General features: G+C 71.5%; 89 protein-coding genes, 9 pseudogenes and 1 riboswitch (2 of these 99 running past the window's edge). Of the genes and pseudogenes, 46 read left to right on the top strand and 52 right to left on the bottom strand.

All coding sequences use genetic code 11. The features are described 5' to 3' along the window. On the top strand, positions 1–453 hold the end of the coding sequence (locus tag DNK56_RS16280; protein WP_111334658.1) for a LacI family DNA-binding transcriptional regulator. 579 nt of this gene lie to the left of the window's left edge; only the last 453 of its 1,032 coding nucleotides appear in the window; the start codon falls outside the window, past its left edge; the stop codon is at positions 451–453. Positions 454–477: 24 nt separating this feature from the next. Here the strand turns inward: DNK56_RS16280 and DNK56_RS16275 are convergent, their stop codons facing one another. From DNK56_RS16275 to DNK56_RS16255, 6 genes are all read right to left on the bottom strand, one after another. Continuing rightward, positions 478–1,776, bottom strand: a complete 1,299-nt coding sequence (locus tag DNK56_RS16275; protein WP_111334655.1) for a DUF6986 family protein — start codon at positions 1,774–1,776, stop codon at positions 478–480. A 169-nt stretch (positions 1,777–1,945) separates the two neighbouring features. Continuing rightward, positions 1,946–2,908 carry an electron transfer flavoprotein subunit alpha/FixB family protein gene (locus DNK56_RS16270; protein ID WP_111334652.1) on the bottom strand — a complete coding sequence of 321 codons (963 nt, stop codon included), beginning with the start codon at positions 2,906–2,908 and terminating at the stop codon, positions 1,946–1,948. Positions 2,909–2,968: 60 nt separating this feature from the next. Then, entirely contained in the window at positions 2,969–3,754 is a 786-nt protein-coding gene (locus DNK56_RS16265) for an electron transfer flavoprotein subunit beta/FixA family protein (RefSeq protein ID WP_111334649.1), read from the bottom strand. Positions 3,755–3,956: 202 nt separating this feature from the next. Then, complete coding sequence (locus tag DNK56_RS16260; protein ID WP_111334647.1) at positions 3,957–4,466, bottom strand: flavin reductase family protein; 510 nt, start codon at positions 4,464–4,466, stop codon at positions 3,957–3,959. Between the two features lie 46 nt (positions 4,467–4,512). Further along, positions 4,513–4,593: a putative leader peptide gene (locus DNK56_RS36760; protein ID WP_353961631.1), complete on the bottom strand. Its 81-nt coding sequence runs from the start codon at positions 4,591–4,593 to the stop codon at positions 4,513–4,515. Positions 4,594–4,666: 73 nt separating this feature from the next. Beyond that, the gene (locus tag DNK56_RS16255; RefSeq protein ID WP_111334644.1) at positions 4,667–4,993 is read right to left on the bottom strand and encodes a TlpA family protein disulfide reductase; all 327 of its coding nucleotides are present in this window, start codon (positions 4,991–4,993) and stop codon (positions 4,667–4,669) included. Between the two features lie 221 nt (positions 4,994–5,214). Between DNK56_RS16255 and DNK56_RS16250 the strand changes: the two genes are divergently transcribed. Then, positions 5,215–5,937 carry a lysophospholipid acyltransferase family protein gene (locus tag DNK56_RS16250; protein WP_111334642.1) on the top strand — a complete coding sequence of 241 codons (723 nt, stop codon included), beginning with the start codon at positions 5,215–5,217 and terminating at the stop codon, positions 5,935–5,937. Between the two features lie 55 nt (positions 5,938–5,992). Here the strand turns inward: DNK56_RS16250 and DNK56_RS16245 are convergent, their stop codons facing one another. The 3 genes from DNK56_RS16245 to DNK56_RS16235 are packed head-to-tail and all read right to left on the bottom strand — an operon-like array spanning position 5,993 to position 9,245. After that, complete coding sequence (locus tag DNK56_RS16245; protein WP_111334639.1) at positions 5,993–7,075, bottom strand: threonine aldolase family protein; 1,083 nt, start codon at positions 7,073–7,075, stop codon at positions 5,993–5,995. Further along, a complete protein-coding gene (locus DNK56_RS16240; RefSeq protein WP_111334636.1) occupies positions 7,054–7,821 on the bottom strand; it encodes an SDR family NAD(P)-dependent oxidoreductase in 768 nt (255 codons plus the stop codon). Before DNK56_RS16240 ends, DNK56_RS16245 begins: the two co-directional genes overlap by 22 nt. A 26-nt stretch (positions 7,822–7,847) precedes the next feature. Further along, the gene (locus DNK56_RS16235) at positions 7,848–9,245 is read right to left on the bottom strand and encodes a DUF6421 family protein (RefSeq protein ID WP_111334633.1); all 1,398 of its coding nucleotides are present in this window, start codon (positions 9,243–9,245) and stop codon (positions 7,848–7,850) included. A 295-nt stretch (positions 9,246–9,540) separates the two neighbouring features. On the opposite strand from DNK56_RS16235, the gene DNK56_RS16230 reads away from it, so the two are divergent. Next, positions 9,541–10,221, top strand: a complete 681-nt coding sequence (locus DNK56_RS16230) for a glycerophosphodiester phosphodiesterase (protein ID WP_111335889.1) — start codon at positions 9,541–9,543, stop codon at positions 10,219–10,221. A gap of 13 nt (positions 10,222–10,234) precedes the next feature. On the opposite strand, the gene DNK56_RS16225 is transcribed toward DNK56_RS16230, so the two are convergent. Beyond that, positions 10,235–10,789: a GNAT family N-acetyltransferase gene (locus DNK56_RS16225; protein WP_111334631.1), complete on the bottom strand. Its 555-nt coding sequence runs from the start codon at positions 10,787–10,789 to the stop codon at positions 10,235–10,237. 233 nt (positions 10,790–11,022) lie between these two features. Between DNK56_RS16225 and DNK56_RS16220 the strand changes: the two genes are divergently transcribed. The 5 genes from DNK56_RS16220 (at position 11,023) to DNK56_RS34730 (ending at position 14,502) form a co-directional block, all read left to right on the top strand. Further along, positions 11,023–11,604 carry a DUF5134 domain-containing protein gene (locus DNK56_RS16220; protein WP_111334629.1) on the top strand — a complete coding sequence of 194 codons (582 nt, stop codon included), beginning with the start codon at positions 11,023–11,025 and terminating at the stop codon, positions 11,602–11,604. 85 nt (positions 11,605–11,689) lie between these two features. Further along, complete coding sequence (locus DNK56_RS16215) at positions 11,690–12,625, top strand: M56 family metallopeptidase (protein ID WP_111334627.1); 936 nt, start codon at positions 11,690–11,692, stop codon at positions 12,623–12,625. A gap of 100 nt (positions 12,626–12,725) precedes the next feature. Further along, entirely contained in the window at positions 12,726–13,445 is a 720-nt protein-coding gene (locus DNK56_RS16210; protein WP_111334625.1) for a phosphatase PAP2 family protein, read from the top strand. A gap of 106 nt (positions 13,446–13,551) precedes the next feature. Beyond that, complete coding sequence (locus tag DNK56_RS16205; RefSeq protein WP_111334623.1) at positions 13,552–14,253, top strand: HAD family hydrolase; 702 nt, start codon at positions 13,552–13,554, stop codon at positions 14,251–14,253. A gap of 69 nt (positions 14,254–14,322) precedes the next feature. Beyond that, on the top strand, positions 14,323–14,502 hold the full coding sequence (locus DNK56_RS34730) for a hypothetical protein (protein WP_146610463.1): 180 nt from the start codon (positions 14,323–14,325) through the stop codon (positions 14,500–14,502). A 135-nt stretch (positions 14,503–14,637) separates the two neighbouring features. Here the strand turns inward: DNK56_RS34730 and DNK56_RS16200 are convergent, their stop codons facing one another. Beyond that, positions 14,638–15,021 (bottom strand): ArsR/SmtB family transcription factor, encoded by a 384-nt coding sequence (locus DNK56_RS16200; protein ID WP_111335886.1) that lies wholly within the window; start codon positions 15,019–15,021, stop codon positions 14,638–14,640. A gap of 154 nt (positions 15,022–15,175) precedes the next feature. Between DNK56_RS16200 and DNK56_RS16195 the strand changes: the two genes are divergently transcribed. Next, the gene (locus DNK56_RS16195) at positions 15,176–15,760 is read left to right on the top strand and encodes a YdeI/OmpD-associated family protein (RefSeq protein WP_111334620.1); all 585 of its coding nucleotides are present in this window, start codon (positions 15,176–15,178) and stop codon (positions 15,758–15,760) included. A gap of 9 nt (positions 15,761–15,769) precedes the next feature. On the opposite strand, the gene DNK56_RS16190 is transcribed toward DNK56_RS16195, so the two are convergent. The 6 genes and pseudogenes from DNK56_RS16190 to DNK56_RS16165 form a co-directional block, all read right to left on the bottom strand. After that, entirely contained in the window at positions 15,770–16,867 is a 1,098-nt protein-coding gene (locus DNK56_RS16190; RefSeq protein WP_111334617.1) for an NADH:flavin oxidoreductase/NADH oxidase, read from the bottom strand. A 128-nt stretch (positions 16,868–16,995) separates the two neighbouring features. Further along, positions 16,996–17,274, bottom strand: a complete 279-nt coding sequence (locus tag DNK56_RS16185) for a DUF1876 domain-containing protein (protein ID WP_018106227.1) — start codon at positions 17,272–17,274, stop codon at positions 16,996–16,998. Positions 17,275–17,365: 91 nt separating this feature from the next. Further along, complete coding sequence (locus DNK56_RS16180) at positions 17,366–17,746, bottom strand: hypothetical protein (RefSeq protein ID WP_111334614.1); 381 nt, start codon at positions 17,744–17,746, stop codon at positions 17,366–17,368. A 278-nt stretch (positions 17,747–18,024) separates the two neighbouring features. Continuing rightward, a complete protein-coding gene (locus DNK56_RS16175) occupies positions 18,025–20,439 on the bottom strand; it encodes a beta-xylosidase/alpha-l-arabinosidase (RefSeq protein ID WP_111334611.1) in 2,415 nt (804 codons plus the stop codon). A gap of 52 nt (positions 20,440–20,491) precedes the next feature. Then, positions 20,492–21,385, bottom strand: a complete 894-nt coding sequence (locus DNK56_RS16170; RefSeq protein WP_111334608.1) for a carbohydrate ABC transporter permease — start codon at positions 21,383–21,385, stop codon at positions 20,492–20,494. Positions 21,386–21,389: 4 nt separating this feature from the next. Further along, positions 21,390–22,167, bottom strand: a pseudogene (locus tag DNK56_RS16165) (carbohydrate ABC transporter permease). Here DNK56_RS16165 and DNK56_RS36755 point away from each other — a divergent pair. After that, positions 22,088–22,318: a hypothetical protein gene (locus tag DNK56_RS36755; RefSeq protein ID WP_446750442.1), complete on the top strand. Its 231-nt coding sequence runs from the start codon at positions 22,088–22,090 to the stop codon at positions 22,316–22,318. The pseudogene DNK56_RS16165 and the gene DNK56_RS36755 overlap by 80 nt on opposite strands. On the opposite strand, the pseudogene DNK56_RS16160 reads toward DNK56_RS36755, so the two are convergent. The 3 genes and pseudogenes from DNK56_RS16160 to DNK56_RS16150 all read right to left on the bottom strand — a co-directional run. Next, positions 22,311–23,135, bottom strand: a pseudogene (locus tag DNK56_RS16160) (extracellular solute-binding protein); the annotation flags it as partial. The gene DNK56_RS36755 and the pseudogene DNK56_RS16160 overlap by 8 nt on opposite strands. 58 nt (positions 23,136–23,193) lie before the next feature. Then, positions 23,194–24,849, bottom strand: coding sequence for an IS1182 family transposase (locus tag DNK56_RS16155; protein WP_111335593.1), 1,656 nt, complete (start codon positions 24,847–24,849; stop codon positions 23,194–23,196). An 88-nt stretch (positions 24,850–24,937) separates the two neighbouring features. After that, a complete protein-coding gene (locus DNK56_RS16150; protein ID WP_111335883.1) occupies positions 24,938–26,173 on the bottom strand; it encodes an RNA-guided endonuclease InsQ/TnpB family protein in 1,236 nt (411 codons plus the stop codon). 24 nt (positions 26,174–26,197) lie between these two features. Between DNK56_RS16150 and tnpA the strand changes: the two are divergent. Further along, positions 26,198–26,620 (top strand): annotated as a pseudogene (tnpA, locus tag DNK56_RS16145) (IS200/IS605 family transposase); the annotation flags it as partial. 108 nt (positions 26,621–26,728) lie between these two features. On the opposite strand, the pseudogene DNK56_RS16140 reads toward tnpA, so the two are convergent. Further along, positions 26,729–27,109, bottom strand: a pseudogene (locus tag DNK56_RS16140) (ABC transporter substrate-binding protein); the annotation flags it as partial. A 214-nt stretch (positions 27,110–27,323) separates the two neighbouring features. Here DNK56_RS16140 and DNK56_RS16135 point away from each other — a divergent pair. Together DNK56_RS16135 and DNK56_RS16130 are read left to right on the top strand one after the other, a co-directional pair. Then, positions 27,324–28,382: a LacI family DNA-binding transcriptional regulator gene (locus tag DNK56_RS16135; RefSeq protein ID WP_241989902.1), complete on the top strand. Its 1,059-nt coding sequence runs from the start codon at positions 27,324–27,326 to the stop codon at positions 28,380–28,382. Positions 28,383–28,501: 119 nt separating this feature from the next. Beyond that, complete coding sequence (locus tag DNK56_RS16130; RefSeq protein WP_111334606.1) at positions 28,502–29,590, top strand: WD40/YVTN/BNR-like repeat-containing protein; 1,089 nt, start codon at positions 28,502–28,504, stop codon at positions 29,588–29,590. A gap of 33 nt (positions 29,591–29,623) precedes the next feature. Here DNK56_RS16130 and DNK56_RS16125 read toward each other — a convergent pair whose 3' ends face one another. Further along, complete coding sequence (locus DNK56_RS16125; RefSeq protein WP_111334602.1) at positions 29,624–30,301, bottom strand: uracil-DNA glycosylase; 678 nt, start codon at positions 30,299–30,301, stop codon at positions 29,624–29,626. 84 nt (positions 30,302–30,385) lie between these two features. Between DNK56_RS16125 and DNK56_RS16120 the strand changes: the two genes are divergently transcribed. Together DNK56_RS16120 and DNK56_RS16115 are read left to right on the top strand one after the other, a co-directional pair. After that, entirely contained in the window at positions 30,386–31,450 is a 1,065-nt protein-coding gene (locus DNK56_RS16120) for an N-acetylglucosamine kinase (RefSeq protein ID WP_111334600.1), read from the top strand. A 72-nt stretch (positions 31,451–31,522) separates the two neighbouring features. Further along, the gene (locus DNK56_RS16115; RefSeq protein WP_199563744.1) at positions 31,523–32,446 is read left to right on the top strand and encodes a sirohydrochlorin chelatase; all 924 of its coding nucleotides are present in this window, start codon (positions 31,523–31,525) and stop codon (positions 32,444–32,446) included. A 67-nt stretch (positions 32,447–32,513) separates the two neighbouring features. Here the strand turns inward: DNK56_RS16115 and DNK56_RS16110 are convergent, their stop codons facing one another. Both DNK56_RS16110 and DNK56_RS16105 read right to left on the bottom strand, forming a co-directional pair. Next, the gene (locus DNK56_RS16110) at positions 32,514–33,560 is read right to left on the bottom strand and encodes a lactonase family protein (RefSeq protein ID WP_111334594.1); all 1,047 of its coding nucleotides are present in this window, start codon (positions 33,558–33,560) and stop codon (positions 32,514–32,516) included. Between the two features lie 102 nt (positions 33,561–33,662). Continuing rightward, positions 33,663–35,171, bottom strand: coding sequence for an FUSC family protein (locus DNK56_RS16105; RefSeq protein ID WP_111334592.1), 1,509 nt, complete (start codon positions 35,169–35,171; stop codon positions 33,663–33,665). Between the two features lie 323 nt (positions 35,172–35,494). Here DNK56_RS16105 and DNK56_RS16100 point away from each other — a divergent pair, with 323 nt between their 5' ends. The 3 genes from DNK56_RS16100 (at position 35,495) to DNK56_RS16090 (ending at position 38,045) form a co-directional block, all read left to right on the top strand. After that, positions 35,495–36,085 carry a lytic polysaccharide monooxygenase auxiliary activity family 9 protein gene (locus DNK56_RS16100; RefSeq protein WP_111334590.1) on the top strand — a complete coding sequence of 197 codons (591 nt, stop codon included), beginning with the start codon at positions 35,495–35,497 and terminating at the stop codon, positions 36,083–36,085. Between the two features lie 142 nt (positions 36,086–36,227). Beyond that, positions 36,228–36,710: an Lrp/AsnC family transcriptional regulator gene (locus DNK56_RS16095; RefSeq protein ID WP_111334588.1), complete on the top strand. Its 483-nt coding sequence runs from the start codon at positions 36,228–36,230 to the stop codon at positions 36,708–36,710. A 153-nt stretch (positions 36,711–36,863) separates the two neighbouring features. Then, on the top strand, positions 36,864–38,045 hold the full coding sequence (locus DNK56_RS16090) for a serine/threonine-protein kinase (protein ID WP_111334586.1): 1,182 nt from the start codon (positions 36,864–36,866) through the stop codon (positions 38,043–38,045). Positions 38,046–38,055: 10 nt separating this feature from the next. Here DNK56_RS16090 and DNK56_RS16085 read toward each other — a convergent pair whose 3' ends face one another. Together DNK56_RS16085 and DNK56_RS16080 are read right to left on the bottom strand one after the other, a co-directional pair. Further along, positions 38,056–39,048, bottom strand: a complete 993-nt coding sequence (locus DNK56_RS16085; protein ID WP_111334584.1) for an aldo/keto reductase — start codon at positions 39,046–39,048, stop codon at positions 38,056–38,058. Position 39,049: 1 nt separating this feature from the next. Beyond that, positions 39,050–39,961 (bottom strand): aldo/keto reductase, encoded by a 912-nt coding sequence (locus tag DNK56_RS16080; protein WP_111334581.1) that lies wholly within the window; start codon positions 39,959–39,961, stop codon positions 39,050–39,052. A gap of 436 nt (positions 39,962–40,397) precedes the next feature. On the opposite strand from DNK56_RS16080, the gene DNK56_RS16075 reads away from it, so the two are divergent. Further along, positions 40,398–43,880 (top strand): M28 family peptidase, encoded by a 3,483-nt coding sequence (locus tag DNK56_RS16075; protein WP_111334578.1) that lies wholly within the window; start codon positions 40,398–40,400, stop codon positions 43,878–43,880. 69 nt (positions 43,881–43,949) lie between these two features. Here DNK56_RS16075 and DNK56_RS16070 read toward each other — a convergent pair whose 3' ends face one another. After that, complete coding sequence (locus tag DNK56_RS16070) at positions 43,950–45,386, bottom strand: helix-turn-helix domain-containing protein (RefSeq protein ID WP_111334576.1); 1,437 nt, start codon at positions 45,384–45,386, stop codon at positions 43,950–43,952. 454 nt (positions 45,387–45,840) lie between these two features. On the opposite strand from DNK56_RS16070, the gene DNK56_RS16065 reads away from it, so the two are divergent. Continuing rightward, complete coding sequence (locus DNK56_RS16065; protein ID WP_111334573.1) at positions 45,841–48,024, top strand: discoidin domain-containing protein; 2,184 nt, start codon at positions 45,841–45,843, stop codon at positions 48,022–48,024. A gap of 54 nt (positions 48,025–48,078) precedes the next feature. Here DNK56_RS16065 and DNK56_RS16060 read toward each other — a convergent pair whose 3' ends face one another. Then, entirely contained in the window at positions 48,079–50,682 is a 2,604-nt protein-coding gene (locus DNK56_RS16060) for a SpoIIE family protein phosphatase (protein WP_241989901.1), read from the bottom strand. 459 nt (positions 50,683–51,141) lie between these two features. Between DNK56_RS16060 and DNK56_RS16055 the strand changes: the two genes are divergently transcribed. Further along, entirely contained in the window at positions 51,142–52,464 is a 1,323-nt protein-coding gene (locus DNK56_RS16055) for a geranylgeranyl reductase family protein (protein ID WP_111335875.1), read from the top strand. Positions 52,465–52,538: 74 nt separating this feature from the next. Next, a complete protein-coding gene (locus tag DNK56_RS16050; RefSeq protein WP_111334570.1) occupies positions 52,539–53,366 on the top strand; it encodes a thioesterase II family protein in 828 nt (275 codons plus the stop codon). Here the strand turns inward: DNK56_RS16050 and DNK56_RS16045 are convergent. The 3 genes from DNK56_RS16045 to DNK56_RS16035 form a co-directional block, all read right to left on the bottom strand. Then, on the bottom strand, positions 53,341–55,899 hold the full coding sequence (locus tag DNK56_RS16045; protein WP_111334568.1) for a SpoIIE family protein phosphatase: 2,559 nt from the start codon (positions 55,897–55,899) through the stop codon (positions 53,341–53,343). The two genes, DNK56_RS16050 and DNK56_RS16045, sit on opposite strands and share 26 nt — an antisense overlap. Before the next feature lie 164 nt (positions 55,900–56,063). Further along, positions 56,064–56,252: an antitoxin gene (locus DNK56_RS16040; protein WP_111334565.1), complete on the bottom strand. Its 189-nt coding sequence runs from the start codon at positions 56,250–56,252 to the stop codon at positions 56,064–56,066. An 81-nt stretch (positions 56,253–56,333) separates the two neighbouring features. Further along, positions 56,334–57,221, bottom strand: a complete 888-nt coding sequence (locus DNK56_RS16035; protein ID WP_111334562.1) for a transglycosylase SLT domain-containing protein — start codon at positions 57,219–57,221, stop codon at positions 56,334–56,336. A gap of 4 nt (positions 57,222–57,225) precedes the next feature. Then, a riboswitch (cyclic di-AMP (ydaO/yuaA leader) is annotated at positions 57,226–57,408 on the bottom strand. Between the two features lie 418 nt (positions 57,409–57,826). On the opposite strand from DNK56_RS16035, the gene DNK56_RS16030 reads away from it, so the two are divergent. From DNK56_RS16030 to DNK56_RS16015, 4 genes are all read left to right on the top strand, one after another. Further along, the gene (locus DNK56_RS16030) at positions 57,827–58,663 is read left to right on the top strand and encodes a 2,3-dihydro-2,3-dihydroxybenzoate dehydrogenase (RefSeq protein ID WP_111334560.1); all 837 of its coding nucleotides are present in this window, start codon (positions 57,827–57,829) and stop codon (positions 58,661–58,663) included. Positions 58,664–58,747: 84 nt separating this feature from the next. Continuing rightward, entirely contained in the window at positions 58,748–60,433 is a 1,686-nt protein-coding gene (locus DNK56_RS16025; RefSeq protein WP_111334557.1) for a (2,3-dihydroxybenzoyl)adenylate synthase, read from the top strand. Positions 60,434–60,464: 31 nt separating this feature from the next. Further along, complete coding sequence (locus tag DNK56_RS16020; RefSeq protein WP_111334555.1) at positions 60,465–61,097, top strand: isochorismatase family protein; 633 nt, start codon at positions 60,465–60,467, stop codon at positions 61,095–61,097. Between the two features lie 212 nt (positions 61,098–61,309). Then, entirely contained in the window at positions 61,310–63,520 is a 2,211-nt protein-coding gene (locus tag DNK56_RS16015; RefSeq protein ID WP_111334552.1) for a HelD family protein, read from the top strand. Between the two features lie 54 nt (positions 63,521–63,574). Here DNK56_RS16015 and katG read toward each other — a convergent pair whose 3' ends face one another. Both katG and DNK56_RS16005 read right to left on the bottom strand, forming a co-directional pair. Next, complete coding sequence (gene katG, locus DNK56_RS16010) at positions 63,575–65,806, bottom strand: catalase/peroxidase HPI (RefSeq protein ID WP_111334550.1); 2,232 nt, start codon at positions 65,804–65,806, stop codon at positions 63,575–63,577. 185 nt (positions 65,807–65,991) lie between these two features. Next, positions 65,992–66,609: a class I SAM-dependent methyltransferase gene (locus DNK56_RS16005; RefSeq protein WP_111335872.1), complete on the bottom strand. Its 618-nt coding sequence runs from the start codon at positions 66,607–66,609 to the stop codon at positions 65,992–65,994. A gap of 117 nt (positions 66,610–66,726) precedes the next feature. Between DNK56_RS16005 and DNK56_RS16000 the strand changes: the two genes are divergently transcribed. Beyond that, positions 66,727–67,452: an ABC transporter ATP-binding protein gene (locus tag DNK56_RS16000; RefSeq protein ID WP_111334547.1), complete on the top strand. Its 726-nt coding sequence runs from the start codon at positions 66,727–66,729 to the stop codon at positions 67,450–67,452. Positions 67,453–67,473: 21 nt separating this feature from the next. On the opposite strand, the gene DNK56_RS15995 is transcribed toward DNK56_RS16000, so the two are convergent. Both DNK56_RS15995 and DNK56_RS15990 read right to left on the bottom strand, forming a co-directional pair. Then, a complete protein-coding gene (locus DNK56_RS15995) occupies positions 67,474–69,786 on the bottom strand; it encodes a serine/threonine-protein kinase (protein ID WP_111334544.1) in 2,313 nt (770 codons plus the stop codon). Between the two features lie 130 nt (positions 69,787–69,916). Next, positions 69,917–71,137, bottom strand: coding sequence for a chitinase (locus DNK56_RS15990; protein ID WP_111334542.1), 1,221 nt, complete (start codon positions 71,135–71,137; stop codon positions 69,917–69,919). Between the two features lie 213 nt (positions 71,138–71,350). Here DNK56_RS15990 and DNK56_RS15980 point away from each other — a divergent pair, with 213 nt between their 5' ends. Next, a complete protein-coding gene (locus DNK56_RS15980) occupies positions 71,351–72,553 on the top strand; it encodes an IS110 family transposase (RefSeq protein ID WP_111330560.1) in 1,203 nt (400 codons plus the stop codon). Positions 72,554–72,787: 234 nt separating this feature from the next. Here DNK56_RS15980 and DNK56_RS15975 read toward each other — a convergent pair whose 3' ends face one another. Beyond that, positions 72,788–73,984, bottom strand: a complete 1,197-nt coding sequence (locus tag DNK56_RS15975; protein ID WP_111334539.1) for a cellulose-binding domain-containing protein — start codon at positions 73,982–73,984, stop codon at positions 72,788–72,790. A 381-nt stretch (positions 73,985–74,365) separates the two neighbouring features. Between DNK56_RS15975 and DNK56_RS15970 the strand changes: the two genes are divergently transcribed. The 3 genes from DNK56_RS15970 to DNK56_RS15960 all read left to right on the top strand — a co-directional run bounded on the left by DNK56_RS15970 (position 74,366) and on the right by DNK56_RS15960 (position 78,883). Further along, entirely contained in the window at positions 74,366–75,376 is a 1,011-nt protein-coding gene (locus tag DNK56_RS15970; protein WP_111334536.1) for a polysaccharide deacetylase family protein, read from the top strand. A gap of 166 nt (positions 75,377–75,542) precedes the next feature. Continuing rightward, positions 75,543–77,279 (top strand): PP2C family protein-serine/threonine phosphatase, encoded by a 1,737-nt coding sequence (locus DNK56_RS15965; protein ID WP_111335869.1) that lies wholly within the window; start codon positions 75,543–75,545, stop codon positions 77,277–77,279. A 92-nt stretch (positions 77,280–77,371) separates the two neighbouring features. Then, positions 77,372–78,883: a DUF4246 domain-containing protein gene (locus DNK56_RS15960; protein WP_111334534.1), complete on the top strand. Its 1,512-nt coding sequence runs from the start codon at positions 77,372–77,374 to the stop codon at positions 78,881–78,883. A 54-nt stretch (positions 78,884–78,937) separates the two neighbouring features. Here the strand turns inward: DNK56_RS15960 and DNK56_RS15955 are convergent, their stop codons facing one another. Both DNK56_RS15955 and DNK56_RS15950 read right to left on the bottom strand, forming a co-directional pair. After that, positions 78,938–79,747 (bottom strand): PIG-L family deacetylase, encoded by an 810-nt coding sequence (locus tag DNK56_RS15955; RefSeq protein ID WP_111335866.1) that lies wholly within the window; start codon positions 79,745–79,747, stop codon positions 78,938–78,940. A 136-nt stretch (positions 79,748–79,883) separates the two neighbouring features. Beyond that, complete coding sequence (locus DNK56_RS15950; protein WP_111334532.1) at positions 79,884–82,883, bottom strand: DEAD/DEAH box helicase; 3,000 nt, start codon at positions 82,881–82,883, stop codon at positions 79,884–79,886. A 124-nt stretch (positions 82,884–83,007) separates the two neighbouring features. Here DNK56_RS15950 and DNK56_RS15945 point away from each other — a divergent pair, with 124 nt between their 5' ends. Further along, positions 83,008–85,638: a DEAD/DEAH box helicase gene (locus tag DNK56_RS15945; RefSeq protein ID WP_241989900.1), complete on the top strand. Its 2,631-nt coding sequence runs from the start codon at positions 83,008–83,010 to the stop codon at positions 85,636–85,638. 173 nt (positions 85,639–85,811) lie between these two features. Next, the gene (locus DNK56_RS15940) at positions 85,812–87,050 is read left to right on the top strand and encodes a DUF6357 family protein (RefSeq protein WP_111334527.1); all 1,239 of its coding nucleotides are present in this window, start codon (positions 85,812–85,814) and stop codon (positions 87,048–87,050) included. Positions 87,051–87,065: 15 nt separating this feature from the next. Here DNK56_RS15940 and DNK56_RS15935 read toward each other — a convergent pair whose 3' ends face one another. Both DNK56_RS15935 and DNK56_RS15930 read right to left on the bottom strand, forming a co-directional pair. Next, positions 87,066–87,521 carry an FKBP-type peptidyl-prolyl cis-trans isomerase gene (locus tag DNK56_RS15935; RefSeq protein WP_111334524.1) on the bottom strand — a complete coding sequence of 152 codons (456 nt, stop codon included), beginning with the start codon at positions 87,519–87,521 and terminating at the stop codon, positions 87,066–87,068. Positions 87,522–87,597: 76 nt separating this feature from the next. Then, entirely contained in the window at positions 87,598–87,843 is a 246-nt protein-coding gene (locus DNK56_RS15930; RefSeq protein WP_241989899.1) for a hypothetical protein, read from the bottom strand. Between the two features lie 246 nt (positions 87,844–88,089). Between DNK56_RS15930 and DNK56_RS15925 the strand changes: the two genes are divergently transcribed. Beyond that, the gene (locus DNK56_RS15925; protein ID WP_111334132.1) at positions 88,090–89,859 is read left to right on the top strand and encodes an IS1634 family transposase; all 1,770 of its coding nucleotides are present in this window, start codon (positions 88,090–88,092) and stop codon (positions 89,857–89,859) included. Between the two features lie 431 nt (positions 89,860–90,290). Here the strand turns inward: DNK56_RS15925 and DNK56_RS34725 are convergent, their stop codons facing one another. From DNK56_RS34725 to DNK56_RS36750, 3 genes and pseudogenes are all read right to left on the bottom strand, one after another. Beyond that, the gene (locus DNK56_RS34725) at positions 90,291–90,581 is read right to left on the bottom strand and encodes a hypothetical protein (protein ID WP_146610464.1); all 291 of its coding nucleotides are present in this window, start codon (positions 90,579–90,581) and stop codon (positions 90,291–90,293) included. Positions 90,582–90,856: 275 nt separating this feature from the next. Continuing rightward, on the bottom strand, positions 90,857–91,768 hold the full coding sequence (locus DNK56_RS15920) for an alpha/beta fold hydrolase (protein ID WP_111334522.1): 912 nt from the start codon (positions 91,766–91,768) through the stop codon (positions 90,857–90,859). 4 nt (positions 91,769–91,772) lie between these two features. Beyond that, positions 91,773–92,318 (bottom strand): annotated as a pseudogene (locus DNK56_RS36750) (class I SAM-dependent methyltransferase); the annotation flags it as partial. Positions 92,319–92,610: 292 nt separating this feature from the next. On the opposite strand from DNK56_RS36750, the gene DNK56_RS15910 reads away from it, so the two are divergent. From DNK56_RS15910 to DNK56_RS15900, 3 genes and pseudogenes are all read left to right on the top strand, one after another. Next, on the top strand, positions 92,611–93,060 hold the full coding sequence (locus DNK56_RS15910; RefSeq protein WP_111334519.1) for a hypothetical protein: 450 nt from the start codon (positions 92,611–92,613) through the stop codon (positions 93,058–93,060). Beyond that, positions 93,057–93,707: a hypothetical protein gene (locus DNK56_RS15905; RefSeq protein WP_111334517.1), complete on the top strand. Its 651-nt coding sequence runs from the start codon at positions 93,057–93,059 to the stop codon at positions 93,705–93,707. The genes DNK56_RS15910 and DNK56_RS15905 overlap by 4 nt, the downstream gene beginning before the upstream one ends. A 3-nt stretch (positions 93,708–93,710) precedes the next feature. Further along, positions 93,711–96,131: pseudogene (locus DNK56_RS15900) on the top strand (putative T7SS-secreted protein); the annotation flags it as partial. A 5-nt stretch (positions 96,132–96,136) separates the two neighbouring features. Here the strand turns inward: DNK56_RS15900 and DNK56_RS15895 are convergent. Continuing rightward, positions 96,137–97,303: an IS630 family transposase gene (locus DNK56_RS15895; RefSeq protein ID WP_241989748.1), complete on the bottom strand. Its 1,167-nt coding sequence runs from the start codon at positions 97,301–97,303 to the stop codon at positions 96,137–96,139. Positions 97,304–97,390: 87 nt separating this feature from the next. Between DNK56_RS15895 and DNK56_RS15890 the strand changes: the two genes are divergently transcribed. Both DNK56_RS15890 and DNK56_RS36745 read left to right on the top strand, forming a co-directional pair. Beyond that, positions 97,391–97,720: a hypothetical protein gene (locus DNK56_RS15890; protein WP_111330414.1), complete on the top strand. Its 330-nt coding sequence runs from the start codon at positions 97,391–97,393 to the stop codon at positions 97,718–97,720. A 66-nt stretch (positions 97,721–97,786) separates the two neighbouring features. Next, positions 97,787–97,885: pseudogene (locus DNK56_RS36745) on the top strand (RHS repeat domain-containing protein); the annotation flags it as partial. Positions 97,886–97,914: 29 nt separating this feature from the next. On the opposite strand, the gene DNK56_RS15880 reads toward DNK56_RS36745, so the two are convergent. Beyond that, complete coding sequence (locus DNK56_RS15880) at positions 97,915–99,183, bottom strand: ISL3 family transposase (RefSeq protein WP_111329909.1); 1,269 nt, start codon at positions 99,181–99,183, stop codon at positions 97,915–97,917. Positions 99,184–99,299: 116 nt separating this feature from the next. On the opposite strand from DNK56_RS15880, the pseudogene DNK56_RS15875 reads away from it, so the two are divergent. Then, a pseudogene (locus DNK56_RS15875) lies at positions 99,300–99,737 on the top strand (hypothetical protein); the annotation flags it as partial. 278 nt (positions 99,738–100,015) lie between these two features. Here DNK56_RS15875 and DNK56_RS15870 read toward each other — a convergent pair. Further along, positions 100,016–101,179, bottom strand: coding sequence for an IS4 family transposase (locus DNK56_RS15870; protein ID WP_111329449.1), 1,164 nt, complete (start codon positions 101,177–101,179; stop codon positions 100,016–100,018). Positions 101,180–101,602: 423 nt separating this feature from the next. Between DNK56_RS15870 and DNK56_RS15860 the strand changes: the two genes are divergently transcribed. Both DNK56_RS15860 and DNK56_RS15855 read left to right on the top strand, forming a co-directional pair. Next, positions 101,603–102,871, top strand: a complete 1,269-nt coding sequence (locus tag DNK56_RS15860; RefSeq protein ID WP_111329909.1) for an ISL3 family transposase — start codon at positions 101,603–101,605, stop codon at positions 102,869–102,871. Positions 102,872–102,923: 52 nt separating this feature from the next. Then, positions 102,924–103,160, top strand: coding sequence for an RHS repeat domain-containing protein (locus tag DNK56_RS15855; protein WP_111334509.1), 237 nt, complete (start codon positions 102,924–102,926; stop codon positions 103,158–103,160). Between the two features lie 226 nt (positions 103,161–103,386). Here DNK56_RS15855 and DNK56_RS15850 read toward each other — a convergent pair whose 3' ends face one another. Continuing rightward, positions 103,387–104,550: an IS4 family transposase gene (locus DNK56_RS15850; protein WP_111334507.1), complete on the bottom strand. Its 1,164-nt coding sequence runs from the start codon at positions 104,548–104,550 to the stop codon at positions 103,387–103,389. Between the two features lie 94 nt (positions 104,551–104,644). Between DNK56_RS15850 and DNK56_RS15845 the strand changes: the two are divergent. Both DNK56_RS15845 and DNK56_RS15840 read left to right on the top strand, forming a co-directional pair. Beyond that, positions 104,645–106,105 (top strand): annotated as a pseudogene (locus DNK56_RS15845) (RHS repeat-associated core domain-containing protein); the annotation flags it as partial. A gap of 216 nt (positions 106,106–106,321) precedes the next feature. Further along, entirely contained in the window at positions 106,322–106,594 is a 273-nt protein-coding gene (locus DNK56_RS15840; protein ID WP_146610465.1) for a hypothetical protein, read from the top strand. Positions 106,595–106,932: 338 nt separating this feature from the next. On the opposite strand, the gene DNK56_RS15835 is transcribed toward DNK56_RS15840, so the two are convergent. The 5 genes from DNK56_RS15835 to DNK56_RS15815 all read right to left on the bottom strand — a co-directional run bounded on the left by DNK56_RS15835 (position 106,933) and on the right by DNK56_RS15815 (position 113,398). Then, positions 106,933–107,142 carry a hypothetical protein gene (locus DNK56_RS15835; RefSeq protein ID WP_111334501.1) on the bottom strand — a complete coding sequence of 70 codons (210 nt, stop codon included), beginning with the start codon at positions 107,140–107,142 and terminating at the stop codon, positions 106,933–106,935. Positions 107,143–107,696: 554 nt separating this feature from the next. Next, entirely contained in the window at positions 107,697–108,365 is a 669-nt protein-coding gene (locus tag DNK56_RS15830) for a hypothetical protein (RefSeq protein ID WP_111334499.1), read from the bottom strand. Continuing rightward, positions 108,362–111,775: a CHAT domain-containing protein gene (locus DNK56_RS15825; RefSeq protein ID WP_111334497.1), complete on the bottom strand. Its 3,414-nt coding sequence runs from the start codon at positions 111,773–111,775 to the stop codon at positions 108,362–108,364. The genes DNK56_RS15830 and DNK56_RS15825 overlap by 4 nt, the downstream gene beginning before the upstream one ends. 214 nt (positions 111,776–111,989) lie before the next feature. Then, entirely contained in the window at positions 111,990–112,985 is a 996-nt protein-coding gene (locus DNK56_RS15820; RefSeq protein WP_274578641.1) for an IS3 family transposase, read from the bottom strand. A gap of 29 nt (positions 112,986–113,014) precedes the next feature. Next, on the bottom strand, positions 113,015–113,398 hold the full coding sequence (locus DNK56_RS15815; protein WP_111332239.1) for a transposase: 384 nt from the start codon (positions 113,396–113,398) through the stop codon (positions 113,015–113,017). A 1,003-nt stretch (positions 113,399–114,401) separates the two neighbouring features. Between DNK56_RS15815 and DNK56_RS15810 the strand changes: the two genes are divergently transcribed. Further along, on the top strand, positions 114,402–114,989 hold the full coding sequence (locus DNK56_RS15810; RefSeq protein WP_111334495.1) for a hypothetical protein: 588 nt from the start codon (positions 114,402–114,404) through the stop codon (positions 114,987–114,989). 106 nt (positions 114,990–115,095) lie between these two features. Continuing rightward, positions 115,096–115,343, top strand: partial view of a CHAT domain-containing protein gene (locus DNK56_RS15805; protein ID WP_111334493.1) — the 5' portion only. Its footprint extends 3,109 nt past the window's final position; 248 of the gene's 3,357 nt are visible here — the first part of the coding sequence; it begins with the start codon at positions 115,096–115,098; its stop codon lies off the right edge, out of view.

Raw genomic sequence — 115,343 nt, 5'->3', positions numbered from 1 at the left:
GGCTTCATCGGCGACCAGCCGCGCATCCACACCGCGACCGAGCGGCTGCGCGGCTACCACGCGGCGATGGCCGGGGCCGGGATAGCCGTGGCGGACTCCTGGGTCTCGCTCGGCTCCACGGACCCGGACCGGGTCCGCGCCGCCGCCGAGGCGATGCTCTCGGGGCCGGAGCCCGTGACGGCGCTCTTCTCCGGCAACAACCGGGTGACGGTGACGGTGGTACGGGTCCTGGCGGGCCGGGAGCGGCCGGTCGCCCTGGTGGGCTTCGACGACATCGAGCTGGCGGATCTGCTCGGCATCACCGTCATCTCCCAGGACGCGGCGGCGGTGGGCCGCACCGCCGCCGAGCACCTCTTCCGCCGGCTGGACGGGGCCGACCACAGCCCGGCGCGGGTGGAGCTGCCGACGCGGCTGATCGCCCGCGGCTCGGGCGAACTCCCCCCGGCCCCGTAGCCGTCGGAGCGGCCGGGCCGGCCGTTACGGGGCCGTCACCGTCAGGGTGCCGCGCCGCGGGGAGGCGAAGGCGTCGAGGTCCGCGCGGCTCAGCCCGGTCAGCCCGGTCACCTCGGCGGTGTCCAGCGCGCCGCAGTCGATGCCCCGGAGCAGATAGCCGCTGAGCGCCTTGGCGGTGGCCGGTTCGTCCATGACGTCGCCGCCCGCCTTGGCGGCGTACGCGGCGAGCCGGGACGCGGCCTGCTCCAGGCCCTCGCGGTAGAACGTGTAGACGGCCGCGTACCGGGTCGGCAGATGGGCCGGGTGCATGTCCCAGCCCTGGTAGTAGGCGCGGGCCAGGGCGCGCCGGGTGAGGCCGTAGTGCAGCCGCCACGCCTCGTGGACCCGCTCCGCGGAGCCCACGGGGAGCACATTGGTGGAGCCGTCCGAGACGCGTACGCCGGTACCGGCGGCGGCCACCTGCATCACGGCCTTGGCGTGGTCGGCGGCCGGGTGGTCGCTCGCCTGGTACGCGGCGCTGACGCCCACGCAGGCGCTGTAGTCGAACGTCCCGTAGTGCAGCCCGGTGGCCCGGCCCCCCGCCGCGTCGATCATGCGGGCCACGGCGGCGGTGCCGTCGGCGGCGAGGATGGACTGGCTGGTCTCGATCTGGATCTCGAAGCCGAGGCGCCCGGCCGGCAGCCCGTGCGCCTGCTCGAAGGCTTCGAGGAGGCGGACGAAGGCGGTGACCTGTTCGGGGTAGGTCACCTTGGGCAGGGTGAGGACGAGCCCTTCGGGCAGCCCGCCGGCCCGCATCAGGCCGGTGAGGAAGATGTCGGTGGTGCGGATGCCCCGGTCGCGTACGGCCGCCTCCATGCACTTCATCCGGATGCCCGTGTAGGGCGCCGCCGTGCCTCCGGCGTACGCCTCCGAGACGAGCCGGGCCGCGCGGGCCGCCGTCTCGTCCTCCTCGGCGTCGGAGCGGGGCCCGTAGCCGTCCTCGAAGTCGATCCGCAGATCCTCGACGGGTTCGCGTTCCAGCTTGGCGCGCACCCGGTCGTGGACGGGCCCGGCCAGCTCGTCCGGGATGCCGAGGACGGCGGCGAGGGCGGCCGCGTCGGGGGCGTGCTCGTCGAGCGCCTTCAGCGCCTGGTCGCCCCAGGCGCGCAGGGTGCCGGCCGTGAAGGCGTCGCCGGGTACATAGACGGTGTGCACGGGCTGGCGGGTGCCGGGGTCGCCCGGGTAGCGGCGGGCGAGTTCGGCGTCCACCGCCGCGAGGGAGGCGCTGATCCCGTCGCTGACCGCTCCGGCGAGGCTCGTCGCCACCTTCTCCTGCTGACCCATCGTCCGCACCCTCCACTTCGACAGTTTCCGCTTCCCGGAATCAACAATCCGCATAGTGAAGCTATAGGGCTGTCGCATCGGCGTCAACGGTGACCGGAACGGCCGCGGGGCCGCACGGTGTGTTCACCGTGCGGCCCCGCGGCCGTTGTTCGTACGCGCTCGTCGGCGATCAGCCCTTGCGGGTGTTGATCTCCTCGGTGAGCTGGGGCACGACGTCGAAGAGGTCGCCGACGACGCCGTAGTCGACGAGGTCGAAGATGGGGGCCTCGGGGTCCTTGTTGACGGCGACGATCGTCTTCGAGGTCTGCATCCCCGCCCGGTGCTGGATCGCACCCGAGATGCCCGAGGCGATGTACAGCTGCGGGGAGACCGACTTGCCGGTCTGGCCGACCTGGTTGGTGTGCGGGTACCAGCCCGCGTCCACCGCGGCCCGCGACGCGCCCACCGCGGCACCCAGCGAGTCCGCCAGCGCCTCGATCACCGCGAAGTTCTCCGCACCGTTCACCCCACGCCCACCGGAGACCACGATCGCCGCCTCCGTCAGCTCCGGACGGCCCGTCGACTCACGCGGCGTACGCGAGAGCACCTTCGTGCCGGTGGCCTGCGCCGAGAAGGTGACCGCGAGGGTCTCGACGGCGCCGGCGGCCGCGGCCGGCTCGGCCGGGGCGGAGTTCGGCTTGACCGTGATGACCGGAACACCCTTGGAAACACGGGACTTGGTCGTGTACGAGGCGGCGAACGCGGACTGCGTGGCGATCGGGCCCTGGTCGCCGGCCTCCAGGTCGACGGCGTCGGTGATGATGCCGGAGCCGATGCGGACCGCGAGGCGGGCCGCGATCTCCTTGGCCTCCGCGGAGGAGGACAGCAGCACGGCGGCCGGGGACACGGCGTCGAAGGCGGCCTGGAGGGCGTCCACCTTCGGCACGACGAGGTACTCGGCGAACTCGGGGGCGTCGGCGGTCAGCACCTTGACCGCGCCGTGCTCGGCGAGCACGCCCGCGGTGTCTGCGGCACCGCTGCCCAGGGCGACGGCGACGGGCTCGCCGATACGGCGGGCGAGCGTCAGCAGCTCCAGGGTGGGCTTGCGGACGGCGCCGTCCACGTGGTCGACATAGACGAGAACTTCAGCCATGGGACTTCAATCTCCTGCGTGTGCGAAGTAGGCGGGGGTGATGAGAGGGGGTGCCGGGGCTCAGATGAACTTCTGGCCCGCCAGGAACTCGGCCAGCCGCTTGCCGCCCTCGCCCTCGTCCTTCACGATCGTGCCCGCGGTGCGGGCCGGGCGCTCCGTCGCGGAGTCGACCGCGCTCCAGGCACCCGCCAGGCCCACCTGTTCGGCGTCGATGCCCAGGTCGTCCAGGTCCAGGGACGTCACCGGCTTCTTCTTCGCCGCCATGATCCCCTTGAACGAGGGGTAACGCGCCTCACCGGACTGGTCGGTCACCGACACCACCGCCGGCAGCGACGCCTCCAGCTCCTCCGACGCACTGTCCCCGTCCCGGCGACCCCGCACCACACCATCGGCCACCGACACCTGCGACAGCAGCGTCACCTGCGGCACACCCAGCCGCTCCGCCAGCAGCGCCGGAACCACACCCATCGACCCGTCCGTCGACGCCATCCCCGAAACCACCAGGTCGTACCCGGTCTCCTCCAGCGCCCTCGCCAGCACCAGCGACGTCCCCAGCGCATCCGTCCCGTGCAGATCGTCGTCCTCGACGTGAACCGCCTTGTCCGCACCCATCGACAACGCCTTGCGCAACGCGTCCCGCGCATCCTCCGGACCCACCGTCAACACGGTGACCTCCGCGTCATCGGCCGCCTCCGCGATCTGCAACGCCTGCTCGACCGCGTACTCGTCCAGCTCCGACAGCAGACCGTCCACGTCCTCACGGTCCAACGTCAGGTCATCGGCGAAATGCCGGTCACCGGTCGCGTCGGGCACGTACTTCACACAGACAACGATCCTCAAGCTCACGCCGGCTCTCCTACTGCATCGTCATTTCCGGGCTGCCTTGTTGCACGCAGCATAGGCGCCTGATGGGGCGTTTTCCGGTCGGGGCGACCGACGCTCCGACCGTCATATTACTCGTCAGTACATCGATTGGGTGCTCCATGAGCAAGCGCTTGGCACTGTGATCTGCCCAACGCGCGCCGCTCCGGAACCACCGGCGGCGGATTCAGTCGCGCAGCGCCGTGAATCGGCCCTGGTGATAGAGGAGGGGGCGGCCACCGCCCACCGGGTCGCCCGCGGTCACCTCGGCGATCACGATGCGGTGGTCCCCGGCCGGAACACGGGCCACGACCCGGCAGACCAGCCACGCCAGCACGTCGTCGAGCAGCGGAACGCCTTCCGGCCCGCTGCGCCAAAAGGTGGACGGGCCGAACCGGTCGGCGCCGCTGCGGGCGAAGGTGGCGGCCAGTTCCCGCTGGTGCTCGGCGAGGATGTGGACGCCGACGTACTCGGCCGCGGCGATGACCGGCCAGCTGGAGGACGCGGTGCCCACGCCGAACGAGATCAGGGGCGGGTCGGCGGCCACGGAGTTGAGCGAGGTGGCGGTGAAGCCGACGGGCCGTTCGCCGTCGGCGGCGGTGATCACGGCGACTCCGGCGGCGTGCTGCCGGAACACCGAGCGGAGCAGGTCCGGGGAGGCGGTTCGCGGCGCGTCGAGTCCGGGTGATGCCGTCATGGAGAGATCCTTCTGCGCGTCGGGGGTGCTGCGGGGTCGTGGATGCTCAGGCATCCGGACAGCACGCGCCGGCGGTACGGGCGAGATCGATGTACGCCCGGCCATGGAGCAGGGGATCTGACGGCATAAGTGTCAGAGTGACGATTCACGGTGCGCGCAGTCAAGGGCGTCCCGGCAAGTGGGAGAAGCATCACGGTCCGTCACATCGCCCGCCCGAGGGCGGCGACGACATCAACGGTGCGGGGCTGCCCGACGCCCCGGCGCACGATCCGGCCTCCGGCGTCGAGCACCAGGACGGTCGGGGTCCGGTCGATCCCCAGGTCCCGTACGAGCCCGAGTCGGGCTTCCGCGTCGATCTCCACATGGGCGACCCCCTCGACCATCCCGGCCACCTCCGCGAGGATGCGGCGCGTGGCCCGGCAAGGCTGGCAGAAGGCGGTGGAGAACTGGACGAGCGTGGCCCGCGCCCCCAGCTCCGCGCCGAGGCGCGCCGCGTCCAGCCTCTCCGTACGCGCCTGCCCGTCCACAGCCCGACCTCCTGTCAGAGTTCTCCGCAGAAGGTCAGCACCGATGGCGGCGCGGGCATTCCCGGCCGTAGTACGTGACGAGAATCTCGCCGCACGGGGCCGCCGGGACTGGCCACCGCGTGACCGTATGGTGCACGATCGCCCCAATGCCGAAAACCTACGGCTGCGTAACTTCCGCCGGGAGAACCCTCCGCGGGCGCTGAAGAAAGGGTCTTCCCCAGATGGCAGAACTCGTCTATCGGCCGGTCATCGGCGCCGCTCGCACGTTTTTCAAGGCGCTGGACCTGAAGATCGACAGTCAGGGTTCGGAGCACATCCCGAAGACCGGTGGCGCTGTTCTGGTCAGCAACCACATCAGTTATCTGGACTTCATCTTCAATGGGCTCGCGGCGCTCCCGCAGAAGCGCCTGGTTCGTTTCATGGCCAAGGAATCCGTTTTCCGGCACAAGGTCTCCGGTCCGCTGATGCGCGGCATGAAGCACATTCCCGTCGACCGCGAGCAGGGCGAGGAGGCGTACGCGCACGCGCTGGCCTCGCTGCGGTCCGGGGAGATCGTCGGGGTGTTCCCCGAGGCGACGATCTCGGAGTCCTTCACGCTCAAGAGCTTCAAGTCGGGCGCGGCGCGCCTGGCGCAGGAGGCGGGCGTTCCGCTGATCCCGATGGCGCTGTGGGGGACGCAGCGGCTGTGGACCAAGGGCCGGCCCCGCAACTTCAAGCGCAACCACATCCCGGTGACCATCCGCGTCGGCGAGCCGGTGGAGGCTCCCACCGACCAGTACGCGGGCGCGATCACGCGGCGGCTGCGCGAGCGGGTGCAGGAGCTGCTGGAGGCGGCGCAGCGGGCGTATCCGGTCCGGCCGAAGGACGCCGCCGACACCTGGTGGGTGCCCGCGCACCTGGGCGGTACGGCTCCGACGCCGGCCGAGGTCCGCGAGCGGGGCTGAAACGTCTCTCCGGGGTACGGACGGGTCCGCACCCCGGAGGGGTTCGAGGGGGCGGTCAGCCGGCCGCCATCTCCTCCTCGATCGCGCGGAGAAACGCGTCGACGTCCTCCTCGGTGGTGTCGAACGCGCACATCCAGCGGACGTCGCCGGCCCGCTCGTCCCAGAAGTAGAACCGGAACCGCTTCTGGAGGCGTTCGGTGACCGCGTGCGGCAGCCGTGCGAAGACGGCGTTGGCCTGGACGGGGTGGAGGATCTCCACGCCGTCGATCGCGCGCACGCCGTCGGCGAGCCGCCGGGCCATGGTGTTGGCGTGCCGGGCGTTGCGCAGCCACAGGTCGCCGGCGAGCAGTGCCTCCAGTTGTACGGAGACGAAGCGCATCTTGGAGGCGAGCTGCATGGACAGCTTGCGCAGGTGCTTCATGGCCCGGACGGCGTCGGGGTTCAGGACGACGACGGCCTCGCCGAAGATGGCGCCGTTCTTCGTGCCGCCGAAGGAGAGCACGTCGACGCCGACGGTGTTGGTGAACGTGCGCATGGGCACGTCCAGGGAGGCCGCGGCGTTGGCTATGCGGGCCCCGTCGAGGTGGACGGTCATGCCGTGGCCGTGCGCGTGCTCGCAGATGGCGCGGATCTCGTCGGGCGTGTAGACGGTGCCCAGCTCGGTGTTCTGGGTGATCGAGACGACCTGGGGCATGGCGCGGTGCTCGTCGTCCCAGCCGTACGCCTGCCGGTCGATCAGCTCCGGGGTGAGCTTGCCGTCCTCGGTGGGGACGGTGAGCAGCTTGAGTCCGCCGACGCGTTCGGGCGCGCCGCACTCGTCCACGTTGATGTGGGCGGACTCGGCGCAGATGACCGCGCCCCAGCGGTCGGTCATGGCCTGGAGCGCGACCACGTTGGCGCCGGTGCCGTTGAAGACGGGGAACGTCTCGGCGGTCGGCCCGAAGTGACTGTGCATCACCCGCTGGAGGTGGCCGGTGTAGTCGTCCTCGCCGTAGGAGACCTGGTGGCCGCCGTTGGCGAGGGCGAGGGCGGCGAGGATCTCCGGGTGGGTCCCCGCGTAGTTGTCACTGGCGAATCCGCGTACCCGCGGGTCGTGATGGCGACGCGCGTCGGTCCTTACGGTTGCGGGGTCAGCCACAGGCGCTTTCCGTTCACTTCGGGGGCGGGCCGCTCCCAGACGCCGGCGATGGCATCGGCCAGTTCCCTGACGTCGGTGAAGCCCGCGAACTTCGCATTCGGGCGCTCGGCGCGCATCGCGTCGTGCACCAGTGCCTTCACGACCAGGATGGCAGCCGCGCTGCGGGGGCCGTCCTCGCCCCCCGCCTTGCGGAAGGAGTCGGCGAGCGCGAGGGTCCACGCCTCGGCGGCCGCCTTGGCGGCGGCGTAGGCGGCGTTTCCCGCGGTTGGCTGGGACGCGCCGGCGGCGCTGGTCAGCAGGAAGCGTCCGCGGTCGCTGCGCAGCAGGCAGTCGTGGAAGGCGAGCGAGGTGTTCTGCACCGTGCGGATGAGGAGCTTCTCCAGCAGTGTCCAGTCCGCCGGGTCGGTCTCGGCGAAGGTCGCGCTGCCGCGCCAGCCGCCGACGAGGTGGACGACGCCGTCGACGCGGCCGAACTCCTTCTCCGTCTTGGCCGCCCAGTCGCGGGTGGCGCCGAGGTCGAGGAGGTCCACGGTGTCGCCGGTGACGGTGGCGCCGCCGTGGGCGTAGCGGGCCGCGTCCACGGCTTCGGCGAGGCGGGTGGGGTGGGAGTCGGAGGCGACGACGACGGCGCCCGCCTCGGCGAGCCGGAGCAGGGTGGCCCGGCCGGCCGGTCCGGCGGCTCCGGCGACGGCGACGACGGCACCTTCGAGGGTGCCCCCCGTGTCGCCCGTGTTTGTTCCGTTCATGGCCTCCGCCTCCTTGGGACCTGTGCTCACGCGGCAGCCTTCCCCGCATCGGAGCCGGTGATGCCCTTGGCCGAGGCGATCACGTTCTTCAGCTTCTTGGAGAGGGCCTCATAGAACATGCTCAGGGGAAACTCGTCCGGAAGCACATCGTCCACGAGTTTCCGCGGCGGCTGGGAGAGGTCCAGGGCGTCCGGTCCCTTGGCCCAGCGGGAGCCGGGGTGCGGGGCGAGGTAGCGGGAGACGAGGTCGTAGGCCGCGAACCAGTGGACGAGCTTGGGGCGGTCGATGCCGTCGCGGTAGAGCTTCTCGATCTCGGCGCAGAGCTGGTTGGTGACCTGCGGGGCCCGCTCCCAGTCGATCCGCAGCTGGTTGTCGGTCCAGCGGACCACGTCGTGCTTGTGGAGGTAGGCGAAGAGGAGCTGGCCGCCGAGTCCGTCGTAGTTGCGGACGCGCTCGCCGGTGACCGGGAAGCGGAACATCCGGTCGAAGAGGACGGCGTACTGCACGTCGCGGCCGTGCGGGTTGCCCTCGGCCTCCAGCTTCACGGCCTCCTTGAAGGCGGTGAGGTCGCAGCGCAGCTCCTCCAGGCCGTACATCCAGAACGGCTGGCGCTGTTTGATCATGAAGGGGTCGAACGGCAGGTCGCCGTGGCTGTGGGTGCGGTCGTGGACCATGTCCCAGAGCACGAACGCCTGCTCGCAGCGCCGCTGGTCGCCGATCATCGCGCGGATGTCGTCGGGCAGGTCGACGCCGAGGAGTTCGACGGACGCCTCGGTGACGCGGCGGAAGCGGGCGGCCTCGCGGTCGCAGAAGATGCCGCCCCAGCTGAAGCGCTCGGGCGCCTCGCGGACGGCGATGGTCTCCGGGAAGAGCACCGCGGAGTTGGTGTCGTAGCCGGAGGTGAAGTCCTCGAAGGTGATCCCGCAGAACAGCGGGTTGTCGTAGCGGGTGGCCTCCAGTTCGGCGAGCCAGTCCGGCCAGACCATGCGCAGCACGACCGCTTCGAGGTTGCGGTCGGGGTTGCCGTTCTGGGTGTACATGGCGAAGACGACCAGGTGCTGGAGCCCGTCCGTCCGGTCCGCGGCCGGCTGGAAGGCCAGCAGGGAGTCCAGGAAGTCGGGGACGACGAAGCCTCCGGCGACCCAGCGGCGCAGGTCCTGGACGAGGGCGCGGTGGTAGGCGGCGTCGTGCGGCAGGAGCGGGGACAGCTCGTCGACGGCGGCGATCACGCGTTCCACGGCGGCCTCGGCGAGCGCCGGGGTGGGCGCGTCCTCGGCGTCGAAGTCGATGGAGCCGTCCTTCGACTGCCAGGGGCGGATCTCCTCCACGGCATTCTTGAGCGCGGGCCACGCCGGGTGCTCGATCACCGGCGCGGCGGCAGCTATACCGCCGGATGCGGCGTCCTGCACAAGAATTTCCGTCATCACACTTCCTCCACGGGAGAACCTCGCGTCTCACCACCGTATCCACGTGCGGCTCCGCAGGACAAGTGGGACCCTGGAAATTATCCTGCTGACCCCCCATGGTCACCGTGGTTTTTCCTGTTGTACGCGTCTTCGGCGGCTTCTTCGCCGGGGGTACGGCGCGCTCCGGGGGCGGCCCCCGCCCCTTCCCCGTCCGGTGCGCGCGGCCCATTAGGCTGCCGACACGGTCATACCGGCGTGCGGTGCGGGCAGGAGCAGCGTGCGGGAACAGAGCGTCGACGGAAGCGAGCGTGCCTTGTCTCTTCTCACGATCGGTCATCGCGGGGCGGCCGGGATCGAGCCGGAGAACACCCTGCGCTCGTTCGTCCGGGCCGAGCGGGAGGGCGTCGACCTCATCGAGCTGGACCTGCATCTGAGCAAGGACGGCGCGCTGGCCGTCATGCACGACGCGGACGTGGACCGCACGACCGACGGCGAGGGCCCGATCGCGGAGAAGACGCTCGCCGAGCTGCGCGCGCTGGACGCGGGGCTCGGTGAGCGGGTGCCCGTCTTCGAGGAGGTCCTGGACGCGGTGCGGGCGCCGCTCCAGGCGGAGATCAAGGACGTGGCGGCCGCGCGCACCCTGGCGAAGGTGATGACCGGGCGCGGGCTCGTCGAGCGCGTCGAGGTGATCTCGTTCCACGACGAGGCGATCGCCGAGATCGCGCAGCTGGTCCCCGGCGTGCGGACGGCACTCGTGGCCGGCCGGTGGGGCGGCGACCTGCTGGACCGCGCCGCGGCCGCCGGCGCCACCCGGCTGGTGCTGAACATCCGGCGGATCACGCTGGAGCTGGTCGAGAAGGCCCACGCCGAAGGTCTGACGGTGTTCGGCTGGACGGTCAACACGCAGCGGCAGCTGCGGCTGGCCGAGGGCCTCGGGCTCGACGGCGTGACCACCGACCATCCGGACATCCGCCGCGGGGGCGGCGCCGCCTAGGGGTGCCGGGCGGTCAGTGGTCGAGCGGCTTGACCAGCAGCTCGAAGGCGAGGTCGTCGCGCTGCGGGATGCCGAAGCGCTCGTTGCCGTACGGGAACGGGGACATCCGGCCGGTACGGCGGTAGCCCCGGCGCTCGTACCAGGCGACCAGTTCCTCGCGGAGGGAGATCACGGTCATGTGCATCTCGCGCACGCCCCAGCTCTCCCGGACGGTGCGCTCGGCCTCGGCGATGACCACCTTGCCCAGGCCCGCGCCCTGGAGCGCCGGCCGGACCGCGAACATGCCGAAGTAGGCGGCCTCGCCGCGGTGCTCCAGTTGGCAGCAGGCGACGGGGGCGCCGTCCCGCTCCACCACGAGCAGCCTGCTCGCCGGGCTCTCCACCACCTCGCGCACCCCCTGCGGGTCGGTGCGCTGCCCCTGGAGCAGATCGGCCTCGGTCGTCCATCCGGCGCGGCTGCTGTCGCCCCGGTACGCCGACTCGATCAGCTCCACCAGCGCGGGTATGTCCGCCTCGGTGGCGTCGCGGAAGGTCAGTTCTCCGGTGTCGCGGGGCGGGGCGGTGTCCATGGCGGGGCTTCTCCGAATCTGTGCGCGGGCGCTGCCGCAGCAGCGTAACTCCGCAGCCGGGGGCCGGTTCCGCGCGGACGCCGCCCGGCGCGTGCGCGGGCGTACGCGCCGGGCACGCCGCAAGGGCACCTCCGCCGCGCGCTCCCCCGTACTCCTGTGCGCCGCGTACGGGTCTCCGGCGCCGGGCATCGACTAGTCGACGTGATGTCGTTCGCTCAGGGGGAGGGCCCGCTGTGCACGGACCGGCGACGTCCGGGTGGCTGCTGATGGCGTTGTGCGCGGTGACGGGCTCGTACTGCCTGCTGCGCACCCGTACGGGGAGCGAGGAGGAGCGCAGGACGGCGCGGGCGGAGGCGCTGATGGGGTTCGGCATGGCCGCGATGGCCCTGCCGGCCGCCGCCGTCGCCCCGCCGGCCTGGGGCTGGGTGGTGTACGCGGCGCTGTTCGGGGTCGCGGCGCTGCGGGCCCTGTGGTTCGCCCGGCGCGGCGGCCACCACCTGCACCACCTGGTCGACTCGGTGGCGATGGTCTACATGGCGGTGGTGATGGCCGGTGCCGGGGGCGGCGGCCACGGGGGGCACGCGGGGCATGCGGCGGGGTCCGCCGGGACGGCGGGCGGCCTGCCCCTGCTGACGGGGCTCCTCCTCGTCCACTACGCGGTGTACGTGCTGCGCTCGGGCGCCCGGCTGGTGCCGGTGGCCGCGGCGGCCGCGGGCGGCGGCCCGCCGCCGGCGTGGGGGGCGCGGCCCGAACTGGCGCTGGCCTGCCGGCTGACGATGGGCATAGCCATGTTCGCGATGCTGCTCACTCTGTGAGACGCGGCGGGCCGCCCGTCGTGGTGTACGTCACTTGACGGGCGGACGTGTACCCGTGCGTGGCACGGGCTCATAGGCTGACGCCATGTGGGTCTCCCTAGCGCTGCTGCTGCTCGGTGCACTGGCCGCCGTCGTGACCCCGCGCCTGATGGCGCGGGCCGCCTGGCCCGAGCGCGAACCCGTGGTGGCGCTGTGGGTGTGGCAGTGCGTGGTGGCCGCCGTGCTGCTCTCCTTCGGGCTCTCCATGACGTTCAGCGCCGCCGCCGCGTGGCAGGCCGTGCGCGGCCATGTCTTCGCGCCCGCGCCGCACGCCGTCGTCGAGGCGTACGCGCTCGCGGCGTACGGGCCGTGGTCGGCGGTGATGGCGGTGCTGCTCGCCCTCGGCGGGGTGTGGACGGCCGCCATGCTGGCCCGCGAGATCCGCCGCGCGCATCTGCGGCGCGCGAAGCGGCGGGCCGAACTCCTGGTGCGCGCCCCGCTGATGCCCGGCGAGGAGCCCGGCAGCGGCCGGCTGGTGGTCCTTGAGGGCAACCGGCCGGACGCCTGGTGGCTGCCGGGGGCGGCGCCCCAGCTCGTCATCACCACGGCGGCGCTGGGCCGGTTGAAGGGCCGCCAGCTCGACGCCGTGCTGGCCCATGAGCAGGGCCACGCGCAGGCCAGGCACGACTGGCTGCTCAACTGCTCGGAGGCGCTGGCCTCCGGCTTCCCGCAGGTGCCGGTGTTCGCGGCGTTCCGCAACGAGATGCACCGGCTGGTGGAGCTGGCGGCCGACGACGTGGCCTCGCGGCGCTTCGGCCGGCTGACGATCGCGCTGGCCCTGGTCGAACTCAACGAGGACCGGGGCGTGTTCGGGCCCTGCCCCACCGCCGACGCGGAGCTGCCGCAGCGGGTGAACCGGCTGCTGGCCCCGGCGGGCCGGCTCCCGGCCGCGCGGCGGCTGCGGCTGACCGCGGCGGCGGCCCTGGTCCCGGTCGTCCCCCTCCTGGTGGCGTTCGTTCCGGGGCTCAGCGCGCTCAAGTAGCCCGGCGCCGCCCGCCTCCGGCATGACCCGCCCCAGCCGCTTCCGGCTCCCCGGCGTGCTGCGATGGCCGCACGGGGTGCCCTTCGGCGAGGATCGTGCCATGCACATTCCGCTGCTCTCCCCCGCCGCCCCCGTCCGTGCCGCATCGCCCCTCGCCCGGACCGGGGCCGTGTGCGCGGTGCTCGGCGGGGCGGTGACGGCGCTGGTCGTCACCCGGTGGCGGCCGCTGACGGAACGGGACCACGAGATCGCGGAGGCGCTGCACCGGCGGGCGGTGACCGAGCCGGGCCTCGTCCACGCGAACCGGCTGCTGACGGACTGGCTGTGGGACCCGTGGGCCTTCCGCGCGCTGATCGCCGTCGTGGTGGTGGGCCTGTGGTGGCGCGGCGCCCGGTCGCTCGCGGTCTGGGTCGCGGCGACCACCCTGCTCTCGGCGCTGGTCCAGCAGGGCGTCAAGGCCGCCGTGGGCCGGGAGCGGCCGCACTGGCCGGACCCGGTGGACACCGCCTCGTACGCGGCCTACCCGTCCGGGCACGCGATGACGGCGACGGTGAGCTGCGGGCTGCTGCTGTGGCTGCTGCGCCGGTCCGGGGCCGCGCCCGGAGCGCGGCGGGCCGCCGGGGCGGCGGCGGCCGTCTCGGTGCTCGGGGTGGGGCTCACCCGGGTGTATCTGGGCGTGCACTGGCCGTCCGACGTGCTGGGCGGGTGGCTGCTCGGGGCCGCGCTGGCCGCCTTCGCGGTGTACGGATACGAGCGGTGGGAGGCCACCGCTCCCGGACGCGGCGACCGTGCCACGCGGCCGGGGCGTACCGGGGCCTGAGCGAGCGGAGGCGTTCCGGAGAGCCCGAGCGAGCGGGGCCGGGGGCGGTCGTGGCCGGGGCAGGGCACCCTTGCCCGGCGTGTGTCCGTCGGCAAGGATCGGTGCCATGCCGATCAAGGGTGTCCTCTTCGACTTCTCCGGGACGCTGTTCCGGATCGAATCCGTCCGTTCCTGGCTCGCCGCGACGCTCGCCGAGCGGGGGGTGACCGTGGACGAGGCCGCGTTCAAGCGGTACGCGGCGGAGCTGGAGGCCTACGGCGCGCTGCCGGGCGGGGCCAACCCGCAGCGGATGCCCGGTGACCTGGCGGAGGGCTGGGAGCACCGCGACGAGAGCGCGGAGCGGCACCGCGCGGTGTACACGGGTCTGGCCCGCCAGGTCGCGCTGCCCGACCCTGGTCTGTACGACGCGCTGTACGACCGCCATCTGACCCCGGACGCCTGGCGCCCCTACCCGGACGCAGCGGAGGTGCTCGCGGGGCTGCGCGGGGCCGGGGCGCGGATCGGGATCGTCAGCAACATCGGCTGGGACCTGCGGCCCGTCTTCCGGGCGCACGGGCTGGACCGGTACGTGGACGCGTATGTGCTGTCCTTCGAGCACGGTGTGCAGAAGCCGGACGTCCGCCTCTTCCGTACGGCGTGCGCGCTGCTGGGACAGGAACCGGAGGACGTGGTGATGGTGGGCGACGACCGGAATGCGGACGGCGGGGCTGCCGCGCTGGGCTGCGAGGTGCGTTTCGTACGCCATCTGCCCGTGGCGGAACGGCCGCACGGACTGCGGGAGCTCGGACTTGCCGAGAAGGTTGCTTGAGACACATGTGAGAGATGTCCCTGACGTGCAATGGGTCGGATTGTCACATCGTGGCCTTAGCCTGTAGGCATGTCCCCGACTCCCTGCCCGTCCGATTCCGTACGCCCCGCAGCCGTGGTGAATGAAGACATTCGCGACCTGTGGCGGCGTTCGGGCGGTCACCTGTCCCCGGAGGACGAGGAGCAGTATCAGCGGCTGCTCGTCGAGTGGGCCGCCGCGACCGGGGGCGGCGACAGGCCGGCCGCCTGAACGGGGCGCGTCCCGGCTCCGGCGATCCCCTGCGTCGCCGGAACCGGTTCGGGTGGGGGTACAGCATGTCCCGTCCCGGCTGATCGGTCAATCAAGGACCGGGGGAAGCACAGGGGCCGACAGGAGCCCGGCGGGTCAGCGTTCGCCGAGGCGGGCGGCCTGGCGGGCCGCCGCTTCCAGGACGCGGTCGAGCAGTCCGGGGAAGAGCGCGTCGAGGTCGTCCCGGCGCAGCCCGTTCATCTTGGCGGTGCCCCGGTAGGTCTGCCGGACGATGCCGCTCTCGCGCAGCACCCGGAAGTGGTGCGTGGTGGTGGACTTGGTGACCGGAAGGTCGAAACAGGAACAGGTCAGCTCGTCCTCGGCGGCGGCCAGTTCGCGCACGACGCTCAGCCGGACCGGGTCCGAGAGGGCGTGCAGGACGGTTTCGATCCTGATGTCGTCGCGGGCCGGGTGGGGCAGGGTGCGCGCGCCCGCCGCCGGTTCGGTGGTACTGGCAGGGGTCACGGTCGCTCTCCGCATCGTCGCTCGGTCCGGAACCTCCATACTACGAGACTCGTCGTAGTTCGACGACGCGGAGGACCGGGGGGATATAGGTCAGGAACTGTCCTGATGGATGTCTAGCGTGGGGCTGTGGCCGGACGACGGGAACCGGCCCCCAGCGGGAGGCGCAGCCATGACGAGCACGGCCGGTATCCGGGAGAACGCCGAGACCTTCACCAGCGCCGCGCACCTGGAGGACTGGCTGGCGGAGCACCACGCCGACAGTGCGGGGGTCTGGATGCGGATCGCCAAGCGGAACTCGGGCGTGGCGTCGGTGACCGTCGACGAGTACACCGACGCGCTGCTCTGCTACGGCTGGATCACCGGGCAGCGCAAGTCCTGCGACGAGGTGTACTACCTCCAGCGGATCACGCCCCGCCGGCCGCGCAGCGTCTGGTCGCTGGTCAACGTGGAGAAGGCCGAGGCGCTCATCGAGGAGGGTCGGATGCGCGCGCCCGGCCTCGCCGAGATCGAGGCGGCCCGTGCGGACGGACGGTGGGAGGCCGCGTACCCCTCGCAGAGCCGGGCCACCATGCCCGCCGACCTCGCCGAGGCGCTGGCGGCGGACGAGGTGGCGGGCCGCTTCTACGCGGGGCTCGGCAGGTCCGACCGTTATCTGGTGCTCCTGCGGCTGATGACGGCCCCGTCGCCGGAGGTCAGGGCGGCCCGCCTGGACCGGGCGGTGGCGGCCATGGCGCAGGGCCGCAAGGTCGCCTGAGCCCCCCGGTCAGATGGCGTAGCCGTACTGGACGGGGGCGTGCACCGTGCCGTTGAGGGCGCGGGCGGCGTCGCGGGCCCAGGAGGGGCTGCGCAGCAGTTCGCGCCCGAGGAGCACGGCGTCGGCGCGGCCCTCGGCGAGGATCTTCTCGGCGTGCTGCGGGTCGGTGATGAGGCCGACCGCCGCCACCGGCAGCGAGGTCTCCCGCTTCACGCGCTCGGCGAACGGCACCTGGTAGCCGGGGCCGGTCTCGATGCGGGCGCGGGGCGCGTTGCCGCCCGTGGAGACGTCGAGCAGGTCGACCCCGTGGTCGCGCAGCAGCGCGGCGAGCCGTACGGTCTCGTCGGCGGTCCAGCCCTCGCGCTCGTCCTCGGGGTTCTCGGTGAGCCAGTCCGTCGCGGAGACGCGGAAGAAGACCGGCAGGTCCTCGGGCCACACCTCGCGCACCGCGTCCACGATCCGGAGGGCGAGGCGGACGCGGTTGTCGAAGCCGCCGCCGTACTCGTCGGTGCGGCGGTTGGTGTACGGGGAGAGGAACTGGCCGATGAGGTAGCCGTGGGCGCCGTGCACCTCGGCGACCTGGAAGCCCGCGTCGAGCGCGCGGCGGGCGGCCTCGCGGAAGTCGTCCACGACGCCGGCGATCTCCTCGCGGGTCAGCTCGTGCGGGACCGGGTGGCCGTCGTCGAAGGGGATCGGGCTGGGGGCGACCGGGGTCCAGCCGTGCGCCTCGGGGCCGACCGGGCCGCCTCCGGTCCAGGGCGCCGCGGTGGACGCCTTGCGGCCGGCGTGGGCGAGCTGGATGCCGACGACCGAGCCCTGCGCCTTGACGAAGTCGGTGATCCGGCGGAACGCGCGGACCTGGGTGTCGTTCCAGATGCCCAGGTCGGCCGGGCTGATCCGGCCCTCCGGGCTGACGGCCGTCGCCTCGGTGAGGATCAGGCCGGTGCCGCCGGTGGCGCGGGCCGCCAGGTGCGTGAAGTGCCAGTCGTTGGGCACGCCCGCCTCCGGGCCCTCCGGCGCGGCGCTGTACTGGCACATCGGCGCCATCCACACCTTGTTGGGTACGACAAGCGACCTGATGGTGAGGGGCTCGAAGAGGGCACTCACGACGGACTCCGTTTCGCCGGTTACGGAAGAATCGCTAGTACGATACATCCCGTAGTACGACGCTCGTCAAATTACGATGAGTCTCGTACGAGTGAGTGCCCGTGCGTCTCCGGCCGCGTACGCCGGGTTCAGCGCGGTTTGAGCGGGTACGAGCTGCGGCCGGCCGCGTCGTCGATCTCGTCGTGCGCCTTGGTCAGCAGCTTCATCGCCAGTTCGTTGAGCGCGCGGGCTCCGGCGATCTCCTCCCCCACGCGCGGCTGCTCGGCGTCCGAGGGGTGGCGGCTGGCATAGCCGTGCGCGCGCACCTCCTGTCCGTCGGAGAGCCGCACCAGGGCGGCCGCGCGGGTCCGATGGGTGTCCTCCTCGAATTCCAGCTCGATGTGCCAGCCGACTGCGGTCCGGGTCATGGCGCTTCACCTCCGGAAAGGGTCTCCCTCCAGGGTGCGCCTCCCGCGCACCGGGCGCGCGGGCGGGCCGGGGCGGGCCGCCGGGGGTTGCTCAGGCCCCGGCCGCCCGGCCCCGGCGGCGCAGCGTGATGCGGGCGTCCGCGTCGTACATCTGGTTCCAGCCGCGACCGGCGCCGGACGACCAGGTGACATGGGTGGTGTTCCCGTCGGTGCGGACGGCCTCCACCGTCATGGCGCGCTCCCCGTCGCGCACATCGCCCCGGCGCAGTGCGTCCGCCCGGACGGTGACCGGGTCCGCCGGACTCCGCTCGGCCTCGTCCGCCGCGAGGCCGAGCGCGGCTGCCAGTTGCCGGGCGCGCGCCGGGGCGCAGACGAAGGAGAGCGTGCCCGAGGGGGTGGAGACGGTGATCTCGACCTCCGGGCCGGCGGGGGCGGCCTCCAGGGTTCCGGTCCGCTCGTGCTCGTTCGTCATCGCTGCGCGCCCTTCCGCGTTCCGGACCCCGGCTCGGTCCGGCCGGTGGGGTCGCCCCTCCAGAATTTCAGCACATGCGCTCCGGGGGCGCCGATGCGGTGGACGGTGGCGGGGTGCCGTCCCCTGTGTCCGCCCCGTCCGCACTCAACGCCGGCCCCTGGCGCCCGCGGCGTCGCGTACGTGGGTGCAGGTGCGGGTGGCAGGTACTTCGAAAGTTTCGTGGAATCTCCCGTACCACCGGCGGGCCGGTGGTACGGGAGGGTGGGAGACCCGGGCGGTCAGCCCTGTACGGGGGCTGCCGCGGTCACGGGTTCGACCAGGGCGTCGCACACCAGCCGGCGCCGGTGGTCGAGGGTGCGCTCGGGCCCGGTGAGCCGCAGGTGCACGGTGTGCCGGACGTCGGCGGCGCCGCTGGACGTGGCCAGCCGCAGTTCCAGCGCGCCCGGCTCCACGACCCGCCGGCCGCCGATGCCGGTGAAGGACACCAGGTCGGCGTGGAACCGGAAGCGCACCCGCGCCGCCCCGCCCGCCTCCAGCGGCACCCGCGCGTAGCCGATGAGCCGGGTGTCGGGCCGGGTCGTCTGGGCGACCGGGTCGTGCACATACAGCTGGACGACCTCGGCGCCGGCCCGGTCCCCGGTGTTGCGGACGGTCAGCTCGATGTCGGCGGACCCGCCGGTCGGGATCTCCGCCGGCACCGGGGCGCCGGGCTCCCAGGCGAACGACGTGTACGTCAGCCCGTGGCCGAACGGGTACAGCGGCGTCGGGTCCAGGTTGCTGACCCCGTTGGCGAGTCCGAGCGGCGGCTGCAGATACGTCCAGGGCTGGCCGCCGGGCAGGCGCGGCACCGACACCGGCAGCCGGCCCGAGGGCCCGACCCGGCCGGAGAGCACGGCGGCGAGCGCCGGGCCGCCCTCCTCACCGGGGAAGAACGCCTGCACCACGGCGGCGGCGCGGTCCGCCCAGCGGCCGAGCGCGTACGGCCGGCCGGTCACCAGCACCAGGACCACCGGGGTGCCGCTGTCCAGCAGCGCGTCGAGCAGTTCGCCCTGCACACCGGGCAGCGCCAGGTCGTCGGCGTCGCAGCCCTCGCCCGAGGTGCCGCGCCCGAACAGCCCGGCCCGGTCGCCGAGCACCGCGACGCACACGTCCGCGGCGCGGGCCAGGTCCACCGCCGCCGCGAAGCCGGAGGTGTCGTCGCCGTCCACCTCGCAGCCGGGTGCGCCGGTCACCGCGGCGTCCGGGAACTCCCCGCGCACCGCTTCGAGCACGGTGGGGATGTCGATGCCCATCGCGGTCTCGGGGTGCAGCACGCCGACGTGGCTGGGGAAGGAGTAGCAGCCGAGCATGGCCAGCGCGTCGTCGGCGCGCGGCCCGACGACCGCGATCCGCCCGGTGCCGGTGAGCGGCAGGGCGCCGTGCGGGTTGGCGAGCAGGACGACCGCCTGTTCGGCGAGTTCGCGGGCGAGGGCGCGGTTGCGCGGCGGGTCCAGGTCGATGGTCTCGCGCGCCTGCTCCGGGTCGGTCTCCCGCAGGAGCTCCGGCAGCGGGCTCCAGTCGGGGTCGAGCAGCCCGAGTGCGCACTTCTGGAGCAGGACCCGGCGCAGCGCCCGGTCCACCAGTTCCTCGGGGACCGTGCCGTCCAGGACGGCGGTGGCGAGGGCGTCGCCGTAGCTGCGAACGGTGGGCAGTTCGACGTCGACCCCGGCGCGCAGCGCGAGCCGGGCGGCGTCGGCGCGGCCCTCGGCGACCTTGTGCAGGGTCTCCAGGAAGCCGATGGCGAAGTAGTCGGCGACAACGGTCCCCTCGAAGCCCCAGGTGTCGCGGAGCAGTCCGGTGAGCAGGGCGGGGTCGGCCGCCGAGGGGACCCCGTCGATCTCGGCGTAGGACTGCATGACCGAGCGCGCGCCGCCCTCGACGAGCGCCATCTCGAAGGGGGGCAGGATGACGTCGGCGAGTTCCCTGGCCCCGGCCCGGACCGGCGAGAGGTTGCGGGCGCCGGCCGATGCCGCGTAGCCGGCGAAGTGCTTGAGGGTGGCGACGATGCCGGCGGACTCCAGGCCGCGCACATAGGCGGTGCCGATGGTGGCGACCAGGTAGGGGTCCTCGCCGATGGTCTCCTCGACGCGGCCCCAGCGCAGGTCGCGGACCACGTCCAGGACCGGGGCGAGGCCCTGGTGGATGCCGACGGACCGCATGTCGCCGCCGATGCGGTGGGCCATCTCGGTGATCAGGTCCGGGTTCCAGGCCGCGCCCCAGGAGAGCGGTACGGGGTAGGCGGTGGCGCCCCAGGCGGTGAAGCCGGCGAGGCATTCCTCGTGGGCGAGGGCCGGGATGCCGAAGCGGCCGGCGCCGGCGATGGCCCGCTGGGCGCGGGCGAGCGAGATCGCGCCGACCGCCGGGTCGACGGGGGCGGTGCCGAAGGGGCGGGTCAGCTGGCCGAGGCCGCGCGGGATCAGCGTGTCCCAGTCGATCGCGTCGACCATCTCGTTCTGGTGCGGGGCGACCCCGTCCCCGTCGGCGTCGGCGCCCACCCAGATTCCGTACAGCTGGGCGGTCTTCTCCTGGAGGGTCATCCGGGAGACGAGGTCGGCCACGCGCTCCTCGGGGGCGAGCGCGGGGTCCTGCCAGGGGCCTTCGACGGCGGTGACCGCTTCGGTCCTGCGGGCGTGCGGAACAGGGGGGTTTGCCATGGCGGCGGGGAATCCTCTCAAGAGTGCGGTGGTACGCGGCGGCATGGGTGCGCTACTTGCCGCCCACCCCCATCAGTCCGTTGACCAGTGCCTTCCGTGCCACGAGGTACACGGCGAAGATCGGTACGACGGAGAGCACGATCGCGGCGAGCACGGCCGGGATGTTGACCCCGAACTGGGACATGAAGTTGAAGAGGCCGAGGGTCAGCACCCGCTGCTCCTCCGACTGGGTCAGGATCAGCGGGAACAGGAAGCCGTTCCAGGCCTGGAGCGCCGTGTAGATCGCGACCGTGCTGATGCCCGCCTTGGACATCGGGATCGCCAGCTGCCACAGCATCCGCAGCGACGAGGCGCCGTCGAGCGCCATGGCCTCGTACATCTCCTCGGAGACGTCGCGCATGGTGCCGCTGAGGATCAGCACCGCCACCGGCATCGCGAACGCGGCGGTCGGCAGGATGATGGCCGGCAGGCTGTCGTACAGGCCCATCTTGGTGATGAGCAGGTAGAGCGGCACGATCACGGCCTGGGCGGGGATGGCGACGCCGAGCAGGAAGGTGCGGAAGGCTAGACCGGAGAGCCTGCTGCGGGTGCGTACCGCGACGTACGCGACCGGGATCGAGAGGACCAGCACGATCGCCGTGGTCGCCACGGCGACGATCGCCGTGTTGGAGAGCATCGTGGAGAAGCCGCTGTCCAGCACCGTGCGGTAGTTGTCGAGCGTCGGGTCGGTCGGGACGGCCGACGGATCGCCGTTCAGCGCCTCGTCCTGGTGCATCAGCGAGGAGGAGACCAGCGTGTAGAGCGGGACGATCACGAGCACGAGCCACACCAGCGAGCCGAGGCCGGCCAGCGGGTTGCCCCACGTGCGGCGGCGCGCGGCGGTGGCCGGGCGGGTGCGGGTCAGGGGCCGTGCGGGGCGCGCCGAGGGGCGGGTGTCGATCGACATCGCGTCACATACCTTCCCGGGTGGAGCGCATGTTCCCGAAGCCGCTGAAGCGGACGAGGATCAGCGAGATCGCGGTGGCCACGACGACGAGGGCGGTCGCGATCGCGGCGGCGTACCCGAGGTCGTAGGTCTGGAAACCGGTGCGGTACATCAGGTACGGCAGGATGGTGGTGTCGGTGCCGGGGCCGCCCTTGGTCATGATCAGTACGGTGTCGAAGTAGGTCAGCGAGCCGACGATCATCAGGACCGACGAGGTGGTGATGGTGTTGCGCAGCTGCGGCAGGGTGATGTGGAAGAACTGCCGGAACATCCCGGCGCCGTCGATCTCGGCGGCCTGGTAGAGGACCTGCGGGATCTGCCGGGTGCCGCCCTGGTAGATCAAGGTGTGGAAGGGCATGAACTGCCAGCCGCCGACGAACGCCACGGTGAGCAGGGCGCCGGTGGACGAGCCCATGATGTTCGGGTCGATGCCGAACCAGGGGCCGATCTCCTTGATGACACCGAAGTTGGGGTCGAGCAGCGCGTGGAACAGCATCGCGATGGCGGTGGTGGAGAGCAGCAGCGGGACGAAGAAGATCGCGGAGAGCACGGCGCGGCTGCGCTGCCCAGACGCCGAGGAGCAGGGCCACCGGGGTCTGGAAGACCCAGCTGATGGTGGTGAGGAGCAGACTGAGCCAGGCGGCCTGGCGGAACTCGGGGTCCTTGAAGAGCCGGGTCCAGTTGGCCGTGCCGGCGGAGGTCGGGGAGTTCAGCCCGTCCCAGTGGCAGAAGGAGAGGTACACGGCGATCGCCGGCGGGACGATCGCGAAGAGGGCGAAGAAGAGGATGCCGGGCAGCGCCCAGGCGACCGGCGGGCGGCCGACGTTCCCGACGGCCGCCTTCCGTCCTCCGCGCACCTTCGGTGACGAGGAGACGTGGGACATCGTTACTTGACGGCCTTCATCGCGGCGACGAACTGCTCGGGCGTGGACTTGCCGGCGAACAGCTTGCTGATCTCGGTGAGCAGCGGGGTGGCGATCTTCGACTCCAGTGCCTGGTCCCACGACAGGGTGAAGTCGGGGGCCTTCTGGACCATCTCGTACTGGTCGGTGGCGAACTTCGGGTTCGGCGATCCGCTCAGCATGGAGGCGGCGTTGGAGGTGGTGGGCACGTCGCCGTTGTCGACGAGGGCCTGGGCGTAGGACTTGGACGCCATGGTCTTGAGGAAGGCTATGGCCTCGTCCTTGTGCTTGGTGCGGGCGTTGACCGACCAGTAGTTGGTGGGGTTGCCGACCACGTCGGCCGGGTCGCCGACGCCGCCGGCGACGGTCGGGAAGCTGGTCCAGCCCAGGTCCTTCTCGGCGAACTCGGGCGCCTTGCCGAGCTGGGTGGAGTACTCCCAGGAGCCCATCAGGTGCATGGCCGCCTTGCCCTTGTTGAGCAGGGTGGGCGCGCCGCCGTTGCCGTAGTCGACGGAGGTGAAGTTCTCGCCGAACGCGCCGTCGTCGACGAGCTGCTCGACGGTCTGCGCCGTCTTGAGGACCGCCGGGTCGCCCCAGGCGGAGCTGTCGCCGTTCTGGATCTTGCGGAAGACGTCGGGGCCGCCGATCCGGTCGAGCAGGTACTCCATCCACATCAGCTCGGGCCACTTGTCGGAGCCGCCGAGCGCGAAGGGGGTGATGCCCTTGCCCTTGAAGGTCTTGATGGCCTGCTGGAGGTCTTCCCAGGTCGTGGGGACCTTGACGTCGTTCTCGGCGAAGAGGGTCTTGTTTTGACATCCTCTCCGCCCTAAAGGACTCCGTTGGGGAATGCAGAAACGGGGCTGGTGGTCAGGCTGTCAGGGTGAGTGCGGCGAGGTGGGAGGTGCGTGTTGGGCCGAGGGGGGTGCCGTTCAGCCAGGCGTCGAGTCGGATGATGTTGATGGCGGTGGCTGCGAGGACGTTGCCGAGGTGGGTCTTGCGTTGCCCGGTGTAGCGGGTGTGGCGGATGCCGGTGCGGCGGACGGCTTGCGAGATCGTGCCCTCGACACCGGCCCGGATGTCGTACCGCTTCTTCCACTCCTCGGTTCGCTGTTCCCGGCGGCGCTGGTCGAGAACCTGCTGCTGCTCGCGGGGCAGCAGGGTGAGGCTTCGGCCCCACTTGCCGTTCGACGCCCTGGTGCACTTGTCCCGCACCGGACAGGCCGCGCAGTCCTGAGCGGTGAAGTGCACCCGCGAGACGGGTGTGCCGCTGCTCTTGCGCTGATCGGACCAGCTGGCACTGACCTTGCCCTGGGGGCAGACGGCCGTCTTGGCGTTCCAGTCGATGGTGAACGCGCTCTGTGTGAAGTGCTCGCCGTCATGGTTCTCGTGGCAGGTGTCCAGGCCGACCGGCCCCACCAGCTCGATCCCGTACTGGTCCCGGGCGGTGACGATGTGCGCGGCGGTGACATAGCCGGCGTCCACGTCGTGTTCGTCGGGAAGCAACTCCCGTTGTCCCAGGCCCTGGTGGACGGCCTCGGTGATCTCGGTGTCGGCGACGGTGGCGTCCGTGGTGCAGACATGGGTGATCAGGTGCGGGGCGTCGGGTTCGCAGGTCTCGCTCAGGTGGGTCTTGTAGCCGCACCAGCCCGATCCCCGCTTCACGCCGTAGCGGGCGTCGGGGTCGTAGGGCGAGGAGAGCCGACGTCTGGCCGGCGGGAGGTCCTTGCCCTCCCGCCAGTGCACCCCCTCGCTGTCGCGGTGGTACTGCTCGACCCAGGCCCGGCGCAGGACCTGGACGGCCGGGATCTGCCGCAGCCAGGAGGGGGCCCCGGGGGCATGGACGGCCTCAAGGACGGTGAAGCCGTCCCGGCCGACCTGCTCGGCCCACTGCGCGCGGACGTTCTCGCCCTTGGGGAACCGGTAGGAGTCGACCCGGGCGCCGTAGCGCTTGACCCAGTCGGCGGTGACCAACCCGCTCAGCCAGTCCGGGGCAGCCACGGCCAGCGCCTCCAGCGCGGCGCGCAGGGTCTCGCCGACGAACTCCATCCGGTTCAGTGTCCGCACCGCCGCCAGCACATGGGTGGAGTCGGTGCGCTGACGGCCCCCCGACCGCAGCAGCCCAAGCGCGGAGATCCGCTCCAGGACCAGGTCCAGGGCTTTCTCCTCCAGGCCGTGCTCGATCAGTCGGACGCGGAAGTCGCTCAGGACAGAGAAGTCGAACCCGGGGTCGTCCAGTTCCAGGCCGAGGAGGAACTTCCAGTCCATACGGGCCCGCACCTGGTCAGCGGCCTGCCGGTCGGTGAGCCCTTCTGCGTACTGCAGGACCGAGACCAGCGCCAGCGCGCCGGGCGAGACCGCCGGACGCCCCCGCTTCGCGAACGCCTCCGCGAAGGACCCGTCCTCGAACAGCGAGCCGAGAGCCTCGCGCACCCGCACCGCAAGCGTGCCCTTCGGGAACGCCGCCCGCACCACCCGAGCGGTCAGCTCCGGCACCCCACGGTCATCCCGGGACTCCAACGACACCCAGCCCACCCCTCGCTCCAACGAACAGAACGATCATGCCAACCACAACGAGTCGACGACGCCGGTTTCTGCATTCCCCAACGGAGTCCTAAAGGACGGAGATTCCCGCCTGGCTGCCGGATGCTCGGCTCACCTTCGGGTGGGTTCCTGCTTCTTCGCGCCGCGCCGGGATTGCTCCCGGTCCTACCCGCGCTCGACAGGCTGATACCGCCAGTCCGGCGGCCTTGGCGACGTTGACCGCCGCGTTGATGTCCCGGTCGAGGACAGCCCCGCACGCCCCGCACGTCCACTCACGGACGTTCAGCGGCTTGGGGCCGTCCTTGACGCCGCACTGCGAGCACACCTGGGACGTGGGCTCGAAACGGCCGATGCGGATGAGGGTGCGGCCGTACTTGGCGGCCTTGTACTCCAGCATCGTGGTGAACGCCGACCATCCGGCGTCGTGGACGGACTTGGCCAGGCGCGTGCGCACGAGTCCCTTGACCGCCAGGTCTTCCACTGCGACCGCTTGGCTGTCGCGGATCAGCCTGGTGGAGAGCTGGTGGTGGAACTCGCGCCGCGCATCAGCCACCCGGCCGTGGGCGCGGGCGACCTTGACGCGGGCCTTGCTCCGGTTGTTCGATCCCCTGGCCTTGCGGCTGAGGTTCCGCTGCGCCTTCTTGAGCCGCTTCTCGGCTCGGCGCAGGAAGCGGGGGCTGTCGACCTTCGTGCCGTCGGAGAGGATCGCGAAGTGCGACAGCCCCAGGTCGATGCCGACCACGTTGTCAGTGGCGGGCATCCGGTCCAGGTCGGTGTTCGGGTCGGTCTCCACGATGAAGCTTGCGAAGTACCGGCCGCCGGCGTCCTTGACCACGGTCACCGTTGACGGCACCGACGGCAGCGAGCGTGACCACTTCACGACCACGTCGCCGATCTTCGGCAGGCGCAGCTTCCCGCCCGGTGTGATCTTCCACCCGGCGTTCGCGGTGAAGCGGATCGACTGCCGGTTGTCCTTGCGGGACCTGAACCGGGGTGCCCCCATGCGGGGGCGCCTACCCTTGAGGCCGTCGAAGAAGTTCTTGTAGGCGGTGTCGAGGTCCCGGAGGGACTGCTGCAACACGACCGAGGAGACCTCGGTGAGCCATGCCCTTTCGGAGGTCTTCTTCGAGGCGGTGAGCTGCTTGGACAGCTCCCCGGAGGGAACGAACGGCAGCCCGGCGGCGCGGGCGGTCTCGCGGACGCGAAGCGCGTCGTTGAAGACAACCCGAGCACACCCGAACGCCCTCGCCAACGCCATGCGCTGACCGGCGCCCGGGTACACGCGGAACGAGTACCGAAGCTGCATGTTGATCACTATACCCTTTGGTTTATGTCACCACGATGGAATCCAAATCCGGACGTTCGCACCGGGCGTCACGTCGTCTACAACCTGCACGTCCACTTGGTTTTCGTTACGAAGTACCGGCGCAAGGCCATGACCGACGCCATGCTGACGCGGTGCGAAGAGATCATGCGTGAGGTGTGCTCGGACTTCGAGGCCGAGCTGAAACAGTTCAACGGCGAGGACGACCACGTGCACCTTCTCGTGCACTACCCGCCAAAGGTCCAGCTCTCCAAGCTGGTCAACTCCCTCAAGGGCGTCTCGGCCCGGCTGCTGCGCAAGGAGTACGACTCCCATGTCCGCCGGCACCTGTGGGGCGGACACTTCTGGTCCGGCTCCTACTTCGCAGGCTCCTGCGACGGCCCACCGCTGACCGTGGTCAAGCAGTACATCGAGAACCAGAAGCGGCCCATCCGACCGTCACCCCGGAGCCATAGCGAACTCCGCCGCTTCGCGGCTCCGGGCCAAGGATGCGCTTCACCCCCGCCCTGAAGGGCGGAGCACTGCGCAAGATCAGAGGTAGATCTTCCCGTCGAGGCTGCCGGCGGTGACGATCGAGGGGAGGAAGCCGTCCTTGAGGGTGGCGTCGTTCTTGAACGTGGACGTGAGGTCCACGAGCTGGCCGGCGTCGACGTACGGCTTGATGGAGCCGCCGCCCCAGTTGAAGAAGATGTCGGGGGCGCTCGGGGAGCCCATGGCGCTGCGGAGCTTGTTGACATAGTCCGTGCCGGGTACGGAGACCAGCTTGACCTTCACGTCGGAGGTCTTGTTGAACTCCTCCACCGCGGCCTTCTGGACCTTCACGGCGTCGTCGCCGTAGACGTACGCGGTCAGCGTGCCGCCGTCCCCGCCGCTGCCGCCGTCCGACCCGCAGCCCGCCAGGACCCCTGCCATGACCATGGCCGCGCCGGCCGCGGTCCATCTCGCCGCGCGCTTGCCCTGAGTGAAAATTCCCGACCGCATGACCGCACCTCTGTCGAATCTTTCGGAGTTGCTTACGAATGTTTCCGGAACCGTACGGTCGGGTTTCGGGCCAGTCAAGAGGTCCCGAGCCGTGAATCTTCTGCGGGGTCCGGCCCCGCGCCCGGGGCGCCGGGCGGTTACGATTCGCTGTATGAGCCCCGGAAACGTCCAGTCACATCAGGAGAATGCGCCTGCCGGAGCGGCGTCGGAAGGCGCTGCCACGCTGGCGGAAATCGCCCGAGCGGCCGGAGTCTCGGCTCCGACAGTTTCGAAGGTGCTGAACGGGCGTGCCGATGTCGCGCCCGGTACGCGCACCAAGGTCGAGGAGTTGCTGCTGCGGCACGGCTATCGGCGCAGACGCGGCTCCACCACACAGTCGCAACTCATCGATCTGGTCTTCCACGAGCTGGACAGCGCGTGGGCGATGGAGGTCGTGCGCGGGGTGGAGAACGTCGCGCGCGAGGAGGGGCTGAGCCTGGTCCTCTCGGAGAGCGCGGGCCGCCTCAGCCCCGGCCAGACCTGGGTCGACGGGGTGCTGGCCCGCCGCCCGGTCGGGGTGATCCTGGTCCTGTCCGACCTCACCGCCGCCCAGCGCGCGCAGCTCACCAGCCGCAGCATCCCGTACGCGGTGGTCGACCCGGCAGGTGACCCGGGCGACGACATCCCCTCGGTCGGCACGACGAACTGGCAGGGCGGTCTCGCCGCCACCCGGCATCTCACCGGCCTGGGCCACCGCAGGATCGGCGTGGTCAGCGGCCCGTCCCGGATGATGTGCAGCCTGGCCCGCGTGGACGGCTACCGCGCGGCCCTGGAGACGGCGGGCATCGCGATCGACCGGTCGCTGATCCGCGAGGGCGAGTTCTCGCACGAGGCGGGGTACGCGGCCGGGATGGAGCTGCTGCGCTCGGCGGACCGGCCGACCGCCGTCTTCGCCGGCAACGACCTCCAGGCGCTCGGCGTGTACGAGGCGGCGCGCGAGCTGGGTCTGCGCATCCCGGAGGACCTGAGCGTGGTCGGCTTCGACGACCTGCCGCTCACCCGGTGGATCGGGCCGCCGCTGACCACGGTGCGCCAGCCGCTGATCGAGATGGCGGAGACGGCGGCCCGGCTCGTCCTGGACCTGGGCCGGGGCCGGCAGCCCGCGACGACCCGGGTGGACCTGGCGACCAACCTGGTGGTCCGCAGCAGCACGGCCCCGCCCTGCCGCTGAGCCGGCAGGCGATCCGCGCCCCGGACCGGTGACATTCCGGGCCGTCGTCCGCGCCGCTGTCAGTGCCCCGGTGCAGACTGACCGATATCCGGCACAACGGCGTTTCGGGAGGTTCGGTCATGACCGGGGTACTGCTCACCGTGGGCACCCGCAAGGGGCTCTTCATCGGCCGCAGGCGCGGCGGCACGTGGGAGTTCGAGGGGCCGCGTTTCAACGCGCAGGCGATCTACGCGGTGGCCATCGACACCCGGGGCGACCGGCCCCGGCTGCTCGTCGGCGGGGACAGCGCGCACTGGGGCCCGTCCGTGTTCCACTCCGACGACCTGGGGGCGAGCTGGGTCGAGCCGAAGACCCCGGCCGTGAGGTTCCCGGAGTTCACCGGGACCTCGCTGGAGCGGGTCTGGCAGTTGCAGCCGGCGGGCCCGGAGGCGCCGGGCGTGGTCTACGCGGGTACGGAGCCGGCCGCGCTGTTCCGCTCCGCGGACGGGGGCGAGTCCTTCGAGCTGGTGCGCCCGCTGTGGGAGCACCCGACGCGTGAGCGGTGGGTGCCCGGCGGGGGCGGCGAGGGGCTGCACACGATCCTGACCGACGCGCGCGACCCGCGCCGGGTGACGGTCGCGGTCTCCACCGCCGGGGTGTTCCGGACCTCGGACGGCGGGGCGAGCTGGGACCCGGCCAACAAGGGGGTCTCGGCGGTGTTCCTGCCCGACCCGGACCCGGAGTTCGGCCAGTGCGTGCACAAGGTCAGCCGGGACGCGGCCGACCCGGACCGTCTCTATCTCCAGAACCACTGGGGCGTCTTCCGCAGCGACGACGCCGGGGGCAACTGGACGGACATCGGCGCCGGCCTGCCCTCGGACTTCGGCTTCGCCGTGGCCGCCCATCCGCACCGCGCGGACACCGCGTACGTCTTCCCCATCAACGCCGACGCCGACCGGGTGCCCGCCGAGCACCGCTGCCGGGTCTTCCGCACGACGGACGCGGGCGCGCACTGGGAGCCCCTGTCGGCGGGCCTGCCCGAGGGCGCCCACTACGGCACGGTGCTGCGCGACGCGCTGTGCACGGACGACGCGGACCCGGCCGGGGTCTACTTCGGCAACCGCAACGGCGAGCTGTACGCGAGCGCGGACGACGGGGACACCTGGGAGCAGCTGGCCGCCCATCTGCCGGACGTGCTGTGCGTACGGGCGGCCGTCGTGGACGGGTGACCCCGGCGGCCCGGCATCCGTGTCCGTGTCCGGCTAGGGAAGCCGCCAGTCCACCGGTTCGGCGCCCTGCGCGGCCAGGAGTTCGTTGACCCGGCTGAACGGCCTGGAGCCGAAGAAGCCGCGGTCGGCGGACCTCGGGGAGGGGTGCGCGGACTCGATGGCCGGGAGGCCGCCGAGGAGCGGGCGCACGTTGCGGGCGTCGCGCCCCCAGAGCACGGAGACCAGCGGCTTGCCCCGGGCGGCCAGGGCGCGGATGGCCTGTTCGGTCACTTCCTCCCAGCCCTTGCCGCGGTGGGCGCCGGGTGAGCGGGGCGCGGTGGTCAGCGCCCTGTTCAGCAGCAGCACGCCCTGCCGGGTCCAGGGGGTGAGGTCGCCGTTGGACGGCCGGGGCAGCCCCAGGTCGGCGTGGAGTTCGCGGTAGATGTTCTCCAGGCTCTCAGGAAGCCGGCGGACGTCCGGGGAGACCGCGAAGCTGAGGCCGATCGCCATCCCCGGCGTGGGGTAGGGGTCCTGACCGACGATCAGGACCCGTACGTCCTCGAAGGGCTGCTGGAACGCGCGCAGCACGTTCGCCCCCGCGGGAAGGTAGGTGCGTCCCGCCGCGATCTCCGCACGGAGGAAATCGCCCATCGCGGCGATGCGTCCCGCCACGGGGGCGAGGGCGTCGGCCCAGCCGGGCTCGACTACTTCGTTCAACGGTCGCGCTGTCACGGAAGATCACCCTACCGGCGCAACGGGGTGCTCCGGGGATAGGGTGCTGCCGTCCTTGTCCCCTCGTCCCGCGGGAGCCGGTCCATGACGTCGCACGGGCACACCGCCGGGGAGCCGAACGACTTGGTCCTCGGCGTGGATTCGGGCGGTTCCGGGCTGCGGCTGGCGCTGGGCGCGGCCGAGGCGGACGCTCCGGTGGCGACCGTCGAGTGCGGGGGCCCGGTGCGGACGGGGCCGGGCGGCATCGACGCCGCCCATCTGCTGGAGCAGGTGCTGCCCGCCGTACGCGAGCTGCTCGCGGGGCGGGACCCCGGTGTACGGGTCACCGCCACGGCGGTCGGTGCGGCGGGCATGGCCACGCTCGGCGACGAGTTGCGCGCCGTGCTGCCGGGCGCCCTGGCCGATGAGCTGGGCGTGCGCCGGATCGCGCTCGCGGCGGACGCGGTGACCGCGTACGCCGGGGCGGTCGGGCAGCGGCCGGGCGCGGTGGTGGCCGCCGGGACCGGGCTGATCGCGCTGGGCACGGATCTGACGGGGTGGCGGCGGGCGGACGGCTGGGGGCATCTGCTGGGCGACAGCGGCGGCGGCGCCTGGATCGGCCGGGCCGGGCTCGACGCGGCGATGCGCGCCCACGACGGGCGGCGCGGCGGTTCACCGGCACTGCTGGAGCGGCTGGAAGCGGTGTTCGGTGCGCCGGCCGAGCTGCCGGGGCTGCTCTATCCGCGCGCCGACCGGCCCGCCCTGCTGGCCTCGTTCGCGCCGGAGGTGGCCGCGTGCGCGGACCGTGATCCGGTCGCGGTGGGCATCCTCGGCGCGGCGGCCGCGCACATCGCGGAGGCGGCGGCCGCGGTCTGCCCGGCGGCGGGTCCGGAGGGCGAGGCGTGCGAAGTCGCGCTGACGGGTGGGCTGTTCCGGATGGGCGAGCCGCTGCTCGTACCGCTGTACGAGCAACTGGCGCGGCTGCTGCCCAGCGCACGGGCGGTCCCCGGTTCGGGTGATCCGCTGCTCGGCGCGGTGCGGATCGCCCGCGCCCTGGCCGCCGGGGAGCTGCGGCTGCCGGCTCATCCGACGCTGCTGTGTGTTCCGCCGTCCGGCCCGCCGGCACCGGACGAGCGGCACATCAACTCCGGTAAGCCACTGATCGGATAAAACCGGACAGAGGCCGCCCGACCGGACCCTCCCCGCGCAGGGGACCGCCCAAAACCAGTAGCATGCGGCGCCATGAGCACCCCCACTGGGCCCGCTTCCGGCCTGCCTGTACGAATGCCGCGACCTCGCCAGTCCGGACGGCACCGCCGCCCGGAGCCCGTGGTCGCGCCCGAGGGCGCTGCCGCGCTCGTTCTCGCCGTTCCCGGCACCCCTTCCCCGGAGAGCCGCAGCCTCGCCGAAGAGGTCGTCAGCATCGCCCGTTCCGAGCTGCCCGGCCTGAACGCCCTGATCGGTTACGTGGACGGCGACGACGCCGAGTACCCGGCGCTGGCCTCCGTGATCGCGCACTCCGCCGCCGAGCGCACCGCGCGCTACGAGCAGGCGCTGGCGGTCGGCCGCGAGGTCGCCGAGCCCGAGGGCCCGGCCGCCGTGGTGGTCCCGCTGCTCGCGGGGCCGGACAGCGCGCTGGTGCGGCGGATACGTCAGGCGATCACGGACAGCGACGCCCCGGCCGAGCTGACGGACGTCCTCGGTCCGCACCCGCTGCTGGCGGAGGCGCTGCACGTCCGGCTGTCCGAGGCCGGACTCGCCCGCGCGGACCGGGCCAGGCTGTTCACGGTGGCGACGGCCGCCGACGGGATCGTGCTCGCCACGATGGGCGGCGAGGAGGCCGTGCAGGCCGCCGGGATCACGGGCATGCTGCTCGCGGCCCGGCTCGCGGTGCCGGTGATGGCCGCCGCGCTCGACGTGGAGGGCTCGGTCGCCGCGATCGCGGAGCAGCTCAAGGGCTCCGGCTCGCTGCAGCTGGCCGTCGCGCCGTACGTGGTGGGCCCCGAGGTGGCGGACGGCCTGCTGGACGCGGCGGCGAAGGAGGCCGGCTGCGCGAGCGCCGAGCCGCTGGGCGCGTACCCGGCGATCGGCAAGCTGGTGCTCTCGATGTACGCGTCGGCCCTGGGGATCACCCCGCAGGCCGCCCAGGGGGCGCAGGCCCGCTGACCCTTCCGGTTTCCACGAGCGGGGCCCTCGCGGCGGACGGCAGTCCGGCGCGGGGGCCCCGTCGTCGTCAGCCGAAGACCACGCAGGAGGCGGCGGGGACGTCGACGCTGCCCTCGTGGTGCGGGACGCCGGTCTCCGGGTCCACGGTGAACCAGGCGACGTTGCCGCCGCGTTCGTTGGCCGCGTACAGCCGGCGCCCGGTCGGGTCGAGGGCGAGGTCGCGCGGCCAGTGGCCGCCGCAGTCCACGGTCGTGACCAGGGAGGGGTGCTCGCCGGTCGCGTCGAGGGCGAGCACGGAGATGCTGTCGTGGCCCCGGTTGGCGGTCCACAGGAACCGTCCGTCGTGGGCGACGACGACCTCGGAGGGGTACCGCGCGCCGGTCGCGTCCCCGGGGAGCACGGCGGTCTCGCCGACCGGTTCCAGGACGCCGGTGGCGGCGTCCCACCGGCACACGGTGAGGGTGGGCTCCAGCTCGTTCAGGACGTAGGCGTGCCGGCCCGAGGGGTGGAAGGCCAGATGGCGGGGTCCGGTGCCGGGGCGCAGGGCCGTCTCGCCGTGCGGGCGCAGCTCCCCGGTGGCCGGGTCGAGGGCGCAGACGCGTACGGAGTCGGTGCCCAGGTCGACGCCGAGGACCCAGGTGCCGGAGGGGTCGGGCAGGACCTGGTGGGCGTGCGGGCCCTCCTGGCGGTCCGTGACCGGGCCGCTGCCCTGGTGGGCGAGGACGGAGGCGACGGGGCCGAGGGTGCCGTCGCCGGCGACGGGCAGCACGCTGACGCTGCCGGAGCTGTAGTTGGCGGTGAGCAGGTGGCCCGCCGCGAGGGCGAGGTGGGTGGGTCCGTCGCCGTCCACCGGCCGGATCTCGCCGAGGGTCCGGGGCTCGTCCGCGGTGACGTCGAGGGCCGCCGCGGCGCCCGGGGCGGTCTCGCTGACCGCGTAGAGGACCGTGCCGCCGGGGCCGAGTGCCAGGTAGGAGGGGTCGGCGACGGCGTCCGTCGCGCCCAGGGCGGTGAGCGCGCCGGTCTCCGGGTCCACGGCGGCGACGGTGACGCCCCGTCCGCCGGCCGAGGTGAACGACCCGATGAATGCCCGAACCGCACCGCTGCTGCTGTCCACCGCTGCTCCTCTCCGCCGGCTCTGCGCGGCGGACGTGGCCGTCGTGATCTCTTCCGGGCGACGGTAGCAGTGCGAAGCTGTGGTCTGGACCAAGGGTCCGGATCAGGCTGTGACCAGGGGCGCGCCCGGCGGGCTGTGCAGCGGGGCGGCGAGTTCGGCGAGCGCGCGTTCCAGGCTGTGCAGATGGGCGAGGGCCGGTTCGGTGGCGGCCGGGTGGACCGGGAGGGCGGCTGCGGGGGTGGTGCGGGCGGGGCGCCCGGGGGCGGTCAGCGCCTCCACGGCGGACTCGACACGCCAGCAGGCGGCGGCGAGCCGGGCGTCGTGGGACGCCTCCGGGTCGGCGGCCACCGAGGCGAGCCCCCGTACCTCGCGCGCGCACTCGTCCAGCAGCGCGAGCACGTGCCCGGCCCTGGCCCGGCGGGCGCGCAGCGGGCTGAGCGGGTGGACGAGCGGGGCGAGCGAGAGCCGGACGCGGCCGAGCAGCGCCTCCAGCTCGGCGATGCGCGGGGCCGGGTCGGCGCCGGGGGTGCCGGAGAGCCGGGCGGCGGCCTCCTCGGTGCAGACGTGCACACAGCGCAGGGCGCGCTGGATCCAGGCGTCGGTGGTGGCGTGCGTGGTGACGGGGAGGACGAACAGCACCGCGAGCATCGCGCCGAGGGCGCCCACGGCCGTCTCGCCGAGGCGCAGGGCGAGCAGGGCGGGGTCGAGCACGCCGAGCGCGCCGTAGAGCGCGCCGGCCATGACGGTCACGGAGAACATCATCCAGGTGTAGGAGACCGCGGCCGTGTAGAAGATGCCGAACACCCCGGCGGCGACGACGAGGGCGGTGGGTACGGGCGCGCCGTGCAGCGGGACGACGACGGCGAGGCCGACCGGGATGCCGATGAGGGTGCCCATGATCCGGCGGAAGCCGCGTACCAGGGTCTCGCCGCGCGAGGCGGTGTTGACGAAGACCCACCAGGTGGCACCCACGGCCCAGTACCAGCGCTGGTCCGACATCAGCTGTCCGGCCAGGAGCGCGACGGCTCCGCCGGTGACCGCCTGGACGGCCTGGCGGGTGGTGACCCTGGCCAGGCCGGTGCCGGTGGGCGGGGCGGGCGCGGTGGGGACGGCCGAGCCCCGTTCGTAGCACCAGAGGCCGAAGCGGACGGCGGAGGCGGAGAGCAGCGAGAGAGCGACGGCGGAGTACAGCTCGGGGAGCTGGCGGGGCAGGGTGTGCAGGAACTGCGTGGTGAAGAAGGCCATGAACGCGAAGACGCCCAGGGAGTGCCCGCGCGGCCCCCACCGCCTCGCGTAGACGCCCAGTCCCATGACCGCGAGGAAGGCCGCGTCGCGGGCGAGGGGGTGGTCCTGGAGCAGGGCGGCGAGCGCGAGCACCGGGAAGCCGGCGGCGGGCAGCAGCGCGGTGGTGACCGCCTGGCCCCGGACAGTGGGGTCGGTGACGGTGAACAGGGCGAGCAGGGCGGCCAGGCCGCCGGTGATGGCCGCGACGAGCGAGTGGCCGGCGAGCCCGCACACCACCACGGCGAGCCCGATGCCGAGCACCGCGCGGCAGGCGAAGCGCAGCCGCGCCCGTCCGGGGTCCCTCGCCACGAACGCTCTCTTCAGCACTACCGCTCCCCCGCTCCGGTCCGCCAGGGGTCTCCGTGTCCCGGCATGAAAAAGGCGCCGCGGGGTCCGCAGCGCCATCGACATACACATGAGAGCACCTGGAGGCCGGTTGGCTCAAATTGACCTCCCTTGACTGGACCATTGGCCCAAGGGAACGCATCGGCGGGCAACCGGCCGGCGACCATCGGACCAGCGCTCCCGCGAACTCGGGAACACCTCTCCTTTTGTTGGTCTAGACATGTCAAATTGACATCGCTACGCTCAATGTTGGTCTAGACCGCAATGCACTCCGGACATCTCCCCCACATCTCCAGGAGCGACGTATGCGCAAGAAGATCACGTCCTTACTGGCCGGGCTCGGACTCGCCGGGGCCGCCCTGATCGCCACCTCGGCCCCCGCCCAGAGCCACGGCTACACCGACTCGCCCGTCAGCCGCCAGCAGCTCTGCGGCAACGGCACCGTCCGCAACTGCGGACAGATCCAGTGGGAGCCGCCGAGCGTCGAGGGTCCCAAGGGCTTCCCCACCCGCGGACCCGCCGACGGCCACATCTGCTCCGGCGGCATCGGCCGCTTCTCGGAGCTGGACGACCCGCGCGGCGGCAACTGGCCCGCCACCGACGTCACCGCCGGACAGACCTACACCTTCCGCTGGCGGATCGCGGCCCGGCACGCCACGACCGACTTCCGCTACTACATCACCAAGGACGGCTACGACCCCACGAAGCCGCTCACCCGGGCCGACCTGGAGACCCAGCCGTTCCTCACCGTTCCCTTCGGCGGACGGCTGCCCTCCTCGACGGTGAGCCACTCGGGCACGCTGCCGCAGAAGTCGGGCAAGCACCTGATCCTCGGCGTGTGGACGATCGCCGACACCGGCAACGCCTTCTACGCCTGCTCCGACGTGCGGTTCTGACCCGTCCGGCGATGCCCCGCGCCGCCCGTCCGCGCGCGCGGGGCATCGCCGGCCGCGGCCATGGCGGGGCCCGCCCGGCGCGGGCGGCCCCGTTGGTACAGTCGCTGGCCCCCGAAGGACGCACGAAAGAGGCCGGCGAAGCATGGCGGTGGACGCGCTCGACACCCGTATCCTGCGGTTGCTCATCGAGCAGCCGCAGACGAGCGTGCGCGAGTACGCACGCATCCTGTCCATCGCCCGCGGCACCCTCCAGGCACGGATCGACCGGCTGGAGCGCGACGGGGTGATCACCGGCAGCGGTCCCTTCCTCTCCCCCGCCGCGCTCGGCCACCCCGTGCTCGCCTTTGTGCACCTGGAGGTCACCCAGGGGTATCTCGACGAGGTCGGTGACGCGCTCGCCGCCGTGCCCGAGATCGTCGAGGCGTTCTCGACCACGGGCGGCGGCGACCTGCTGACCCGCGTGGTCGCCCGCGACAACGGGCACCTGGAGGACGTCATCCAGCGGCTCATCCGGCTGCCCGGCGTGGTGCGCACCCGCACCGAGGTGGCGCTGCGCGAACGGGTGCCGCACCGGCTGCTGCCGCTGGTCGAATCGCTGGGCCGCGCGGCGGCCGCCGGCCGCTGACGCCCACGGTCGTTACGGGTCCGCGCGGCGGATATCCTGATCTTGCCGCGCTCCTTCCATCCGCCCCGCCCGCCGGAGGCGCCGCCGCGGCAGTCCGGACGGCCCCCGGTCGGGGCCGTGCGAGAGGCCCGCTATCGAGACAGGTGTGCACAGGTGCTGGTTGCTGGTCGGTACCGGCTGATATCCGCCATCGGCCGGGGCGGCATGGGCGAGGTCTGGCGGGCCACCGACGAGGTGCTCGGCCGCTCCGTCGCCGTGAAGCTGCTGCTGGGTGAGCGCGCCGACGAGTCGGCCACCGCCCGGTTCCGGCTGGAGGCCCAGACCGCCGCCCGGCTGAGCCACCCCCACCTGGTGGCCGTCTTCGACTTCGGGGCCTGGGAGGACCGGCTCTTCCTGGTGATGGAGCTGGTGGAGGGCCGCAGCCTGGCGGATCTGCTGCTGGCCCAGGAGCGGCTCGGGCCCGAACAGGCCGCCCATATCGCCGGACAGGCCGCCGCCGGACTGGCCGCGGCGCACCGGCAGGGCATCGTCCACCGCGACATCAAGCCCGGCAACCTCATGCTGGACGGCGAAGGCACGGTCAAGATCGGGGACTTCGGCATCGCGCAGTTCGTCGACGACCCGTCGGCCGCGCTGACGACGACCGGTCAGATCGTCGGTACGAGCCTCTACCTCGCCCCGGAACGCGCCCTCGGACGCACGGCGGACGCCGCGTCCGACATGTACTCGCTGGGCTGCGTCATCTACCAACTGCTGCTCGGGCAGCCGCCGTTCCGCTCGGACACCGCCACCGGCACCCTCTACCAGCACGTGGACACACCGCCGGTGCCGCTGCGCCGGCACGGGGTGGACGTCTCCGCCGCATTCGACGCCTATCTGCTCGGCCTGCTCGCGAAGCAGCCGGAGGACCGGCCCACCGCCCAGCAGGTCGCCGACTGGTTCCACAACGACGCCTGGCGCGGCCACACGGAGCCCCTGCCGCCGCACCTCCCGGCGCCCGCGCCGACACCGCCGCCGCCCGCGCCCTTCGCCGCCGCCCCCTCCCCCGCACCGACCACGTACCGGCTCCCCCAGACCCAGGCACCGGCCGCGCCGGGGCACGGGCAGGGTCACGGGCGGCGCGCGGCGGCCCGGCCCGCCAAGGCACGACGGCGCACCGCGGGCGAGGCGATCCGCCGCCGGCCGCGGGTGGCCAGCGCCATCGCGGGGGCGATCGCCTTTCTGGCAGCCGTGTTCCTGGGGATGAGCCTGTTCTCACCGGATACCGGTGCGGCCACCACCCCGGAGGACGGAACGGCGACCGAGGCACCGGCGACTCCGGGGGCCGGCGAATAGCCCCGGTCCGCTACCAGCGGTCGTGAACCGCCGCGCGGAACGTGCGGTCGTACAGGTCGCGGACGGCGTCCAGCGTGCTGTCGGGCAGCGGGGCGAGCGCGGCGGCGGCCGCGTTGGCCCGTGCCTGTGCGGTGGAGCGCGCGCCGGGGATGACGCTGGTGACGCCCGGCTGCTGGATGATCCAGCGGAGCGCCGTCTGCGCCGGGGTCGCGCCCTCGGGAGCGAGCCGCGCGAACGCCGCGGCGGCCGTCACCCCGGCCTCGTAGTCCACCCCGGAGAAGGTCTCGCCCTGATCGAACGCCTCGCCGTGCCGGTTGTACGTGCGGTGGTCGCCGGGCGCGAAGACGGTGTCGGCGGTGTACTTGCCCGAGAGCAGCCCGGAGGCGAGCGGCACCCGCGCGATGATGCCGACCCCGGCCGCGCGCGCCGCCGGCAGCACCTCGTCCAGGGGCTTGAGCCGGAACGGGTTGAGGATGATCTGCACACTGGCCACCCCCGGCCGGGCGATCGCCGTCAGCGCCTCGGCGCAGGTCTCGACGCTGACCGCGTAGGCCGCGACGCGCTCCTCGGCGACGAGCGTGTCCAGCGCGTCGTACACCTCGTCGCGGGAGTGGACGGCGGTGGGCGGGCAGTGCAGCTGGACCAGGTCGAGGGTGTCCACGCCGAGGTTGGCGCGGGAACGGTCGTTCCAGGCGCGGAAGTTGTCCAGGGTGTAGTTCTCCGGCACCTGGTCGGCGCGGCGGCCCATCTTCGTCGCGACGAAGACCCCGGCGTCGGGCCGCTCCTTCAGGTAGCGGCCGATGAGCTGTTCGCTCCGGCCGTCCCCGTAGACGTCGGCGGTGTCGAAGAAGGTGACGCCGGCCTCGACGGCCGCGTCGAGCACCCCGAGGGCGTCGTCCTCACGGACCTCGCCCCAGTCCCCGCCGAGCTGCCAGGTGCCCTGTCCGACGACCGAGACGCTCCGTCCGGTCCTGCCGAGTTCACGCTGTTCCATGGCGATCATGCTACGCGGGCCCGCCCAACTCGGTGAGGCGCCGCACCTCCTCGCCGGTGAGGCGCAGGTCGCCCGCCGCCACGTTCTCCTCCAGATGGGCGGGGTCGCCGGTGCCCGGAATGGCCAGTACGTGCGGGCCCTGCTGGAGGGTCCAGGCGAGCCGGACCTGGGCGGGCGTCGCGTCATGGGCGCGGGCGACGTCGAGCAGCACCGCGTGCTCGGGGGCCGCGGTGGCGCCCGCCTCGCGTCCGGTGCCCGCGATGGCGTAGAAGGGGACGAAGGCGATGCCCAGTTCGCCGCAGAGGCGCAGGACCTCGGCGGAGTCGGGGCGCCGCTCGCCGATGCCGTACCGGTTCTGGACGCAGACGACCGGGGCGATGGCGCGGGCCTCGGCTTTCTGCTCCGGCCACACGTTGGAGAGGCCCAGGTGGCGGACGAGCCCTTCGGCGCGCAGTTCCGCGAGGGCGCCGAAGAGGTCGCCGAGCGGACGGGGGCCGTTCATCCGGAGGTTCACGACATCGAGGTGGTCGCGGCCGAGCTGGCGGATGTTCTCCTGGACCTGGCCGCGCAGTTGCTCGGGGCGGGCCCAGTCGGTCCAGTCGCCGCAGGGTCCGCGGCCGGGTCCGACCTTGGTGGTGATGACGAGGTCGTCCGGATAGGGACCGAGCGCCCGGTTGATGAGTTCGTTGGCCGAACGCAGCGGCGAGAAGTAGAAGGCGGCCGTGTCGATGTGGTTCACGCCCAGTTCGACCGCCCGGCGCAGCACCGCGAGCGCGCGGTCCCGGTCGTGCGGGGTGCGTTCGTCGCCGAACGCGCGGCCGTTCTGGGTCAGCCGCATGGCGCCGAAGCCGATCCGGTTGACGGTGAGGTCGCCGAGCCGCCAGGTGCCGGCGGCCGCCGCGGGGAGGGAGTACGAGGTCAAGGCTGATGCCTTCCTTGTGCGTTCCGGACGGAAGGGGAACGGGGAGAGGGGTGTCGTATGACGGAGAACCAGGAGGGCTTGCAGAACTGTCGATTGAGTGATAAGGTCGGCCCGACAGTTGCGTGTAATTCACCGTTTGGTGAGAGTGCAGGATAGCGTCCGCCTCCCCGCCTGTCCATTCCCCGTTCCGCGAGTTCTCGCCGCCGACCCTCCAATCGGCGCCGCCGCACGGCGACTTGACGAGACTTGCCAACCACTTTTCCGTGACCCGCGCTTTGTTGACGCGGTCATGACCACGTGTGAGTGTTCCGTCGCTCGATCACGGACACCGCCCGTCGGACGGCCGCGCCTGCCGCACGGACGGAAGCGTCTTCCCACGCCGCTGCCCGTGGCCGAGGTCCCCACACAACGAGGAGCCTCGATGAAACGCAGATCGATGACGGCCGGGACAACCCTGGCCGTCCTCGCCGGAATGCTGGTCGCCACCAGTGGCCAGTCGGCATCCGCGGAACCCGCGCCACCCCCCGCTCCCAAGGCACTCACCGCCGCGGTCAAGGCCGCCGACCGGGCCGCCGACAGCGGACTCGACTCCCTGGCCAAGGGCCCGGACGAGCGCTACGAGCGCCGCCGGGTCACCCCGTGGGTCAACGGGCTCTACTCCATCGCGTACGAGCGCACCTACCGCGGCCTGCCCGTCGTCGGCGGGGACGCCGTCGTGGTGGCCGACTCCAAGGGCCGGGTACGCGGCTCCCAGTCGGCGGTCTCGCGTCGCGTCAACGTGCCCACCACGGCCACCGTCTCCGCCAAGGCCGCCGAGACCACCTCGCGCAAGCAACTGCGCACCGTGGACAAGGTCGAGAGCCACCGCCTGGTCGTACGCGCCACCGCCGAGCGCTCACGGCTCGCCTGGGAGACCGTGCTCACCGGCCGGACCGACGACGCGCCGAGCCGGCTGCACGTCTTCGTCGACGCCGGCACCGGGAAGGTCATCGACAGCTACGACGACGTCCGGGCCGGCACCGGCAACAGCCAGTGGAACGGGCCCTCCCCGCTCTCCATCGACACCTCCTCCTCCGGTAGCGGCTACGCGCTGCGCGACACCACCCGGCCCGGCCTGAGCTGCGCCGACTACAGCACCGGAAGCGTCTTCACCAAGTCCACCGACTCCTGGGGCAACGGCAGCGCCTCCAGCAAGGAGACCGGCTGCGTCGACGTGATGTGGGCCGCCCAGCACGAGTGGAACATGCTGCGCGACTGGCTCGGGCGCAACGGCCACGACGGCAACGGCGGCAGCTGGCCGGTCAAGGTGGGCCTCAACGACGTCAACGCCTACTGGGACGGCTCCACGGTCTCCATCGGCCACAACCAGGCCAACCAGTGGATCGGCGCCATGGACGTCGTCGCCCACGAGTTCGGCCACGGCATCGACCAGTACACCCCGGGCGGCGCCAACCACGAGTCCGGCCTCGGCGAGGCCACCGGCGACATCATGGGCGCGCTGACCGAGGCGTACACCAACGAGCCCGCCCCGTACGACGACCCGGACTACACCGTCGGCGAGAAGATCAACCTGGTCGGCAACGGACCGATCCGGGTCATGTACAACCCCGGCCAGACCGGCGACCCGAACTGCTACAGCTCCTCCATACCCAACACCGAGGAGCACGCGGCGGCCGGCCCGCTCAACCACTGGTTCTACCTGCTCGCCGAGGGCTCCAACCCCGGCGGCGGCAAGCCCTCCAGCCCCACCTGCAACAACTCCACGGTCACCGGTGTCGGCATCCAGGACGCCGGCCGGATCTTCTACGGCGGCATGCTGCTCAAGACCAGCGGCATGACGTACAAGCGCTACCGCACGACCACCCTCACCGCCGCGAAGAACCTGGACCCGAGCTGCACCCTGTACAACCGCACGAAGGCGGCGTGGGACGCGATCAGCATCCCCTACCAGAGCGGTGAGACCAGCTGCTCGCCGAGCGGCAACAACGACTTCTCGCTGTCCCTGGACCCGGCGTCCGGCTCGGTGAAGCCCGGCAGCTCGGTGACGGCCACCGTCCGTACGACGGTCACCTCCGGCAGCGCCCAGACGGTCAACCTGTCCGCGAGCGGCCTGCCCAGCGGTGTGACCGCCTCGTTCAGCCCGGCCTCGGTCCAGTCCGGCGGCACCTCCGCCCTGACCGTGTCCGCGTCGTCGGCCACCGCCCCCGGCTCGTACACCTTCACGGTGAAGGGCGCGGGCACCCAGGACCACACCGCGCAGTACACCCTCACCGTCAATGACGGCGGCGGCACGCCCGGCGGCACCCCGCCCGACATCGACGTCGCCAAGGTGCAGGCGCACCTCACGCAGTTCAACACCATCGCCTCGCAGAACGGCGGCAACCGGCGGGCCGGCAGCAGCGGCTACAACGCCTCGCTCTCCTATGTGAAGGGCAAGCTCCAGGCGGCCGGCTACACGGTCACCGAGCAGACCTGCGCCACCTGTACCTACACCGGCAAGAACCTCATCGCGGACTGGCCCGGCGGGCCCGCCGACAGCACCGTGATGTTCGGCGCGCACCTGGACGGTGTGTCCGCCGGACCCGGCATCAACGACAACGGCTCCGGCTCCGCCACCCTGCTGGAGAACGCGCTCGCGCTCGCCCAGCAGAACCCCACCATGACCAAGCACGTCCGGTTCGCCTGGTGGAACGGTGAGGAGCAGGGCCTCCAGGGCTCCAAGTACTACGTCAGCCAGCTGAGTTCGGCGCAGCGCAGCGCCATCACCGCCTACTACAACTTCGACATGGTGGCCTCGGTCAACGGCGGCTACTTCATCAACAACCTCAACTCCGGCGCGTCCGCCCCGATGAAGGCGTACTGGGACTCCCTCGGGCTCGCCCCGGAGGAGAACGTGGAGGGCCAGGGCCGCTCCGACGACTACTCCTTCCAGCAGGCGGGCATCGCGACCTCGGGGTACGCCACCGGGGCCAGTGACACCAAGACGTCCGGGCAGGCGGCCAAGTGGGGCGGCACGGCGGGCCGTTCGTACGACCCGTGCTACCACTCCTCGTGCGACACCACCGCCAACATCAACGCCACCGCGCTGAACCGCAGCGCCGACGGGGTCGCCTACACGCTGTGGAAGACCGCCGTGGGCTCCACCGCGCCCGACGACGACTTCTCCGTCTCGGTGAACCCGGTCTCGGGCAGCGTCCAGCCGGGCGACTCGGTCACCGCGACCGTGTCCACGGCCACCACCGCGGGCGACGCGCAGAGCGTGCGGCTGTCGGCGTCCGGCGCGCCCAGCGGCGTGACCGTCTCGTTCTCGCCGTCCACCGTGCAGTCCGGTTCGTCGGCCACGATGACCGTCTCGGCCGGCGCCCAGGCCCCGGCGGGCACGTACACGCTCGTGGTGACCGGCACCGGTACGGCCACCCACACCACCACGTACTCGCTGGTGGTCGGGGGCAGCGGCAGCTGTGAGCCCCGCCAGGTCGTCGGCAACGGCGGCTTCGAGAACGGGTCCGGCCCCTGGTCGCAGACCAGTGGTGTGATCAACGACCGGACCTCCGAGAAGCCCGCGCACAGCGGCGCCTACCAGGCGTGGCTGGGCGGCTGGGGCAGCACCCACACCGACTACGTCACCCAGTCGGTGACCGTGCCGTCCGGCTGCGCGACGTACCGGCTGTCGTTCTACCTGAGCACCGACACCGCCGAGACGCCCGACGGGAACGCGTACGACACGTTCACCGTCAAGCTGGGATCGCGGACGCTGGCGACGTACTCGAACCTGGACGCGACCAGCGGTTACGTCCAGCGCACGTTCGATGTGTCGTCGGCCGCGGGGCAGACGCTGACGCTGAGCTTCACCAGCGACGAGGACGCCTATCTGCAGACCAGCTTCGTCCTGGACGATGTGGCCCTCGACGTGAGCTGACCCGGTAGGGACGCATGACGGGGGCGGGGCGTGGTGACACGCCCCGCCCCTCCGTCGTGTGACGGTACGTCAGCGGACGGCGGCGGCCAGCCGGCGGACGAAGTCGTCGATCTCGGGCCGGTCGGCGCCGGGCGCGGCCAGCCGGCCGTGCAGGCCGCGCAGCTCCTTTCCGAGCACGGACGAGGGGTGCACCTCGGTGCTGTCCAGGAGGTGTCCGGCGACGGCCGAGGCCGCGACCGGTTCCCCGGCGCAGGCGTAGGCGTCGGCCGTCCGGGCCAGGAACAGCATCCGGGCGGAGCGCATACCGGGCGGCAGCAGCCTGGTCGCGGTGCCGATCGCGTCGAGGGCGCGGAACGCGAAGCGGCGCTGCCCGGTCACGGCCGCGAGGTCCCGCAGCGCCCCGGCGACCACGGACTCCGTGCGCAGCCGCAGCGAGGCGACGGAGAGCCAGGGGGCCTCGGCCTCGTCGCGGTCCCCCGCCCGCTCCACCTGCGAGCGGGCCAGGCCGATGTGGTGCAGTGCGCGGCCGCTGTCGCCGCGCACGGCGTGGCCGCGGGCCTGGGCCGCGTCGCTGAGGGCGCCGGCCCAGAGCCGGCCCGCCGCCTCGCGCCGGATGGCCGCACCGTATGCGACGGCCGAGGCGTCGTCGCCCTCCTGGCGGGCCAGGGTGCTCATATCGCTGAGGGCGGCCACATGGGCGCTGGTGTGGCCGGCCATCGACGCCCACACCAGCGAGCGGTCGAGCCAGGCCATCGCGGTGCCGTTGCGCCCCCACAGCAGCCGCAGGCTGCCGGCCGACTGGGCGTACTCGGCGGCCAGCGGGGCGAGTTGGCGCTGATAGGGGGCGGCAGGCAGATCCATCCAGCGGAGCATCGCGTGCAGGGTGCGTTCCACCACGGCGGTGGCCCCCGGCCAGGCGTGCTCGTCGTCGGCGCGCAGGCAGACCGCGAGCAGCGCGGTGAGCGCGTGCACGGTGTCGGTGTCCAGCGCCGGACGGGCCAGGGTGTCCGGGCCCAGGGAGCAGAAGCGGGCGTGCAGGGCCGCCGCGTCGGCCAGTTCCGGAACCTCGCAGTCCGCGCGCCCGTGCACGGGGCACAGCACTCCGTACGCGGGCAGCCGCCGGGGCAGCACGGCGGCGGGCGGCAGCATCGCGGTGAGCGCGCCGCCGGCCGGTTCGCCGGGGAGCGGGCCCTGGCGGACCGGGTCCGGCAGGGGCGCGGGGGCGGCCGGTTCCGCGCGCTCCCCCGCGGCGGCCTCCTCGCAGGCGGTCACCAGGTCGCCGCCGGCGCCCAGGAGGTGGTCCAGGCGGCGGGCCAGCGGCAGCGGGGTGCGGCGGCTGCCGTGTTCGAGTTTGCTGATGGCGGTGTGGTCGTAGCCGACGCGGGCGCCCACCTGGGCCTGGGTGAGCCCGGCCCGTCTGCGCCAGTGGCGCAACCGCACGCCGAACGACCGCCAGGCCTGGACGCCCCGCGCGTCCGCCGGCGCGGAATCCGTCAGTTCGGTCATCCGGGGCCTCGTCGTGCCTGGTCAGCGGCGCTTCTCGCGCCACGGTCACGGCTCATGCCCAGGGAGGATAGCGAGAGCGGCCGCCCGCTGTCGCCGGAGCGGGGAGAACATGTCCGGTAACAGGCGCGGCGCGCGGCCCGGCCGCCGTCCCGCACGGGCCCGGTGATTGCCGTGGCAACGTCCCGGACGGCCCCGCCGGTTCGCCGTACGGGACCCGTCATCATCTGAACCGATGCCCCGTCAGCGGCCCGGTACGGATGGCGTCAAGACGGCCGCAACACGGACACTCACTTCCTTTCCGTCGTCGACTGTTGTTCTCAGTGACACCTCAACAAGCCTTTGGTGCACACCTATTGACGCATCGGGAGCGAGGGAGAAGTATCCCCATCGGCCGGAGAGAGCGCTCTCCGACTTCGTGTCGTGCCCCCTTTCCGCGACTCAGGAGACAGCCCCCATGTTTGGACCCCCCTTGCTCCGCAGACCCGCACCTTCGTCCGGAAGGAGACGTGCCGGCGTATTGGCAGCCGTCGCCGGACTCCTCGTCTCGCTGCTCGCCCTCACGCCCCCGGCCCCCGCCGCCGCGGCGCCCTCGCTGCTCTCGCAGGGCAGGCCGGTGACCGTCTCCAGTCAGGAGGGCGCCGGCACCCCGGCCGGTGCCGCGGTGGACGGCGACAACGGCACCCGCTGGTCGAGCGCGTTCTCCGACCCGCAGTGGATCAAGGTCGATCTGGGCACCACCGCCGCGGTCAGCCGGATCGCGCTCAGGTGGGAGGCCGCCTACGCCAGGAGCTACCGGATCGAGTTCTCCACGGACGACAGCACCTGGAGCACCGCGTACTCGACCACCACGGGCCCCGGCGGCGACGAGACGCTGAACGTGTCGGGCCAGGCCCGCTACGTCCGGCTGACCGGCACCGCGCGCGCCACCCAGTACGGCTACTCGCTCTGGGAGTTCCAGGTGTTCGGCACCACCGGCGACGACGGCGGCCCGCAGCTGCCCGGCGGCGGTGACCTCGGCCCCAACGTGCTGGTCTTCGACCCGTCCACACCCGGCATCCAGGCCAAGGTGGACGAGATCTTCGAGAAGCAGGAGTCGGCGCAGTTCGGCACCGGCCGCTACGCGCTGCTGTTCAAGCCGGGCACCTACGACAACATCAACGCGCAGATCGGCTTCTACACCTCGATCGCCGGTCTCGGCCTGAAGCCCGACGACACCACGTTCAACGGCGACGTCACCGTGGACGCGGGCTGGTTCAACGGCAACGCCACGCAGAACTTCTGGCGTTCGGCGGAGAACCTGGCGCTCAACCCGGTCAGCGGCACCGACCGCTGGGCGGTCTCGCAGGCCGCGCCCTTCCGCCGGATGCACGTCAGGGGCGGCCTCAACCTCGCCCCGAACGGCTACGGCTGGGCCAGCGGCGGGTACATCGCGGACAGCAGGATCGACGGCCAGGTCGGCCCGTACTCGCAGCAGCAGTGGTACACCCGCGACAGCTCCGTCGGCAGCTGGGGCAACGGCGTCTGGAACATGACGTTCTCCGGGGTCAAGGGCGCCCCGGCGCAGAGCTTCCCCGCCCCGCCGTACACCACGCTCGACACCACCCCGGTCTCCCGCGAGAAGCCGTTCCTCTACCTGGACGGCAACGACTACAAGGTGTTCGTGCCCGCCAAGCGCACCAACGCGCGCGGTGTCTCCTGGGACGGCACCCCGCAGGGCGAGTCCATCCCGCTGAGCCGGTTCTACGTGGTCAAGCCGGGGGCGTCGGCCGCCACCATCAACGCGGCCGTCCGCCAGGGCCTGCACCTGCTGTTCACGCCCGGCATCTACCACGTGGACCGGCCGATCGACATCGACCGGGCGGACACCGTCGTGCTGGGCCTCGGCCTGGCCACGATCATCCCCGACAACGGGGTCACCGCGATCCGGGTCGGTGACGTGGACGGGGTGAAGCTCGCCGGACTCCTCGTCGACGCCGGTCCGCAGAACTCCGAGGTGCTCGTCCAGGTCGGTCCGCCCGGCGCGTCCGCGAGCCACACGGCCAACCCGACCAGCGTCCAGGACGTGTTCGTCCGGGTCGGCGGCGCGGGTGCCGGCAAGGCGACCACGGGCATGGTGATCAACAGCGACGACACCATCGTCGACCACACCTGGCTGTGGCGCGCCGACCACGGCGAGGGCGTCGGCTGGGAGACCAACCGGGCCGACTACGGCCTCCAGGTCAACGGTGACGACGTCCTGGCCACCGGCCTGTTCGTGGAGCACTTCAACAAGTACGACGTCCGCTGGTCCGGCGAGAACGGCCGGACGATCTTCTTCCAGAACGAGAAGGCGTACGACGCCCCGAACCAGGCGGCCGTGCAGAACGGCGCCGTCAAGGGCTTCGCGGCCTACAAGGTGGACGACACGGTCGACCGCCACGAGGGCTGGGGGCTCGGCAGCTACTGCTACTTCAACGTCGATCCCACCATCCGCCAGGACCACGGCTTCGAGGCACCGGTCAAGGCCGGGGTGAGGTTCCACGACCTGCTCGTCGTCTCGCTCGGCGGCCAGGGCCAGTACAACCACGTCATCAACGACACCGGAGCACCCACCTCGGGAACGTCCACCGTTCCGTCGAATGTGGTCGCCTACCCGTGACGGGAGACGGCTGACAGCCGCGGGGTCCGGCATCGGCCGGGCCCCGCGGCGCCGTCACAGCGGCCATTCGGCCGGCGGCGGGCCGCCGAGCGTCTGCTCGGACCAGATGACCTTGCCCCGGTCGGTGTACCGGACGCCCCACCGCTGGGCGAACTGGGCCACCAGGAACAGGCCCCGGCCGCCCTCGTCCGTGGTGGCGGCGTAGCGCAGATGCGGCGATGTGCTGCTGCAGTCCGACACCTCGCAGATCAGCGAGCGGTCGTGCAGCAGCCGGACTTTGATGGGCTCGCTGCCGTAGCGGATGGCGTTGGTGACGAGTTCGCTGAGGATGAGTTCGGTGACGAACCCCTCCTCGTCCAGGCCCTGGTCGGCCAGCCAGCGGGTGGCCTGTCTGCGCACCCCGGCGACGGCGGCAGGGTCCGGGGGGACGTCCCACTGGACGCGGCGGGACGGGTCCAGGATGCGGGTCCGGGCGACCAGCAGGGCCACGTCGTCGCCGGGGCGGCTGGGCAGCATGGTCTCCAGCACGTCGTCGCAGGTCTCCTCCGGGGTGCGGTCGCGGTCGGCGAGGGAGCGGCGCAGCAGTTCCAGGCCGTCGTCGATGTCCCGGTCGCGGCGCTCCACCAGGCCGTCCGTGTACAGGACGAGGCGGCCGCCCTCGGGCACCTCGATCTCCGTCATCTCGAAGGGCATGCCGCCGATCCCGAGGGGCAGCCCGGCCGGGATGTCCGGGAAGCCGACGGTGCCGTCGGGCAGGACGAGCACGGGTCCGGGGTGGCCGGCGCGGGCGATCGCGCAGCGCCCGGACACGGCGTCGTAGATGGCGTACAGACAGGTGGCCCCGGTGATCGCGGCGCCGCCCGACCCCTCGTCCTGGTCCATCCGGACGACCAGTTCGTCGAGGTGGCCGAGGAGTTCGTCGGGCGCGAGGTCCAGCGTGGAGAAGTTGAGGACCGTGGTGCGCAGCCGGCCCATGGTGGCGGCGGCGTGCAGCCCGTGCCCGACGACGTCGCCCACGACGAGGGCGACCCGGGCGCCGGACAGCGGGATGACGTCGAACCAGTCGCCGCCGACGCCGGCCTGGGCGGGGAGGTAGCGGTAGGCGACGTCGAGGGCGTTCTGTTCGGGCAGGCCGCGCGGGAGCAGGCTGCGCTGGAGGGTGACGGCCATCTCGTGCTCGCGGGTGTAGCGGCGGGCGTTGTCCACGCTGACCGCGGCCCGGGCCACCAGTTCCTCGGCGAAGGAGAGGTCGTCGAGGTCGAAGGGCTCCTCGTTGCGCCCGCGCCAGAAGTTGGCGATGCCGAGGATGACGCCCCGGGCGCGCAGCGGGACCGAGAGCAGCGAGTGGTAGCCGTGTTCCAGGAGGCGGGCGGCCTGCTCGGGGTCGGGTTCGCGCCACTGCCGGGAGGTGGTCAGGTCGGAGACGATCCAGGTGTGCCCGACGCCGGTGCCGAGTCCCTCGGCGGTGGTCGGGACGTAGTCGACGGCGTGCCCGGCCGGGTGGAGCGGGTGGTCCTCGACGGGGCTGCGGACGGCGGTGCGCCGGAGCCGGAGCGCGTCGCCGGTGGGGGCCCTGGGTTCCTCGCCGCGCAGCACGGAGTCGGCCAGGTCGACGGTCACGGCGTCGGCGAATCCGGGGGCGGCGACCTCCGCGAGTTCCTGGGCGGTGGTGGTGACGTCGAGGGTGGTGCCGATCAGGGCGCCCGCCCGGTAGAGCAGGGTCAGCCGTTCGCGTACGGTCTCGGCGCGCCCGGTGACGGCGCGCAGTTCGGTGGTGTCGCGCAGGGTGGCGACCATGCCGGGCTGGCCGCCGCGGTCCTCGGTGGGCCGGAGGTTGACGGCGAGCAGCCGGTCCCCGGCGGGCCGCAGTTCGTCGGTGGCGACCTGCCCGGACGCCAGCAGTTCGGCGGTGCCCCGGGCGAGTCCCAGATCGGTCACCTCGCGGCCCTCGGCGTCCGGCGGGAGGTCGAGCAGCCGCCGGGCCTCGTCGTTGGCGAGCAGCAGGCGGCGGTCGGCGCCGATGATGAGGACGCCCTCGCGCACGGCGTGGAGCACGGCGTCGTGGTGCTCGTACATCCGGGTCATCTCGGTGGGGCCCAGGCCCCGTGTCTGGCGGCTGAGGCGGCGGCCGACCACGGTGGCGCCGGCCACGGTGAGGACGAGTGCGGCGATGCCGGCGCCGATGGTCAGCGGAAGGCTCGGGTACGCCAGCCGGTCGACTGCCTCGACCTTGATGCCGACGGCCACCAGCCCGGCCTCCGAGCCGTCCTTGCGGGGGACGGCCACCGCGGAGTTGACGGCGCGTCCGCGGTTGCCCTCGACGGTGCGGGTGACGGGTTCGCCGTGCAGAGCCTGCTTGTAGGGGCCGGGGATCCGCTTGCCGATGAGCGCGATGTCGCGGTGGGTGTAGCGGACGCCGTCGGTGCCGGCGACGACGACGTACTCCACGCCGGTGCTCTGCCGGACCTGCTCGGCGCGCGGCTGGAGGACGGCCGTGGGGTCCTTGCTGTCCAGGGCGGCGGCCACGCCGGGGGCGTGCGCGAAGGTCTGCGCGACGCTGAGCGACTGGGCGCGTGCGATGGCCATGCTGTCGCGCCGGCCCTGGACGACGAGGGCGGCGACGGCGGCGGCGTCCAGCAGGACGACGATGCCGATCATGAGGATGAAGAACTGGCCGGCGACGGTGCGGACACTGAACAGGGCGCGCAGTCGGCGCCCTGGTGAGGTCCGCCCGCCCGGCGGCCCGGAGGGCGCGGGGGCTTCACCGCCCGGACGGCCGCCACCGTCTCGGTGCGGACGCCGGGCGGAGCGATGGAGTTTCGCCCGGAATCGACCTGTACCACCCACGTGTCAAGGTTTAACACGGATCGGCGGCGGGCGATCGGCGTGCGGGAGCGGCCCCGTGCGCACACGGCCGGACTCCGCGCGATCGGGTGACGCGGGGTGGCGGGCACCTGCCTGGACACGGCGGGACCCACCCTTCGTGCGCATGAGCGAACTCGGCCGGGTGCGGCGCTTTGTTGATCACCCTCCCGGCGCGGCGGGGAACCCGGCAGGATGTCGGTGTACAGGGCCGTCGTCCCCGGCGGCGGCCGTCCGGCCCACGAAGGGAGCCCCATGCGGGAGACCCGTGCAGAGCAGTCGCCCTCGGACCAGGAGACCGCTTCCGGCGCGGCCGAGGAGGCCCAGGTGATCGTGGTGGGGGCGGGCCCGGCCGGTTCGTCCGCCGCGTACCACCTCGCCAGGGCCGGGGTCGACGTGCTGCTCCTGGAGAAGTCCCGCTTCCCGCGCGAGAAGGTGTGCGGCGACGGACTCACCCCGCGCGCGGTGCACCAGCTGATCCGCATGGGCGTGGACATCGGGGCCCCCGGCTGGACCCGGTCGCGGGGCATGCGCTGGGTGGCGGGCTCCCGGCAGGTGGAGATCGACTGGCCTGCGCTCGGCGGCTACCCCGACTTCGGGCTGACCCGCAGCCGGCACGACTTCGACGACATCCTGGCCCGGCACGCCGTGGCGGCCGGGGCCCGGCTGCGTACCGGGGTGAAGGTCAGGGGGCCGGTCACCGACCGGGCCGGACGGATCACCGGGGTGTCGGCGGTGTCGGACGGGGAAACGGTGGTGCACCGGGCCCCGGTCGTGATCGCCGCCGACGGCGCGTCGGCCCGGCTCGCCCTGGCGATGGGCCTGGAGCGGGACGCCGAGCGGCAGATCGCCACGGCCGCCCGCCGCTACTACCGCAGCCCGGAGCGCTCCGGCGAGGAGTTCCTGGAGCTGTGGGCGGACCTCCGCTTCCCCCGGAGCGACGCCTATCTGCCGGGGTACGGCTGGATCTTCCCCATGGGCGACGGCCGGGTGAACGTCGGTCTCGGGGCGCTCCCGCACCGCCGGCACGGCAGCGCCGATCTGCGGGCCTCGCTGGACCGCTGGCTGGCCCGCACCCCGCCCGAGTGGGGGCTGCGCGAGGAGAACGCCGAGGGACCGGTGCGCAGCGCCGCCCTTCCGCTGGGCTTCAACCGCCATCCGCTGTACACCCGCGGACTGCTGCTGGTCGGTGACTCGGGCGGCATGGTGAGCCCGTGGAACGGCGAGGGCATCGGGCAGGCCATGGAGGCGGGCGAGGTCGCGGCCGAGACGACGGCGCTCGCGCTGGCGCTGCCGGCCGGGCCGCGCCGGGAGCGGGCGCTGCGCCACTACCCGGCCGAGATGAACCGCCGCTGGGGCCGCTACTACCGGCTGGGCAACACGGCCGCGGATCTGATCTTCAGCCGGTCGGGCTTCCAGCCGGTGCTCAACCGCTATGTGCTGGGCTCCCCGGCCCTGCTCAACACCCTGGCCCGGCTGCTGACGAACCTCACGGAGCACCCGTCGCGCGACGCGATCGACCACATCCTGAACACGGCGGTACGGCTCGTGCCCGCGCCGAGCACCCGGCGCCGCTGACCCGCACACCGCATCGACCGACCCGGTACCGGCCGACGCCGTACCGGCAGACCGATCCGAACCGAAGGCAACCCATGCAGAAGCGAAGCATCGCGGACAACGCCCCCGGCGGGCGGCGGGACCCCTGGCTGCGCCGCTACCACTCCACCGACGCCCTCGCGGAACTGATCTGCTTCCCGCACGCGGGCGGCGCGGCGGGCTACTGGCGCCGGATGTCCGCCGCCGTGCAGCCCTTCGCCGATCTGCGCGCCGTCCAGTATCCGGGCCGGCAGGACCGCTACCGCGAACCGGCCGTCCGTGATCTGCACCGGCTCGCCGATCTGATCGCCGCCCAACTGGCCGCCGGGCCGCCCCCGGCCGGGCCGCGCGTCCTGGTCGGGCACAGCATGGGCGCCTCGGTCGCCCACGAGGTGGCGCTGCGGCTGTCCCGGCTGCCCGGCCAGGGGCCCGCCGGGCTCGTCGTGTCCGGGCGGCGGGCGCCCTCGCGGCTGGGGGCCGGGAAGCGGCCGGAGACCGACGAGGCGCTGGTCGCGCGCGTCCGGGCGCTGGGCGGCACCGACCCGGCGGTGCTGGCCGACCCCGAGCTGCTCGAAGTGATCCTGCCCGCGCTGCGCGCCGACTACGACGCCGTCGCGGCGTACGTGCCGGGCGGCGGGCTGCTGGCCTGCCCGGTGGTCGCCCTCACCGGGGACGGCGACGCGGAAGCGCCCGCCGAGGACGTGGCGCCGTGGCGGGAGGCGACGCGGGGGTCCTTCGCGCTCCGGGTCCTGACCGGCGGGCACTTCTTCCTCGACGACCATGTGCCGGTCGTCGCGGAGACGGTCCTCGCGCTGTGCGGCGTCGTCCCGGCGGGCGGCGGGGCGGGCGGCGCGGCCGTCACGGGCGGCGCGGAAAGGATCTGAACGGGCGGACCGGCTCGCGTCCGGCCGCGCCCTCCGCCGCGGTCCAGCGGGCCGCGAGCAGCAGGGCGATGTCGTCGGGCCGGTCCGCGGCCTGCCGGGCCCTGCCGATGACGTGGTCGGCGGTGTCGGCGAGGGAGTCGGCCGCGCCGGGGGCGGCGAGCGTGGCGCGCAGCCGCTCGACGCCGACGTCGATGTCGGTGCCGGCCCGCTCGACGAGGCCGTCGGTGTAGAGGGCGAGCGCGGCGCCCGGTTCCAGGTGGAGTCCGGTGACGGGGTAGGCGGCCTCCGCGTCGATGCCGAGGACGATGCCGCCGGGCAGCTCCATGACCTCGGCGGTGCCGTCCGGGCGGCGCAGGACGGGCTGGGGGTGCCCGGCGCGCACGGCGTGCGTCCGGCCGGTGGCGGGGTCCGTCACGATGTAGCAGCAGCTGGCGAACTGGCCGGTGTCGAGGTCGATGAGGAGCCGGTTGGTGCCGCTCATGACCTCCTGCGGGTCGTGGCCGCTGAGCGCGAAGGCGCGTACGGCGCTGCGGAGCTGGCCCATGGTCGCGGCGGCGGCGACGCCGTGGCCCTGCACGTCCCCGATGACCAGGGCGAGCCGGCCGCCGGTCTCGATCACGTCGTACCAGTCGCCGCCGACGTCCATGCCCTTGGTACCGGCGAGGTAGCGGCCCTGGGTGTCGATGCCGCGCACGGCGGGCAGGCCGTGCGGCAGCAGGGCGTCCTGGAGGCCGCGAGCGAGGGCGGCCTCGGTGTCGTAGCGCTGGGCCCGCTGGAGGGCCTGGGCGATGAGTCCGGCCAGTGCGGTGAGGACCGTACGTTCCTCCGGGCTGAAGCCGCGCGGCTGGTCGAAGCCGAGGATGCAGGAGCCGACGAGCCGGCCGGAGGCGATCAGCGGCAGGAAGGCGCGGGCGCCGACGTCGGCGTCCATGGGGATGCCGGGGTAGGCGGCGGCCAGGCGCTGCATGGACTCGAAGAAGATGGGCCGGCCGGTGGTGAGCGTCTCCACGCCCGGAATGCGGACGTCCAGGCCGACGGCGTCGAACCGGTCGAGGAAGCCCTGCGGGAAGCCGGTCTCCCACTCCAGGTAGAGATGGCCCTCCTTGAGCAGGTAGATCGCCAGTTGCCGGCCGCCGAAGGCGGGCAGCAGCTCCTCGGTGACCACACGGGAGACCTGCCGGGCCGTGACGGCCTCGGTGAGCGCGATGGCGAGGGCGACCGGGCGGTAGAGGGCGGCGGACCGGTCGGCCGGGGAGCCGAGCCCCAGACCGGGCGCGACGACGGAGTCCGGGGTGTAGGCGGGCTCGTCGGTGGTGGTGAGGACGGCGGTCAGGCCGTCGTGGCCCGGGTACAGGGAGACGGTCAGCCAGGGGTGGTCCCCGCGCCGGGCGAGGAAGTGGACCGGGCTGTCGGAGATCATCGCGGCCCGGTAGTGGTCCTCGTAGGCCGGGTTGGCGAGCCAGGGCAGCGCCTCCCAGAACACCTGCCCGACCAGGTCCGCGCGGGCCCGGCCGAGCATCTCCTCGGCGAGCGGGTTGACGTAGGTGATCCGGCCGAAGCGGTCGAGCGAGAAGATGCCGCGCGGCAGCCGGTCGGCGGCCTCGGCGACGACCGGGCCGATGCCCAGGTCCACCAGGAAGCCGGTGAGGTGGCCGCCGGGCCCGGCGCCGTCGTCCCGGCGCCCGGAGACCTCCAGCAGGTGGGAGCGCCCGTCGGGGCCGCGCAGCCGCATGCGGCGTACGACGGGGCCCTCGGAGCCCGCCGCCTGGTGGGCCAGCGCCCAGAGGCCGTAGACGTCCTCCGGGGCGAGCCGGGCGGCGAGGGCGTCGACGGTGCCGGGGAAGGGGCCGCTGCCGGTGCCGAGGATGGCGTCGAGCGCGTCGTCCGTCGCGACGGCGCCGGTCGCCAGGTTCCAGTCGAAGCGGCCGATGCGGACCGGGGGCGCGGTGCCGGCGGGCAGCTGTACGGGCAGCGGCTCGTCGTCCCACTCGGGCCGTACCCCCTCCCCGGCCAGGGCCGCCAGCTCGGTGCCGAGGCCGAGGGCGATGTGCTGGAGCCGGCGCCGCTCGGCGGCGGGCACCGGTTCCTCGTCGGCCGCGGCGCGCAGGACGACCAGGACGCCGGCCGGTTCGTGACCGCGCGGCACCGGTACGTACAGGGAGCCGAAGGGGAACGGCAGGCCCGCCATGAGCTGGGGGAAGCGCCGCATGGCGTCCTCGGCGTCGGCGAGGTAGACGGGGCTGCCGGTGCGGAACGCCTCGGCGACCGGGAAGGGGCGGTTCACATGCATCCGCCACCAGGGGCGGAACAGGGGGCCGGGGAGCCCGCCGAGGACGGCCAGCCGGAGCAGGCCGGGGGTGCGCGAGGGCAGATAGACCCCGCCGGCCACGCCGCCCGCGGTCTCGATGGCGTTCACGACGGACTGGGCGAGCACCAGGGACAGGCCATCCGGTGCCCTGCCGTCCTCCCGTCTGCGGGGCGGGCCGTCGCTCGGACCGAACGGCACCTGCCCGGCCGCGCGGTGCCAGGTCACACAGCCAGCATGCTCCCGGCCCACGTGTTCGGCACGTCGGCCGGGAGCGGGCGTCCCGGGGCCTGCGGCGGCGCGGAAGGGTGTGCGCGGGGGTGGGCGCGGACATGGAAGCGGGGGACGCCACCGCTGTGGCGTCCCCCGCTTCTCAGGGTGTGTCCATGCCCCTACCGGCCCTCGTCGGGCGGCCGACGGTCACCGAGCTGGTCGTTGAGCTTCTGCTGGGCCGAGTCGACCTGGCCGGCGTACTTGCCGCCGGTCCTCCTGTCGACGAAGTCGCCGCCCTTCTCGACTCCCTGCCGGGCCTGGTCCGGATGGCCCTTGATCATGCTCTTGAGCTTGTCGAGCATGCTCATGAGATACCTCCTGGAGACGCTGACCCTTCCAGCATCCCCGTCCGGTCCGGCCGTCGCATCACGGGACGGAGGCCGCCCGGATCAGTAGGCGCCGAACACGTTGTCCATCGAGCCGTACACGGCGGCGGCGTAGTTGCACGCGGCGGTGATGTTGGCGACCGGGTCGTAGATGTCGGTCGACGTACCGGGGACGTGGTAGGCGTCGAAGGTGGGCTGGATCACCTGGAGCAGGCCCTTGGAGGGGGTGCCGGCGGCGGCGTTGGAGTCCCAGTTGTTGATGGCGTACGGGTTGCCCGAGGACTCGCGCATGATGTTGCGGTAGATGCCGTCGTAGCTGCCGGGGATGCCGTGCTCGGCCATGACGGCGAGGGATTCCTTGATCCAGCCGTCGAGGTCGTCGGTGTACGTGACGGAGGCCGGGGCCTCGGCCGGCGTGGCGGTCTTCTCGGCGACGGGGACGGGGACGACGGTCCGCTCGGAGCGGTCGGCGCGGTCGGCGCTCTCGGTCCGGACGGTGGTGCCGGCGTCGGCGTCGGTGGTCTCCGCCTTGAATTCGCTCTTCTCGGCGGCCTGGGGGGCGGCCTTCGGGGCGGCGGCGGCCGCGGCGCCGATGGTGAGCTTCAGCCCGGGGTGAATGAGGTCGGGGTTGCTGCCGACAACGCTGCGGTTGTCCTTGTACAGCCGCTCCCAGCCACCGCTGAGGGAATGCCCCTGAGCGATCTTGTAAAGCGAATCGCCGGCGACCACGGAATAGGTCGTGGGCGCGGCCTTGCGGACGGCAATTTCCTTGCCGGCGACGGAAGTCGGGGCGGCGGCCTTTTCGGCGACGACGGTCTTGGCGGGGGCGGCGGAGGCCGAACCGGCGGAGATCAGGGGGAGCGCGAGAACGGCTCCGCCCGCGCTGACGGCGATGAAACCGCGGGTCAGGGAAGCGGACTTGGCACGACGGTGCTTACCCGGGAAGGGCATGACGAATTCCTCTCCGTCGCCTGCGAGGTGAGCTGTCGGGTTCGGACTGGAGATGTCCGGTCGCACATGGCGACTTCACCCCTAGCCGCTCCGGATTCCGGACCGGCGGCAAACCTGGGTCCCCCGCTCCTGCCGTACGCGAGTGGTCGGGTGCCCGGACGGCGGCAGGATTCGGCGTTCCATCCGGATTGATGACGGGACCGTAAGCGAGAAACGAGGGCCGGAACAAGCCCGGAATTACTGATCACAATTGTTTTGCAAGATCAATCAAAGGAAATGCTCATGATCGGCCACACAGGGGGAAGTCAAAATTCTTTGGTACGTCTGGGAACCGGGACATCGGATCGCGCGTCAGAAAGAGAGGACGTGACGTCGACCACTGCGCCCGATAGGCGCAATTTAGTCCGTTTTGACATCTTTAGGGGCCATCAAATCCCCCCTCATCGGCCACCGTTCACCTTTTACCCATACGGGTGCGATCGGGGCACCGCGCGGCACGCTCCCCCATGAGGCCGGCCATTGAGGCCCTCTCCCCCTCCGGTCGATATATGGTTAGGCTTACCTAAGTCTGACTCCCCCTCACCGGTAAATGGAGACCCCAGGCCATGGCGCCGCATTCCACCCCCGCTGCCCCTCGTCCCGTCCCCGCCGGCGAAGGGGAACTCGCCGGCCGGCTGGCCCTCGTCACGGGAGCCGGGCGCGGCATAGGCGAGGCGGTCGTACGCGCCCTCGTCGCGCGCGGCTGCCGGGTCCTGGCGACCGACGCGGACCCGGAGGGCATCGACGCCCTGGCCGGGGAGCACGACGGCCTCGTCGTCGCACGGACGCTGGACGTCACGGACGCGGCGGCCGTCGAAACCGCCGTCGCCGAGACGGAGGAGTCCCTGGGCACCCTCGACATCGCGGTCAACGTCGCCGGGATACTGCGGTGTTCGCCCGTCACCGAGCTGACCGACGAGGACTGGGCGGCCACCTTCGCCGTCAACACCGACGGGGTCTTCCACGTCTCGCGGTCCGTCGCACGCCGGATGGCCGGGCGCGGCGCGGGCAGCATCGTCACGGTCGCCTCCAACGCCGCCGGCATCCCCCGGACGACGATGGCCGCGTACGCCGCGTCCAAGGCGGCCGCCGTCATGTTCACCAAGTGCCTCGGCCTGGAGTTGGCGCCCCTGGGCATCCGGTGCAACACCGTCTCGCCCGGCTCCACCCTCACCGACATGCAGCGCGCCATGTGGCCGGCCGGCGAGGACCGGGACGACGGGCCCGCCGCGCGGCGGGTGATCGCCGGGGACCTCCCGAGCTTCCGCACGGGCATCCCGCTCGGCCGGATCGCCGAACCGGCCGACGTCGCGGAGGCGGTCGCCTTCCTGGTGTCCGACCGGGCCCGGCACATCACCCTGCACGACCTGTACGTCGACGGCGGCGCCACCCTGCGCGCCTGACCCGGCCCGCCCGTCCCCCGCCCGTCCCCCGCCGGGACCGCCGCGCCGCATCCGTACGTTCCTCAACGCCGTGGGAGCCGCTCCATGAGCACCGCACCGTCCGAAGACGCCCCGACCTGGCCCGCCGAGTTCGCCGCCCGCTACCGGGCCGCCGGGCACTGGCGCGGCGAGACGTTCACCGGCATGCTGCGCGAGCGGGCCGAAGCGCACGGCGACCGCGTCGCGATCGTCGATCCGGCGCCCGAGCGGCGCGCCTGGACCTATCGCGAGCTGGACGAGCGGGCGGCCCGGCTGGCGGCCGGATTCCAGGCGCGCGGGATAGCCAAGGGCGACCGGGTGGTCGTCCAGCTGCCGAACATCGCCGAGTTCGCCGAGGTGGTCTTCGCCCTCTTCCGCATCGGCGCGCTGCCGGTCTACGCGCTGCCCGCCCACCGCGAGACGGAGATCGGCTACTTCTGCTCCTTCGCCGAGGCCGTCGCCTATGTGATCCCGGACCGGCACGCCGGATTCGACCACCGCACCCTGGCCACCGCCGTGCGGGCGCAGGCGCCCACCCTCCGGCACGTGTTCGTGGTCGGCGAGCCGGGCGAGCACACCGCCCTGTCGGAGGTGCCGTGCGAGGCGGCGGCCGAACCGGAGGACGGGCCCGAGCCGCACGATCTGGCCTTCCTCCAGCTGTCCGGCGGCACCACCGGGGTGCCCAAGCTCATCCCCCGTACGCACGACGACTACATCTACTCGCTGCGCGGCTCCAACGAGATCTGCGGCGTCGACGCGGACACCCGCTATCTCGTGGTGCTGCCCGCCGCGCACAACTTCCCGATGAGTTCGCCCGGTTGGCTCGGCACCCTGTACGCCGGCGGCACCGTCGTCCTGTGCCCGCGCCCGGACCCGGCCACCGCCTTCCCGCTCATCGAGCGGGAGCGCGTCACCCTGACGGGCATGGTGCCGCCGCTGGCGCTGGTGTGGACCGACGCGGCGGCCTCGGCGACGTGGGATCTGTCCAGCCTGGAACTGGTCCTGGTCGGCGGAGCGAAGTACAGCGAGACCGCGGCCCGCCGGCTGGAGCCCGCGCTGGGCTGCCGGCTCATGCAGGTGTTCGGCATGGCCGAAGGGCTCGTCAACTACACGCGGCTGGACGACGACCACGAGACCGTCGTCACCACCCAGGGCCGGCCGATCTCCGAGGACGACGAGATCCGGATCGTGGACGACGCCGGACGGGAGGTTCCCGAGGGGCACTTCGGGCAGCTGCTGACGCGGGGCCCGTACACCATCCGCGGCTACTGGCGCGCCCCGGAGCACAACCGGACGGCGTTCACCGAGGACGGCTTCTACCGGACGGGCGACATCGTGCGCCGCACCCCGAGCGGTCATCTGGTGGTCGAGGGGCGGGCGAAGGACCAGATCAACCGGGGCGGCGAGAAGGTCGCGCCGGAGGAGGTCGAGAACATCATCCTGGCCCATCCGGCCGTGCACGACGTGTCGGTGGTCGGGGTGGCCGACCCGTATCTGGGCGAGCGCACGCTGGCGTACGTGATCCTGCGCGAGGGCGCCGGACCGCTCGGGGCACTCGCGGTGAAGCGGCATGTGCGCGAGCGCGGGGTCGCCGCGTACAAGGTTCCCGATCTGGTCGAGTTCGTCGACGCCTTCCCGCAGACGGGCATCGGCAAGGTCAGCAAGAAGGGCCTGCGCACCGAGGCCGGTCCGCCGGTCCCGGTCGCCCCGCCGGCTTCCGGCACCCCGTCAGCATCCGTCGAGCAGCACTGAATCCGCCGCGCCCGGCACCGAAAGGTTCTCCATGGCACTGCCCGCCATCGCCCCCTATCCCCTGCCCGGCCCGGACGAGCTCCCGGCGAACCGGGTCGACTGGACCGTGGACCCGGCGCGCGCCGTCCTGCTCGTCCACGACCTGCAGAACCACTTCCTGCGCGCCTACCGGCCCGGCGAGCAGCCGCTGACCGGCATGCTCGCCAACACCGCCCGGATCAGCGCGGCCGCGCGCCGCGCCGGAATCCCCGTGGTGCACTCCGCGCAGCGCGGCGGCCAGAGCGCCGAGGAGCGCGGCCTCCAGCTGGACTTCTGGGGGCCGGGGGTCGCCGACGATCCGGAGGCGCTGGCGGCGCCGGACGAGGTGGCGCCCCGGCCGGGCGACACGGTGCTCACCAAGTGGAAGTACAGCGCGTTCGTCCGTACCGAGCTGGAGTCCCTCATCCGGGACGCCGGACGCGACCAGCTGGTGATCACCGGCGTGTACGCGCACATCGGGGTGCTGATGAGCGCCGCCGACGCGTGGATGCGGGACATCCGGGCGTTCGTGGTGGCCGACGCCGTCGCGGACTTCTCCCGCGAGGACCACGACATGGCGCTGCGCTGGGCGGCGGGCCGCTGCGCGGTCGTGACCACCACGGACTGGCTGCTCAAGGACATCTGAGCCGGCCGCCCGGCGCCTTCCCGAGGAATCCCCGCTCTCCCCGGGGGAATCCCCCGCGCACAGAAAATCCCCGGTCCGAAATTGCGGGCCGGGGATTTTCGCGAGTATATTGAGTGGTTCTGTGCGTTCACAGAAAAGGCCCCTCACCGGGGGCCTACAAGAATCACCATAGCCGTCAGGGAGCTATTTTGTCAACTCGGGACAGCGCCGAATTGCAGAAGGAGCAGGAATTCGCCGACCGGGTCCATCACCGCGTCGACGTGCTCCGCGGTGATGCCGCGCGCCAGGTGGAGGACGCCCTGACCCCGGTGGGAACGGGCCGGCAGGCACGGCTCGAACGCGATGTGCGGGTCGTCGAGCGTTCGGGGCTGCTCGCCGCCCTGAACGCGGTGGACGGCTCGCTGTGTTTCGGCCGTATCGATCTCAGGGACGGCACCGCGCACCATATCGGCCGTATCGGAATCCGCGAGGACGACACCGAGCGCACGCCTTTGCTGATCGACTGGCGCGCCCCGGTCGCCCGGCCTTTCTATCTGGCCACCCACCACACCCCGATGGGGCTGCGCCGGCGCCGGCACATCACCAGCGAGGGCCGGGTGGTCACCGAGCTGCACGACGAGATCCTGGACATCGAGGACCGCGAGCGCACCGGCTACGAGGACCCGAGCGGCGACAGCGTGCTGCTGGCCGCGGTGAACTCCGCGCGCACCGGTCGCATGGCCGACATCGTGCGGACCATCCAGGCCGAGCAGGACCGCATCATCCGCGCGCCGCACCGCGGGGTGCTCGTCGTCGAGGGCGGTCCGGGCACCGGCAAGACAGCGGTGGCCCTGCACCGGGCGGCGTTCCTGCTGTACGAGCAGCGGGAGCTGCTGGCCAAGCGCGCGGTCCTGATCGTGGGCCCCAACCCGGCCTTCCTGAGCTATATCGGCGAGGTCCTTCCGGCGCTGGGCGAGACGGGGGTCCTGCTCGCCACGCAGGCCGAACTGTTCCCCGGCGTCCACGCCCGGGGCACGGACACCCCGCGCGCCGCCGCGGTGAAGGGCGGCGCCGCCATGGCCGAGGCGCTGGCGCTCGCGGTGCGCGACCGGCAGCTGCTGCCGGAGCCCGGCGCCCCGCTGACCGTGCCGCACGACGACGGCGACCTGGTCCTGGACCGGGAGATCGCCTACGAGGCCCGGCAGGCGGCCCGTGACACCCGGCTCCCCCACAACCTGGCCCGGCCGCACTTCGCGTTCCGGATCATCGACGCGCTGACCGCGCAGCTCACCGAGCGCATCGGCGCCGACCCGTACGGCGGTCCGAACTTCCTGGGCCCGGACGACATCGCCCAGCTCGGCAAGGGTGTCGCGGTCAGCCGGGAGGTGCACGCCGCGATCGAGGAGCTGTGGCCGGCCCTGACGCCGGAGGGCTTCCTCACGGAGTACCTGGCCGAGCCGGTCCACCTGCCCGACGCGGACGCCGAAGCCATCCGGCGGGCGCCCGGCGACGGCGACTGGACGCCGGCCGATGTGCCGCTGCTGGACGAGGCGGCGGAGCTGCTGGGCGTGGACGACAGCGCCGAGCGGGCGGCGGCCGAGGCGGAGCGCCAGGAGCGGATCGCGTACGCGCACGGCGTGCTGGAGCTGTCCAGGGGTTCGGAGTCCTTCGAGTTCGAGGACGAGGAGTCGGAGCTGCTCGCCGCGCACGACATCATCGACGCGGAGCGGATGGCGGAGCGCCACGAGGAGGCCGATCACCGCAGCGCGGCCGAGCGGGCCGCCGCCGACCGGACGTGGGCGTTCGGGCACATCGTCGTGGACGAGGCGCAGGAGCTGTCGCCGATGGCGTGGCGGCTGCTGATGCGCCGCTCGCCGACCCGGTCGATGACGCTGGTGGGCGATCCGGCGCAGACCTCGGAGGAGGCGGGGGTCGGCTCGTGGCGGGAGATCCTGCGGCCTTACGTGGAGGACCGGTACGAGCATGTGCGGCTCGGGGTCAACTACCGTACGCCGGCCGAGGTGATGGAGGTGGCGGCGAAGGTGCTGCGGGCGGTGGACCCGTCGTTCGAGCCGCCGGGTTCGGTGCGGTCCACGGGCGAGGTGCCGTGGGTCCGGGACGCCGGGGCGGACCTGGCGGGGGCGGTGGCGCGGGCGGTCGCCGAGCTGACGCCCGCCGAGGGGCGGCTCGCGGTGATCGCGCCGCGCGAGCTGCACGAGGAGATCGCCGCGCCGCTGGACGGGATCACGGCCGGGGCGGAGCCGGATCTGGCGCGCACGGTGGTGCTGCTCGGGCCCCGGCAGGCCAAGGGGCTCGAATTCGACCACGTCCTGGTGGTGGAGCCGGGCCGGTTCGGCACGAGCGACCTGTACGTGGCGCTGACCCGTGCCACGCAGCGCCTCGGCATCGTGCACCGGGAGGCGCTGCCGGAGTCGCTGCGCTGAGCGCCGCGGGTACGGGCCGGTCCGCGCGGGCCGGCCCGTACCCCCGGGGTGTGCTCAGACCAGGTCGAACCGGTCCAGGTTCATGACCTTGTCCCAGGCGGCGACGAAGTCGCGGACGAACTTCTCGCCTGCGTCGTCGCTCGCGTAGACCTCGGCGACGGCGCGCAGTTCGGCGTTCGAGCCGAAGACCAGGTCGGCGCGGGTGCCGGTCCAGCGCAGCTCGCCGGTGGCGGAGTCGCGGCCCTCGAACGCGCTCTGGTCGTCGGCCACCGACTTCCACGTCGTGCCCATGTCGAGCAGGTTGACGAAGAAGTCGTTGGTCAGCGTGCCCGGCGCGTCGGTGAACACTCCGTGCGTGGTCTGCTGGTGGTTGCCGCCCAGGACGCGCAGACCGCCGACGAGGACCGTCATCTCCGGCGCGCTGAGGTCGAGCAGGTTCGCCCGGTCGAGGAGCAGGTACTCGGCGGGGAGCCGGCTGCCCTTGCCCACGTAGTTGCGGAAACCGTCGGCCACGGGCTCCAGTTCGACGAAGGACTCGGCGTCGGTCTGCTCCTGGGAGGCGTCCACCCGGCCCGGCGTGAAGGGGACCTCGACCGGTGTTCCGGCGTCCCCGGCCGCCTTCTCGATCCCGGCGGCGCCGGCGAGGACGATCAGGTCGGCGAGGGAGACCCGCTTGCCGCCGCGCTGCGCGGTGTTGAAGGTCTCCCGGACGGATTCGAGGGTGCGCAGCACGGCCGCGAGCCGGTCCGGGTCGTTGACCTCCCAGCCGTTCTGCGGTTCGAGTCGGACGCGCGCGCCGTTGGCGCCGCCGCGCTTGTCGGTGCCCCGGAAGGAGGAGGCGGAGGCCCAGGCGGTGGCGACCAGTTCGGAGACCGTGAGGCCGGAGTCGAGTACGCGTTCCTTGAGGGCCGCGATGTCGGCCGCGTCGATCAGTTCGTGGTCGCGCTCGGGCAGCGGGTCCTGCCAGAGCAGCGTCTCCTGCGGGACCTCGGGGCCGAGGTAGCGGACGACGGGGCCCATGTCGCGGTGGGTGAGCTTGAACCAGGCGCGGGCGAAGGCGTCGGCGAACTCCTCCGGGTGCTCGTGGAAGCGGCGCGAGATCGGCTCGTACGCCGGGTCGTAGCGCAGCGAGAGGTCGGTGGTGAGCATGGTCGGGGCGTGCCGCTTCGCCGGGTCGTGGGCGTCGGGCACGGTGTCCGCGCCCGCCCCGTCCTTGGGGCGCCACTGGTGGGCGCCGGCCGGGCTCTTGAACAGCTCCCACTCGTAGCCGAACAGGATGTCGAAGAAGCTGTTGTTCCAGGTGGTCGGGGTGTCGGTCCAGATGCCTTCGAGGCCGCTGGTGATGGTGTCGCCGCCCTTGCCGGTGCCGTAGGAGCTCTCCCAGCCGAGGCCCTGGCGCTCCATCGGGGCGGCCTCGGGGTCGGGTCCGACGTGGTCGGCGGGTCCGGCGCCGTGCGTCTTGCCGAAGGTGTGGCCGCCGGCGATCAGGGCGACGGTCTCCTCGTCGTTCATCGCCATGCGGCGGAACGTCTCGCGGATGTCGCGGGCGGCGGCGAGCGGGTCCGGATTGCCGTTGGGGCCCTCCGGGTTGACGTAGATGAGGCCCATCTGGACCGCGCCGAGCGGGTTCTCCAGCTCCCGGTCCCCGGTGTAGCGCTCGTCGCCGAGCCAGGTGGTCTCGGGGCCCCAGAAGACGTCCTCGTCGGGCTCCCAGGCGTCCACCCTGCCACCGCCGAAGCCGAAGGTCGTGAAGCCCATGGTCTCCAGGGCGACGTTCCCGGTGAGGACGAGGAGGTCGGCCCAGGAGATGTTCCTGCCGTACTTCTTCTTCACCGGCCACAGCAGGCGCCGGGCCTTGTCCAGGCTCGCGTTGTCCGGCCAGCTGTTGAGCGGGGCGAAGCGCTGCTGGCCGGAGCCGGCGCCGCCGCGGCCGTCGCTGATGCGGTAGGTGCCGGCGCTGTGCCAGGCCATCCGGACCATGAAGGGGCCGTAGTGGCCGAAGTCGGCGGGCCACCAGTCCTGCGAGGTCGTCAGCACCTCGGCGATGTCGCGCTTGACGGCCGGCAGGTCGAGCGCGCTGAACGCCGCCGCGTAGTCGAAGTCCCCGCCGAGCGGATTGGCCACGGCCGGGTTCTTGGCGAGAATCCGCACGTTGAGCCGCTCCGGCCACCACTGGCGGTTCCCGCCGCCCTGGGTGGGGTGCGGCGCGCGATCGTGCGCGACGGGGCAGCCGCCGGCCTCGTCCGACTTGGGATCGGTGACGATCGCGTCGTGGTTCTCAGTCATGGAATTCCTTCCGAACGGGGCGGATCTCGGTGCGCTGAGAATTGGGCATGCGGTGGGAAGGGCCTGGCCGGTCTCGCCCCGAGGGGCGTCCTGCCCCGGCTTCGGCCGGAACCGATCCTACGATGGACCTAGTCCAAGTCAACACGAACACTCGCCCCGTGTACGGCGTCGGAACCGCCGTTGTGTCAGGCCCCGTCGCCCCTGCGGTGGACGCTGACGGCGTAGCCGCCGCCGTCGTACGGAGCGGCGTCCCAGGTGGCGAAGCGGTCGACGAGGGTGAGGCCCGCGGCGGCGCAGCCGGCGTCGTACTCGGCGAGCGTGAGGGCGGGCGGTACGGGCAGGTGGTCCGCGTCCAGGCCGAACCCGGCGACGAGCAGGCCGCCCGCGCGCAGCGCCCCGGACAGCCGTCCGGCGACGGCGGCCTCGGTGCCGGGGGTGAGCAGCGCCATGACGTTGCCCGCGGCGACGACGAGGTCGAAGCCGGGCCGGATGCCGAGGGATGCGGGGTCGAACGTGGCGAGGTCGGCCCGGAACCAGGGCAGCGCGGGCGCCTGCTCGCGCGCCACGGCCAGCATCGAGGCGTCCACGTCCACCCCGGTGCAGTCGTAGCCCAGCTCCGCGAGCCGGATCGCGACCCGGCCGGTGCCGCAGCCGGCGTCCAGCACCCGCGCCCCGGCGGGCACGAGGGCCGCGCAGAACCGGGCCTCGCCGTGCACGTCCGCGCCGCTGCGGGCGAGGGCGGCGAAGCGGGCGGCGTAGTCCTCGCCGGAGGTGTCCCCGGTCAGTTCGGTCCAGCGGTTCATGCGGCCCACTGTAGACGCGGGAGGGGCAGGCGCCCCGTCGATGGTTCACTTTTCCGCACCCCCGGTCCGGGTGCGGGCAGGATCGATCGCGGCGGTCCGCGCGCCCAGGATGGAGTCATGACGCAGACAGTGGAACGCATCGGCACCGGCACGACCCTCCGGGCCCGGGACCTGCACCGCACCTACGGCAGCGGAAGCGCCGCCGTGCGGGCGCTGCGCGGGGTGTCGGTGGAGGCGGCCCCCGGCACCCTCACCGTGGTGACGGGGCCCTCCGGCTCAGGCAAGACGGCCCTGCTGCACTGCCTCGCGGGCCTGGACCGGCCGACGCGCGGCTCCGTCCGCTGGGACGGCACGGAGCTGACGCGGCTGTCGGACCGGGGGCTTGCGGAGCTGCGGCGGACCCGCGCCGGGTTCGTGTCCCCGGCGTTCAATCTGGTGCCCACCCTGACCGCGGCGGAGAACGTCGCCCGGGCCGTCGGCCGGCCGGAGCCCGGCCGGGTCCGCGAGGTGCTCGCCCTGGTGGGTCTCGCCGGGTACGAGCGGCAGCGGCCGGGGCGGCTCTGCGGGGAGCGGCAGCAGCGGCTGGCGGTCGCGTGTGCGCTGGTGTCGCGTCCGGACGTGCTGTTCGCGGACGAGCCGGCCGGGGCGCTCGGCCCGGCCGCGGGGCGCGCGCTGGCCGCTCTGCTGCGTACGGCCGTGGACACGGAGGGGCGGGCCTGTGTGCTGGCGACCGCCGACCCGGCCGCCGCCGCGTACGCGGACCGGGTGCTGGTGCTGGCCGGCGGCCTGGTGGTGGACGACCGGCTCCGGCCGGCCGCCGCGCACCTGGGCCGGGCGGCCTGAGCGGGGCGTTCCGGTCGCCGGTCAGCCCGATTTCGGCGGGCGGTTGGTGTCGAAGGCGAAGACGGTGTTCCCGGCGGCGGTCACGACGACCGCGCCGCCCGCGACGGTGACGCGCGGGCCCGCGCCCTGCTCGCCGCTGAGCCCGTCCGCTCTGGGGTCCGTGGCCCAGAGGGTGGCGCCGTCGGACGGCGCGAGCGCGACGACCCGGCCGGTGGCGGAGCTGAAGAACAGCGCGCCGTTCCCGGCGACCGGTCCGGACGCCCCTTCGACGCTGGTCTGCCGGGACCACTTCTTGCGGCCGGTGGCGGGGTCGAACGCGGTGACGCGGCCGGTCCGCCCGCTCACGAACACGGTGCCGTCCGCCATGCCGGGGTTGCCCGTGTACATGGCGGCCAGCCGGGCGTACGTGGCGCGGCCCGCGGCCGGGTCCACCCGCACCACCCCGTTGTACCCGGTGAACGCCGTCTCGTCGGTGTCCTCCCGGAGCAGGACGAGCCGGCCGTCGGCGACGCCCACGGGCACGGCGGGCCCGTCGACGGCGATGGCCGCGCCCCAGCGGCCGGAGGCCCGGTCGACCGGGTAGAGGGACGGGTGGCGTACGGACGCGGCGTTCATCTCGGCGTCCGCGGCGCACATGGCCAGCAGCGCGTCGTCCACCGGGACGGGCGCGCACCGGAAGTCCGCGGGGAACGGCGCCGTCCACAGCAGCTTCCCGCTGTGCGCGTCCCGGGCCTCGAAGGCGGAGTCGGCGGCGTCCACCATGATGACGGCGGAGCCGAGCACGATCGCGTCGCGGGTGCGGCCGGTGACGGCCGTCGACTGGGCGCCGGAGGGTGCGGACCACAGCTCCTCGCCGCTCTCGGCGTCGACGGCCACCACCTCGTCGTTGCGGCCCCGCGGGTCGTCCTGGGCGGCGATGCGGAAGCCGAGGACGGTGTCGCCGGTGGCGCCCACCATGTGCATGCCCTGGACGGGGATGCCGGGGCTCTTGACCGTCCAGGCGCGGGAGCCGTCCCGGACGCTGATGCGGGTCGCGACGACTCCGCCGCCCCCGCAGAACACCACGTCGCCGGCGCCCGTGACGCACCGCAGCTCGTCGGGGATGTCCTCGCGGCCGCCCGGCACGGTCACCCGCCAGGGCCGGAAGCCGTCCGGCAGCGCGGCGGAGGGCGCGGCGACCGTGCCGCTCCCGCCGGCGGGCCGGTCCTCGCCGAAGCCGCCGGCCCGCAGCAGGGCGACTCCCCCGCCGATGAGCGCCACGGCGACGGCGGCCGCGAGCACGGTCCGCCGCCGCCCGCGCAACCGGCCGCGCGGGGCGGAGGAGGCGGAGGCGGATTCCGGTTGCGGTTGCGGCTGTGGTTCCGGTTCCGATCGTGGTTCCGACGCGGAGGCCGGCTCGGGCTCGGATTCCGGTTCCGGGGCGGGTTCCGGTGCGGGCGGGGTCGGTGTCGGGGTGGCGAGGTGGTGCTGGGTGACCACATCGCGGGTGCGGCCCGTCGCGCATCCGTCGGTGCCGGGCCCGCCGAGATCGGCCGGCAGGTCCCGCAGCAGTTCCAGGAGTTCGGCCGCCGACGGCCGGCCCTCCGGCTCCTTGGCCAGGCAGGGTTCGACGACCGCCCGCAGCACGGCGGGCACCGCGTCCAGCGAGGGCTCGTCGTGCAGGACCTGGTACGCCGTCAGATAGGGGCTGTCCGCGTCGAAGGGCCCGCGTCCCGTCGCCGCGTACACCAGCAGGGTGCCCAGCGAGAAGACGTCGGAGCGCGGCCCGACCCCGCGCGGCGCCTGGAGCTGCTCCGGCGACATGAAGGGCGGGGTCCCGATGACGCGCCCGGTCATGGTGAGCGTCTGCTGGTCCGCGGCGCGCGAGATGCCGAAGTCGATGACGCGCGGCCCCTCGGGCGAGAGGACGACGTTGGAGGGCTTCAGGTCGCGGTGGACGACGCCCACCCGGTGGATGTCGCGCAGCGCCTCGGCGAGCCCGATCGCCAGGCTGCGCAGCGCGGACCCACCGAGCGGGCCCTCGTCGGCGATGCGCTGGGCGAGCGTGGGCCCCTCGATGTAGGTCGTCGCCATCCACGGCTGCTCGGCCTCGGGCTCGGCGTCGACCACGGCCGCGGTGAACGCGCCGCTCACCCGCCGGGCGGCCTCGATCTCCTGCCGGAAGCGGGTGCGGAACTCGCTGTCCCCGGCGAACTGCTGGTGGATCAGCTTGATCGCGACCGGCCGGCCCGACTCCGTACGGGCCAGGAAGACCGTGCCCATGCCACCTGAGCCGAGCCTCGCCTCCAGCGGATATCCGCCGATCTCGGCTGGATCGCCTGCGCGCAGCGACACTCTTCCCCGACCTCTCGTCCCCCGTGCGTCTCTGCCGTCACGGGACCGCCCATCTGTGCTGGACACAAACTAGCCGGAGCACGGCGTCGGACGGCAAAGCGGGTGTCACCAGCACGTACGTACGGGACGGTCAGCAGGGGCCGAGGTCCTGCCAGACGCCCCATTGACCCGTGCTGCCGGGCTTCTCGTTCTGCGTCCACCACTTGGCCTTCCAGGTGTGGCCCTCGTACGAGACGGTGTCGCCGCCCGTGTAGACGGTGCCGGCGCTCCACTCGGTGGCGGTGCAGGTGCCGGTCGGGGGCGGGGAGGTCGGCGGAGTGGTGGTGGGCGGGGTGACGCCGGCGAACCTCACCGAGTACTTGGCGAAGTCCCAGTCCGTCTGGGGCACGCTGCTGCACGTACCGGAGGTCTTGCCGTTGTTGTCGGGCGGGGTGCACTGGCGGTCGCGGTTGAGGGACCAGAAGGTGAAGCGGTCCATGTGGTGGGTGGTGGCGAAGTCCAGGACGGTCTGGAAGTCGTCCTGGGTGAAGTACTCGCCGGTGTCGCTGCGGCCGTTCATGCCGGAGAAGCCCTCGTGCGCGTACGCGGTCGCCTCGTCCCAGCCGAAGGTGGACCGCAGGATCGCGTTGAAGTTGGTCAGGGCGCTCGTCTGCGCCGCGGCCCCGTTGAACCCGCCGTCGAACGGCATGATGGAGAAGTTGTTCGGGGTGAAGCCCTGCGCCTTGGCCTCGTTGAGCATCTGCTTGCCGAACCAGCCGGTGCCGTCCGCGGTCGCCGCCGTGGTGACGGAGACGTAGAGGCCGGGGTTGTTCTGCTGGAGGATCTTGGCGGCGCCGATCTCCCGCGCGATGGCGGCGGTGTTCTCGTACTCCGGCTCCTCCAGGTCGAAGTCGATGGCCTTCAGCTCGTACTTGGTGATGACCTGCTGGTACGCGGCGGCGGTGGCGGCCGCGTCGGAACAGGTCTGGCCGAGCTTCGTTCCCCCGTAGCCGCCGATGGACACCGACACGTCGCCGCCCTTGGCGCGGATCGCGCTGATGACGGAGGCGACCGCGGTGTCCGAGGAGACCGGCGACGTACCGTCCCAGGTCGGCGTGCAGCCACCGCCATTGGGGGCCAGGATGAAGGCCAGCTGGAACGCCTTGAGGCCGGTGGCGTCCATGATGTAGCCGGCGTCCGGCGGGTTGTTGTCGTGCGGCATCAGATAGGGCGCGGCGGCGTACCACCGGGCGCTGAGCGCGGTGGCGTCGGCGGACGCGCCCGACGCCTGCTGCGCGGCGAAGGCCGCGAGTCCTGCGGTCGCCAGCGCGGCGGTGGCCGCACCGGCGAGCAGCGCGCGAAATCGCTTCATGGGGGGCTCCGTAAGTTGTTAGGTGGCCCGGGAGGGCCGGGTGTGGCTTATGGGGTCTTGCCTTCAGTGGCTTGCCAGGAGTGGCCGCCCGGTCCTTCGGGGCGCCCTGGCTGCTGATTGAGATGTGCGCGCTTCGTGCGGTCGCTGATTACGGAGATGACAGCGGGGTGTTCCTCGGGCCGACGGCATGCCGCGCGGAACGAGGAGGGGCAAGTGAGCAAGCGGAAGGCTCAGGTCTGGGCCGGTGTCGATGCCGGGAAGGGCCACCACTGGGCGGCGGTGGTCGATGAGACCGGCGCGACGCTCTGGTCGAAGAAGATCGACAACGACGAGTCGGCGATCCTGACCGCCATGGGCGAGATCCTCGACTTGGCGGACCAGATCCGTTGGGCGGTGGATATCTCCGGGACGTCCTCCGCGCTGCTGCTGGCCCTGCTCGCGGCGCACGGCCAGAAGGCCGTCTATGTGCCCGGACGCACGGTCAACCGCATGTCGGGCGCCTACCGGGGCGAGGCGAAGACCGACGCCCGCGACGCCTACGTCATCGCCGAGACCGCCCGTCACCGCAACGACTTCGCCGTCATCGACGTGCCCGCCCAGCTCGCTGCCGACCTCGCCTTGCCGACCGCCCACCGTTCCGACCTCGTGGCCGACCGGGTAAGGATGATCAACCGTCTGCGCGACGTGCTGACCGGCGTCTTTCCCGCGCTGGAGCGGGCCTTCGACTACAGCTCGCAGAAGGGGGCGCTGGTCCTGCTGACGGGTTACCAGACCCCTGCCGCGATCCGCCGCCGCGGCAGGGCGAGGCTGACGGCCTGGCTGGCCAACCGCAGCGTGCGCGGTGCCGACGCGGTCGCCGCGACCGCGCTGGAAGCTGCCCGGGCCCAGCAGACCGCGCTGCCCGGCGAGGATGTCGCCGCGCAGATCGTGGCCGACCTGGCGGCACAGATCCTGGCCCTGGACGACCGGCTGAAGCGGATCGACAAGCAGATCCGCGAGACGTTCCGCAGCCATCCGCAGGCGGAGATCATCGAGTCGCTGCCCGGCATGGGGCCGATACTCGGGGCCGAGTTCGTCGTCGCGGCCGGCGACCTGTCGGCCTACGCCGACGCCGGGCACCTCGCCTCGGCGGCCGGACTGGTGCCCGTCCCGCGCGACTCCGGCCGCCGCACCGGCAACCTGCACCGGCCCAAGCGCTACAGCCGCCGCCTGCGCAGGGTGTTCTACATGTCCGCGCAGACCAGCATCATCCGCGAAGGCCCGAACCGGGACTTCTACCTCAAGAAGCGCGGCGAGGGCTGCAAACACGTCCAGGCCGTCATCGCCCTGGCCCGCCGACGAGCCGGCGTGTTGTGGGCCCTGCTGCGTGACGGACGGGTCTTCACCTCCGCCCCACCGGTCACGCAAGCGGCTTGACTTCGTCATTGAGACTCCTGTCGGGAGAACGGGAGAAGATGCCGCCAGAATCGAGTCGTGACGCATTCACGTCAATAAGTTGGCCTAGACCATTGCGCTTTCTTGAAGGACGCACGGCACGGCCTTTTCCTTCCCGGCCGCGGGAGCGGGAAAGGAGCCGGTGCCGGCTTCGCCGTGAAGCCGGCACCGGTCCGGGCCGCCCCGTCACCCCTCGCGCGCCGGGGCGGCCGTCCGTCAGCAGCCGATCGGCGCGGAGCCGACCGCCACATCGTCGAACCACAGGGTGTCGTCACCGGTCCCGTAGCTCTCCCAGCCCAGCCGCAGGGCGGTGGGCCGGGGCGCGGTCGTGCGCGAGAGCCACTGGTCGTCGACATCCCGTGTCGGTACGCCGTCGGCGTGCAGCCCCGGCACCTGCGTGTCGTTCAGCCAGGTGTCGAGCCCTGGCGCCGCGGTGTCGACCGCGAACCGCAGGCACTGCCAGCCGCCCGTGGGCAGGGGCTCGCTCATCCCCACCCCGGTCGGGCTCTGCGCCGGGAGCGTCGCGTCGTCGATCTCGCGGTTCCACTGGAGCGCCCCGTTCTGGCCGCCGATCCGCAGCGCCTTGCCGCCCTGGGAGCTGTCCGGCATCGACACGAAGGTGACGTGCGCGGCCGGCAGCGCCGTGGTGTGCCGCACCCACATGCGTACGTACATCACGGGGCCCACCGACGAGAGGTCGGCGGTGGAGGCCACGAAGGCGTGGTTGCAGTAGCCGGCCCTCCCGTCCAGCCGTAGCGAACGCGTACCGCTGTGCGCGATCTCCGCGTCGACGGCGGCCGTGCCCGCGCCCTGACAGTCGGGCGCGGTGAAGCGCCAGTTCCCGGCGGGCTCCGAGCCGGTCTGGTTCTCGAAGTCGTCGCAGATCACGGCGTCGCCGCACTCCCCGGAGGGCGGGGTGGTGGGAGGCGGGGTCGTCGGCGGCGGCGTGGTCGGGGGCTGGGTGCCGTCGCCGCCGCAGGAGACGCCGTTGAGCGCGAAGTCGGTGGGCGCGGGGCCACCCGCCCGGGCGGTCCCCTGCACTCCGAAGCCGATCGTGCCCCCGCTCGCCACGGACCCGTTCCAGGCGGTGTTGACGGCGGTCACGGCGTGCCCGGTCTGCGTGACGGTGGCGTTCCAGCCGGAGGTGACCTGCTGGTCGCCCTCGTACGTCCAGGTCAGCCGCCAGTCGCTGAGCGCCGGGCCGTTGTTGGTAACGCTCACCTCGGCGGTGTAGCCGCCGGTCCAGGCGTTGACGGTGTAGTCGACCTCGCATCCGGACGCGGCGGCGGAACCGCTGGCGGGCACGGCGGCGAGCAGGGGCAGGGCCAGCGCGAGCGCGGCCCCGGCGGCGAGCCAGGGTGCGCGCGACGGACACCGGAGTCCGCGCGGTGACGACGGGAGGGAAAACGGCATGTGCGCCTCCTGGGGCGGGGGACCGTGGGGCGGTGCGAGTGAAGTGGGAGCGCTCCCACTTATCAGAGCGATTTGACGGTTCACTGTCAAGAAGGTGGCGCCGACGATCACTTCCGGACGCCTCGGCGCATCCGAAACTTTCGCCGGTAGGTCGTCCGCACACCTGCGCGCATCACTTCGCCGCCCCCTTCAGCGCCGAGGGAAATCGACAAGCACGCACCCAAACTGCGGGCATGCCTCCCAACCCCTCCCTCACGTCACATCGACGCTTTCGAAAGAATTGCCGAAACCATTGACAGTGCGCGGCGGCCCTCAAACACTCCGTGCTCAGTACCGGCCGCCCCCGGCGCGGCCGGAGCCCCCTCACCAGGAGGACCCTCCATGCGTCTCCGCCCCCACCGCCGCCCCGTCGCCATGGCGGCCGGCCTGCTGCTCGCCTCGGCGAGTTCCCTGGGCCTGACCGCCACGGCCGCGGCCCCGGCGGCAGCGGCCGCCTGCAACGGCTACGTGGGCCTGACCTTCGACGACGGCCCGTCCAACGACCACACCCCCGCCCTGCTCAACGCCCTCAAGCAGAACGGCCTGCGGGCCACCATGTTCAACGAGGGCCAGTTCGCCGCCTCCTACCCGAACCAGGTCAGGGCCCAGGTCGACGCGGGCATGTGGGTCGGCAACCACAGCTACACCCACCCGCACCTCACCCAGCAGAGCCAGGCGCAGGTCGACTCCGAGATCTCCCGCACCCAGCAGGCCATCACCAACGCCGGCGGCGGAACCCCGAAGCTGTTCCGGCCGCCCTACGGCGAGACCAACTCCACCGTGAAGGCGGTGAAGGCCAAGTACGGCCTCACCGAGGTGATCTGGGACGTCGACTCGCAGGACTGGAACGGGGCGAGCACCGACGCGATCGTGCAGGCCGTGTCGCGCCTGTCCAACGGGCAGATCATCCTCATGCACGAGTGGCCGGCCAACACCCTGGCCGCCATCCCGCGCATCGCCCAGTCGCTGGCCGCGCGCGGCCTGTGCTCGGGCATGATCTCGCCGCAGACCGGCCGCGCCGTCGCCCCGGACGGCGGGAACGGCGGCGGGGACAACGGCGGCGGGGGCGACGACGGCGGCAACACCGGCGGCTGCACGGCGACCCTGTCGGCCGGGCAGAGCTGGGGCGACCGCTACAACCTCAACGTCTCCGTGAGCGGGTCCGCCGACTGGACGGTCACCATGCGCGTCCCCGCCCCCGAGCGCGTCCTCGCCACCTGGAACATCAGCGCCTCCTACCCCAGCTCCCAGGTCCTGACCGCACGGCCCAACGGCAACGGCAACAACTGGGGCGTGACCATCCGGACCAACGGCTCCTGGACCTGGCCCACGGTGTCCTGCGCCGCGAGCTGACCGGGACCGCCCCCGGATGCGGGCGTCACCACCGGGAGCCCGGCCCCACCGGCCGGGTTCACCGGAGGCGCCGGGCCACCCGCCCGGCTCGTCCCGGATGGCGCCGCCGCTCCCCGGGCCCGAGGCTGTACCGGCGCCGCCCGTACACCGCACCGAGAGGCCCGACATGCCTGTGGACGACCCCCCTCCCGCAGGCGACGCGCGGGCCCGGCTGGAACTGCGGGCGATCCTGGCCCTGCTGGACGCCCAGCGGCGGCGCGTCACCGTGTACGCCGAGCGGTACGGGCCCCGGCCGGCCGAACACGTACCGGTGGCGGCGCCGAGCGCGGCCACTCCCCTGCCGCCCTCCTCCCAGGAGATGATCGACGCGCTGCCGATGCCGGCCCTCCTGCTGTCCCCCGTCTTCGGGGAGAAGGGGGAGCTGAAGGATGCCGTCTGTCTCGCACTCAACCCCGAGGCCCGCGCGTACGGAATCTCCCGGTTGCCCGAGGGGGTGACGCCCCCGTGGGACAAGCCCGGATCGCTGTACGAGCGGTTCCCCTCCCTCGCCACCACGACGATTCCCGGCCTGCTGGTCGACGTCCACCGGAAGCGCACCCCGCAACGGAGCGACACCGTCGAATGGCTGGTGATGACGCACGCGGGGCCGGTGCGCGTCAACGCGGAGGTGCGGATCGCGCCCTGCGGGGAGCACTTCCTGCTCACCTGGGAACCGGGCAGCCGGCTCCGGATGGCCGCCGCGGCCCAGCGGCTGATGCGCACCTGCTGGGCGGAGTGGAACCTCGGCGACGACGGTATCCAGCCGTCCCGCCGCTTCCACCACGTGCTCGGCCTGGCGGAGGACACCCCGGCGCCCAGCCTGTTCCACCTGGCGGAGGCCGTCACCCCGGACAGTCTGCCCTTCCTGTACCAGATGCTGTACGACGTCATCCTGCGCAAGCGCACCGCCGAGTGCGAGCTGCGCCTCCGGGGCGGGGCCCGGACCTTCCGGATGGTCGCCGAACCCGTGCGCATCACGCCCGGCGGCCTGACCTGGGCCCTGCGGGCGGTTCTCATCGACGTCACCACGGACCGGCGCCGGCGCGAGGCGGCCCGGCGCGCCGAACGCGCCGCGCGCCGCGAGCACGAGCGGGCCGAGGCCGTCGCGGAGGTGGCCGCCGTCCTGCGTGACGCGGTGCTGCCGCACTTCCAGGACGAGCTGGACACCTACGGGGTCGAGGCGGCGGCCGTCTACCGCCCCGACGCCCGCGAGGCCGGGGTCGGCGGCGACTGGTACAAGGCCCGCAGCCTGCCCGACGGGCGGCTGCTCGTCGCGCTGGGCGACGCGCGGGGCCACGGGCTGTCGGCGGTCACCCTGATGGCGAAGCTCCGGTACGCGCTGGCGGGCCTGGCCTACACCTCGGAGAGCGTCGAGCAGCTGACGCGGTGGCTGAACGAGGTGGCCTGCGCCGACGCCGACGAGTCCACGGCCACCGCGATCGTCGCCCGCTACCACCCCGACCGCACCCTGCTGCGGTGGACCTGCGCCGGCCATCCCCGCCCCGTCCTGCTGCGCGACGGCCGCGCCACCCAGCTTCCGGCACCCGCCGGGGGCGCCGGTCTCACCCTGGGGGTCATGCCGGGGACGGCGTACCGCGCGACGGAGACGCCCATGGAGCCCGGCGACATCGTCCTGATGTACTCGGACGGGCTGACCGAGCGCCGCCCGGCCGACCCGGACCAGGACACGCGCCGCTTCCTCGACGCGGTCGAGGGCTGCTGCCGGGCGTCCGCGCCGCGCCCCGGCCATGCCGGGCTCCAGGAGTGCGTCGAGGGGATCGTCGCCCGTCTGGACGGCCCGCACCGCACCGACGACGCCACGCTGCTCGCGCTGCGCAGGACGGGCGGCCCGGGCGTGGGGTGAGGGCGGCGCCGGTCCCGGCCGGCTCGCGGGCGGTGTCAGTGGGCTCCCGTATCGTTCCGGCCACCGCACACCGCCTGGAAGGACCAAGAGAGTTGACTGGCCTGACCGCCTTTCCGCTGCCGTTCCGCTCCGCCCGCTCCATGTCGACCGACACGCCCCGGACGCTGCGGGAGCTGGAGATGATCGAGTGCAGCGCGCACATACGGGCGAAGCCGCGGTGGTTCGAGAAGATGCACGACGCGGACATCGTCGCCCGCTGGACCCGCGAAGCCCTCGCCCAGGGGCTCACCGAGGCGCAAGTGCGCTACGTGCTGGCCGAACTCGCCCACTACGCGCGGCTGCGGGACGAACGGACCGGCATCGAGGTCTCCGCCGTGGACGGGGTCTGGCAGTCGGACACGTTGATCGACGAGGGGCTGCGGGGACGGCTGCGCGACGCGGTCCGGGTGCTGGAGGACGTCCCCGAGGACGAGAAGGACTGGCATCCCGGATCGGACGGCCAGGTGCTCGACCTGGTGCACCCGTCGCTGTTCTGCCTGGTGCGTGAGGTCAGCGGCGGCCCCGCGCGGGCCTGGGAGAACCCGACGAACCAGTACTCGAAGTACGAGTTCTCGGAGCGGTTCCAGTGGCTGCCCACGGATGTGGACATCCGCGAGGACGGCGGGGCCGTCTTCCGTTCGTACGTCAACAACGTGCACCCCGAGGAGCACGCCGAACTGGCCGCCGTGCTGCCCGACGTGTTCGCGCGGATGCGCCCGCTGCTGGACAGCGTGCTCACCGATCTGCGCCGCCCGCGCCCGCCGCGCATCGAGGCCGACCCCTACGGCTGGTACGGCTCCGCCGAGCCCGAGTACCCGGACGAGGACGACTACAGCGACAAGGAGGCTCACGCCGAGGCCGTACAGGAGTGGGAGAGGGTCGCGGACGAGTGGTACGAGAACCGCAGGCCGGCCATCCCCGACGCGCCGGTCTTCACGCCGCCCGAGGAGCCGGAGGGCTTCGCCCCGGTGGACCTGCGCGGCCGGCGCCTCCAGGTGATCGTCAAGCTCGCCACCATCCACCTCACGCCGGAGCGGCCCGAGTACGCCGGCGGCTCCTGGCACGTCGAGGGCATGCTGAACGAGCGGATCGTCTCGACCGGCATCTACTACTGGGACAGCGAGAACATCACGGAGAGCCGGCTGAGCTTCCGTACCGCCCTCGACGAACCGGAGTACGAGCAGAACGACGACAACGGCGTGCGTGACGTGTACGGCCTGGAGAACGAGGACGGGCTGAACCAGGTCCTGGGCGCGGCCTCGACCCCCGCGGGCCGCTGTCTGGCGTTCCCGAACGTCCTCCAGCACCGCGTCGGCTCGTTCCGCCTCGCGGACCCCGGCCGGCCGGGCCACCGCAAGATCCTCGCGTTCTTCCTGGTCGACCCGTCCACGACGATCGTCTCGACCTCCGACGTGCCGCCGCAGCAGCCGTGGGCCGCGACCTCGGCCATGACCCGCGAACAGGCCGAGGCGTTCCGCGAGGAGCTGATGCGGGAGCGGAAGTTCTTCGTGGACGAGCACAACGAGCAGCTGTACGAGCGGGAGTTCTCCCTCTGCGAGCACTGAGCGTCCGCCTGCCGTTCGCCCTGCCGGGGCGGTGCTCCCGGCAGGGCGGGCGGATCAGCGCAGGCCGGCGAAGAGGTCGTTCTCGGGCAGCGCGGCACCCGTGGTGTCCCGGACGCGCACGAACACCTCCGTGCCCATCAGCTCGCCGAACCGCTCCTTGCCCATCTTGAGGAAGAAGATGTTCTCGCCCTGACTGGCGTGCGCGGCCAGGGCGTCGAACTTCTGGTCGCTGTACGCGGCGGTGTCCACCCAGGTGGTGATCTCCTCGTCGGGCAGCCCGATCTCCTCCATCGCGGCGGTCTCGGCCGGGTCCGGCTCCGGCATGTCCTCGCCGAACTCCCGCATCAGCTCGCCGAACCGCCGCATCGCCGAGCGCGGCATCGTCGTCCAGTAGACCTTCGGCGTCAGCCCGGACAGTTCCAGGGCCGCCGTCGTGATGCGGTTGGCCTGGATGTGGTCGGGGTGGCCGTAGAAACCGTTCTCGTCATAGGTGACGACCACATCGGGCCGGTAGCGCTCCATCAGCTCCGCGAGCCGCGCGGCGGCCTCCGGTACGGGGGTGCGCCAGAAGGAGCCGGGGGCGTCGTTGCCCGGCCAGCCCATCATCCCCGAGTCGGCGTAGTCCAGCGTCTCCAGGTCGCTGATCTTCAGCACCTCGCAACTCGCTTCCAGCTCCTGGCGCCGCATCCGGGCGACCGCGGCCGGGTCGTGTCCGGGATCGCCCGGCTTCGTCCCGCCGGGCCCGTCACCGCAACCGCCGTCGGTACAGGTCACCAGCACCGTGCGGATGCCTTCCGCCGCATACCGGGCGAGCACGCCCCCGGTCCCGGTGGCCTCGTCGTCGGGGTGGGCGTGCACGGCCATGAGCGTCAGCGGCCGGTCAGTCGTCACAAGGTCCTCCAGCGGACACGGTTGGGCAACGGGGCCCGGAGCCGGGCCCCCGGTCAGTGCAACTGCCCGACCGGGACCTGCTGTTCCCGAGCTGCCCGCGCGGCTCGGATCATGAGAAGCGGGCGGGGAGGCCGGAGGCGCCCAGCACCAGCGCCGCGGTGAGGATCTGCGGCGGCTTGGTCGACATCTGCTGCTGCCGGTCGAGCAGTTCGAGACGTCTGCGGAGCCGTGCGTCGAGCTCGGCGGCCTTCCGGCGCAGGCTCTCGGAGGACTCCTTGGGCTTGTCCCCCCGCCGCTCCTTCTCGGCGGCCGGTCCGCTGTCGAGCAGCAGCCGGTCGCGCTCGGCGGTGAGGCGCCGGGTCACCAGCTCGCGGGTCCTCGCCAGCTCGGCCGAACGGCGGGGCCGGACCTCTGCCAGGTACGCGGGAAGCCTGTTGACGATGATCCAGCTGGTCGCCGCGGACTCGGCGTCCGCCGTCCAGGGCAGCCCGCGCACGGCGTCGGCCGCCACCCCGTCGGGCGCCGCGGCACAGTCGAGGTACGGCGCGGGGCCGGCCGGTGTCACGGTGCCGCGCTGGTCGACGTAGGCGTAGGAGAACCGCCGGGCCACCGAATCGCCCGTGCCGTCGACCACCTCCTCGACGACCCCGACCAGCAGGCGCGGGGCGTCCGTTCCGGTCGCGAGGAGGACCGTGCCGCAGTTGAGCGCGCTCCCGAAGTTGCGCACCGTTTCAGCCATGACGGCGTCGTGGAGCGGATGGCCGGGGGCGAGCAGATCGGTGCGGGCGCGGTCGTCGGGCCGGACCCTGGCGAGATCGAAGGTGACGTCCTCGTACCGGGTGGCGATGGGGCCGCCGCCCGCCGCCCGGACCTGCTGCGGCACGTGGGTGATGGCGTACCGGCCCTCGGCGCGCCTGGTCATCCGGCCGCCGAGCCGGCCGAAGGCGTTCCTGAAGGTCGACTCGATGTCGTGCGGCCGGAGGCGTCGGGCCGCGGCGTCGTCCATGGTGTCCCGCAGCACGCGGAGATCGGCATCCGAGAAGTGCTCCGACGCGAGCGCGCGTTCTTCGAGGAGCGAGGTGAGGCCGTCGCCGACCGTGCTGTCGATGACCTCGCGCATGCGTCCCTTGACGGCCGGCTGCTCTCCGTACTGAATCGCTTCGAGGAGCAGGGAGCGCAGCGGGGTCTCGGCGAACGCCTCGCCCAGGACGTCGAAGACCTTGCCACCGTATGTCGCGCTCATCTGGTCGAGCTTCTCCAGCAGGCGGGTGAAGACCTCGCCCTCGCGCGTGTTGGAGGCCACGAGGTTCCAGAGCCGGCAGACCTCCTCCTGCCCGATGCGATGGATGCGGCCGAAGCGCTGCTCGATGCGGTTGGGGTTCCAGGGCAGATCGTAGTTGATCATCAGGTGCGCGGCCTGCAGGTTGAGGCCCTCGCCCGCGGCGTCGGTGGCCAGCAGAATCCGGACGTCGGGGTTCCTGGTGAATTCCTCGGTGATCTGGCGGCGCTCCGACCGGCGTACGCCGCCGTGGATGGCCCGGACCGCGTCGTCCCGGCCCAGCAGTGCGGTGATCCTGGCCCGGAGGTAGCGAAGGGTGTCGCGGTGCTCGGTGAAGACGATCAGCTTCCGCGGGCGTCCCCCGGCGTCCGTCACCAGGGCGTGATCCCTGAGCAGGGCGCACAGCTCGGTCCATTTGCGGTCCGTACCGGCTTCGCGGACCCGCTGTGACGTGCGTACCAGCGTTCGCAGTTCGACGAGTTCGGCATCGAGCTCCTCGACCGTCCGCGCGGCCGTCGCGGCGTCGAGCAGTTCCTCCTCGATGTCCTCGATCTCGCTGGCGTCGAAGTCGTCGTGGTCGAGGGCGTCGAGGTCGACGGCGGGCATGCTTCCTCGGTGGGTTCCGTCGAGGATCTCCTGCTTCCGGCGTTCCAGCCGTTCGGTACGCCGGACAAGGCTCCGGTGGATCGCCTCGGGGCTGGAGGCCAGCCGTCGCTGCAGGACGGTGAGGGCGAATCCGACGGTGTTCTTGCGGGTGCCGCCGACGCGGTCGGCGCGGTTCATCCCTTCTCGGACGTAGTGGGTGACGTCCTCGTAGAGCTCGTATTCGAGGGCCGTGAGTTCGTAGGGGACGGTTTCCGCCACCCGCTCGGGGAAGAGCCTGCGGCCCTCGAAGGTGAGCAGGTCCTCCTTGATCATCCGCCGCATGATCCCGCTGACGTCGGCGGTGCTCCGCTGCCTGCCCTCGAACCTGTCGCGGTCCAGCAGGGTGAGGAAGAGCTGGAAGTCCTCCTCCTTGCCCGAGTGCGGGGTCGCGGTCATCAGCAGCAGGTGCCGTGTGATCTCCCCGAGCATCTCGCCGAGCTGGAACCTCTTGGTCTTCTCCACCTTGCCGCCGAAGTAGTGCCCGCCCATGCGGTGCGCCTCGTCGACGACGATCAGGTCCCAGTCCGTCTCCCCGAGCTGCGCCCGCAGGTGTTCGTTGCGGGCGAGCTGGTCCATGCGGGCGATCAGGAGCGGATGGGCCTCGAAGACGTTGGAGTGCGTCCGCGCGTCGGCCATCTGCTGCGTGAGCAGGTCGAAACGGAGGCCGAACTTGTAGAAGAGCTCGTCCTGCCACTGGTCGACCAGGCCGCCCGGCGCCACGACCAGGCAACGCCGGACGTCGTCGCGCAGCAGAAGTTCCTTGATGTAGAGCCCGGCCATCACCGTCTTCCCCGCACCCGGATCGTCGGCGAGCAGGAAGCGGAGCGGCGTACGGGGCATGAGCTCGCCGTACACGGCGCGGATCTGGTGCGGCAGCGGGGTGACGTCGCTGGTCGCCACGGCCAGCATCGGATCGAACAGGCCGGCCAGTGAGATCCGCTGGGCCTCGGCGACCAGCTTGAAGTCACCGGCGTCGGCGTCGAAGGCACGGCCGTGGTGGCGGGCCGTGCTCAGCCTGTCCTGGTCCCGCCGGAAGACGACCCGCTGGTCGAGGACGCCGGCGGCCGTCTTGAAGGTCAGCTCGACCGCGTCCCTGCCGTGCGGTTGAGCGGCGATGAGCGTGACGGCCTCGGCGGGCAGGAGTCCGTCTATCCGGAGACCCGGCTTGAGCTCTTCGAGCAACACGTGCGCAACCTCCGCTCGGCAGCCTGCGAACGCTACGCGGACGTTCCGGCGATGTCGTGATCCCGTCGACGTGTCCGACCGGGGTCGCTAATCTTCCCAGAGGTCATGCGAGTCGGCGGGGGCAATGGAACGAGAAGCACGTCATCACCTGCGCGGTGTGGTGGACGTCGTCAGCGGTTGGCACGGACTCGCGGCGCAGGTCACCGCGCGGCGGGGCCCCGTCGAAGCCGCTGCGGAGGATGCCGCCGGGCAGCTGCTGGGCCGCGTGGTCCCGCTCGGGACCACGACCGCCGCCGCGTGGCGCGTCCTGCAGCTCTCGCCCGCCGATGCCGGTCCGCTCACCGCTCTGGCCCACCGCCGGGCCCTTCCGGCGATCACCGCCGAGGGCCAGGAGGGCATCCGCCGCCTGGCCGACGAGGCCGGCCCGGCGCTGGCCGCCGTACGGCCGTTGTTCGGTGCCCGCCGGATCTTCTCCGGCCGGAGCCGCAAGGAGGAGGCGGAGCGAGCCGCCGCCCGGCTCCTCTCCCTCCACAAGGAGATCGGGAGCACCCGGCTCGTCCCGGAGCTGGAAGACCTGGCGGCGTGGGACGCGAAGGCCGCTCCGGCGCCGGGTCCTTCGGACGTGCTCGACGAGCGGGTCGGCCTCGCCGCGCGCCTCGGTGCCGGAGCCGAGGTCGTCGAGGCGCGGGAGCTGCATCCGGCCAGAACCGCGCTCACGGCGATCGACCGGGCCCTGCACCGCGAGAGCGGGTTCCGATCGGCCGTCGAGGCCGCCGGCGACGCCGTACGGCAGGCGGAGGTGCGCAAGCTGGTCGCCGGCATGCCCGTGGAACGGCTCAAGGACGCGACCAACGGCCGGCTGCGCATCACGGCGCTGCACGACGCGGGAATCCGGACCGTGCAACAGGTCCTCGACCGGCGGTCGGCGATCCAGTCGCTCCCCGGCGTCGGGGAGACCACGGGCAACCGGATGATCGGCGCCGCGCAGACCATCTGGCAGACCACGATGGACGAGATGCCGATCCGCATCGACATCAAGAACCGCTCGCAGTCCACCACCGCGCTGCTCAAGGCGATGCGGGCCTGGGACGCGGCGCGCTCGATCCGCAACGCGACCTCGGACCTCGCCGCCGCCGACGCGGTACGCCCGCTCCTCCAGAACCTCGCGCCCCGGACCTCCCACGTGGTGTTCGTCCCATGGCCCCGGCCCGTCGCCGAACTGCGTACCGCGCTGGCCGCCGTCGAACGGCGCGGGGCCGCTCTCGGCGGTGGGTCGAGCGCTGCGGGCGGCGATCCCTGGGACGACTTCCTCGCGCGGCCGGCCGACTACTACGCGATGCTCTCGGAGCTCGGGTTCCTCGCCGACGACGCCGAGAAGAGCCAGGGGGACCTGCCGGCCGAGATCGTCGAGGCGGTCCGGCAGCTCACCCTCGACACCACCCATCTCAAGGCGTCCCTGCGCGGATACCAGTCCTTCGGCGCCCGCTTCGCGATCGTGCAGCGGAAGGTCGTCATCGGCGACGAGATGGGGCTGGGGAAGACGGTCGAATCCCTCGCGGTGCTCACGCATCTGCGGGCCAAGGGCGCCTCGCACTTCCTGGTGGTGTGCCCGGCGGCCGTCGTGACCAACTGGGTCCGCGAGGTCCGCGACAAGTCGGATCTGCGGGCGTTCCGGCTGCACGGTCCCGCCCGCGAGGACGCGCTGCGGTCCTGGGTGCGCGGTGGCGGGGTCGCCGTCACCACTTACGACATCCTCGGCTGGCTGGAGAACCGGATACCCGAACCCGCCCGACCGGCGTGCCTGGTGTTCGACGAGGCGCACTACATCAAGAATCCGCACGCCAAACGGACTCAGCGCTCCACCGCGCTGATAGAGCGCTCCGAACGGGCCGTCCTTCTCACCGGCACCCCGCTCGAAAACCGGATCGAAGAGTTCCGCAATCTCATCGGCTATCTGCGGCCCGACCTGCCGGTCGACGCCTCGGAGCTCTCTCCGCGCCAGTTCCGGAAGCAGGTGGCGCCGGCCTACCTGCGTCGCAACCAGGAAGACGTCCTCACCGAGCTCCCGGAGCGACTCGACATCGATGAGTGGTTGCCGATGTCCGACGCCGACGAGCGGTACTACCGGGCCGCCGTCATCGACGGCAACTTCATGGCCATGCGCCAGGCCGCCCTGCGCGCCGGCGGCAGGTCCGAGAAGATGCTGCGCCTCGTCGACATAGTCCAGGAGGCGGAGGAGAACCAGCGCAAGGTGCTGGTCTTCTCCTACTTCCGTGACGTCCTCGACGCGGTGGCGTCCCACCTCCCGGGGAAGGTCTTCGGTCCCCTGACCGGCTCCGTACCAGCTCCGGCGCGGCAGCAAATGGTCGACGACTTCACCGCCGCACCCCATGGCGCCACCCTCGTCGCGCAGATCGTGGCCGGCGGTGTCGGCCTGAACATCCAGGCGGCGTCGGTCGTCGTGATCTGCGAGCCCCAGCTCAAGCCGACGACGGAGTGGCAGGCGATCGGCCGCGCCCACAGGATGGGGCAGCTGGATTCGGTGCAGGTGCACCGCCTGCTCTCCGAAGAGGGGGTGGACCAGCGCATCATCGAGATCCTGGCCCGCAAGAACCAGCTGTTCGAGGACTTCGCCCGGGTCTCCGCCACGGCGGACAGCGCCCCGGAGGCTTTCGACATCACGGACGCGGAACTGGCCCGCGAAATCGTCGCAGCCGAACGCGAACGCCTCCTCCGGGGGCCTGGAGAGGGCTAGGCGGTTCCCTTCGGATCATCGTCGTGCCCGTCTCCGCCCGCTCGGGACGGGCACGACGACTGGCAGGCGGTCAGGCGGTCAGGCGGTCAGGGTCAGTCGGCGCCGGGCTGGGGCAGTCGGTGCCGGGCTGGGTCAGTCGGCGCCGGGCCGGGGCGATGGGGAAGACTGAGGCCATGAGAGACATCGTTTTCGGGCGCAGTGGCTGGATACCGAGCGTCGTCCGCCAGGACGGGGAGTTGCGGCTGCTGCTGGGCGCCGGGGCCGACGTCACGCATGCGCCCCGCACGTTCACCTTCCCGGTGCGGGAGGCGCACCTCGCGGTGATGCGGGAGGACCTGGGCCGGCATCTGCTGCTGTGGAGTGCGGTGCTTCCGCTGTGCGACGCCGCCGGGACGCGGGGGCCGCTCGACGAGGACGCCGCCGTCGCGCTGCTCGATCCGATCCTTCTCGCACCCCCGGCGGAGGTCGACGCGCTGTTCCGGCGCGTCCCGTGGGCCAGGGGCACGCTCGTCGCCCACGGCGCCGACCTTGCGCTGCTGGACGAGGGACGGGTCCACGCGGCGATGCGTACGGCGACGGAGACGTCCGACCGGAAGCGGGCCGCGGACGACGCCGCTCAGCGCCGTCGCGCGGCGCGCGGAGTCGCGCTCGGGCCGCTCGACGCCGCGATCCTGCGGTACACGGGCCAGTACGCGCACGGCGCGACGATCCCGAAGCGGCTGCCCGACGCCGTCGACCCCGCGCTGCTGCCCCAGGTCATGCGCGTACTCGCCACCGCCGAGCAGGCGTGCGCCGGCCTGGGCATCGGCCGCGATCCGCGACGGGGCAGGCGCGCCACGGACAAGCAGGACTGGAAGCGGATGGAGGCGGCGGTCGGCGCCGCCGTGCGCGGCGCCCACCCCGGCCTCGCCGACGACGCGGTGCGCACGGTGAGTTTCCTGATGTGCTCGGAGGCCTCGGACCGCGCCAGGGACACGCTCCTGGACGACGGGGACGCCACTGGGGAGCGGGCGGGGACGGTGTTGTCGTTCACCGACGACAAGGAGGTCGAGAAGGTCTGGCGTCCGGGCAGCGGCCTCAGCGCCACCGCCGCCTTCTGGGAGTTCGTCGCCGAGCGCTCGGCCTCGGGCAACCAGGTCTTCACCATCGAGGACGAGGAGCGGGGCGAGGGAGTCCAGGTCCACTTCTACGCGGACTCGGCGGCCCGGATCACGATGGTGCGCGAAGGCACGGACGGCTCCGAACCGGAGTACGGGGTCGAGTACGTCCTGGTCGACGGGATGAGCGGCTACCGGAACCTGGTGGCCGCCTTCGTCCGAGGCGGCTGCGCCGGGCTCGACGGCCTCGGCCCGTGGATATCGGACAACGCCGAGTTCGAGCGGGCACGCCGTCGCCGCGACGCCGCCCGCTAGGGCTGCGCCGCGGGTTCAGGACGAGCGAGGCGTGGTGGCGCCGGGTGCCACGACGGTGAGCAGGTCCACGACGAAGATCAGGGTGGAGTCGGCCGGGATCGCGGCGGAGGGCGACTGCTTGCCGTAGCCGAGGCGCGGGGGCACGACGATCTCGCGTCGGCCGCCGGCCTTCATGCCCCGCACGCCCCGGTCGAAGCCCTTGACGGCCTTGCCGCCGCCCACGGCGAACTTGAACGGCCGGTCCTGCTCCCAGGAGGAGTCGAACTCCCGGCCGGACGCGTACACGACCCCGACGTAGTGCACCTGGACCACGCGTCCGGGCAGCGCCTCGGGCCCGTCCCCGACCACAAGGTCCCGGATCACCAACGCGGCGCCCGCGGCCCCCTCGGGAACCCGGACCTCGGGCTTCCCCGGTCCACTCACCACGACCCCCTCACTCACCGTCGGCCCCTGCCGGCCCGGCGGCCTCATTCGCACCTGCCGGACTCCATTGTCCACGTAGGTGTCCGTGAGCCTCTGCCACGACGCCCCCGGAGCCGGCGCCGTACTACGCACAGAGCCGCTTGAAGCCACTCGCACCCGGCCTGGCACGGAACCTCACCTCGTGCCCGGCGTCGTCGGTGAACACCGCCTCGGTCTCGGACTTCAAGGTCATCGTCCCGTGGTGGGTCGGGTTGCCCCACCCCTCCGGCGGGTTTCCCGAGCCATCGGAGAGCGGCGCCTCCGCCTCAAAGTACGTCGAGCCGATACGGGCCTCGTCGATGCCGCAATGTGTGTAGAGGTCAAAGGGCATCGCCCGAGGAGGAACGCCAGCACCCTCATCAACCGCAGCACAACCCGCGAGCACCCCGCCAACCAACACGAGGACGAGGCCGGTTCGCCCTGCGTTCCGCAGCTAATCGGGGATCCTGGACACGGATGACGGCGTTGTCGCAGGTCACTGGGTTCCGGCCTGGTGGAACAACCGGAATCTCCTAGTAACACGTTCTGCGCGACTTCCCTGTATTGACCTGTGGTGTTGCTGTTAAGGTCTGGAACCATGTACGTACGGGCGACGACGCGGAAGAACAAGGACGGCTCGTCCGTGCGCTATCTGCAGCTGGCGCACAACCAGTGGGACGCTGCCGCCGGCACCTCGCGCCCGCAGGTCCTGCACAACTTCGGCCGCGAGGACCGTCTGGACCGGGCGGCCATCGAGCGGCTGGTCACCTCGCTGACCAAGCTGCTCGAGCCGGCTGCCGCACTGCGGGCCACATCCGGCTCGGAGCTGACGTTCCTGGCCTCCCGCCCGATGGGCGGCGCCCACGCCCTGGACGGCTTGTGGCACCGCATCGGGATCGACACGGTGATGAAGAAGCTCCTCAAGGGCCGCCGCCTGGACCCGGCCGCGGAGCGGGTGCTGTTCGCGCTGGTCGCCAACCGGGCCCTGGCCCCGAGTTCCAAGCTTGCCGCGACTCGCTGGATCGAGCACGACAGCCACATCCCCGGCCTGCCCGCCACCAGCGAGGACGCCTGCTACCGGGCGATGGACTGGCTGCTGACCATCGAAGACAAGCTTGCCGAAGAGGTCTACTGGTCCGTCGCCGACCTCCTCAACCTCGAAGTCGACCTGCTGTTCTTCGACACCACCAGCACCTACTTCGAGACCGGCGAGCCCGACACCCCCGCCGCCCGCGACGAGCACGGACGCCTCCTTCACCCGCAGACCGACCCGGACGCCCAGCCAGACAACCACGATCACGACGGCGACGGCGACGGCGACGGCGACGGCGACGGCGAGGAGAACGTGAAGTCGTTCCGGGCGTACGGCAAGAGCAAGGACCACCGCCCGGATCTTCCACAGGTCGTCATCGGCATGGCGGTCACCCGCACCGGCATCCCGATCCGCGTCTGGTCCTGGCCGGGGAACACCGGGGACTCCGCGCTGATCCGCCAGGTCCGCGAGGACCTGCGGGAATGGAAACTGACCCGGGTTGTCTGGGTCGCCGACCGCGGCTTCGCCTCCGAGAAGAACCGCCGCTTCCTGCAGCGAGCCGGCGGCCACTACATCCTGGGCGAGAAGATCCGCTCCGGCTCACCCGCCGCCCAAGCCGCCCTCTCCCGGCAGGGACGCTATGCTCACGTCGCCGACAACATGCAGGTCAAGCAGGTCCAACTCGACGACACCGCCGACCGGTTCGTGATCTGCCACAACCCCGAACAGGCCAAACGCGACGCCGCGATCCGCAGCGACCTCCTCGCCCAGCTCGGCGAGACGATCGCCGACACCGACAAGCTGAGCGCGACCAAGCGCGCCGAACTGCGCGGCCGGCTGTCCACCAAGCCCGGCCTGAACCGGTTCCTGCGCGTCACCCCGAAGGGGCTGCTGCGGATCGACAAGGCGGCGATCAAGGCCGAGGAGCGCCTGGACGGCAAGTTCCTCCTGCGCTGCAGCGACCCGCACCTGTCCCCGGAAGACATCGCGACCGGCTACAAACAGTTGCTGGAAGTGGAACGCGGCTGGCGCGACATGAAGACGATCATCGATCTGCGGCCCGTCTACCACCGCAAGGAAGACCGGATACGCGCCCATGTCCTGCTCTGCTGGCTCACGTTGCTCCTGATCCGCATCGCCGAGACCACCTGCGGCGACACCTGGCTGAACCTGCGCGAGGAACTCGAACGCATCCACGTCGGCACCTTCACCGGCCCCGCCGGGACCTTCCGCCAGCGCACCGAGACCAGCCCCACCCAGCGCGACATCCTCGCCAAGCTCAAGATCCCCGAGCCCAAGCGCATCATCACCCTGGAACCCGGCACACCCGCCTGACCTGCATGAACGCTCCCGCCTAGACACACGCCGATCCGGCGTGCGCTCTGGCATATCCGCAGGTCAACCCCCAGATTCGTGTACTAGAGCGCCACCTCAGCTGCGGAACTCAGGTTCGCCCAACTCTCCCAATCATGCCCCTCCGACGCCCCGCCGAAGCGACCGGTTCCCCACCTCAACAGTCGTAACGATGGGCGCGCGGCATGTCCGGGCACTCGGGACAGTCGAAGAGGTACAGGCCTTCTTGAGTGAGGTCTTCCGGCAGGCCCCAGCCGGGTTACGCCACCACTCGCGTGGTGTCACCGTGCAAGGCCGGGGAACGAACTCGTCGTCGTACTCGTACGACCCGGCGGGTCCGAAAGGCACCCGGATTTCCTGCCCAAGCGGCTTCCAGTGCCAGCACCTACCGGGACCACTCCACCTCGAACGCGTCACCTTCCCGCCGTGCCGAGGACGACAAGCGCGGCGCCGATCACAATCAGTGTCGTTGGCCCGACATTGCCGTCTCTCTTGTAGACGGTCACGACACCAGCACCGATCATGGCCGCGCCGACACACGTGAGGATCACACGTGAAGAGAGGGTAAGCCGCCCTGAACTGCGGAGAATCAGCGTTTCGCCGGTCGCCCGTTTTTCGAGGGTAGAGACCACCGCGATACGGACCATGGAGCCTTTTGAGCTTCGAAACTCCTGGTCGACGGCTTCACGACCAAGATCCACCATCCGCCCGGAGCTTCGCGTGCCTATCGACCCGCCGTCAGTCGACCTGTCCAGCCTCCCCCTTCGCCTCCTGACTGGACGACTCGCTGCACGGCAAAGGGAGATCGGGAGCGGTGGCAGCGTCGGCTCGACCACCGCCCGCAGCTCGTCATCACGTCCCACGCCTTCCGCCGAGCCGCCCCGCACCCCCGGATCAATCACCCCGGAGTGAGCCAGCCACCTCGAAGATCATTTCGTCAGGAGTTCCAAGGAACCCCTCCCACTCGTGGCTCGCGTCTTCATGGGTGGCTGGCCTGGTTGCGGTTCGCGAGGGCTCGTACCTCGGCAGCTACCGATGTGCGCCGCTCGCGCGGTGTGTCGTGGCCGACGCCGGGCTGGAGGACGAGGCGGGCATCGCGGATCGCCGCGGCGGTGGCCCGGCCTGCGGACGGCTTGAGCAGCGGGTCGTCTGTGCCGTGGAGCACCAGTGCGGGGAGGCGCAGTTCGGCCAGGGACGGTCCGTTCCAGGGGGCGCCGATCTGCCGGGACTGGGCGTCCGGGTCGGCGACGCTGGTGTCCACGTCCGCTGTGATCCGTTCCAGGGCCTCCGCTTCGTCGAACGGGTAGCCGGGTGAGGCGCACAGCCGTGCTACGGCGAGCGCTGCGGCGATTCTGCCCTCGCGGTCTCGGGCGGGTTTGATGCGGGCGAACTTCGCGAGGGTGCCGAGGCGCAGATGGCGGAGGGCTCCCAGCCCGCTGACATCGCTGGGGAGTGCGGCGGAGGAGGTGAGTGTGCGTACCCGGTCGGGGTGGCGCAGTGCGATGCGCTGGGCGATGACGCCGCCGAGCGAGTGCCCGAAGATGTGCGCGGTCTGCCAGCCGAGGGCGTCCATGACGGCGATGGCGTCGTCGGCCATGTCCTCGGCCGTGTAGGCGGCCGTGCGGCGTCCGGAGGCCAGGGCGGCGAATGGGTTGCCGCGTGCTGTGGGCTGGGTGAGTCGGGTGGATTCGCCCGCGTCTCTCTGGTCGTAGCGGGCGACGGCGAATCCGGCGTCGGCGAGGGCTGTGCACAGGTCGTGCGGCCACCAGTAGCGGGAGACGGCCAGCCCCATGACCAGGAGCAGCGGTTCGCCGTCCGTTGCCTCCTGGAGTTGGTCGTAGGCGAGGTCGACTGCCCCGTTGCGGGCGAAGCGACGCGGGGTCCAGGCCATGGAGGGGATACAGCTCTCGGGCGCCCGGGTCGGACTGTGGCTCACTGATCACAGCCAGGCGGAAGCCAGCCGCAGGCGAAGGCGTCGGTCATCGAGTGCAGTGGCCTGCGCCAGAAGCTCATATGTGCGGCCTGCCCCTGCCAGGTGGGTCCATTCCTGGATGTAGTTGGTGGTTGCGTGATAGTCGGGCCAAGGATTTGGATCGCGTAGTCCACGAAGGGATACTGCACCGATGCGATCAGTCGGCCGCCGACCCTGAGCACTCGCCGCATCTCGGCCAGCGTCGGTCCCCAGTCCTTCAGGTAGTACAGCACCAGCGAGGCAAGGACGTCATCGAACGCTGCGTCGGTGAACGGCAGCGGGTCACTCAGGTCGGCCACGTGCAGGTCCGCATGGGCACCCAGACGGCGCCGTGCCAGCTCCCTCTCCCGGTACTGGAGTCGAGGCCAGTGACGAGAGCACCCCGATCACGCAGCGCAGCGAACAGGAGGCCAAAGCCGCAGTCGGCGTCAAAGATCCGGCGGCCAGCCACGTCCCCGGCGGGGGACAGCAAGTCCTGGCGCTGGACGTCGGTTCAACATGCCCCGGGTTCCGGCGTCGTCGCCCAGAGACTCCACCAACGAGCAAAATAGTCGAGGACCGCCTGCCGCACGGCTGTCTGCTCGGTCTCCCCGGGCAACCTGGTGCACACCGATCGGCTTGAACCCCGGGCTGCACACTCACGAGACCAGTCCCTGGTACCCCCACCGACCGAAGGCAGCCATGGGCTTGGAATCGCTGATGGTGGCGGAGGTAGTGCTCTACGGTGTTCGGGGTCGATAGCGAATGCGAACGGGGGCTCCATGGTTGAGGGGACAGCGTTGGCGGATCGGATTGCCGATCAGCGGGCCGGGGTGGGTGATCCGCGGGCGTTGCTGGGGGAGTTTCGGCGGGCTGTGGTGTTGGTGCCGTTGGTTGGTGGTGGGTTGTGGACTGCGGAGTTCGGCGGGGTGCGCTGGGTGTGCGGGTTCACGGACGAGACGGCACTGGCTCGGTTCGCGCGGGGACGGGCTTCTGTTGACGGCGCTGAGGCGGCTGGGCAGTCGTGGGAGTTCGCGGAGTTGCGGGGAGCGCGGCTGCTGGACGAGATCGTTCCGGCGATGGGGGTGCCGGCGGGCGTCGCGGTGAACATCGCTGATCCCGAGGGGTCCATGTTCTTCCCTCCCGTGGCGGGGATCGTGCCGGACGCGGTAGCCGTAGACGGTGAGAACGCGGTGCCCACACGGGGCAGCGACGGGGGGCGTGGGCTGTGAGCGGCGGCGGTACGGGGGATCTGCACGTTGATCCAGGGAGTGTCCAGAAGATCACCAGTGGGCTGCGCGCGACGGTGGACGAGCTGGAGGAGATCGGTTCCGGTACGGGGGCGGCGCTGGGCAAGGGCGTGTCGGGGCTGTCGATGACCGGCATGGAGGCCGGGCATTACGGGTTGTCGGTGACCTTCGGGGACTTCTGTGAGCGGTGGGAGTGGGGGGTGCGGGCGCTGGTCCAGGACGCCAACGCCATCGCTGCGAAGCTGGGTCTGTCGGCGGGGGTGCTGTGGGAGGAGGAGCGGTACATCGAGGGCACGTTGAAGATCGTGGTCAACGCGGGTGTGGGCAATCCGAACGCGTCCGAGGACGACATCGTCAACCAGGGGTGGGGCGAGGTGCTTACCCCGGACTATCTGAGCCCGGATTACAGCGTGGAGTCGTTCGAGCGGGCCGGGGACGAGGCCGGGCAGACCTGGAATGACACCGGTCGGGCGGTGATGACCGAGGGCGTCGGGGGCCTGCACAACGACGTGATGAACAGCCTGCTCGGCCGCGACCAGGAGACCTTCGACCGGGACGTGGACGAAGCGTTCGGCCCTTCCGCCGAGGAGCGGGCCCGGCAGCAGCGGCCTGACGACGGGGGGAACTGATCCATGGGGCTCGGGGATCTTGTCGGCGATCTGACACCGGACTTCATCGAGGATGCCGTCGACGGCGGTAAGAAGTGGGTGGGTGACCGGGTCGAGGACGCCGGGGACTGGACGGCCGACCGGCTGGAGGACGTGGGCTGGGACTCCGGCGCCGACTGGGTGCGCGAACAGTCGCGCTCGGTGGCGAACCGGATGGGCGCCGAGGCCGAGGAGATGGACCTCGGTCAGACGGAGGACAAGAAGAAGCTGGTCTATGGCAGCCCGTCCGAGATCCGCTCGACCGCCACGCACCTGAAGAACCTGCGGAGCTCGCTCGACAAGGTCGGCGACGGGCTCAAGGGGCTGGACGCCTCCGAGCTCAAGGGGCAGACGGCGGACGCGTTCCGGGAGTCGGTGTCTGTGGAGCCGCCCCAGTGGTTCAAGGCCGCCGACGCCTTCGAGAAGGCCGCGGGCGCGCTGGATTCGTTCGCCGGTACGGTCGAATGGGCCCAGGGCCAGGCTCAGTTGGCGATCGACAAGTGGAAGGCGGGCACCAAGGCCTCCGAAGAGGCGATGGACGCCCACAAAGAGAGGTGCGACACCTTCAACAAGGCCGTCGACACGTACAACGCCCTGCCCGCCGACAAACGCGACCCGTCCACGCTGCCGCCCCGGCCCGGTGAGTTCACCGACCCGGGCAAGGCGCGCATGGAGGAGGCGCAGCAGCTCCTCGCGGAGGCCCGTACGCAGCGCAACACCGCGGCGGAGACCGCCCGCACCGCGGTGGCCGCCGCACGGGACGCCGCGCCGGCGAAGCCGAAGTACGCCGACCAGGTCGCCGACGGGCTCGCCGAGACTCAGTTGATGAACACCCACTTCGTCGGCGGGGTCGCCAAGGGCACGGCCGGGCTCCTCAACTTCGTGCGCACCGTCAACCCGATGGACCCGTACAACATCACGCACCCCGCCGAGTACGGTCTCGCGCTGAGCAACACCGCCGCCGGGCTCGTCCAGGTCGCCAACGACCCCTGGGGCACGGGCAGGCAGATGGTCACCGAGTTCATGAAGGACCCGGCCGAAGGGCTCGGCCGCCTCGTCCCCGACCTCGTCCTCACCGCCGCGACCGGCGGCGGAGGCGCCGCGGTCAAGGGAGCCAGGACCGCGAAGGAACTCGCCGACCTCGCCCAGGACGCGAACAAGGCCCGCCGCCTGATCGACGACGCCCCCGAAGGCACCCACAACCGCACCCCCGAGGAACGCACCACCAAGGGCACCGACCCGGTCGACCTCGCCTCCGGCCGCATGTTCCTGCCCCAGACCGATGTGGTCCTGCCCGGCGTGCTGCCGCTCGCTTTCACCCGCCGCGTCGAGTCCGGCTACACCGCAGGCCGCTTCTTCGGCCCCTCCTGGTCCTCCACCGTCGACGAACACCTGGAAATCGACGCCAACGGTGTCATCCACGTCACCGACGACGGCCGCCTGATCACCTACCCCCACCCCGTCCCAGGTCTCCCCACCCGCCCCGAGACCGGCACCTCGCGCAACGTCCTCAACCGCGACGAGACCGGTGACTACACCGTAACCAACCCAGACAACGGCCTCATCTGCCACTTCAACGCACCGCACGGGGTGAAACCCGGTGGGGACGGCACCGCCTGGCTCGGTGAGATCGCCGACCGCAACGCCAACACGATCACCTTCGACCGCACCGACGACGGCACACCCCTCGCACTCGTCCACTCCGCCGGCTATCACCTGAAACTGGCACTGACAGACGGACTCGTCACAAGCCTGGCGCTGCTCGCCCCCACGACGAACGAGAACGGACTGACGCCCGCCGATCCGGGCACGATCATCCCCCTGCGCACCTACGGCTACGTCGACGGCAACCTCACCACCGTCACCAAACCATCCGGCGCCGCCCTCACCCTTGCCTACGACGAACGTCGCAGGGTCACGGCCTGGATCGATTCCAACAACAGCCGATACAGCTACGCTTACGACGGCCTCGACAGGTGTGTCGCTGAGGGTGGCGAAGCGGGACACGTGCAACTCACCCTTGAGTACGGTGCCCGGAATCCAAACACTGGCCATCGCACAACCACCCTCAGCAGCGCCTCCGGACACACCACTCGCCACCTGATCGACGACGGCTGCCGCGTGCTGGCCACCACTGACCCGCTGGGCCACACCACCCACTTCACTTACGACAACGACGGCAATCTCCTCACTCGCACCGATCCGCTCGGCCGCACCACCGCCTTCGCGTATGACGAGAAGAACAGGCTGGTCAACGTCGCCCGCCCGGACGGCAGTGAACTGAGCGCCGCGCGCAACGCGGACGGCTTTCCGACGGAGTTCATCGGCCCTGACGGCTGCCGTCGACAACAGGAGTTCGACGAACGTGGCAACCGCTTAGTGGTCGGCTCCGTAAGTCCTTCGGGGGTTGATCATGGTGCCGGGGCGGCGGAGGATTCTTCGTGTCGGCCGGCGGGGTGCTGGTCGAGTCTGGCCAGCAGATCGTCCAGGTCGGAGGTGGTGAACTTCCACTGGAACGGCTGTGCCGTGGCGTTGTAGCGGTCTTCGAATTCTCGGAGCCGGTCTGTGACCTGGGTGAGGTCGGTGAAGTCGTTGGGCGAGACGACCTTGCGCTGGACGACGGAGAAGTAGATTTCCACTTGGTTCAGCCAGGAGGCGTGCACCGGGGTGTGGACCAGGACCGCGTTCGGGAACGCGTCCGACAGTCGGTCGGCGGCCTTCTTGCCGCGGTGGGAGGAGCCGTTGTCGACGATCCAGAACACGCGTTTCGCGCTGGCGTAGGGCTCGCGGGTCATGACCTGGGTGACCAGGTTCATGAACGGGGTGATGCCGGTGGTCGGCTCGCAGCGGCCGGACACTTTCGCGGAGTGGACGTCGTAGGCGGCCAGGTAGGCCAGGGCGCCGCCGCGCCGGTAGGTGTGGTTCACGCGCATCGCGCGGGCCCGGCCGGGCGGCAGGGTCGGATGACAGCGGCAGCGGGCCTGGATGGAGGTCTTCTCGTCCGCGCTGATGACGTACTCGTCGTCGCCGAGCGGGACGCCCCGCCAGGTACGGGCATACAGGTCCAGTACACGCTCGGCCTTCGGGCGGAAGTCCGGGTCGGTGACGAAGATCCAGGATTGGTACTGCCACGGTTTGATCGCGTCGTCGCCCAGCCAGCGACGGACAGTGGAGGCGGAGATCGAGCTGGCGATGGACCGGGCGACGACTTCGCGGGCAAGCTCCGGGCACGACCAACGCGCCAGCGGCACCCCTGTCTCGGCGGGCAGCCGGCAGGCCAGAGCCTTGACCTGGGCGGCCTGGAGCGCGGTGAACGAGGGGGGCCTGCCCGACCGGTCGAGGTCGCCCAGCCCGGCGAGCCCGTGCTCGGCGAACCGGCCGCGCCAGCGGCGGACCGTGTCCAGATGCAGACCCGTCTCCCGGGCGATGCGCGCGTTGGCGCGTCCGCGCGCCGCGTGCAGCACCACCTGCGCGCGCATCCGCAGCCGGTACTCGGTCTTGTGGCCGTAGGCCATCAGCTTCAGTCGCTCGCGCTCGGCGGCGCGCAGGGTGATCGTGCGGGCGACGGCAACAGGCAATGCAGGCGGGCCAATCCGGAGAAGTGGATCACAACAGGCCGAAGCTTGCCGTATCCGGTCCGTGGCCCCTCGGGCAGGATGGGCGCCATGCCCACGCCCTCGGAACACACCCGCCTCTCGCTGGAAGCCCGCCTCGGCGAGCAGGCCCGCGCCGTCTGGCCCCAGATTGCGCAGTTGCATGTCCGACACCGCGGAGCGTTCGCCTACGTGGAGGCCGAACTGGCCGACGGCGAACGGGTCAAGCTGATGCGACTGCGCTACACCGGCACCGTCAGCAAGAGGTGGGGCTTCGCCCCCTACTACGCCAGTGGCGACCGCTACGAAGACTCCCTGCTGCCCACCGGCAGCCCCACCGGCACCCCCGCGGAGGCGCTCGACTGCGCCTGCGAGCTCCACATCGCTGCAGTCGACATCTGACCCACTACCAGGCACAACGCCGGATCCGAAGTCAACCCCCGAAGGACTTACGGAGCCGACCACTTAGCGGTCTCCGACCCGGCAGGACACACCACTCGCTTCGCCTACGATGCCCACGGACGGCTCACCTCCGTCACTGACGCTCTCGGCGCCGTCGTCACAGTGATTTCCGGCTCTCCTGTCGGATCCGTGGGTCATCGGTTCGCGGGTTGACGTCCTGGTAGGTGGGGTCGGTGTCCGCCGAGGCTGAGCATGGCGAGGGCGATGAGGGCGGTGGGGTTCTTGAAGCCGAAGGCGATGCGGGTGATGAGCCGGATCTTGGTGTTCATCGATTCGACGAGTCCGTTGGACAGGCCGTGCTCGGCCGCTGCGGTGATCGCGTCCCAGTGCCGGACGATGGAGCGTTGCAGGTCGACGAAGGCGTCGATGCGGCAGCGGCGGGCCCACAGCACCCAGTCCCACAGAGCCTCGGGGGTGTCGGTGCCGGACTTCAGGGCGAGACGGAGTCCCTCCTTCAGGAGGTAGGCGCGGTGGAGGACGGGATGGGCCTTGGCGACGAACTCCAGCTGGGAACGCTGGTACTGCGTGAGATCTTCGGGGTTCTTCCACAGCGCGAAGCGGGCCTTCTTCAGCGACTTCGATCCCGGCGTGGCCCGGCCCTTGCCCTTGCGCTCGGCGTTCCAGACCTCACGGCGCACGACGTCCAGGGCGTCGGTCGCCCACTTCACCGTGTGGAAGGGGTCCATCACGCGCACAGCGTCGGGGCAGTGTGCGGCAACCGGGCCGGTGACCCAGTCCGCCGCGTCGGCCGACACATGCGTGATCCCCGCGGAGCGTTCAGGGCCGAGGAGGTCGAAGAACTTGTTCAAGGTGGCCCTGTCCCGCCCGGGTTCGGCCCACAGCAGACGGCCCGAATCATGGTCCACGACGACAGTCAGGTACTTGTGCCGCTTCTTGTAGCTGATCTCGTCGATCCCGATCCGCCGCAGTCCGGCCAGCCGGTCGGCCTGCGCCTCGGCATCCGACCAGACCCGGGCGACCACGGCGCCGACCGTGCGCCATCCGATCCGCATCAGCCGGGTGACGGCCGTCTTCGAGCAGCAGGTGGCCAGCCAGGCGGCCTGCGCGTCGAAGGCGTAGGTGTGGCCGGCCCGGTGCCGGGCCCAGGGCACCGCCGCCACGGTCACCCCGTGCTCGGGGCAGGACACCCGCGGCGCGTCGGCCTCGATGAACGCCTTGAGTACCCCGACGTCCAGGGCCCGCCAGCGACGGCGTCCCTCTCCGGCGTCGTACTTCGCCGCCTTGCGGCCGCACACCCCGCACCGCTGCCGCCGTCCCCGAGCCGGACGGGCATGAGCGACGATCACCAGATCGTCGCCGCTGTCGGCCTCCTCGGCCTCGACCTGCTCGATCACCGTCTTTTCGACATCGAGCAGCCTGGCCCATATCCTCGTGTTCCGCACGCCGTACCTGGTTCTTCCGTTTCGTACCTTCAGCAGTCGAAACGTACTCCGGGTGCGGCGTGTTCTGCGCATACCCCCAGGTCAGCGACCCACGGAAGCGACAGGAGAGCCTGATTTCCGACGCGGCGGGGCTGCCGTTAGAAGTCACCGATCCAGTGGGCGGCAGAACCCGCTACGAGCGCGACGCCCTCGGCCGGCCTGTCCGCGTCACAGACCCAATGGGCGCGGTGACTCAACTCCAGTGGACTGCGGACGGTGAACTGGCCTGCCGTATAGGACCGGACGGCGGAACCGAAGCGTGGACCTACGATGGCGAAGGCAACCGCACAAGTCATACCGACCCCATGGGCCAGGTCACCAGCTTCGAATACACGCACTTCGAGCTGCCGATGGCGCGCACTGGCCCGGACGGCGCTCACTACGAATTCGACCATGACACCGAGCTACGGCTGACGCGGGTCACCAACCCCCAGGGATTGACCTGGTCCTACGCCTACGATCCGGTCGGCCGATTGATCTCCGAAACGGACTTCGACGGTCGCACTCTCACCTATACCCAACGTCGCTCTATTAGATGGCCGTCGCCATGTCTTTGAGTGTCGGTGACGTCGTTTCCTGCGGGGCGAGTTGCAGGGGTCTCGGCTTCGCCCGCGGCTTGCGTGGTCGTCGTTCTTCGGGGAAGAGCGAGAGGCTGATCGTGTGGGTGACCTTGGTGGTGGCGGGCTCGTCCGGTTTGAGGGTGCGGTATCCGGTGGTGCTGCGTTTGGTGGCGCGGGGTGCGGCACGTCCGGGGCGGGGACGGACGGCCTCGCGGGTCAGGTCGGCCTGGATGTCACGGATCCTGGCGGCCAGTTGCCGAGGGGGGAAAGTCCGCGCCGACGGAACGTCGGGCGGCGGCGAGGGTGTTCTTGAAGCTGATGTGCGAGACGGGGAGGTTCGCGTGGTGGGCGGCGTCCACGGCCAGGTCGTGTACGGCCTGGTAGACGCAGAGCATGGCCCACAGTTCCTGCTCGACCATGGCGGGACTGTTGGACCGGAGGGTCGCGGTGCGTCCTCCCCGCTGTTCGATCTTGATGTGCTTGAAGATCGTCTCGCTGGTCCAGCGGGCGGTGTACAGCTCTGCCAGCTCTGCGGCGGGTGCCGCCTCGGGGTCCAGGAGCGTGGTGATCAGGCAGAACAGCTCCGAGGTCTCCTCACTGTCGCCGTCCGCGCCGATCGTGGTGGTGACCACGGTGTACTCCACGGCGCGCACGGTGATCCGGGCGCCGCGCGGCCCGTTCAGGCGGGTGAGGAAGGTGCCGTCGGCCAGAACCTCATGCGGCCGCAGGGTGAAGGAATCCGAGACCCGCCACAGGAGTTCGGCCCCGGTGACCGCGGCTGCCCGCCACAGCTCATAGGCTGGAAAGCCCCGGTCGGCCATCAACAGGATGCCTTCCCGCAGGTGCACCAGGAGGCGGGCGGCCAAGGTGCGCTCGCCGACGGCGAAGGAGTCGAAGACCGCACCGATCAACGCCTTCGTGCCGCACTCCACCAGCGCGAGGAGCCTCACCTGCGGGTACGGTCCAGGCCGATTTCCGTTGGAGGCACGGGTGTAGGCGGCAGCGTTCGCCTCGCTGTCAGGAACGTCCAGCAGTGTGCCGTCCATGGAGGTCAGCCGCAGCCCGCGCCAGAAAGCCCCCGGCGTGGCCGCAGTGCCGGTGCAACCGGCGACCCGGTCGAAGAGCAGTCGCAGCGGCCCCGCACCCAGCCGGGCCCGCGCCGTTGTCAGAGACCCCGTGCGCGCCGGACGCCACACCTCCCGCGCCCGGCGCGGCCAGTGCTCCACCAACTCCCGCAGCACCAGGCCGTATCCGTCACCGCTGAACAGCCACATCGTCAGGACGAAATACACCATCAGCCGGGCCGGCAACGACCGGGTCCGCTCCTCGCGCGCCCCCGCCTCATCGACCACGAAGTCGACCAGCTCGGGCGTGAACGTACGCGACAGCACCCCCATCCGGACCCGCTCCGGGTACGTCTCACCAACTATGTGATCTCTCGGCACAAGACCGAGACTCTACGCGATCATGAACTAAGCGAGCGACGTTGCACCTATACCCGCGACGCGGCGGGACAGATCACGGTCCGTACCAACGCACTCGGGGAAGCCCTCGCCTACAAACGAGATGCGCTCGGTCGCGTAGTGTCCAAGGATGCGGCAGGCGCGGTTACTACCTACGCCTATGACAGAGCCGGACGCATGATCCGGGCAACTGGGCCGGACAGTGAGCTGATCTACCAGTATGACCGTCGCGGTCTGGTGAAAACGGGCTCTCCTGTCGCTTCCGTGGGTCGCTGACCTGGGGGTATGCGCAGAACACGCCGCACCCGGAGTACGTTTCGACTGCTGAAGGTACGAAACGGAAGAACCAGGTACGGCGTGCGGAACACGAGGATATGGGCCAGGCTGCTCGATGTCGAAAAGACGGTGATCGAGCAGGTCGAGGCCGAGGAGGCCGACAGCGGCGACGATCTGGTGATCGTCGCTCATGCCCGTCCGGCTCGGGGACGGCGGCAGCGGTGCGGGGTGTGCGGCCGCAAGGCGGCGAAGTACGACGCCGGAGAGGGACGCCGTCGCTGGCGGGCCCTGGACGTCGGGGTACTCAAGGCGTTCATCGAGGCCGACGCGCCGCGGGTGTCCTGCCCCGAGCACGGGGTGACCGTGGCGGCGGTGCCCTGGGCCCGGCACCGGGCCGGCCACACCTACGCCTTCGACGCGCAGGCCGCCTGGCTGGCCACCTGCTGCTCGAAGACGGCCGTCACCCGGCTGATGCGGATCGGATGGCGCACGGTCGGCGCCGTGGTCGCCCGGGTCTGGTCGGATGCCGAGGCGCAGGCCGACCGGCTGGCCGGACTGCGGCGGATCGGGATCGACGAGATCAGCTACAAGAAGCGGCACAAGTACCTGACTGTCGTCGTGGACCATGATTCGGGCCGTCTGCTGTGGGCCGAACCCGGGCGGGACAGGGCCACCTTGAACAAGTTCTTCGACCTCCTCGGCCCTGAACGCTCCGCGGGGATCACGCATGTGTCGGCCGACGCGGCGGACTGGGTCACCGGCCCGGTTGCCGCACACTGCCCCGACGCTGTGCGCGTGATGGACCCCTTCCACACGGTGAAGTGGGCGACCGACGCCCTGGACGTCGTGCGCCGTGAGGTCTGGAACGCCGAGCGCAAGGGCAAGGGCCGGGCCACGCCGGGATCGAAGTCGCTGAAGAAGGCCCGCTTCGCGCTGTGGAAGAACCCCGAAGATCTCACGCAGTACCAGCGTTCCCAGCTGGAGTTCGTCGCCAAGGCCCATCCCGTCCTCCACCGCGCCTACCTCCTGAAGGAGGGACTCCGTCTCGCCCTGAAGTCCGGCACCGACACCCCCGAGGCTCTGTGGGACTGGGTGCTGTGGGCCCGCCGCTGCCGCATCGACGCCTTCGTCGACCTGCAACGCTCCATCGTCCGGCACTGGGACGCGATCACCGCAGCGGCCGAGCACGGCCTGTCCAACGGACTCGTCGAATCGATGAACACCAAGATCCGGCTCATCACCCGCATCGCCTTCGGCTTCAAGAACCCCACCGCCCTCATCGCCCTCGCCATGCTCAGCCTCGGCGGACACCGACCCCACCTACCAGGACGTCAACCCGCGAACCGATGACCCACGGATCCGACAGGAGAGCCTGAAAACGGAGTCCGCCGACGGGCGCGCCATGACCTATGCCTATGACGCCCTCGGTCGACGCACCCAGCGCACAACACCCACCGGGCATGTCACGACGTACGGCTACAACGCAGCGGGACACACGACACGCCTGACGGCCGACGGCCACAGCATCTCCTTCACTCACGACATGGCCGGCCGGGAAACCGAGCGGGACTTCGGTGGTGGTCTTACTCTCAACGTCGCTCTATTAGATGGCCGTCGCCATGTCTTTGAGTGTCGGTGACGTCGTTTCCTGCGGGGCGAGTTGCAGGGGTCTCGGCTTCGCCCGCGGCTTGCGTGGTCGTCGTTCTTCGGGGAAGAGCGAGAGGCTGATCGTGTGGGTGACCTTGGTGGTGGCGGGCTCGTCCGGTTTGAGGGTGCGGTATCCGGTGGTGCTGCGTTTGGTGGCGCGGGGTGCGGCACGTCCGGGGCGGGGACGGACGGCCTCGCGGGTCAGGTCGGCCTGGATGTCACGGATCCTGGCGGTCAGTTGCCGAGGGGGGAAAGTCCGCGCCGACGGAACGTCGGGCGGCGGCGAGGGTGTTCTTGAAGCTGATGTGCGAGACGGGGAGGTTCGCGTGGTGGGCGGCGTCCACGGCCAGGTCGTGTACGGCCTGGTAGACGCAGAGCATGGCCCACAGTTCCTGCTCGACCATGGCGGGACTGTTGGACCGGAGGGTCGCGGTGCGTCCTCCCCGCTGTTCGATCTTGATGTGCTTGAAGATCGTCTCGCTGGTCCAGCGGGCGGTGTACAGCTCTGCCAGCTCTGCGGCGGGTGCCGCCTCGGGGTCCAGGAGCGTGGTGATCAGGCAGAACAGCTCCGAGGTCTCCTCACTGTCGCCGTCCGCGCCGATCGTGGTGGTGACCACGGTGTACTCCACGGCGCGCACGGTGATCCGGGCGCCGCGCGGCCCGTTCAGGCGGGTGAGGAAGGTGCCGTCGGCCAGAACCTCATGCGGCCGCAGGGTGAAGGAATCCGAGACCCGCCACAGGAGTTCGGCCCCGGTGACCGCGGCTGCCCGCCACAGCTCATAGGCTGGAAAGCCCCGGTCGGCCATCAACAGGATGCCTTCCCGCAGGTGCACCAGGAGGCGGGCGGCCAAGGTGCGCTCGCCGACGGCGAAGGAGTCGAAGACCGCACCGATCAACGCCTTCGTGCCGCACTCCACCAGCGCGAGGAGCCTCACCTGCGGGTACGGTCCAGGCCGATTTCCGTTGGAGGCACGGGTGTAGGCGGCAGCGTTCGCCTCGCTGTCAGGAACGTCCAGCAGTGTGCCGTCCATGGAGGTCAGCCGCAGCCCGCGCCAGAAAGCCCCCGGCGTGGCCGCAGTGCCGGTGCAACCGGCGACCCGGTCGAAGAGCAGTCGCAGCGGCCCCGCACCCAGCCGGGCCCGCGCCGTTGTCAGAGACCCCGTGCGCGCCGGACGCCACACCTCCCGCGCCCGGCGCGGCCAGTGCTCCACCAACTCCCGCAGCACCAGGCCGTATCCGTCACCGCTGAACAGCCACATCGTCAGGACGAAATACACCATCAGCCGGGCCGGCAACGACCGGGTCCGCTCCTCGCGCGCCCCCGCCTCATCGACCACGAAGTCGACCAGCTCGGGCGTGAACGTACGCGACAGCACCCCCATCCGGACCCGCTCCGGGTACGTCTCACCAACTATGTGATCTCTCGGCACAAGACCGAGACTCTACGCGATCATGAACTAAGCGAGCGACGTTGGTCTTACTCTTGCCTCCGCTTGGGACGCTGCGAGCCGCCTCAACGCACAGCGACTCGCCACCGGCGGCGATATCCTCAACGCCCGCGCATACACCTATCGTGCCGATGGTCACGTCACCGCCCTCGATGACACCCTGCGCGGTCTCCAGCGCTTCGACCTGGATGCGGGCGGCAGAGTAACACAAGTCACTGCCACCAATTGGACCGAATCCTATGCGTATGACATCGCCGGGAACCAGACCAGCGCCACCTGGTCCGCACATCTATGCGGCGGTGCTGCGAGAGGTGACCGTGTCCACACGGGCACCCAGTTGCTGCGCGCGGGAGCCAACACCTACACATACGACGCCTTGGGGCGTTTGGTGCGACGACGCAAGGCTCCCCCATCGAAGAAGGCGGAAATCTGGAGCTACTCCTACAATGCCGACGACCAACTCACTGCAGTCACGACTCCGGACGGCACACAGTGGCGCTACCGTTACGACCCCCTTGGCCGCCGATCCGCCAAAGAGCGGATCACCACGGACGGTACGGGTTCTACGGAACAGACCACCTTCACCTGGGACGGCTCAGTCCTGGCGGAACAGACCACCAGTGACCCCGAACACCTTCCCCACCAGGTCACCCTCACGTGGGACCACCATGGTCTGACACCGCTCTCACAGACCGAACGCCTCACCGAGGAAGCCACCAAGCGTGAAATCGACAGCCGCTTCTTCGCTATCGCCACAGATCTGATCGGTACACCGACCGAACTCGTCAGCGAATCCGGCGACATCGCGTGGCACACACGCAGCACGCTCTGGGGTGACACCACGTGGAACGCGGATGCCACTACGTACACCCCGCTCCGTTTTCCCGGGCAGTACTACGATCCGGAAACTGGCTTCCACTACAACCACCACCGCTACTACGATCCACAAACCGCTCGCTACACCACACCTGATCCGCTGGGTCTCGCGCCGGCCCCGAACCCAGCGACCTACGTACACAATCCTCTGACTTGGGCCGACCCTCTCGGACTCACGCCCTATCCGCCCAAGGGAGAGCATTCCAATCCGTTCGGCCACAGAGCCGACGCCGAAAGAGCCGCTTTCGAGGCCGCCGGAGTACCGTACGGCGAAACCCCGGTCGCCGAGTGGACTGTAACTGGCGACAAAAGCTTGAAGCACGTACCGGGGTACACCTATTCAGGCGATGCGTCTCACTGGGGAAATTTCCGTCAGTTCGAGACGGATCAGGGGTCCAGAGTGGTCGTGGAGCATACTCACGACCCTGCTGGTCAGCACTTCCATGCAGGAAAGCCCAAGATCGACGATTCTCGAGAACTAGTCAATTTCGGCTGGGACAACGGGAGGGTCCAACGGTCGGACGGCTCCCTCGGATATCCCGAGGACATGGAAAGATACGGAAAGATCAACAAGCCGGGCGGGGACCACCACTTCTTCTATAGCGGGAACTGACGGAAACCGGCTGGAATCACCCAGAAGGAGAAGCAGATGGAAGCTGCGTTCAGCACGGAGAAACCGTCCTGGCAGCGCACCCTCGAAGCCTGTGGACTGCTAGCCATCGGGACGGGAGCTCCCTGTCCTGTGCCTGCCGTCCTGACTGCCATCCACGCGGTGACGGGGGTCGAGGTCAGGCCGACTGCGGCGATTGCGGAGTCACATGCTGACGTTATGGCGGAACTTGACCGTCAATGGCTGGCCAATACGTCCACATTGCCTCTCGTGTCGGGTGCAGGGAAACTCCTCATCGTCCCGCCGGGACCCGGCGGCAGTGCGGCAGGGTGGGTCCTCGTCAAGGATTCCGTCGGGACGGGGCTGCCGTCTCGCGTGGCCGGCGCGACAGGCTCGCCGGAGCTTCTGGCACTGTCGGTGGATGGTCGCTACTTGTGCGCGGTCACGTCCGAGGAGGACGAGTTCTGGATCGTCACGCGCGTCCTCATCTAACCTCGATCTTGCATGACGGTCCGCCGACGGAGTCGGTGGACCGTTTCGCTTGGTGCGGCCGAGGGTTGGGTTTGCTGGCGGCCCGAGTGTCGCTTCGGGCCAGCGCCGGGTTCCGCTGTCCGGGGCGGGTGCTGTTGTGGTCGGGGCGGTGGAGGACTGCTGGCCAGCCGGGGTTGGGCAAGAGTGTGAGCCTTCGAGGACGGCGGTGAACTCGTCGGTCCGGGGTCAGTGGTGGGCAGGGCGGAAAACCTGGCGGCTGCTGGTGGAGGCGAGCACGGCGGCCGCGGAGAGCAGGCGGAACCACAGGCGGCGGCGTTCCCGAAGCCGGGCCTTGTCGGTCAGGCGAACTCGACGCTCTCGAGCCAGACCGTGTTCGGGGCTGCTCGGCGGAGGAGCAGGTTACGCAGGCCGGTGGTCCGGGCGGCCCCGATCCGGTCCTCCGCCGGGACGGTCGAGGAGGTTGAGGAGTACATCGGCACCCGCAACTGCGAGAGCAGTTCGACATCGCGCTGAAGCTGATCCGCAGCGCGGTGGAGAAGAACAGCCACGTACGCGGCCTACCTGCGTGGTTCGTTCGGTGCCGGCTGGAGCCGCTTCCCGAGCGTGGTGCACGTCGCGCTCAACGGCGAGCCCACCACTCGCGCCAGCGGGGTGGCAAAGGCCAGTTCTCGTGCACGGTGAGTTCTGATCCGTCTCCAGGGCGTCTCGTTTGGTGTCGCCGGATAGCAATCCCGCAGTGACGTCAGGCGCGGCATCACCCAAGGAACGACAACCGCACCTTTCAGTTCTGGATGTCCACGTTCGTGCCCACCAACCTCCGTTAGGACAACACTGCCCCTGCCACTGCGGCACATGCGTTCAACCCCCAGGTGAAGGCTGGCGTCGGGGAACCGTGCTTGAGCCGTGAAGGACGCCCCAGGTCAGCCATGACCAGCTTGCTTCTGTCGGCACGCCCCCTGGACGTCGCATTGCCGGGCCCGCCCCATGCGAGTCCGCGTCGCGCGACCAGTTCGCCCTGGTCGCCGGTATCAACACCGACACCGTGATCGACCTGGTCGAAGCCGTCGGCGGTATCCACGTACGGCACACCTGCGAGATCGGGTCACTCCGCCAGCACGATCGTGTGCGGTGTCGGCGTCAGCTGCGCCCGATAGCGGCGGATGCCCCAGCTACGGTGCTCCAGCTCCGCCGCGACCAGCACCTCGGCCGTGTTCATACAGTCGGGCACGAGCTCCACCAGCGCGGCCACCGGGTGATCACCGACCAGCGGGAATCCTTTGACTCGTCGGAACTCCCACTGCGGGTTCGGCTGGGAAGCTCCGTGGCCCCGGACGATCCATTCATCCCTCGTCGGTCCCGAACCTGGCGGCTTCTCCACCCCTACATCCAGCACTCCCGTCGTGACCGTGAAGCTCACGCCGGTTCCGAGGCCGGGGACCGGGTGGGTACGCTCGCCAGGGTCGATCAGGCGCGCGATCGGCTGTGCCTCACGCTCCGGTGTCGACAGTGCGACACCCAGGGAGGCATGGCGGAATACGCCTCTGCTCGCCGGTGTCTCGGGGCGAAACGAGCACACCATGAGCAGTTGCCGGAACTCCCGGTCGGGTGTGGCGCTCAGATAGGACAGCCAGCCGGCCGGTGCGCCCGCATGGTCGGCGGGCAGTAGGTCCCAGCCGAAGGTGAGCCTGCCACGCAGCGGTGCGTCATCCGCTGGGCTGCCGAGCGTACGCTCCGGCACGAGTTCGACGTCGCGCAGCCGAATCTCGGTCATGCGGTGGCTCCCTTGTTCCTACCGTGCACATAGCTGAACGCTCCCCAGTCACGGTACTGGGGATATGCGGCACGCGTGGCGAGTTGGGCACCGCGGAAGGCCTGCTCCGGGTCAGTGCCGCGCGCGACTCGTTGATGCAGGTGGTGGTAGAAGTACGTGGCCGGTTCCGGGCGTACGGGCCACAGGCATCCGACGACGGCCTGGGCTCCGGCGGTGATCAGTGCCGAGGGGATGCCACGAACGTTGTCACCGCGGTCGAATCGGCCGAGCGCCGACTCGCAAGCGGCGAGCGTGACAAGGCGGACGCCGCGCAGGTCGACATCCAGGAAGTCGTAGGCGAACATGCGGCCGTCGTCGTCGCCGTCCGGCGCGAGATAGAGGCAGTGCATCCACGGCGCGTGCTCGTCCAGTACCCCGTGTACGGCGATGTGGACGACGTCCGCCACGGCCATCTCCGAGCGCAGCCTGTCGCGAGTGGCCGCACGACCGGTGAGGGCTTCCGCGCCTACCGCCTCGGCGACCTTCCGTGCGTGCTCCTCCAGCGCCGGTTCGGCATGCAGACCGAAGGGAACACCGCCGGCAGCGGAGGCCAGCACAACGGTGCGGCCCTCACGCGCAGGTACTTCGGCGGGTGCCAGGGCTTCGAGGCCGGCGATCGTCGTGACTGTCCAGTCGTCGGCAATCAGACGGCCGCCCATGCGGCACAGCGGTAGGGGCAGGTAGTGCAGGGCGCCGTGCGGCCAGGCCAGGATTCGGTCCTTGCCCCGGGCACGCCACTTGTCCCACAGGTCGCTGCCTCCGAGCGGCATGCCGGTCGACTCCAGCAGCCGAGTGCCTTCCGGTGTCACGTGGCCGAACAGCGGGTCGCGTTCGATCTCCGTCCGGATCGCCTCGACGCGGTCCGCATCCGGGTGCCGGTCGTTGTTCTCGTCCGCGCCCTCTCCGAGGTGCACCACGAGCTCCCGCCCCTGCCTGGTGACCGCGAGCAGCACGGTCGCGCCGTGCACCGCCGCGGGCAGGAACCACGTCAACAGCACCGTTCGATCATCCAGCAGATCATGTGCCTTGGCCCAGATGTGCTGGTCGTCGATGAGCGCTGTCGAACGCCGACGCAGCTCGTCGTCGATGAACGACGAGATGCGCCACCGCAGATTCCGAGCGATCTGCGTGTGGTCGTGGCCGCCAGGACGATGATCGGCGTCCACCGCGTTCAGCAGGTTCAGCAAGGCGCTGCCTGCGGCGGTGGGCTCCTCCCAGTCACGCAACTTGGCGAGGAAGTGCTGGATGTGCGCGGGCAGCACGAGCGGGCCTTCGATGCGCCACCACGCGCCCAGTTCCGAACCCTTGCCCGCTTGATGCAGGCCGAGTAACAGCCCCATCGGCAGCGTCTCGCTCTCCGCGGTGAGCTGCCAGACCGCCGAGTGCACAAGGTCTCGCAGTATGGCGCCGAGTTCGGGCGCGCCGATGGTGTCGAAGTTCGGCGCGTCAACGATGATCGCGTACAACGCGTTCCTGAGTTCATCGCCGCGGAGGTTGCCCAGCTGCTGCACAAGCGGCACCAGGCTCGCTTGGGCCAATTCCCCGAAGTCGAGTGAGGCGTAGGAGAGCGCCGCATACGTGTAATAGCCCCATGGGAACGGGACAGGGCTGGAGACCGGCTCTCCCGCCTCTGCCGACTGGTAGTACAGATCGGCCGTGAGCAGCCGGACCTCTTCGCTCCGGGCGTCGCCCGCCTGGCGCAGGAGGGTGAGCCCCCGTGCCGGCTGCCCCCGATCGCGGGCGTGTGCGGCCGCATGCAACAAGGCCGCAGATCGCTGCGCCGGTGTCCAGAACTCCGGGATCGACACCGACAGTTCCTGGTGGGGACCCGGGCATTCGCTCGGGTCGTCGGGCAACACGTGGAGCCTGGCCTCGATCAGTTGCCTGCGATGGGCGGAGGCCCACCGAATGTCGAGCTGCCCAGCCCAGTCCAATACGGTTCGCAGCAGCCGTCGGTCGGCCCGTTCCCGGGCCAGGTTGACGCCTTGGCTGATCACCTTCGCGGTCACCGTACTCCCGTGGGCGGCGACGAAATCGGCCGGTGGGGTACCGAATACCTTGTTGAGCAGCCGGTCGGTCGTCTCCGGGGGCGCCCCGTCCACCGTCCTGATGAGGAACAGCGCGAGGTCCGGCTCCTCGTCGGCGGAAGAGTCGTGCCATGCCGCGAGCGCGGCGCGAGCAGCACCACGGTGGACTCCCTCCTCGTCCGCGAGGATCTGCGCCAGTATCGCCAGCAGCCGGCCCCGCCTCACCCCACCATCCAGCTCCAGCGCACGCACCACCAGGTGTCCCGCTTCTGCCACCAGCCGATGGGACTCCTTCTGGAAGGGTTCCTCTTCGGTGAACCACGTGCGGTACAGGTCCGCGGTCAGCCGAGCGGACCATGTGGTCAGCAGCGGCTCACGAGCGTAGTCGTCAGCGGCCGAGTCCTCCTGCCCCCTGACGGCCATCCGCAACCGGGCGGCAGCCAGCAGCGCGGCTTCCAGGTCGGCGGTGTCGCTCAGTTCGTCGACCAGCCGAGCCGCCAAGGCTTCGGACTCCTCGAACACCACGCGGTCGCACCGGTCCGCGACCAACTGGGTGCCCGCCTCGACGGTCTGGAACGCCGCGACCCGCCAGGCAGCCTCCATCGCGCAGGCGTCGGCGACCTCGGCGACCAGTCGCCAGTAGACGTACATGAACTCCACCAGGCCGCGGTGATCGAGGAACTCGTCCCGGAACAGCAGCTCCACCATCGCCTCGGTGGACAGCGCGCCGTGCTCCGCCAGGGCCTGCCGCATCTCCTCCACTTCGCGCGCCCGTCGTTTCGCCTCGTCCAGCGACATGATCCGGTCGGACACGTACTGGGCCAGCTCCATGAGCACGCCGACCGGGTCGATCACGAAGGTGACCGTAGGCTCGCCGTCCGCCTCGCCGTCAGGCCCACCGAAGCGCACAAGGCCGGCGCAGACCTCCCCCCACCGTGTTTCGAAGACCAGCGCGCCGAGTGGATCGTCTGTGGCAGGCAGCACGTGGGACACGATCAGCATGACTGAACCCAAAGCATCCGCCGCCTCCCACCACCCTGCCGGCCGTTCCACGTCGAGGTCATGCACGAAGAGCGCGCCGTCGGAATCCCGGACGGACAGCACACCGTCTTCGTCTTGCGTCACACACCACCGGGGAGCGAGGGGGTGGCTGAACGGCAATTCGTCCAGTGAGAGGAGCATCGGGAGGCCCCGCACGTACGCGCGGGTGAACAGGCTGCCTCCTGACCCGCCACCAGTGAAGAACGGGCTGATGCCGGCCAGGCCGACGGCCAGGCCGGCATGCCGGACACCCTCCACATCGGCAAGGAACGCCCACCCGGTGACCTTGCGTGACAGTCTCACGCCCTCCCCCTTCGTCGCACGAAAACTACTCGAGCACTTCCTTTCAGGGGCAGCCCTTGCCGCGATCAGCCACCGCGGGCCGAGCGAGCCCCCGGCAGTCCCCGCCTGCCTCGTTGGTCAGCGCACACAAGTGGCGGGGTGTTGACTCGTCATGCCGGGCTTCAGCCGACAGCCCGCCGCGGTAGCTGTCAAGTCAAATGAAACGATTGTGCGGCTATGAACTGTGTTGTTGTGATTCGTGTCGTCGGGTGGGGTCGTTGATCCATGCCTGCTGGGGGATCTTCGGTGGCACGGGCCGGTGGTTGAAGCGTTCGGGGTGCTGCTCGAACGCGACCGTGAGGGTGGTCGCCCGTTGCTCGCGGACGAGGTCGGCGGTGCCGAAATGGACGCTGGCCGGGGTGTGGTAGCCGATCCCGGAGTGCCGGTGGACGTGGTTGTAGTGCGAGATGAACGCGTCCATCCACTCGCGTGCGTGGGCGAGGGAATCGAAGCGTTCGGGGTAGTCCGACTGGTACTTCGTGGTGCGGAACCGGCTCTCGCTGTACGGGTTGTCGTTGCTGACCCTGGGTCTGGAGTGGCTTCGGGTGACGCCCAGGTCGAGAAGCGTCTGGGAGACCTGCCTGGAGGTCATCGAGGTGCCGCGGTCGGCGTGAACGGTGTGCGGCACGATCCCGTTGCGGTCGATCGCCTCTTGGATCAACTCCTCGGCTCGCGCCGCTGATTCGGCCTGCTCGACGGTGTGGCCGACGACATAGCGGGAGTAGATGTCGAGGATCACGTAGCCGTGGAACCAGACTCCCTTCGCCGGGCCGGCCAGGCGGGTGATGTCCCAGCTCCAGACCTGGGAAGGCCCGTCGGCGACGAGTTCGGGAATGGTGCGGGGAGGATGGGTGGCCCTCCGGCGGCGTTCGCCGTCCTGACCGGCTTCCTTCAGGATCCGGTACATCGTGCGCTCGGAACAGTGGTAACGGCCCTCGTCCAGCTCGCGGGCATAGACCTGCGCGGGCGGCAGGTCCACGTACTCGGGCCGGTTCATCAGCTCCAGCACCGCCCGCCGCTCGGCCGCCGACAGCGCGTTGACCGGCGCCGGACGCGGAGCCTTCGGCCTGGGCGGGGCCGGGTTGAGCCGCCGGTGGTGGGTGGCCCGGGAGCGTCCCGTCAGACGGCACGCCACCACGATGCCCACGTGCGGAGCGAGCTGCTCGACCAGGGCGTGCAGATGATGTTCGAGGACGTCGTTCAGTCCGCGCTGTCGGAGACCGATTCCAACAGCGCGACAGCTTTTCCCAGCACCTCCACCGCGGCGCGGTTCTTCGCCAGCTCCTTCTCCAGCCGTTCCACCTGCCTGCGCAGCCTGTCGTTCTCCGCCTCGGCCGGGTGCTTCCTCGGGCGGGCGGGGCTGGTGCGGTGATCGGTCAGCTTCTCCAGCGCGCCCGCATCCCTGGCCTGCCGCCACTCGATGATGTGCGAGTGGTACAGCCTCTCCCGGCGCAGGACAGCGCCCTTGTCCCCGGCGGGGGCCGCGTCGTACTCGGCGACGATCCGCAGCTTGTACTCGGGGGCGAAACGGCGGCGCTTCGGCTTCGGCGCCGGATCCTGCCCGGCGGGCTTGGTGCTGGTCATGCGGGTGGTTCTCCTGTCGTACCCGCCCACAATATCTGATCATTTCGGGGCGTCTCACCCAACGGTGTCAGAGAGGGCCGCGGCGACGGAGCAGGCGCCTGGCGTACGGACCGGCCCTGTGACTTGGAGTTCCTCGCGGGATCCGTGGCGCCGGAGACCTCGCAGTCGGCCGCCTGGCCGATGATGCGCGTCCCGACGGATTCGGCGGTAGTGGGCACGTTCTCTTGGTGACGCTCGCGCGCGACAGTCGCCGCGCTTCGAGCAGGCACTTGCCGTGTCCGGCGTTCGACCGCGTTGAGGTCCGTACCGCGCATCCTCTCGTCGTTCGAGCGTACATCTGCGGCACGCTCCGGCTGAGCGATCTTGGTCAGCCCAGGAAGCTCAGTCGGACTTGACGGTTGGCGTTGTCCTTATTGGTGTCCGCCAACCTCCGCTAGGACAACCCTCAGCGTAGCTGTGAGGCTTGTCGATGCGAGAGCCTCGAAGCATGGCTGCGGGCCGGGCCCTTGCCAAGGGAGCCTTGGTCGGAGCCGACTCCGCGCTGGCGGTCAGCGGCCGTCACCAGACTCATCGTGTGGTGACAGCCAAGGCACTCGCACGCCGCCATGCAGGAGGTACTGTCGGGACGAGGGTTCCTGGCTGCCCGGCCGAGACGGTGCTGTTCAGCCTGGCCCGGGGGATGCACAGCGTCTCGACGGTGTATGTGCCACCCGTGGTGGTGCCCATCGCCCGGGCGGTAGAAGCCTGGGACCGGTGGTGTACGCCTCCGACTTCCTCGTCCTCGGTCGGTGCAGGTCGCCCTGGGCATCGCCACCGGCCCGCGTTCCACGTCCCCCTCAGCGTCGCCCCCACCCACGCGTATACCCCTGGACCGCCCGGGTGCGGCCGCACCGCTCGCCTGGGCGAGACACGGGCGAAGGCCGGTCGTGCCCCGGTCGTGGGCTTGCCCGAAGGGGGCCGGCACCGGTTCGTTGGAGGCACACGGCGACTCGGGGGTGAGGAGATGGACGTCGGGAGCGCGGGCGCGCTGATCGTGGCGGTCGTCGGGGTTGTCGGGACCCTGCTGTCGGCCCTGCTCACGCAGCGGGCCGCCGACCGCAGTCTGCAGCGGGAGCAGGAGCGGGCCGATCGGGCTCAGGCACGAGCTCGTGAGGCGGAGGAACTGCGCGCCTGTTACGTCGCCCTCAACGCCTCCTCCCGGCAGTACCTGGCCGCGCTGACGGACCAGCTGCACGCTCTGCTCCGCGCGGATGAGGCGCCGGAGGTGCGGCAGCGCCTCACCGAGGCCCGGGACCTGCACCGCGATGTGTACGCGGAGGCGCAGATGCGGCTGCCCGATCCCGTCCTCGCGCCGACGGGCGCGGCCGCGCACGCGCTCGGCACCCTCTTCGGGCGGCTCCGGCGTCTGGACGACGGCGCTCCTCGTCCCGGCGACTCGCTCTCTGCGGTCCAGGAGGAGATCGACACGCTGTGGGAGCAGCTGCGGGAGCTACGGCGTGGCATGCGAGCGGATCTCGGCGTGTCACGGCGGTGCAGGCCGGGTCCGGCCGAGCCGACCTCGCCGACGCGACGGGCGAGTTCCGGTCATTGACCGGGCGAATGCCGGACAAGTGAGCGTTCGGGCTCCGCCGTGGCGGACGCCTCGCCATCATGGAGATCTTGTCGGCCCGACAGGGCCTCAAAACGTGGGGGTTCCCATGGGGGAAGAAGAGCAGACCGGCAGCGTGCTGGCACTGCAGGCCTGGGCCACCGAGGCCGTCGGACGGGCGCGGGCGCTACTGCCCGCGCCCGGCGCGAAGCCGCCGCCCTCGCGTGTCCACGACGCTTCGGTCGCCGAACTCGGCGACCTGTCCGTCCTGTTGGACCACGACCCGGAACTGCGTAGCTCGGTCACCGTCTGGCTCGGCGGTGCCCTCACCCTGCGCCATGCCGCCGGCGGCGGGAC

Origin of the sequence: Streptomyces sp. AC1-42W, from assembly GCF_003248355.1 — a bacterium.
GTDB lineage: Bacteria > Actinomycetota > Actinomycetes > Streptomycetales > Streptomycetaceae > Streptomyces.
This window is presented reverse-complemented; position numbering and strand designations above follow the sequence as displayed.

Bases quoted from the DNA above. Each gene is read 5' to 3' on its own strand.
- DNK56_RS16005 (WP_111335872.1), bottom strand. From the start codon at position 66,609: ATGAACCGCTGGACCGAACTGACCGGGGACACCTCCGGCGAGGACTAC.
- DNK56_RS16170 (WP_111334608.1), bottom strand. From the start codon at position 21,385: ATGTCGATCGACACCCGCCCCTCGGCGCGCCCCGCACGGCCCCTGACC.
- DNK56_RS15970 (WP_111334536.1), top strand. From the start codon at position 74,366: ATGCGTCTCCGCCCCCACCGCCGCCCCGTCGCCATGGCGGCCGGCCTG.
- DNK56_RS15940 (WP_111334527.1), top strand. From the start codon at position 85,812: ATGAGAGACATCGTTTTCGGGCGCAGTGGCTGGATACCGAGCGTCGTC.
- DNK56_RS16070 (WP_111334576.1), bottom strand. From the start codon at position 45,386: ATGACCGAACTGACGGATTCCGCGCCGGCGGACGCGCGGGGCGTCCAG.
- DNK56_RS15930 (WP_241989899.1), bottom strand. From the start codon at position 87,843: ATGCCCTTTGACCTCTACACACATTGCGGCATCGACGAGGCCCGTATC.
- DNK56_RS16100 (WP_111334590.1), top strand. From the start codon at position 35,495: ATGCGCAAGAAGATCACGTCCTTACTGGCCGGGCTCGGACTCGCCGGG.
- DNK56_RS16200 (WP_111335886.1), bottom strand. From the start codon at position 15,021: ATGCGGAGAGCGACCGTGACCCCTGCCAGTACCACCGAACCGGCGGCG.
- DNK56_RS15955 (WP_111335866.1), bottom strand. From the start codon at position 79,747: ATGGCCGTGCACGCCCACCCCGACGACGAGGCCACCGGGACCGGGGGC.
- DNK56_RS16180 (WP_111334614.1), bottom strand. From the start codon at position 17,746: ATGACGAACGAGCACGAGCGGACCGGAACCCTGGAGGCCGCCCCCGCC.
- DNK56_RS16095 (WP_111334588.1), top strand. From the start codon at position 36,228: ATGGCGGTGGACGCGCTCGACACCCGTATCCTGCGGTTGCTCATCGAG.
- DNK56_RS16055 (WP_111335875.1), top strand. From the start codon at position 51,142: ATGCGGGAGACCCGTGCAGAGCAGTCGCCCTCGGACCAGGAGACCGCT.
- DNK56_RS16235 (WP_111334633.1), bottom strand. From the start codon at position 9,245: ATGACGGAAATTCTTGTGCAGGACGCCGCATCCGGCGGTATAGCTGCC.
- DNK56_RS15935 (WP_111334524.1), bottom strand. From the start codon at position 87,521: ATGAGGCCGCCGGGCCGGCAGGGGCCGACGGTGAGTGAGGGGGTCGTG.
- DNK56_RS36760 (WP_353961631.1), bottom strand. From the start codon at position 4,593: ATGCCGTCAGATCCCCTGCTCCATGGCCGGGCGTACATCGATCTCGCC.
- DNK56_RS16060 (WP_241989901.1), bottom strand. From the start codon at position 50,682: ATGATCGGCATCGTCGTCCTGCTGGACGCCGCCGCCGTCGCCGCCCTC.
- DNK56_RS15910 (WP_111334519.1), top strand. From the start codon at position 92,611: ATGGTTGAGGGGACAGCGTTGGCGGATCGGATTGCCGATCAGCGGGCC.
- DNK56_RS15840 (WP_146610465.1), top strand. From the start codon at position 106,322: ATGGCGGAACTTGACCGTCAATGGCTGGCCAATACGTCCACATTGCCT.
- DNK56_RS34725 (WP_146610464.1), bottom strand. From the start codon at position 90,581: ATGGTGGATCTTGGTCGTGAAGCCGTCGACCAGGAGTTTCGAAGCTCA.
- DNK56_RS15830 (WP_111334499.1), bottom strand. From the start codon at position 108,365: ATGACCGAGATTCGGCTGCGCGACGTCGAACTCGTGCCGGAGCGTACG.
- DNK56_RS16000 (WP_111334547.1), top strand. From the start codon at position 66,727: ATGACGCAGACAGTGGAACGCATCGGCACCGGCACGACCCTCCGGGCC.
- DNK56_RS15855 (WP_111334509.1), top strand. From the start codon at position 102,924: ATGACCTATGCCTATGACGCCCTCGGTCGACGCACCCAGCGCACAACA.
- DNK56_RS15945 (WP_241989900.1), top strand. From the start codon at position 83,008: ATGGAACGAGAAGCACGTCATCACCTGCGCGGTGTGGTGGACGTCGTC.
- DNK56_RS16050 (WP_111334570.1), top strand. From the start codon at position 52,539: ATGCAGAAGCGAAGCATCGCGGACAACGCCCCCGGCGGGCGGCGGGAC.
- DNK56_RS15890 (WP_111330414.1), top strand. From the start codon at position 97,391: ATGCCCACGCCCTCGGAACACACCCGCCTCTCGCTGGAAGCCCGCCTC.
- DNK56_RS16020 (WP_111334555.1), top strand. From the start codon at position 60,465: ATGGCACTGCCCGCCATCGCCCCCTATCCCCTGCCCGGCCCGGACGAG.
- DNK56_RS15920 (WP_111334522.1), bottom strand. From the start codon at position 91,768: ATGGCCTGGACCCCGCGTCGCTTCGCCCGCAACGGGGCAGTCGACCTC.
- DNK56_RS16135 (WP_241989902.1), top strand. From the start codon at position 27,324: ATGAGCCCCGGAAACGTCCAGTCACATCAGGAGAATGCGCCTGCCGGA.
- DNK56_RS16225 (WP_111334631.1), bottom strand. From the start codon at position 10,789: ATGGACACCGCCCCGCCCCGCGACACCGGAGAACTGACCTTCCGCGAC.
- DNK56_RS16025 (WP_111334557.1), top strand. From the start codon at position 58,748: ATGAGCACCGCACCGTCCGAAGACGCCCCGACCTGGCCCGCCGAGTTC.
- DNK56_RS16120 (WP_111334600.1), top strand. From the start codon at position 30,386: ATGACGTCGCACGGGCACACCGCCGGGGAGCCGAACGACTTGGTCCTC.
- DNK56_RS16035 (WP_111334562.1), bottom strand. From the start codon at position 57,221: ATGCCCTTCCCGGGTAAGCACCGTCGTGCCAAGTCCGCTTCCCTGACC.
- DNK56_RS16195 (WP_111334620.1), top strand. From the start codon at position 15,176: ATGACGAGCACGGCCGGTATCCGGGAGAACGCCGAGACCTTCACCAGC.
- katG (WP_111334550.1), bottom strand. From the start codon at position 65,806: ATGACTGAGAACCACGACGCGATCGTCACCGATCCCAAGTCGGACGAG.
- DNK56_RS16185 (WP_018106227.1), bottom strand. From the start codon at position 17,274: ATGACCCGGACCGCAGTCGGCTGGCACATCGAGCTGGAATTCGAGGAG.
- DNK56_RS16115 (WP_199563744.1), top strand. From the start codon at position 31,523: ATGAGCACCCCCACTGGGCCCGCTTCCGGCCTGCCTGTACGAATGCCG.
- DNK56_RS15990 (WP_111334542.1), bottom strand. From the start codon at position 71,137: ATGAAGCGATTTCGCGCGCTGCTCGCCGGTGCGGCCACCGCCGCGCTG.
- DNK56_RS16075 (WP_111334578.1), top strand. From the start codon at position 40,398: ATGACGGCCGGGACAACCCTGGCCGTCCTCGCCGGAATGCTGGTCGCC.
- DNK56_RS16270 (WP_111334652.1), bottom strand. From the start codon at position 2,908: ATGGCTGAAGTTCTCGTCTATGTCGACCACGTGGACGGCGCCGTCCGC.
- DNK56_RS16065 (WP_111334573.1), top strand. From the start codon at position 45,841: ATGTTTGGACCCCCCTTGCTCCGCAGACCCGCACCTTCGTCCGGAAGG.
- DNK56_RS16085 (WP_111334584.1), bottom strand. From the start codon at position 39,048: ATGATCGCCATGGAACAGCGTGAACTCGGCAGGACCGGACGGAGCGTC.
- DNK56_RS16150 (WP_111335883.1), bottom strand. From the start codon at position 26,173: ATGCAGCTTCGGTACTCGTTCCGCGTGTACCCGGGCGCCGGTCAGCGC.
- DNK56_RS15810 (WP_111334495.1), top strand. From the start codon at position 114,402: ATGGACGTCGGGAGCGCGGGCGCGCTGATCGTGGCGGTCGTCGGGGTT.
- DNK56_RS15925 (WP_111334132.1), top strand. From the start codon at position 88,090: ATGTACGTACGGGCGACGACGCGGAAGAACAAGGACGGCTCGTCCGTG.
- DNK56_RS16175 (WP_111334611.1), bottom strand. From the start codon at position 20,439: ATGGCAAACCCCCCTGTTCCGCACGCCCGCAGGACCGAAGCGGTCACC.
- DNK56_RS16030 (WP_111334560.1), top strand. From the start codon at position 57,827: ATGGCGCCGCATTCCACCCCCGCTGCCCCTCGTCCCGTCCCCGCCGGC.
- DNK56_RS15975 (WP_111334539.1), bottom strand. From the start codon at position 73,984: ATGCCGTTTTCCCTCCCGTCGTCACCGCGCGGACTCCGGTGTCCGTCG.
- DNK56_RS16260 (WP_111334647.1), bottom strand. From the start codon at position 4,466: ATGACGGCATCACCCGGACTCGACGCGCCGCGAACCGCCTCCCCGGAC.
- DNK56_RS16130 (WP_111334606.1), top strand. From the start codon at position 28,502: ATGACCGGGGTACTGCTCACCGTGGGCACCCGCAAGGGGCTCTTCATC.
- DNK56_RS34730 (WP_146610463.1), top strand. From the start codon at position 14,323: ATGTCCCCGACTCCCTGCCCGTCCGATTCCGTACGCCCCGCAGCCGTG.
- DNK56_RS16240 (WP_111334636.1), bottom strand. From the start codon at position 7,821: ATGAACGGAACAAACACGGGCGACACGGGGGGCACCCTCGAAGGTGCC.
- DNK56_RS16215 (WP_111334627.1), top strand. From the start codon at position 11,690: ATGTGGGTCTCCCTAGCGCTGCTGCTGCTCGGTGCACTGGCCGCCGTC.
- DNK56_RS15850 (WP_111334507.1), bottom strand. From the start codon at position 104,550: ATGGGGGTGCTGTCGCGTACGTTCACGCCCGAGCTGGTCGACTTCGTG.
- DNK56_RS16205 (WP_111334623.1), top strand. From the start codon at position 13,552: ATGCCGATCAAGGGTGTCCTCTTCGACTTCTCCGGGACGCTGTTCCGG.
- DNK56_RS16275 (WP_111334655.1), bottom strand. From the start codon at position 1,776: ATGGGTCAGCAGGAGAAGGTGGCGACGAGCCTCGCCGGAGCGGTCAGC.
- DNK56_RS16210 (WP_111334625.1), top strand. From the start codon at position 12,726: ATGCACATTCCGCTGCTCTCCCCCGCCGCCCCCGTCCGTGCCGCATCG.
- DNK56_RS16040 (WP_111334565.1), bottom strand. From the start codon at position 56,252: ATGAGCATGCTCGACAAGCTCAAGAGCATGATCAAGGGCCATCCGGAC.
- DNK56_RS16250 (WP_111334642.1), top strand. From the start codon at position 5,215: ATGGCAGAACTCGTCTATCGGCCGGTCATCGGCGCCGCTCGCACGTTT.
- DNK56_RS15965 (WP_111335869.1), top strand. From the start codon at position 75,543: ATGCCTGTGGACGACCCCCCTCCCGCAGGCGACGCGCGGGCCCGGCTG.
- DNK56_RS15815 (WP_111332239.1), bottom strand. From the start codon at position 113,398: ATGACCAGCACCAAGCCCGCCGGGCAGGATCCGGCGCCGAAGCCGAAG.
- DNK56_RS15870 (WP_111329449.1), bottom strand. From the start codon at position 101,179: ATGGGGGTGCTGTCGCGTACGTTCACGCCCGAGCTGGTCGACTTCGTG.